The organism is Nonomuraea sp. NPDC003754 (genome assembly GCF_053605785.1).
Map to the genome: position 1 here is coordinate 1 of NZ_JBSGJX010000001.1, position 113,889 is coordinate 113,889.

99 protein-coding genes, 1 tRNA gene, 1 other RNA gene and 1 pseudogene (1 of these 102 only partly in view) are annotated in these 113,889 nt (G+C 71.6%); 50 read left to right on the forward strand and 52 right to left on the reverse strand.

The features are described from left to right. Window positions 1-134: transposase (locus tag ACWEVS_RS00005; protein ID WP_452549573.1), on the reverse strand; the 134-nt coding region annotated here is incomplete at its 3' end. Between ACWEVS_RS00005 and ACWEVS_RS00010 the strand changes: the two genes are divergently transcribed. From ACWEVS_RS00010 to ACWEVS_RS00035, 6 genes are all read left to right on the forward strand, one after another. Beyond that, the gene (locus ACWEVS_RS00010) at window positions 113-931 is read left to right on the forward strand and encodes a hypothetical protein (RefSeq protein WP_452549586.1); all 819 of its coding nucleotides are present in this window, start codon (window positions 113-115) and stop codon (window positions 929-931) included. The two genes, ACWEVS_RS00005 and ACWEVS_RS00010, sit on opposite strands and share 22 nt — an antisense overlap. A 413-nt stretch (window positions 932-1,344) precedes the next feature. After that, window positions 1,345-2,031, forward strand: coding sequence for a DNA polymerase III subunit beta family protein (locus tag ACWEVS_RS00015; RefSeq protein ID WP_452549179.1), 687 nt, complete (start codon window positions 1,345-1,347; stop codon window positions 2,029-2,031). Window positions 2,032-2,115: 84 nt separating this feature from the next. After that, window positions 2,116-3,189, forward strand: a complete 1,074-nt coding sequence (locus ACWEVS_RS00020) for a bifunctional DNA primase/polymerase (protein WP_452549181.1) — start codon at window positions 2,116-2,118, stop codon at window positions 3,187-3,189. A gap of 14 nt (window positions 3,190-3,203) precedes the next feature. Continuing rightward, the gene (locus tag ACWEVS_RS00025; RefSeq protein ID WP_452549183.1) at window positions 3,204-3,404 is read left to right on the forward strand and encodes a helix-turn-helix transcriptional regulator; all 201 of its coding nucleotides are present in this window, start codon (window positions 3,204-3,206) and stop codon (window positions 3,402-3,404) included. Further along, window positions 3,401-4,774, forward strand: coding sequence for a tyrosine-type recombinase/integrase (locus ACWEVS_RS00030; protein WP_452549184.1), 1,374 nt, complete (start codon window positions 3,401-3,403; stop codon window positions 4,772-4,774). Before ACWEVS_RS00025 ends, ACWEVS_RS00030 begins: the two co-directional genes overlap by 4 nt. A 112-nt stretch (window positions 4,775-4,886) precedes the next feature. Beyond that, the gene (locus ACWEVS_RS00035; protein ID WP_452549186.1) at window positions 4,887-5,888 is read left to right on the forward strand and encodes an HNH endonuclease; all 1,002 of its coding nucleotides are present in this window, start codon (window positions 4,887-4,889) and stop codon (window positions 5,886-5,888) included. A gap of 862 nt (window positions 5,889-6,750) precedes the next feature. Here the strand turns inward: ACWEVS_RS00035 and ACWEVS_RS00040 are convergent. After that, on the reverse strand, window positions 6,751-7,809 hold the full coding sequence (locus ACWEVS_RS00040) for a hypothetical protein (protein WP_452549188.1): 1,059 nt from the start codon (window positions 7,807-7,809) through the stop codon (window positions 6,751-6,753). A gap of 242 nt (window positions 7,810-8,051) precedes the next feature. Between ACWEVS_RS00040 and ACWEVS_RS00045 the strand changes: the two genes are divergently transcribed. Then, complete coding sequence (locus tag ACWEVS_RS00045) at window positions 8,052-8,231, forward strand: hypothetical protein (protein ID WP_452549190.1); 180 nt, start codon at window positions 8,052-8,054, stop codon at window positions 8,229-8,231. A gap of 406 nt (window positions 8,232-8,637) precedes the next feature. Continuing rightward, window positions 8,638-8,919 (forward strand): hypothetical protein, encoded by a 282-nt coding sequence (locus ACWEVS_RS00050; protein WP_452549192.1) that lies wholly within the window; start codon window positions 8,638-8,640, stop codon window positions 8,917-8,919. A gap of 133 nt (window positions 8,920-9,052) precedes the next feature. On the opposite strand, the gene ACWEVS_RS00055 is transcribed toward ACWEVS_RS00050, so the two are convergent. Beyond that, a tRNA-Arg gene (locus ACWEVS_RS00055) sits at window positions 9,053-9,124 on the reverse strand. A 138-nt stretch (window positions 9,125-9,262) separates the two neighbouring features. Here ACWEVS_RS00055 and ACWEVS_RS00060 point away from each other — a divergent pair. Further along, on the forward strand, window positions 9,263-9,628 hold the full coding sequence (locus tag ACWEVS_RS00060) for a response regulator transcription factor (protein ID WP_452549575.1): 366 nt from the start codon (window positions 9,263-9,265) through the stop codon (window positions 9,626-9,628). Window positions 9,629-10,081: 453 nt separating this feature from the next. Here ACWEVS_RS00060 and ACWEVS_RS00065 read toward each other — a convergent pair whose 3' ends face one another. Continuing rightward, window positions 10,082-12,817, reverse strand: coding sequence for a helix-turn-helix transcriptional regulator (locus tag ACWEVS_RS00065; protein ID WP_452549194.1), 2,736 nt, complete (start codon window positions 12,815-12,817; stop codon window positions 10,082-10,084). Window positions 12,818-12,917: 100 nt separating this feature from the next. Between ACWEVS_RS00065 and ACWEVS_RS00070 the strand changes: the two genes are divergently transcribed. The 3 genes from ACWEVS_RS00070 (at window position 12,918) to ACWEVS_RS00080 (ending at window position 15,379) form a co-directional block, all read left to right on the forward strand. Continuing rightward, window positions 12,918-13,523 (forward strand): LysE family translocator, encoded by a 606-nt coding sequence (locus ACWEVS_RS00070; RefSeq protein ID WP_449930653.1) that lies wholly within the window; start codon window positions 12,918-12,920, stop codon window positions 13,521-13,523. A gap of 150 nt (window positions 13,524-13,673) precedes the next feature. Continuing rightward, a complete protein-coding gene (locus ACWEVS_RS00075; RefSeq protein WP_452549196.1) occupies window positions 13,674-14,225 on the forward strand; it encodes a TetR/AcrR family transcriptional regulator in 552 nt (183 codons plus the stop codon). A 20-nt stretch (window positions 14,226-14,245) separates the two neighbouring features. Beyond that, window positions 14,246-15,379 (forward strand): alpha/beta hydrolase, encoded by a 1,134-nt coding sequence (locus tag ACWEVS_RS00080; RefSeq protein WP_452549198.1) that lies wholly within the window; start codon window positions 14,246-14,248, stop codon window positions 15,377-15,379. 166 nt (window positions 15,380-15,545) lie between these two features. Here ACWEVS_RS00080 and ACWEVS_RS00085 read toward each other — a convergent pair whose 3' ends face one another. The 6 genes from ACWEVS_RS00085 to ACWEVS_RS00110 form a co-directional block, all read right to left on the reverse strand. Then, a complete protein-coding gene (locus ACWEVS_RS00085; protein ID WP_452549200.1) occupies window positions 15,546-16,733 on the reverse strand; it encodes a hypothetical protein in 1,188 nt (395 codons plus the stop codon). Between the two features lie 9 nt (window positions 16,734-16,742). Beyond that, window positions 16,743-17,123 (reverse strand): RidA family protein, encoded by a 381-nt coding sequence (locus ACWEVS_RS00090; protein ID WP_449930658.1) that lies wholly within the window; start codon window positions 17,121-17,123, stop codon window positions 16,743-16,745. 9 nt (window positions 17,124-17,132) lie between these two features. After that, entirely contained in the window at window positions 17,133-18,218 is a 1,086-nt protein-coding gene (locus tag ACWEVS_RS00095; protein ID WP_452549202.1) for an alanine racemase, read from the reverse strand. A 150-nt stretch (window positions 18,219-18,368) separates the two neighbouring features. Beyond that, window positions 18,369-19,910: an N-acyl-D-amino-acid deacylase family protein gene (locus tag ACWEVS_RS00100; RefSeq protein ID WP_452549204.1), complete on the reverse strand. Its 1,542-nt coding sequence runs from the start codon at window positions 19,908-19,910 to the stop codon at window positions 18,369-18,371. 113 nt (window positions 19,911-20,023) lie between these two features. After that, entirely contained in the window at window positions 20,024-23,746 is a 3,723-nt protein-coding gene (locus tag ACWEVS_RS00105) for a DUF4153 domain-containing protein (protein ID WP_452549206.1), read from the reverse strand. Beyond that, window positions 23,743-24,426 carry a response regulator gene (locus ACWEVS_RS00110; protein ID WP_449930666.1) on the reverse strand — a complete coding sequence of 228 codons (684 nt, stop codon included), beginning with the start codon at window positions 24,424-24,426 and terminating at the stop codon, window positions 23,743-23,745. The genes ACWEVS_RS00105 and ACWEVS_RS00110 overlap by 4 nt, the downstream gene beginning before the upstream one ends. A gap of 74 nt (window positions 24,427-24,500) precedes the next feature. On the opposite strand from ACWEVS_RS00110, the gene ACWEVS_RS00115 reads away from it, so the two are divergent. From ACWEVS_RS00115 to ACWEVS_RS00140, 6 genes and pseudogenes are all read left to right on the forward strand, one after another. Beyond that, window positions 24,501-25,349 carry an arylamine N-acetyltransferase family protein gene (locus ACWEVS_RS00115; RefSeq protein ID WP_449930668.1) on the forward strand — a complete coding sequence of 283 codons (849 nt, stop codon included), beginning with the start codon at window positions 24,501-24,503 and terminating at the stop codon, window positions 25,347-25,349. 619 nt (window positions 25,350-25,968) lie between these two features. Further along, window positions 25,969-26,346, forward strand: a pseudogene (locus ACWEVS_RS00120) (protein kinase domain-containing protein); the annotation flags it as partial. A 2,772-nt stretch (window positions 26,347-29,118) separates the two neighbouring features. Next, on the forward strand, window positions 29,119-29,691 hold the full coding sequence (locus ACWEVS_RS00125; protein ID WP_452549588.1) for a hypothetical protein: 573 nt from the start codon (window positions 29,119-29,121) through the stop codon (window positions 29,689-29,691). Between the two features lie 234 nt (window positions 29,692-29,925). Further along, on the forward strand, window positions 29,926-31,629 hold the full coding sequence (locus tag ACWEVS_RS00130; protein ID WP_452549208.1) for an alpha/beta hydrolase: 1,704 nt from the start codon (window positions 29,926-29,928) through the stop codon (window positions 31,627-31,629). Window positions 31,630-32,183: 554 nt separating this feature from the next. Further along, the gene (locus tag ACWEVS_RS00135; protein ID WP_449930674.1) at window positions 32,184-32,948 is read left to right on the forward strand and encodes a S1 family peptidase; all 765 of its coding nucleotides are present in this window, start codon (window positions 32,184-32,186) and stop codon (window positions 32,946-32,948) included. Window positions 32,949-33,168: 220 nt separating this feature from the next. Then, window positions 33,169-33,360, forward strand: a complete 192-nt coding sequence (locus tag ACWEVS_RS00140) for a hypothetical protein (protein ID WP_449930676.1) — start codon at window positions 33,169-33,171, stop codon at window positions 33,358-33,360. A gap of 218 nt (window positions 33,361-33,578) precedes the next feature. Here the strand turns inward: ACWEVS_RS00140 and ACWEVS_RS00145 are convergent, their stop codons facing one another. Together ACWEVS_RS00145 and ACWEVS_RS00150 are read right to left on the reverse strand one after the other, a co-directional pair. Further along, entirely contained in the window at window positions 33,579-33,887 is a 309-nt protein-coding gene (locus ACWEVS_RS00145) for a DUF3817 domain-containing protein (protein ID WP_449930678.1), read from the reverse strand. Continuing rightward, window positions 33,887-34,654, reverse strand: a complete 768-nt coding sequence (locus ACWEVS_RS00150) for an SURF1 family protein (RefSeq protein ID WP_452549210.1) — start codon at window positions 34,652-34,654, stop codon at window positions 33,887-33,889. Before ACWEVS_RS00150 ends, ACWEVS_RS00145 begins: the two co-directional genes overlap by 1 nt. A gap of 105 nt (window positions 34,655-34,759) precedes the next feature. On the opposite strand from ACWEVS_RS00150, the gene ACWEVS_RS00155 reads away from it, so the two are divergent. From ACWEVS_RS00155 to ACWEVS_RS00165, 3 genes are all read left to right on the forward strand, one after another. Beyond that, the gene (locus ACWEVS_RS00155) at window positions 34,760-34,933 is read left to right on the forward strand and encodes a flagellar basal body-associated FliL family protein (RefSeq protein WP_354911351.1); all 174 of its coding nucleotides are present in this window, start codon (window positions 34,760-34,762) and stop codon (window positions 34,931-34,933) included. Between the two features lie 185 nt (window positions 34,934-35,118). Beyond that, window positions 35,119-35,988: a metal-dependent hydrolase gene (locus tag ACWEVS_RS00160; protein WP_452549212.1), complete on the forward strand. Its 870-nt coding sequence runs from the start codon at window positions 35,119-35,121 to the stop codon at window positions 35,986-35,988. Continuing rightward, entirely contained in the window at window positions 35,945-37,426 is a 1,482-nt protein-coding gene (locus tag ACWEVS_RS00165; protein WP_449930684.1) for a flavin-containing monooxygenase, read from the forward strand. The genes ACWEVS_RS00160 and ACWEVS_RS00165 overlap by 44 nt, the downstream gene beginning before the upstream one ends. A gap of 50 nt (window positions 37,427-37,476) precedes the next feature. Here ACWEVS_RS00165 and ACWEVS_RS00170 read toward each other — a convergent pair whose 3' ends face one another. Next, the gene (locus tag ACWEVS_RS00170) at window positions 37,477-37,872 is read right to left on the reverse strand and encodes a hypothetical protein (protein ID WP_354911343.1); all 396 of its coding nucleotides are present in this window, start codon (window positions 37,870-37,872) and stop codon (window positions 37,477-37,479) included. A 60-nt stretch (window positions 37,873-37,932) separates the two neighbouring features. Next, window positions 37,933-39,684 (reverse strand): gamma-glutamyltransferase, encoded by a 1,752-nt coding sequence (gene ggt / locus ACWEVS_RS00175; RefSeq protein ID WP_452549215.1) that lies wholly within the window; start codon window positions 39,682-39,684, stop codon window positions 37,933-37,935. A 94-nt stretch (window positions 39,685-39,778) separates the two neighbouring features. On the opposite strand from ggt, the gene ACWEVS_RS00180 reads away from it, so the two are divergent. The 5 genes from ACWEVS_RS00180 (at window position 39,779) to ACWEVS_RS00200 (ending at window position 44,250) form a co-directional block, all read left to right on the forward strand. Then, the gene (locus tag ACWEVS_RS00180) at window positions 39,779-40,879 is read left to right on the forward strand and encodes a sensor histidine kinase (protein WP_452549216.1); all 1,101 of its coding nucleotides are present in this window, start codon (window positions 39,779-39,781) and stop codon (window positions 40,877-40,879) included. After that, entirely contained in the window at window positions 40,876-41,523 is a 648-nt protein-coding gene (locus ACWEVS_RS00185) for a response regulator transcription factor (RefSeq protein WP_354911337.1), read from the forward strand. The genes ACWEVS_RS00180 and ACWEVS_RS00185 overlap by 4 nt, the downstream gene beginning before the upstream one ends. 46 nt (window positions 41,524-41,569) lie before the next feature. Continuing rightward, window positions 41,570-41,785: an SHOCT domain-containing protein gene (locus ACWEVS_RS00190; protein WP_452549218.1), complete on the forward strand. Its 216-nt coding sequence runs from the start codon at window positions 41,570-41,572 to the stop codon at window positions 41,783-41,785. A gap of 92 nt (window positions 41,786-41,877) precedes the next feature. After that, a complete protein-coding gene (locus tag ACWEVS_RS00195; protein WP_452549220.1) occupies window positions 41,878-42,774 on the forward strand; it encodes an urease accessory protein UreH domain-containing protein in 897 nt (298 codons plus the stop codon). A 54-nt stretch (window positions 42,775-42,828) separates the two neighbouring features. Then, a complete protein-coding gene (locus ACWEVS_RS00200; RefSeq protein WP_449930694.1) occupies window positions 42,829-44,250 on the forward strand; it encodes a tetratricopeptide repeat protein in 1,422 nt (473 codons plus the stop codon). Window positions 44,251-44,309: 59 nt separating this feature from the next. Here the strand turns inward: ACWEVS_RS00200 and ald are convergent, their stop codons facing one another. Both ald and ACWEVS_RS00210 read right to left on the reverse strand, forming a co-directional pair. Continuing rightward, window positions 44,310-45,425 (reverse strand): alanine dehydrogenase, encoded by a 1,116-nt coding sequence (ald, locus tag ACWEVS_RS00205; RefSeq protein WP_449930696.1) that lies wholly within the window; start codon window positions 45,423-45,425, stop codon window positions 44,310-44,312. 28 nt (window positions 45,426-45,453) lie between these two features. After that, a complete protein-coding gene (locus ACWEVS_RS00210; protein ID WP_449930698.1) occupies window positions 45,454-46,836 on the reverse strand; it encodes an aspartate aminotransferase family protein in 1,383 nt (460 codons plus the stop codon). Between the two features lie 219 nt (window positions 46,837-47,055). On the opposite strand from ACWEVS_RS00210, the gene ACWEVS_RS00215 reads away from it, so the two are divergent. The 6 genes from ACWEVS_RS00215 (at window position 47,056) to ACWEVS_RS00240 (ending at window position 54,426) form a co-directional block, all read left to right on the forward strand. Further along, complete coding sequence (locus tag ACWEVS_RS00215; protein ID WP_449930700.1) at window positions 47,056-48,411, forward strand: M20/M25/M40 family metallo-hydrolase; 1,356 nt, start codon at window positions 47,056-47,058, stop codon at window positions 48,409-48,411. Window positions 48,412-48,546: 135 nt separating this feature from the next. Then, entirely contained in the window at window positions 48,547-48,990 is a 444-nt protein-coding gene (locus tag ACWEVS_RS00220) for a GNAT family N-acetyltransferase (protein ID WP_354911320.1), read from the forward strand. 107 nt (window positions 48,991-49,097) lie between these two features. Then, window positions 49,098-49,658, forward strand: a complete 561-nt coding sequence (locus tag ACWEVS_RS00225) for an ATP-binding cassette domain-containing protein (protein ID WP_354911317.1) — start codon at window positions 49,098-49,100, stop codon at window positions 49,656-49,658. A gap of 1 nt (window position 49,659) precedes the next feature. Continuing rightward, window positions 49,660-51,987 carry a YhgE/Pip family protein gene (locus ACWEVS_RS00230; protein WP_452549222.1) on the forward strand — a complete coding sequence of 776 codons (2,328 nt, stop codon included), beginning with the start codon at window positions 49,660-49,662 and terminating at the stop codon, window positions 51,985-51,987. Continuing rightward, window positions 51,984-52,550 carry a TetR/AcrR family transcriptional regulator gene (locus ACWEVS_RS00235; RefSeq protein ID WP_449930707.1) on the forward strand — a complete coding sequence of 189 codons (567 nt, stop codon included), beginning with the start codon at window positions 51,984-51,986 and terminating at the stop codon, window positions 52,548-52,550. The genes ACWEVS_RS00230 and ACWEVS_RS00235 overlap by 4 nt, the downstream gene beginning before the upstream one ends. 145 nt (window positions 52,551-52,695) lie before the next feature. Beyond that, a complete protein-coding gene (locus ACWEVS_RS00240) occupies window positions 52,696-54,426 on the forward strand; it encodes an extracellular solute-binding protein (RefSeq protein ID WP_452549224.1) in 1,731 nt (576 codons plus the stop codon). Window positions 54,427-54,446: 20 nt separating this feature from the next. On the opposite strand, the gene ACWEVS_RS00245 is transcribed toward ACWEVS_RS00240, so the two are convergent. After that, window positions 54,447-54,968 (reverse strand): cysteine dioxygenase, encoded by a 522-nt coding sequence (locus ACWEVS_RS00245; protein WP_452549226.1) that lies wholly within the window; start codon window positions 54,966-54,968, stop codon window positions 54,447-54,449. A gap of 64 nt (window positions 54,969-55,032) precedes the next feature. On the opposite strand from ACWEVS_RS00245, the gene ACWEVS_RS00250 reads away from it, so the two are divergent. Together ACWEVS_RS00250 and ACWEVS_RS00255 are read left to right on the forward strand one after the other, a co-directional pair. After that, the gene (locus ACWEVS_RS00250; RefSeq protein WP_354911304.1) at window positions 55,033-55,893 is read left to right on the forward strand and encodes a LysR family transcriptional regulator; all 861 of its coding nucleotides are present in this window, start codon (window positions 55,033-55,035) and stop codon (window positions 55,891-55,893) included. Between the two features lie 127 nt (window positions 55,894-56,020). Beyond that, on the forward strand, window positions 56,021-56,659 hold the full coding sequence (locus ACWEVS_RS00255; RefSeq protein ID WP_449930713.1) for a LysE family translocator: 639 nt from the start codon (window positions 56,021-56,023) through the stop codon (window positions 56,657-56,659). A 41-nt stretch (window positions 56,660-56,700) separates the two neighbouring features. Here ACWEVS_RS00255 and ACWEVS_RS00260 read toward each other — a convergent pair whose 3' ends face one another. From ACWEVS_RS00260 to ACWEVS_RS00280, 5 genes are all read right to left on the reverse strand, one after another. Then, window positions 56,701-58,284 (reverse strand): acyl-CoA synthetase, encoded by a 1,584-nt coding sequence (locus ACWEVS_RS00260; RefSeq protein WP_452549228.1) that lies wholly within the window; start codon window positions 58,282-58,284, stop codon window positions 56,701-56,703. A gap of 34 nt (window positions 58,285-58,318) precedes the next feature. Beyond that, on the reverse strand, window positions 58,319-59,467 hold the full coding sequence (locus ACWEVS_RS00265; protein WP_354911298.1) for a thiolase domain-containing protein: 1,149 nt from the start codon (window positions 59,465-59,467) through the stop codon (window positions 58,319-58,321). 27 nt (window positions 59,468-59,494) lie between these two features. Further along, window positions 59,495-60,514 carry a lipid-transfer protein gene (locus tag ACWEVS_RS00270; protein ID WP_452549230.1) on the reverse strand — a complete coding sequence of 340 codons (1,020 nt, stop codon included), beginning with the start codon at window positions 60,512-60,514 and terminating at the stop codon, window positions 59,495-59,497. Further along, on the reverse strand, window positions 60,514-61,395 hold the full coding sequence (locus tag ACWEVS_RS00275; protein WP_452549577.1) for a Zn-ribbon domain-containing OB-fold protein: 882 nt from the start codon (window positions 61,393-61,395) through the stop codon (window positions 60,514-60,516). Before ACWEVS_RS00275 ends, ACWEVS_RS00270 begins: the two co-directional genes overlap by 1 nt. Window positions 61,396-61,468: 73 nt before the next feature. Continuing rightward, window positions 61,469-62,998: an acyl-CoA synthetase gene (locus tag ACWEVS_RS00280; protein WP_452549232.1), complete on the reverse strand. Its 1,530-nt coding sequence runs from the start codon at window positions 62,996-62,998 to the stop codon at window positions 61,469-61,471. 232 nt (window positions 62,999-63,230) lie between these two features. Between ACWEVS_RS00280 and ACWEVS_RS00285 the strand changes: the two genes are divergently transcribed. Continuing rightward, window positions 63,231-64,040 carry a crotonase/enoyl-CoA hydratase family protein gene (locus ACWEVS_RS00285; protein WP_449930721.1) on the forward strand — a complete coding sequence of 270 codons (810 nt, stop codon included), beginning with the start codon at window positions 63,231-63,233 and terminating at the stop codon, window positions 64,038-64,040. Window positions 64,041-64,265: 225 nt separating this feature from the next. Here ACWEVS_RS00285 and ACWEVS_RS00290 read toward each other — a convergent pair whose 3' ends face one another. The 3 genes from ACWEVS_RS00290 to ACWEVS_RS00300 all read right to left on the reverse strand — a co-directional run bounded on the left by ACWEVS_RS00290 (window position 64,266) and on the right by ACWEVS_RS00300 (window position 68,661). Beyond that, window positions 64,266-65,396 (reverse strand): NAD(P)H-dependent flavin oxidoreductase, encoded by a 1,131-nt coding sequence (locus ACWEVS_RS00290; protein WP_354911289.1) that lies wholly within the window; start codon window positions 65,394-65,396, stop codon window positions 64,266-64,268. 140 nt (window positions 65,397-65,536) lie between these two features. Next, complete coding sequence (locus ACWEVS_RS00295; RefSeq protein ID WP_452549233.1) at window positions 65,537-67,726, reverse strand: acyl-CoA dehydrogenase; 2,190 nt, start codon at window positions 67,724-67,726, stop codon at window positions 65,537-65,539. Between the two features lie 44 nt (window positions 67,727-67,770). Next, window positions 67,771-68,661, reverse strand: coding sequence for a hypothetical protein (locus tag ACWEVS_RS00300; RefSeq protein WP_452549235.1), 891 nt, complete (start codon window positions 68,659-68,661; stop codon window positions 67,771-67,773). 262 nt (window positions 68,662-68,923) lie between these two features. On the opposite strand from ACWEVS_RS00300, the gene ACWEVS_RS00305 reads away from it, so the two are divergent. Then, window positions 68,924-69,985 carry a S1C family serine protease gene (locus ACWEVS_RS00305; RefSeq protein ID WP_452549237.1) on the forward strand — a complete coding sequence of 354 codons (1,062 nt, stop codon included), beginning with the start codon at window positions 68,924-68,926 and terminating at the stop codon, window positions 69,983-69,985. A gap of 44 nt (window positions 69,986-70,029) precedes the next feature. Here ACWEVS_RS00305 and ACWEVS_RS00310 read toward each other — a convergent pair whose 3' ends face one another. From ACWEVS_RS00310 to ACWEVS_RS00320, 3 genes are all read right to left on the reverse strand, one after another. Continuing rightward, the gene (locus ACWEVS_RS00310; protein WP_452549239.1) at window positions 70,030-73,209 is read right to left on the reverse strand and encodes an AfsR/SARP family transcriptional regulator; all 3,180 of its coding nucleotides are present in this window, start codon (window positions 73,207-73,209) and stop codon (window positions 70,030-70,032) included. Window positions 73,210-73,312: 103 nt separating this feature from the next. Further along, the gene (locus tag ACWEVS_RS00315; RefSeq protein ID WP_452417024.1) at window positions 73,313-73,957 is read right to left on the reverse strand and encodes a response regulator; all 645 of its coding nucleotides are present in this window, start codon (window positions 73,955-73,957) and stop codon (window positions 73,313-73,315) included. Further along, a complete protein-coding gene (locus ACWEVS_RS00320; protein WP_452549241.1) occupies window positions 73,954-75,078 on the reverse strand; it encodes a sensor histidine kinase in 1,125 nt (374 codons plus the stop codon). Before ACWEVS_RS00320 ends, ACWEVS_RS00315 begins: the two co-directional genes overlap by 4 nt. Window positions 75,079-75,191: 113 nt before the next feature. Here ACWEVS_RS00320 and ACWEVS_RS00325 point away from each other — a divergent pair, with 113 nt between their 5' ends. Then, entirely contained in the window at window positions 75,192-76,262 is a 1,071-nt protein-coding gene (locus ACWEVS_RS00325) for a hypothetical protein (RefSeq protein WP_452549243.1), read from the forward strand. On the opposite strand, the gene ACWEVS_RS00330 is transcribed toward ACWEVS_RS00325, so the two are convergent. The 6 genes from ACWEVS_RS00330 to ftsE all read right to left on the reverse strand — a co-directional run bounded on the left by ACWEVS_RS00330 (window position 76,181) and on the right by ftsE (window position 81,602). Beyond that, entirely contained in the window at window positions 76,181-76,705 is a 525-nt protein-coding gene (locus ACWEVS_RS00330; RefSeq protein WP_452417030.1) for a DoxX family protein, read from the reverse strand. The genes ACWEVS_RS00325 and ACWEVS_RS00330 overlap by 82 nt on opposite strands. Window positions 76,706-76,952: 247 nt before the next feature. Then, window positions 76,953-77,337, reverse strand: a transfer-messenger RNA (tmRNA) gene (ssrA, locus tag ACWEVS_RS00335). A gap of 283 nt (window positions 77,338-77,620) precedes the next feature. Continuing rightward, a complete protein-coding gene (locus ACWEVS_RS00340) occupies window positions 77,621-79,453 on the reverse strand; it encodes a penicillin-binding transpeptidase domain-containing protein (RefSeq protein ID WP_452549245.1) in 1,833 nt (610 codons plus the stop codon). A 38-nt stretch (window positions 79,454-79,491) separates the two neighbouring features. Beyond that, the gene (smpB, locus tag ACWEVS_RS00345; RefSeq protein ID WP_354911263.1) at window positions 79,492-79,959 is read right to left on the reverse strand and encodes an SsrA-binding protein SmpB; all 468 of its coding nucleotides are present in this window, start codon (window positions 79,957-79,959) and stop codon (window positions 79,492-79,494) included. A 22-nt stretch (window positions 79,960-79,981) separates the two neighbouring features. Then, on the reverse strand, window positions 79,982-80,893 hold the full coding sequence (gene ftsX / locus ACWEVS_RS00350; RefSeq protein ID WP_354911261.1) for a permease-like cell division protein FtsX: 912 nt from the start codon (window positions 80,891-80,893) through the stop codon (window positions 79,982-79,984). 19 nt (window positions 80,894-80,912) lie between these two features. Continuing rightward, on the reverse strand, window positions 80,913-81,602 hold the full coding sequence (gene ftsE, locus ACWEVS_RS00355) for a cell division ATP-binding protein FtsE (RefSeq protein ID WP_354911258.1): 690 nt from the start codon (window positions 81,600-81,602) through the stop codon (window positions 80,913-80,915). A gap of 214 nt (window positions 81,603-81,816) precedes the next feature. Between ftsE and ACWEVS_RS00360 the strand changes: the two genes are divergently transcribed. Then, the gene (locus ACWEVS_RS00360; protein WP_354911255.1) at window positions 81,817-81,996 is read left to right on the forward strand and encodes a hypothetical protein; all 180 of its coding nucleotides are present in this window, start codon (window positions 81,817-81,819) and stop codon (window positions 81,994-81,996) included. A 657-nt stretch (window positions 81,997-82,653) separates the two neighbouring features. Here ACWEVS_RS00360 and prfB read toward each other — a convergent pair. Further along, window positions 82,654-83,769 carry a peptide chain release factor 2 gene (gene prfB, locus ACWEVS_RS00365; protein ID WP_354911253.1) on the reverse strand — a complete coding sequence of 372 codons (1,116 nt, stop codon included), beginning with the start codon at window positions 83,767-83,769 and terminating at the stop codon, window positions 82,654-82,656. Window positions 83,770-83,815: 46 nt separating this feature from the next. Between prfB and ACWEVS_RS00370 the strand changes: the two genes are divergently transcribed. Next, complete coding sequence (locus ACWEVS_RS00370) at window positions 83,816-84,802, forward strand: hypothetical protein (protein ID WP_452417032.1); 987 nt, start codon at window positions 83,816-83,818, stop codon at window positions 84,800-84,802. Window positions 84,803-84,825: 23 nt separating this feature from the next. Here ACWEVS_RS00370 and ACWEVS_RS00375 read toward each other — a convergent pair whose 3' ends face one another. Together ACWEVS_RS00375 and ACWEVS_RS00380 are read right to left on the reverse strand one after the other, a co-directional pair. Next, on the reverse strand, window positions 84,826-85,593 hold the full coding sequence (locus ACWEVS_RS00375) for an SAM-dependent methyltransferase (protein ID WP_452549247.1): 768 nt from the start codon (window positions 85,591-85,593) through the stop codon (window positions 84,826-84,828). A gap of 69 nt (window positions 85,594-85,662) precedes the next feature. Further along, window positions 85,663-86,163: a GNAT family N-acetyltransferase gene (locus ACWEVS_RS00380; RefSeq protein WP_452549249.1), complete on the reverse strand. Its 501-nt coding sequence runs from the start codon at window positions 86,161-86,163 to the stop codon at window positions 85,663-85,665. 177 nt (window positions 86,164-86,340) lie between these two features. Between ACWEVS_RS00380 and ACWEVS_RS00385 the strand changes: the two genes are divergently transcribed. After that, a complete protein-coding gene (locus ACWEVS_RS00385) occupies window positions 86,341-86,778 on the forward strand; it encodes an Hsp20/alpha crystallin family protein (protein WP_354911244.1) in 438 nt (145 codons plus the stop codon). Between the two features lie 99 nt (window positions 86,779-86,877). Beyond that, window positions 86,878-87,213 carry a MerR family transcriptional regulator gene (locus tag ACWEVS_RS00390; protein ID WP_354911241.1) on the forward strand — a complete coding sequence of 112 codons (336 nt, stop codon included), beginning with the start codon at window positions 86,878-86,880 and terminating at the stop codon, window positions 87,211-87,213. Window positions 87,214-87,309: 96 nt separating this feature from the next. On the opposite strand, the gene ACWEVS_RS00395 is transcribed toward ACWEVS_RS00390, so the two are convergent. The 4 genes from ACWEVS_RS00395 to ACWEVS_RS00410 form a co-directional block, all read right to left on the reverse strand. Then, window positions 87,310-92,196 (reverse strand): NAD-glutamate dehydrogenase, encoded by a 4,887-nt coding sequence (locus tag ACWEVS_RS00395; protein WP_354911239.1) that lies wholly within the window; start codon window positions 92,194-92,196, stop codon window positions 87,310-87,312. A 44-nt stretch (window positions 92,197-92,240) separates the two neighbouring features. Continuing rightward, a complete protein-coding gene (locus ACWEVS_RS00400) occupies window positions 92,241-93,017 on the reverse strand; it encodes a tryptophan 2,3-dioxygenase (RefSeq protein ID WP_449920530.1) in 777 nt (258 codons plus the stop codon). A 90-nt stretch (window positions 93,018-93,107) separates the two neighbouring features. Beyond that, window positions 93,108-93,308, reverse strand: a complete 201-nt coding sequence (locus ACWEVS_RS00405; protein ID WP_452549252.1) for a zf-HC2 domain-containing protein — start codon at window positions 93,306-93,308, stop codon at window positions 93,108-93,110. Next, the gene (locus ACWEVS_RS00410) at window positions 93,308-93,838 is read right to left on the reverse strand and encodes a sigma-70 family RNA polymerase sigma factor (RefSeq protein WP_354911232.1); all 531 of its coding nucleotides are present in this window, start codon (window positions 93,836-93,838) and stop codon (window positions 93,308-93,310) included. Before ACWEVS_RS00410 ends, ACWEVS_RS00405 begins: the two co-directional genes overlap by 1 nt. 109 nt (window positions 93,839-93,947) lie before the next feature. On the opposite strand from ACWEVS_RS00410, the gene ACWEVS_RS00415 reads away from it, so the two are divergent. The 6 genes from ACWEVS_RS00415 to ACWEVS_RS00440 all read left to right on the forward strand — a co-directional run bounded on the left by ACWEVS_RS00415 (window position 93,948) and on the right by ACWEVS_RS00440 (window position 100,071). Beyond that, the gene (locus ACWEVS_RS00415) at window positions 93,948-94,589 is read left to right on the forward strand and encodes a DUF4142 domain-containing protein (protein WP_449920526.1); all 642 of its coding nucleotides are present in this window, start codon (window positions 93,948-93,950) and stop codon (window positions 94,587-94,589) included. Beyond that, complete coding sequence (locus tag ACWEVS_RS00420; protein ID WP_452549253.1) at window positions 94,586-95,659, forward strand: DUF1996 domain-containing protein; 1,074 nt, start codon at window positions 94,586-94,588, stop codon at window positions 95,657-95,659. The genes ACWEVS_RS00415 and ACWEVS_RS00420 overlap by 4 nt, the downstream gene beginning before the upstream one ends. Window positions 95,660-95,717: 58 nt before the next feature. Then, entirely contained in the window at window positions 95,718-96,431 is a 714-nt protein-coding gene (locus tag ACWEVS_RS00425; RefSeq protein WP_449920522.1) for a hypothetical protein, read from the forward strand. Further along, window positions 96,428-97,888, forward strand: a complete 1,461-nt coding sequence (locus ACWEVS_RS00430; protein WP_452549255.1) for an NADH-ubiquinone oxidoreductase-F iron-sulfur binding region domain-containing protein — start codon at window positions 96,428-96,430, stop codon at window positions 97,886-97,888. Before ACWEVS_RS00425 ends, ACWEVS_RS00430 begins: the two co-directional genes overlap by 4 nt. 73 nt (window positions 97,889-97,961) lie before the next feature. Beyond that, window positions 97,962-99,374: an FAD-binding protein gene (locus ACWEVS_RS00435; RefSeq protein WP_452549257.1), complete on the forward strand. Its 1,413-nt coding sequence runs from the start codon at window positions 97,962-97,964 to the stop codon at window positions 99,372-99,374. 58 nt (window positions 99,375-99,432) lie between these two features. Further along, window positions 99,433-100,071 (forward strand): GNAT family N-acetyltransferase, encoded by a 639-nt coding sequence (locus ACWEVS_RS00440; protein ID WP_452549259.1) that lies wholly within the window; start codon window positions 99,433-99,435, stop codon window positions 100,069-100,071. Between the two features lie 182 nt (window positions 100,072-100,253). Here the strand turns inward: ACWEVS_RS00440 and ACWEVS_RS00445 are convergent, their stop codons facing one another. From ACWEVS_RS00445 to ACWEVS_RS00455, 3 genes are read right to left on the reverse strand one after another with little or no spacing between them, the layout of a single operon-like run. Next, window positions 100,254-102,200: an acetoacetate--CoA ligase gene (locus ACWEVS_RS00445; protein WP_449920513.1), complete on the reverse strand. Its 1,947-nt coding sequence runs from the start codon at window positions 102,198-102,200 to the stop codon at window positions 100,254-100,256. Between the two features lie 57 nt (window positions 102,201-102,257). Beyond that, entirely contained in the window at window positions 102,258-103,100 is an 843-nt protein-coding gene (locus tag ACWEVS_RS00450) for a serine hydrolase (RefSeq protein WP_354911213.1), read from the reverse strand. Further along, window positions 103,097-104,032 carry a LysR family transcriptional regulator gene (locus tag ACWEVS_RS00455; protein ID WP_449920509.1) on the reverse strand — a complete coding sequence of 312 codons (936 nt, stop codon included), beginning with the start codon at window positions 104,030-104,032 and terminating at the stop codon, window positions 103,097-103,099. The genes ACWEVS_RS00450 and ACWEVS_RS00455 overlap by 4 nt, the downstream gene beginning before the upstream one ends. A gap of 87 nt (window positions 104,033-104,119) precedes the next feature. Between ACWEVS_RS00455 and ACWEVS_RS00460 the strand changes: the two genes are divergently transcribed. Beyond that, entirely contained in the window at window positions 104,120-105,709 is a 1,590-nt protein-coding gene (locus ACWEVS_RS00460; RefSeq protein ID WP_449920506.1) for a penicillin-binding transpeptidase domain-containing protein, read from the forward strand. 143 nt (window positions 105,710-105,852) lie between these two features. On the opposite strand, the gene ACWEVS_RS00465 is transcribed toward ACWEVS_RS00460, so the two are convergent. Further along, window positions 105,853-107,514 carry a BBE domain-containing protein gene (locus tag ACWEVS_RS00465; RefSeq protein WP_452549261.1) on the reverse strand — a complete coding sequence of 554 codons (1,662 nt, stop codon included), beginning with the start codon at window positions 107,512-107,514 and terminating at the stop codon, window positions 105,853-105,855. A 191-nt stretch (window positions 107,515-107,705) separates the two neighbouring features. Between ACWEVS_RS00465 and ACWEVS_RS00470 the strand changes: the two genes are divergently transcribed. Next, the gene (locus ACWEVS_RS00470; RefSeq protein WP_452549263.1) at window positions 107,706-108,857 is read left to right on the forward strand and encodes an alpha/beta hydrolase family protein; all 1,152 of its coding nucleotides are present in this window, start codon (window positions 107,706-107,708) and stop codon (window positions 108,855-108,857) included. 65 nt (window positions 108,858-108,922) lie between these two features. On the opposite strand, the gene ACWEVS_RS00475 is transcribed toward ACWEVS_RS00470, so the two are convergent. The 5 genes from ACWEVS_RS00475 to ACWEVS_RS00495 form a co-directional block, all read right to left on the reverse strand. Beyond that, complete coding sequence (locus ACWEVS_RS00475; RefSeq protein ID WP_449920498.1) at window positions 108,923-109,195, reverse strand: hypothetical protein; 273 nt, start codon at window positions 109,193-109,195, stop codon at window positions 108,923-108,925. Window positions 109,196-109,434: 239 nt separating this feature from the next. Next, window positions 109,435-110,175, reverse strand: a complete 741-nt coding sequence (locus tag ACWEVS_RS00480; RefSeq protein ID WP_452549265.1) for an HAD family hydrolase — start codon at window positions 110,173-110,175, stop codon at window positions 109,435-109,437. Between the two features lie 28 nt (window positions 110,176-110,203). Further along, window positions 110,204-110,830 (reverse strand): HAD family hydrolase, encoded by a 627-nt coding sequence (locus ACWEVS_RS00485; protein WP_449920496.1) that lies wholly within the window; start codon window positions 110,828-110,830, stop codon window positions 110,204-110,206. A 17-nt stretch (window positions 110,831-110,847) separates the two neighbouring features. Continuing rightward, entirely contained in the window at window positions 110,848-111,354 is a 507-nt protein-coding gene (locus ACWEVS_RS00490) for a DUF6912 family protein (RefSeq protein WP_452417058.1), read from the reverse strand. 30 nt (window positions 111,355-111,384) lie between these two features. Beyond that, entirely contained in the window at window positions 111,385-112,005 is a 621-nt protein-coding gene (locus ACWEVS_RS00495; protein ID WP_354911194.1) for an HAD family hydrolase, read from the reverse strand. A gap of 23 nt (window positions 112,006-112,028) precedes the next feature. Between ACWEVS_RS00495 and ACWEVS_RS00500 the strand changes: the two genes are divergently transcribed. Beyond that, entirely contained in the window at window positions 112,029-112,199 is a 171-nt protein-coding gene (locus tag ACWEVS_RS00500) for a hypothetical protein (RefSeq protein WP_452549267.1), read from the forward strand. Between the two features lie 58 nt (window positions 112,200-112,257). Here the strand turns inward: ACWEVS_RS00500 and ACWEVS_RS00505 are convergent, their stop codons facing one another. Together ACWEVS_RS00505 and ptsP are read right to left on the reverse strand one after the other, a co-directional pair. Next, on the reverse strand, window positions 112,258-113,595 hold the full coding sequence (locus ACWEVS_RS00505) for a glycoside hydrolase family 3 protein (protein ID WP_452549269.1): 1,338 nt from the start codon (window positions 113,593-113,595) through the stop codon (window positions 112,258-112,260). Window positions 113,596-113,785: 190 nt separating this feature from the next. Then, window positions 113,786-113,889, reverse strand: partial view of a phosphoenolpyruvate--protein phosphotransferase gene (ptsP, locus tag ACWEVS_RS00510; protein ID WP_449920486.1) — the 3' end only. It continues 1,567 nt past the right edge of the window; 104 of the gene's 1,671 nt are visible here — the last part of the coding sequence; its start codon lies off the right edge, out of view; it ends in the stop codon at window positions 113,786-113,788.

Here is a 113,889-nt window from a genome sequence, read left to right on the forward strand (position 1 = left end):
CGGATCCAGTTCCGCAACGTCTCGGAACTGATCCCCAGGTCAGCGGCGATCCCTGCGATCGTCGCGCCCGGCCTGGACTCATACAACGCCACCGCGTCCTTCTTGAACTCCGGTGGATAGTTCTTCATCCCCAACGGGACACTCTCCCGATCTCCCCGAACCAGCAAGGTCCAGGGTCTCAGGTGTCCAGTCCTCAGGGGGAACGCCCGACAACGTCACCGACATCCCCGACTGGCTGTCCAACTCCCTGTGCAAGGGCGTCACCGGGGACGCCGTGCTGCAGCGCGTCCTGCACTCCGACGAAGACATCACCGTCTTCTCCTTCCAGCGCGTCATCGCCATGACCACCATCGGCATCAAAAGCGCGCTCGCCGGTGACCTGGTGGACCGGATGCTGCTAGTCGAACCCGAAGTACTGGACATCCGCCTGCCCGAATCGCACGTGCGGACTGTGCGCGAGCAGGCCATGCCCTCCGCGCTCGGCGCCATCCTCGACCTGGTCGCCGCGGTGCTCGCCAGACTGCCCGCGGTGCAGCTGGCCGACCTGCCGCGCATGGCCGACTTCGCCCGCATCCTGGCCGCCCTCGATCAGGCGACCGGCTGGCAGACGCTGGCCAGCTACCAGGCCCGGATCACCGCCATGGGCATGAGCCTGATCGAGGGCAACACCCTGGCCCGCGCCCTCTACCTGTTCGCCTCCCCACACCCGTGGGAGGGCGAAACCAGCCACCTGCTCGCCGCCCTGCACCGCGTGTGCGGCGAACACGGCCTACCCGCCAGCGAGCTGCCGGCCGACGTACGCACCATCGGCACCCGGCTGACCGAGCTGGCGCCGTCCCTGCGCAAGGTCGGCGTGGACATCAGACGCCGCAAGAGCGGCGCCAAACGCTTCGTCCGCGTGATCAAAACCGTGAGCGAGCTACAAGAATAAAGATCAACTTCTCTTCTACTTTTCAAATAAGAAGAAACGTTGTCCCCTTGTCCCATTCGTGGCCTGACCTGCACAAACAGTGGGACAACGGCTTGTCCCTGCTTGTCCCTCGTTGTCCCAAGATCACGACGAGAGGGACAACAAGGGACAACGGTGGGACAACCCGTTGTCCCAGTGTCGTCCCAGCTCAGCACCCGATTGGGACAACGGGACAACGATTCGCCGCATTCTCACATCTCCGGCCGCCCGGCAGCGGGGGATGCCTCCCCAGCGACCACCCCCGGTAGCCGCGCCGCACCGCCCGGCTCTCCGATCGCCCGGCCCGAGCGGTTCCGGTCGCCTCCGTCGCCGCCTGGCAGGGAGGCATCCCCCGCTGCCTGGTCTCCATCCGTCGTTCACGAGAGGAATGCCGCATGACCACATCCACCTGCCCGGCCATCGTCACGCTGACCGGCACAGCCCTGCGCCAGTACCTGGGCGCCGTCCTGCCGCACGCCAGCACGGACGACACCCTGCCAATCCTCACCGCGGTCACCTTCGAGGTCGCCGACGGAGCGCTGTACGCCCTCGCCACCGACCGCTACACCATGGGAATCGTCCGCCAGCCCCTCGACACCGACCAGCCACATCCCACTAGCGCGCTGAGCGTGATCATCTCCGCCGCCGCCCTCCAGGCCACCGCCCGACAGGTCAAAGCTCGCGCACGGGTCACGCTCACCGTGACCGAGCAGGCGGTCACCATCGAACAGGCCGGCGCCTTCACCCTGGCCTGCCGACTGCCTGCGCTGGAGATGTCGCCACTCCTGTCGAACTGGCGCACCTGGTTCGCCGACCAGGTACGGAACAAGCCCGACCGCGCCGTACACACCGACCGAGGCACCGCACTGGCCCCTGCCTATCTGGCCCGCTTCCGTCCCGCCACCCGCGACCACCTGCCGCTCCAGTTCCGCCCGGCCGGCCGCGCCGTCGTGGTCACCTGCGGCGAGCACTTCCTTGGCCTGATCTCACCCCGCCGCCCCACCGAGCAGGAAACCGCTCAGCCCGACCCGCTGGACAGCTGGCTGCCCGCCAACGAGGTCGCCGACGCCAAAGCAGCCTGACAAGACCACCGTCACCCCGATCCGCCCCGCCTGGATGCGCTGTCCAGGCGGGGCGGATCGCATTCACTGCCATGAGGTCTCATCGTGCCCCTGCCACATGCCGCCCCAACCGGCCAGCTGAGACTCGCACTCGAACTGGCCGCCCACGACTGGCACATCCTGCCCCTGTCCCCGACCAGCAAGCGCCCACTCGCCAACTGCCCACGCTGCCGTGCCAACGGCCGACCGCATCCCATCGACACCTGTCCCTGCCTGCCCACCGACGGCTGGTGCCACGGCGTACGCGCAGCCACCACCGACCCCGACCGGCTAGCCGCCTGGTGGCGCCGCCAACCGCACGCCGTCCCAGGCGTCGCAGCAGGCCCCTCCCACCTGATCCTGATCGACCTGGACGCGCACTCCGCCAAGCCGTCCGCCAACCAGGCCGACCTCCTGCCCAGCATCGACCTGAACAACCAGCAGGATCACCTGCCACCCGACCTGACCGACGTGCGCACCGGCATGGACGTCCTGGCCCTGCTCGCCCGTCTCCGCGGCGGCTCCCGCCCCTGGCCCACCGAGCCCACCCACCAGCCGATCACAGTCCACACCCCCAGCGGCGGACGCCACCTGTGGTACCGCGCACCTGCCACACCTGTACGGCAGGCGCTCGGCGAACTCGGCTGGCAGATCGACATCAAGGCCGGATGGAACTACGGCATCGCCCCCGGCGCCACCACCTCCACCGGCACCTACACCAAGCGCTCCGGCGACATTACCGCCCCCGGCCACATGCCTGCCTGGCTCGCGCACGAAGTCACCCGCGTCGCCGCCACAAGCCGTTCTCAGAGCCATGCACGTGGCCCACAAATCATTCCTGGTGATCGGCGGTCTGACGTGAAGGCCGCTCGTCGCTATCTCACTATCGTCATCGAACGCGGCAGCAACCATCTAGCCACACTCACCGACGGCCGCCAGCGCGCCCTATCAGCCCTCGCCTACCAGACCGGCGGCCTGCTCTCCTGGTCTGGCCTGCCCGAGCACCAGGTCGCCGCCTGGCTCATCGACGCCGGCGAGCGCAGCGGACTCCCCCACCATCTGGCCACCCGCATCGTCCACCGCTCCCTCGACCAGGGCACCAGGTCGCCCCTGTCGCCTCCCGCCATCCCCACCACCTGAAGGAGCTCAACAACATGCCGACACCCCGTCCGACCAAGCACGAATGGCTCACCGTCGAAGAGGTATGCAAAGAACTACGAATCTCTCGCCGTTCGTGGGACCGCTGGCGTGAGCAGGGCACCGGCCCCAAATCCGTACGGCTCGCCGGCAACGGCCCCATCCGGATCCGCCGTGACTGGCTGGACGCCTGGCTCAACGCCCAGGTGGCCGCGTGAAAAGCTATCAGGTCCGATTCTGGAAGATCCAGACCAGGAGGGGACGGCGGCGGCCGTATATTGTCCGGTGGATCGTGGACGACCGACCCCCGTTCAACCAGTCCTTCGCCACCTATGGATTGGCCGACTCCTTCCGTTCGAAACTCTTGACCGCGGCCCGCGAGGGCGAGGCGTTCGACACCGATAGTGGCCTGCCCGAGTCGATGCACCGAGAAAAGAAGGCCATCACGTGGCTGGCGCACGCCGTCGACTACGTCGCCACAAAGTGGCCCAAAGCGTCGGCCAACTCTCGCCGCTCAATCATCGAGGCCATGCTAACCGTGACACCCGCCTTGGTCCGCGACCGCCGCGGAGCCCCGGACATCAGAACTATTCGATCCGCCCTTCGCTGGGCACTCCTCCCCAACCGAGATGAGAACCAGGCCCCTGAAGAACTCCAATCGGCCCTGGGCTGGCTCCGAAAGAGCTCCGTGGCCATCACCGACCTGACCGCCCGCAGCATGCTGGACAAGGCTCTGACGGCCTGCACCACCAAGCTGGATGGCAGCCAGACGGCGCCGGAGTACTACCGACGCCAGCGCCGCGTGCTCTACAACAGCCTGCGCTTCGCGGTCAGCCGGGAACGCCTACGGGAGAACCCGCTCGACGCGCCCACGCTTAAACAAGACTGGGCCCAACCCCAGGCCGACATCGCCGTTGACCCGCGCGTCGTCGGCAACCCACACCAGATCCAGCAGGCCCTGGTCGCCTGCAGCTACGCCGGCCGGCGCCAGGGACCGCGGTTCGTCGCGTTCTTCGCCTGCATGTACTTCGCCATGATGCGCCCGGCGGAAGTCATCCGCCTGTGTGAGTCGAACTGCACACTCCCAGAGACGGGCTGGGGCAAGCTCCTCCTGGAAGCCTCCAGACCCGAGGTGGGCAAGGACTACACCGACAACGGCGACCTTCACGACGACCGTGGGCTCAATGGCCGCTCACGCAAGACGGTCCGCCTTATCCCGATCCCGCCCGAGCTGGTCGAACTGCTCCGCCAGCACATTGCCCGGTACGGCGTCGCCCCCGACGGCCGCCTATTCCGCTCCGAGAGTGGCAAGCCGATCCCAAAGTCGACCTACTCCCGGCTCTGGACCAAGGTGCGATGGCTGGCGCTCACCCCCGAGCAGGTCCACTCACCGCTCATGGGCAGGCCCTACGACCTCCGCCACGCCGGGGTCACCTGGCGCCTGTCGGCGGGCGTCCCAGCCGCCCAAGTAGCCGAATGGGCAGGGCACAGCGTCGAGGTCCTGCAACGGATCTACCACCGCTGCATGGACGGCTATGACGACGTCTGGATCGATCGGATGAACCAGGCGCGCCGAGATCTGCCCTAAAAGTTACACAAATACATAAATCGCAATAGCTGAACAACACACCAGATCGGAGGACATGACCTCAGCTCACGCACATATACCGTTTGTCGGATGTGGCCTCTAGGCTTCGGCCATGAACAAGGGAGCGATCAGCCGTGAGTCAGTCTTGAAGACGCTCAGCGAACATGACCGGCTCGGCAGAGATCGCTTCCTAGCCACATACGGGTTCGGGGCCGCCCGCTCCTACCTCCTGGTTCACGACGGCAAGGAGTACGACTCCAAGGCCATTGCCGGCGTCGCCCACCGCTATGAACACGGTCAACCGCTGACAGCGGACGAGTTCAGCGGCGGCCGTGAAGGCGCCGCAGCATGGTTGGAGAAGCTAGGGTTTCGGATCAAGGTCGTACGCAATCCCGATTGGACTTGGGACGAACTGGTTTTAGCCTGTGACCTCGTCGTCAAGAACAACTGGAAGGGCCTTGACGCCAGCAACCCAAGTGTCAAGGAGCTATCGACGTTACTGCAGGCGGCACCAATCCACGACCTTAAGTCCCGCGGTGAGACGTTCCGCAACGCCAATGGGGTCGCCCGCAAGACTTTCGACCTTGCCACCCACCACCCCGCCTACACAGGCCGTCCCACAAATGGCGGTGCCCTCGACCTGCAAGTCATCGAGGCATTCCTCGAACGACCAGACGAGATGGCTCACGCAGCGGAGCTCATGCGTGACGGCTTACGCCCGAACGGAGACCTCACTGCTTTTCCGCTCCTCAGCGGGGAGCCGGACGAGGATTACAGCGCTCCTGAAGGCCGCCTACTGCTGCGCCGCCACCTCACTCGTGAACGCAGCCCCAAGTTGAGACGCCGAAAGATCGAGAGCGTCCTGAAGAACGGCGGGCAACTCGCTTGCGAAGCGTGTGGCTTTGACTTCCAGAAGCAATACGGCGAGCGCGGTTCCGGCTATATCGAGTGCCATCACGTCATCCCTCTCCACCAGGCCGGGGAAGGGCATACAAAGCTCGTCGATCTAGCACTCATCTGCGCCAACTGCCACCGTATGATCCACCGGCGCGCCCCCTGGCCCACCCCTGCGCAGCTTCGAGAGCTCATCGAAGTTGTCAATACCCCGACATGACTCCGGATGTCGATTTCTGACCCCACCCGCATTGGGGCGCCCGCGCTACTCCCGGTGCTCCGCGGGCTAGCCTACGAGGGCTGGGCCATGGCAGGCGTGGTCAACTGGCGATCCAACCACACGGTCGAGGTCGGCGCGCTGGTAGCTGTGCACGGCCCACGCCGGCTGGGCATGGCTCAACCCCTCGCGATAAATCGGACTATGTTCCTGCGAGCTCGGCATACGCGGCGGCAGGTTCGACATAGCCCCGTGTCACTTTCGCAGGAGCAGGTGACCACTCTCGCGCGGGCGCTCGACGTCGCCTTCCGCCGTACATGACGTAGGGGTCAGAACGGGCGGTACGACGGAAGGGCGACCTCGATGCTCCGCCGATGGCACGTTGTTGGTGTTCTGGGCGGCCGCGATGCGGCCTATGGCAGGTCTAGGGACCTGCCTTCACCGAGATTTGCTGGGGTGGAAGCATTAGGTCGAGAACCAAATTGCGACACTTACGCCACTCATTAACATCGCCGGTGTTTTCGTTCGTACAGACCTTGTACACGGTCTCTGTCCATACCCGTCGATCGTCCCCGCGGTCCTCGGTATCACTGGCGGGAGTCTGCGCCGTGACGGTCGCGGATGGAGGGGTCGTTACAACAGGGGCTGGGTCGTTCTCCAGGACCCCGAATAGGTCAGTCGTCATGGAGCAGACGGCGGCGACAGTGCCCACGAAGGTGAGCACGGTGACCTGTTCCCTGGTGAGGTGAAGGCCTCCGCGAGCGGGCCTTCGATGGTGCCCTCGTGGCATGGGCTGATAGTAGGGGTACAGCCAGAATGTCGGGTGACACTCGAGTGAAAGGCCGGCTCCTGCAGCGGTGCTGTGTCACGGTGGCGGCACGTCGGCTTTCGAGCCCAACGCTCGGCCGGCCCCATCGAGGTCCTTCTGCCGGAGTGTGAGTTCCTTCATGCACTTCTTCACGGCGTCTTCGGCGAACCCATGGTCGGTTACCTGGTAGCGGCGCGGCTCATAACGCTCTCGGCTCAACCGGGTGAGCAGCTCCCAGGTGTTGGCGAACATTCCCGTGGCAGTGCCTGCCTCCCTCGGAGGACGAGCGAAGCGGATCAGCCCGAACTCACGCAGCCGCTGACAGCCGTCCTCCCAGGCGTCGCGCCGTAGGCCGAAGCCCTCCAGGCGAGCTTGCCCATAGAGGTAGACCCCGGATTTGATGTGCGTGTCACGGGCCCACTGGCTGAGGCCTCTCAGGATGAGCCAGGTGGCAACTTCCGAGGGATTGAGTACCTGGATCCAGCCGTTCAGGAAGAAGTCTGTGGGGATCGTGATCGTTGCGGCGGACCAGTGGTTCTGGGGAACGGTGTAGGTGTCCGGGGTCTGATTTCCACCACGGCCGCTCTCCTTCATGAGCGAGAACGACTCGTACAACCGCTGGCCTCTCTTTCCCCGGGGCATAGTGACCAGGGCTTGCTCAAGACCGAGTTCTTCCAAGGTCCTCAACGCTCCCTGGACCTGCCGCAGTCGTAGGTCTTCCAGCTTCCTGTCCCCGTTGGTATCGCGCATGTACGTCGCCGACTGGGTGTCGTAGGCCCCGTCGATGGCGACCAAGTCTGACCAGGACCCACGCCCGGATAGCGGCAGGGCGTTTCCCCACGGCTCCCCCACGTTGAGCCGGCACTGAGCCTCGAAGACCGCCAGCAGATAAAAGCGCATCGCGATCCCCTTGGGCAGGACCAGCCGCGTCAGCGGTGGCCGCCCTTCGGACACCTCCAGCAAGGTTCCGCGGAGGACAACCGCATCCGGTTTCCTCCCGGCCTCCCAGATGTCCCTCAGCGCCTTGCTTGCCCCTGCGACCGAGCGGCTCTTATCCATCTGCGTCAGCCGCCGCAGTCGGCGCTCGTTCGCTTCACGTGCACCAGCCATATCCATCCCAAGCAGCGTTTTGATCTCAACCTTTTGACCCGCACATAAGATCTCTTAGCTAACTATAGATATCTCGGTGCGGATCAATACGTTGCCATGCTCACGGATCGAGGTCTCCCGAGAGGCTAATCCTTGGTGGTGAGCCTGCTTGAGACGGGCTTGGCGGCTCGCCGTTCGCGCTCGAAAGCGAACGGCCCCGGGGTCCAACCGGGGCCGCCTCGGTTCAGAGAACACTTCTGGGGAGACTAGTGGCCAACAGTAAGAACAAGAACCGCCAGAACCATCCCGAGCCGCTGCCGCAGCGGTGGGCAATCATCCTCCTCACCGGATTCGTAGCCGGGGCCACCGTCGTCGCCCTCGCCGGCCTGCTGCCCGGCCTCGGCGCCGCCGGGGTAACCATTCTGGGCCTGCATCAGCTCATGGCATAGGACGGCGCCTGGGGGCGCTCACCCGAGCGCCCCCAGCAGCACGACAGCCTCTCGTGGCCGCCATCGTGGAAGGGGCCCACCTGTCATGTCGTTGCGGTTGACCGCCCGTGGATCCGTGCTGCTTCGGACGTCGTAGTCACGAGCTCGACAGCGACCGAGAGCCCGAATCCGACCACGAGCGCGAACGTGATCACGACCGCGAGCCCGAACCCAATCACGAGCGCGAGAGTCGATACGACTCGGTGGAGGCCAGACACACTGCCACACAGCGTGGCAAACCACGGCACTCATGAGGAGCAGGCCACCTGCTACGGCGAGAGGTATGAAGCCGATTGCGACTTGGGCAACGACGACGGCCCGCGGCCACAGTTCCTGAAGGACGAGGTCGCACACCGCCCTCCACCCCATGCGGCCGGCTGCCAATGTTGAGGCCGTCTGCAAGGTCCTGGCCAACACCAGTTGGCCAGGCTTGACCGGCACAGAGATCGGCAAGTTGATCGCGATGCTCGGAATCGAAGTTGTCAGTCCCAACGCCAGCAAGTGGGATTTGCTCTGGGTCGCGTTGATGACCAAGCAGCAGGCCAACCAGACCAGCAACTGCATCATCACCGAGGCGACGGCACCGGGCCACCGTGCGGTGCGAGAGCCAAGATCGCCAGGACAGCTGACCATGACGACAAGCTCCTGATGATTTCTGCCCGCGTGCTGCCCGTGGCGCCCGTCATTTCGCGTCTAACAGGGTCACAAGGTGGCGTCGCCGATAACGCAGCCGATCAAGTAAAAAGCCAGGTCAGACGATGTCTGGCCTGGCTGATCGAGTGTGCCCCCTGCAGGATTCGAACCTGCGCACCCGGCTCCGGAGGCCGGTGCTCTATCCCCTGAGCTAAGGGGGCTCGACGACTGACAACGTTACCAGCATTCACCCACCACTCTGCACCACGATGAAGCTCCGAGCACACATCCAACGAAAACCGCACGGGCGGGCCTCCCGACGGGTTACCTTGGCGGCCGTGGGCGATGATCTGGGCAGGGTGCTTGTAGGAGATGATGACGAGGTCATCAGGCAGCTCATCGCGGTCAATCTCACCTTGGAGGGTTTCGAGGTGGTGACCGCGACGGACGGCCAGGACTGCCTCGATCAAGTCTTGGACGTGATGCCCGATGTCATCACGCTCGACGTGATGATGCCCCGGCTGGACGGTTGGGAGACGGCCTCACGGTTGCGCACCGACGAGGGCACCGCCCACATCAAGGTGGTGCTCATCACCGCAAGAGCCCAGGAGTCGGACCGGCGGCGCGGGCTGGGGATCGGGGTCGACGCCTACCTCACCAAGCCGTTCGATCCGGCCGAGCTGATCCAGGTGGTCAGGGAGCTGGCGGACAGGGCCAAGGCTTAGGGCGGATCTCGCCGTGGGCGGTGGCCGTCCAGGTGTCGGGTGGAGGTGCACCGGCAGACTCGGCCGGAGGCGCTCCGGTGCCGAGCTGAGGCTCTCCGACCTTCCTCGGGAGGCGACAACCCTCCTGCGGTAGAGCCATCCTCGGGAGGCGACGACCCCTCCCGCGGCAGAACCCTCCCGCGGTGGAACCCTCCCGCGGTAGGCGACCCAGCCCGGATCCGCCGCTCTCTCCTGCACCGGCAGGCCGGTCTGCGGCCGTTCAGGGGCTCTGGAGTCGCCATGGGGCCTGGATGGGGTCGGTGGAGGCGTGCAGGGCCGCCTACTGCGGCCGGTTCTCCTACAGGCACCCGGTGCCCGGCTTGGTTAGCGCCTGCGGCTGCGGGCCTGGAACACGCGCCAGGCGAAAGCGCGCGGGCAGCGGGCCTGGAACACGCGCCACGCGAGGCGCGCCGCCTACGGCAGCAGGCCGTGTTTGCGGGCGATGGCCGCCGCCTCGGTGCGGGTGGAGGCGTCGAGTTTGCCCAGGATGTTGGAGACGTGGACGCTCACCGTCTTCTGCGCGATGAACAGCCGCTCGCCGATCTCCCTGTTGCCCAGCCCTTCGGCGACCAGCGACAGCACCTCCGCCTCTCGCGCCGTGAGCGTTCCTGAGGGCCCGGAGCCGGTGAACCTGACCCGGCGGCCGAACTCGTCGAGCGCGGCGGCGAGCGGCGCCGCCCCGAGCTTCGCGGCCGTCTCGCGGGCGAGGGTCCATTCTTCCTGCGCGGCGGTACGGTCGCCGGTGGCCAGGAGCGCCTCGGCGAGCCGCCGGCGGGAGCGGGCCACCTCGTAGGCGAAGCCATAGGAGAACGCCTCGACGACTTCGCGCCACTGGCCAGGGTCGGAGCGGCCGTGGACGCGCGCCCATTCGGCCTCGGCGCGCAGCCGCCAGGCTCGGCCTTCGAGGCCCATCTCGCCGCGCTCGCCGTCGGGCCCGTTGGAGGCGGCGTGGCGGGCGCGGGCGATCAGCTCGTCCGCGCCGTCGGTACGGCCGAGCTCGCTCAGCGCCGCCAGGCCGGTGCTCACGATGCGGAGGGTGCCGGGGTCGCTCGGGCTGAGGATGTCGAGGACCGCCTCGACGTGGTCGAGGGCGGCGACGGGGTCGCCGTTCCACAGGGCGTGCTCGGCGGCCAGGCCGCGGGACATGTAGGCGACGAGGTCGTCGCTCCAGAACGGCTGCAGCCAGGTGAGGCGCTCGGCGACGTTCGGCAGCCCGCGGGCGACCTCGATGAACAGCGCGAACGACGAAAGGGTGGACTCGGGGACGGTGCCTGCCCGGGTGGGGAAGCGGGCGGCGACGGCCTCGGCGGCGTCCCATTCGCCCGCGACGTAGTGGATGAGGAAGCGGAGGAAGCGCAGGTCGGTGCCGTAGGTGCTCCAGGACAGCCCGGTCTCGCTGGCCACGGCGATGCCGCGCTCGGCGACTTCGGCGGCCTCGTCGAGACGCCCGAGGTCGTAGTGGAGGCGTGCGAGGTTGAACAGGGCGCGCAGGTCGATGGCGAGGTTGCCGGAGGTGCGGGCGGCAGCCGTACCGAAGAGGCGCTCGGCGTGGGCCCAGTCACCGCGCAGCGCGGCGGCGGCGGCGAGGGTGACCAGGGCGCTGGCCTCCGCGTCGGTGGCGCCGGCCGAGCGGGCGGTGGCCAGGGCACGCTCGGCCAGCTCCTCGACCTCGCCGTGTCGGTCGGTCCAGGACAGGCAGCGGGCGAGGGTGGCCAGGGCACGGGCCAGGACGACGGACTCGGTGGCGGTGGCGACGGCGGACTCGGCGACGGCGACGGCCTCCTCGCTCTGGTCCATCTCCCACAGGTAGGTGGCCAGGCGTTCCTGGACGTCGGGGCCGGTCGGGACGGCGCGCAGGCGGGCGATGGCGCCGTGGTTGTCGCCGCTGTCGGCGGCGGTGATGGCGCTGCGCATGGCCAGGGCACGCCGGGGCTCGCCCGCGCGCCGTTCGGCGTCGGGGACGCGGTCCCACAGCTCGAGGACCTGGTCGTAGTGGCGGTGCGCCTCGGCGGGGGCGCCGAGGCGCTCGGCGATGCGGCCCGCCTCGGCGGAGGCGGTCAGGGCGCCGACCAGGTCGTGGCCGGCGAGGTGGTGGTGGGCGAGTTCGGCGGGCGAGGTGAGCCGCGCGGCGAAGGCGGTGTGGAGGCGGGTGCGCTCGCCCGGCAGCAGGTCGGTGTAGACGGCCTCCTGCAGCAGCGCGTGGCGGAAGGCGTAGCCGTAGCCGTCGACGCGGAGCAGACCACGGGAGACGATCTCGCGCACGGCCTCCTCGAACTCGCCGACGGGCAGGCCGGAGATCTCGCGCAGCAGCGTGTCCTCGACGCGGCGGCCGGCGACGGCGGCGGCGCGCAGGACCCGCTGGCCGGGCTCGGACAGCACCTCGACGCGGGTCAGCAGGAGGCTGGCGAGGCTGTCGGGCAGCGCCTCGCCCTCGGCCATGGCGGCGAACAGCTCCTCGGCGTAGAAGGGGTTGCCGTCGGCGCGGGCGACGATCTCGCCGAGGCCGCGGGCGCCCACCTCGCCCAGGGTGGTCACGTAGTCGGACATCTCGCCGGAACCGAGCGGGCCCAGCTCGATGGCGGTCACCGAGGGCAGCCGCTTGAGCTCGGCGAGCACGGGGCGCAGCGGGTGGCGGCGGTGCAGGTCGTCGGTGCGGTAGGTGCCGACGACGCAGACGCGCTCCGACTGCAGCATGCGGCTGAGGAAGACCAGCAGGTCGCGGGTGGAGCGGTCGGCCCAGTGGAGGTCCTCGATCACGAAGAGGACGGGCTGGATGTCGGACAGCATGCCGAGCAGCGAGCCGAACAGCCGCTGCTGGGTCAGCCCCGAGGAGGACGCGGCGGCGCCGCGGTCGTCGAGCAACTGGCCGAGGATGGGCCGGGCGGCGACGGCGGCGGCGAGCGCGGGCTCGCGCAGCGCGTCGGCCAGCGGCAGGTACGGCAGGGCGTCGCCGAGCTCGGCGCACTGGCCGACCATGACCTGGACGCCCCGACGGCGCGCCTCGGCGACCAGCTCGGTGGCCAGGCGGGTCTTGCCGATGCCCGCGTCGCCGCCGACCAGGGCCACGCCCGCCCGGCCCGTCACGGCGTTGTCGAGCACGCGAACGAGCCCGCCCAGCTCAGCGGAGCGCCCGATCATCAGCCCGTTCATCCGGCCACTATGCCATGACCGGCGGACATTCCCATTGGACCCACGGAAACACCGGTCATTGGACCACATCCATGGACCAAGTCCGGCGTAGCGTCAGCGCATGCTTCTCTTTCTCGCCGCCTCGCTCACCCTGGTCCTCATCCCCGGGCCGAACCACCTCTACATCGCCGCCAGGGGGCTGTCGCAGGGCAGGTCGGCGGCGCTGGCCAGCGCGTTCGGGGTGGAGACCGGCACCCTCGTGCACATCGCGGCCGCGGCCGCCGGCCTGTCCTACCTGATCGCGCAGTCGGCGACGTGGTTCGCGGTGGTGAAGTGGGCGGGTGTGGCGTACCTGGTGTATCTGGGGGTGCGGACGCTGACCGGCAAGGAGGAGCTGACCACCCGTACGGCGGAGCCGCAGCCGCTGCGGGCGGTGTTCCTCGAAGGCGTGCTGGTGAACGTGCTGAACCCCAAGGTCATCCTGTTCTTCCTGGCGCTGCTGCCGCAGTTCGTCGACCCGGCGGCCGGGTCCCCTGCGATGCAGATCGTGCTGTACGGCGGGACGTTGCTGCTGCTGGGGCTGCTGTCGGACATCGTGTACGCGTTCATGGCGGGGGCGTTGAGCGATCGGCTGGCCAAGCGGGTCACGGCGCTGCGGTACGTCAGCGGGCTGGTCTACATCGGCCTGGGCATCGCGACGGCGTTCACGGGCCGTCGCACCGCATGAACCGCCGCCGCACCGCATGAACCGCCGCCGCACCGCATGAACCGCCGCCGCGCCGCATGAAGCGCGGCCGCCCCGCATGAAGCGCGGCCGCGCCGCATGAACCCGGCTTTCACCCGCACAACGCAACGGTGCGTTGCTACGATCGCCCGTATGGCACCGCGCAAGCAGCAGGAGATCTTCGAGGCCACCCTCACCCTGCTGGCCGAGCGCGGCTACGAGGACCTGACCATCGAAGGCGTCGCCGAGCGGTCGGGCGTCAACAAGACGACCATCTATCGCTGGTGGCCGTCCAAGCCCGCCCTGCTGGCCGCCGCCCTGGTCGAGGCCGACGCGCTCGCCCTCGACCAGCCCGACACCGGCACGCTGCGCGGCGATCTCGAAGCCCTGGTCGACGGCATGATCGCGTTGATCACGCGCCCGCCGTCGAGCGACATCGCGGTGGCCGCGCTCGGCGCCGCCGTACATCATCCGGAGCTGAACGCGCGGGGGTTCTTCGCCGACCGGTTCGCCCGCGAGCGGGAGGTCTTCGAACGGGCCATGGCGCGGGGTGAGCTCGGGGACGACACCGAGCCGATGCTGCTCGTCGACCTGCTGGCGGGCGCGGTGTGGGTGCGGGCGGTGTTCAGGGGGTTGCCACTGGAGGCCGGGTTCGCGCGGCGGGCCGTGTCGGCGGTGCTCGACGGGGTGACACCACAGCAGTAGCCGCCCACAAGGGAGCCGCAGTGATCCGACGCCTGCTCGCCGCCTGTCTCGTCACGGCGCTGACCGCCGTCGGCTGCGCCACGGGCCCGGCGACACCTCCCAGCGGCGCGGGTACGGCGGCGCCGCCGAGCGGCGCGGGTAGGGCGGCGCCGCCGAGCGCCGCCACCCCGGCGACACCCCCGAGCGGCCCGGGCCCTGCGGCACCCCCGAGCGCCGCCACCCCGGCGGCACCCCCGAGCGCCGCCACCCCGGCGGCACCGAGTGGCTCGACTCCGGCGATGCCGCCGAGCGGCGTCACTGCGGCGACGCCGTCGAGCGGCGCCGGTCCCGGGAGGCCGACCGCGCCCGTCATCGTGTCGGAGCGGCGGGACGGCCGCCTGGTCACACTCGTCGTCGACTCCCCCGCCGTCGGGCGGGAGGCGGAGGTCCAGATCCTGCTCCCCTCCGCCTGGCGTCCGGGCACCCGCTGGCCCGTCCTCTACCTGCTCGACGGCTGCTGCAGGGAAGCGGGCAGCGCGTGGGTGACCAGCGGCAGGGCCGACCAGGTGACCGAGGACGCCGGCGTGATCGTGGTCATGCCGGAGGCGGGCTTCGCCGGCTTCTACAGCGACTGGCTGGACGGCCCCCAGTGGGAGACCTTCCACCTCACCGAGGTCCGCGAGCTGATGGAGCGGCGCTATGGCGGCACCGGCAGGCGGGCCGTAGCGGGCCTGTCGATGGGCGGGTTCGGGGCGCTGTCCTACGCGGCGCGGCATCCCGGCATGTTCAGGGCGGCGGCCTCCTTCTCCGGCCTGCTCGACGTCAGCCGGCAGGACGTCGACCACCTCACCTCCCTGTCCGGCGACGACCCCGGCAAGCTGTGGGGTACCGACCTAGCCGCGCACAACCCGACCGCGCTCGCGGGCAGGCTGAAGGGCATCCCCGTCCATGTCTCCTGCGGGAACGGCGAGCCGGGCCCGCTCGACGGGCGGAACACGCCGAAGGACGTCGGCGAGGAGTTCGTCGAGAGGGAGAACCGCGCCTTCGTCGCCGCGGCGAGGAGGGCGGGCGTCAAGGTCACCGTGAACCTCTACGGCCCTGGCACGCACCGCTGGCCGTACTGGACGAGAGAGCTGGAGCGGGCGCTGCCGATGCTGCTGGCGAGTGTCAGGTGACGCGGGGCCGTACCGGTCACGAGCGTTGACCGACGCGCGGCCCACGCTGCTCGCGAGCGTCCGTCGAAAGACGCGCGGCCCACGCTGCTCGCGAGCGTCCGTCGAAAGACGCGCGGCCCACGCCGCGCGCGAGCGTCCGTCGACAGACGCGCGGCCGGGGCGAGCGTCAGCCGAGCGCGGCCGGGATGCGGTCGAGCGTCGGGTACGGCACCAGCCCGTAGGCGTAGAAGTCGACGGCGGCGGCGCCCGCGGCCTTGGCGGCGCGGACCTTGGCCACGAGCCGGTCGGCGGTGTCGCTGTCGGGGTGTCCGGGCCGCAGGACGGCGCGCACCTCGCGGTCCTTGCCGACCGAACGCAGGTAGGCGGCCACGTCGTCGGCCACCCGGGCGGCGTCGCGGGCGTAGCCGAGGACGCCGAAGGACGGCACCAGGTCGCCCAGCGCGACCAGGTCGACGCCGAGTTGCCACGCGTCGTGGGCGGCCAGGCCGGGCGAGGGCAGGCCGTGCTTGTAGCCCTTGACGGCGCCAGTGGCGTCGATGAAGGTCAGCTGCGACCCCTCGGCGGCGACCGCGGCGGAGACCTCGGACACCAGCGAGGTGACGGTCTCGGAGCGGGCGCGGGCGTAGTTGACGACGTCGGGGCCGGCGTAGGCGGTCAGCGCCGCCCTGGTGACCTCGCCCTGCGCGGGCGGCTCGCCGTCCAGGACCGCGCCGACGATGCGTGAGCACTCGTCGCGGGCCACCTCGGCGTTGACACCCAGGTCGCCGGCCCTGCGCATGCAGAAGTCGCAGAAGCACAGCGCCATGAGGTAGGCGTCCATCGGCCCGAGCGGGACGAACGAGCGCTCGGCCTTGAGCGGGCGGTAGTGCAGCGACTCGGCCACCACGCTGTCGACGCCGAGCCGGGCCACGGCTCTGGCCAGCGCGACGGCGTAGAGCCTGACGTCGGGGTGGGCCGGGCACAGGTCGGTGGGGTAGCCGCGGTCGCCGAAGCAGTTGCGCACGGTCACGTCGGGGTGCTGGGCGCCGATCGTCTCGTTGCGCAGGAACACCGTCCAGCCGTGGAACTTCAGGCTGCGCGCCGTGCAGGCCGCGCGCAGCCCGTCGAGGACGTCGAGATGACCGGGAGCGGGAAGCAGGCGCAGCTGCCCGAACAGGTCGTCGGGCAGCGAGAAGTGCGCTCCGTCGTGGCGGAGGGTGAGCCTGGACAGCCCGTGCGGAGTGACGTCGCGGGTGCCGTGGTGCACGACGCCGACGGTCACGCCGCCGACGCCGTAGCCGCGGATCCTGTCGAGCACCTTCTCCATGCCCTCGCTGCGCAGATCCTCGGCGAAGACGTACACGGAACTGTCCACAGGCGAACCCTACGCGCTCTTGTGCGCGACGAAGTCGATCTCCACGAGGATGTCCATCAGGTCCGAGCCGACCGTGGTCCTGACCGGGTACGGCTGGGTGAAGTAGGACTTGTAGACCTCGTTGTAGGCGGCGAAGTCGCGCTTGAGGTGCTGCAGGTGGACGGTCGACTTCACCACGTCGTCGAAGCCGAGCCCGTGGGCGGCGAGGATGGCGCCGAGGTTCTTCATGACCTGGTGGGTCTGGGTCTCGATGTCGTCGCCGACGATCTCGCCGGTCTGCGGGTCGAGGGGGCCCGCGCCGGAGGTGTAGACGAAGTCGCCGACCACGAGGCCCTGCGAGTAGGCGCCGACGGGGGCCGCGCCCTCGGCGGTCCTCAGTTCCTTCTTCACCGGATCTCCTTAGAAGTGGGTGGTGATCGTGCCGACGACGGTGTAGTCGTCGTCGACGAGCGGGAGCACGCGCCACTTGTCGAAGGCGGTGCAGGGATGGGAGACGCCGAAGGCGACCAGCTCGCCCACCTCGAGCGCCCCGTGGACGACGGTGTGCTGGTCCTGCATCTTCACCACGGTCAGGCCGGGCCTGCGCGGGATCGGCAGGCCCTCGTCGTAGGGCGCGTCGCGCTTGCCCATGCCGATGATCGCCAGGTCCGGTTCGGGGGTGGACAGCACGTGCGCCCAGATCTCGAAGGCGGGCCGCAGGGAGCCCTCGATCCGGTTGAAGGGCGTGCGCTCGCGGTAGTAGCCGTCGTCGTGGGTGACGTAGGCGCCGCTGCGCAGGATGATCTTCGCCTGGGTGGTGACGAGCTCGCGGCCGATCACGTCGAACCACTGGCTGCCGCCGACGCTGAGCACGGGCGCGCGGATATGTTCGACGGCGTTCTGCAGGATCGCCAGGTACTTCCGGACGTCCTCGGCGGTCTTCAACGCCCCCTCGTAGCCGGCCACGCCCGCGAGCTCCACGCCGTCGCTCGCCCGCACGTAGGCCGCCAGGTCCAGCAGGTCGTCGAACTTCCTGCAGCCGGCGCGCCCGCCGTGGTGCCCCACCTCGACCAGCACCGCGAACGGCCGGCGGCCCGCGTGCCGGGCCAGGATGTCCACCCCGGCCCGCGAGTCGACGAAGCTCACGAACTCGAAGCCGGGGTCGCGGTCCAGCTCGGCGGCGGCCCAGGCCAGCCCGGCCGGGTCCACGACCTGGTTGGCGACCATGATCCGGGAGGCGCCGAACCCGCGCACGGCCATCGCCTGGCTCGGGGTCGCGACGGTCAGGCCCCAGGCGCCCGCGTCGAGCTGCATGCGGGCGATCTCGGGTGACATGTGGGTCTTCGCGTGGGGCGCCAACAGCATGCCGTGGTCGCGGGTGAAGGCCGCCATGGTGGCGATGTCGTGCTCGAGCGCGGTGCGCTTGACCACCATCAGCGGGAACGCGAACGCCCCGCCGAACACGGGCTGTCCCAGGACGTCCGCCCCCGACCGAAACCCCTTCATCGCACAGACCCTACCTTTCCGCCGCGGCTGCTGATCTCCAGCCCTCCCCTGTACGGCAAGCCGTCCCACGCGCCTCCGTGGTCACCGGCGCGCGCCCGCCGGAGGGACGCTCCTCGTGCGCGCGTGGCCGGGCGCCGCGACGGCGTGCCGTCACCCTGTGGGGCGCAGCGCCCGCCCCGGCGTGTGGCCGGTCAGCGCGCCGCGCGACAGCACCGGCACGCCCGAGACCAGCACCTCCGAGATCCCCGTCGCGGGGGTCCGCGGCGCCGCGTACGTCGCGAGGTCGGCCACCGTCGCCGGGTCGACCACCACCACGTCCGCCACCAGCCCCGGCCGCAGCAGCCCCCGGTCGAGCAGCCCGAAGCGACGGGCCGGATGCGCCGCGAGGTGCACCGCGGCCTGCTCCCACGTCCAGTCACCCAGTTCCCTCACGTGGACGCCGAGGAAGCGGGCGAAGGCGCCCCAGCCGCGCGGGTGCGGGTGCCCGCCGACGTAGATCCCGTCGGAGCCGCCGGTGTGCGCGGGGTGGCGGAGGATCCGCCGCACCGACTCCTCGCCTGCGGGCCCCTCGTCTGGCCTGGCCACCACGCATCCCGCCTCCAGGCGGGTGTTGACCAGCAGCCGGCGGCAGAACTCCGCGGGTGTGACCCCCTTGCGGCCCGCCGCCTCCACGATGGTCAGGCCCTCGGTCCACTCCTGACCGGGCGCGTGCGACACGGTCAGCCGCGGCCACAGGTCGTCGAGGGTCGGCCACCAGTCGGCGAGGGAGGACGGCGACTCGAGCATGTCGAGCGCCCTGTCCACCTCGGCCGCGGGCACCTGGGGCGGCAGCACGATCATCGCGAGGATGGTGCTGCCGCGCAGGTAGGGATAGGTGTCGAAGGTGAGGTCCACCTCGCGGGCGAGCGCGTCCTCCACCAGCGGCAGCAGCACGTCGGCGGGACCGTGCAGGTGGGAGACGTGCACCGGGGCGCCCGAGTCGCTGGCGATCTCGACCACCTCGGCCATCCCGACCCCGGCGCCCGTGCCGTAGGCGCGCATGTGGGTGACGTACGGCAGCGCGCCCAGCGGCCGGCAGAGCGCGGCCAGCTCGGCGGCGGAGGCGTTGCGCCCCGGCAGGTACTCCAGGCCGCTCGACAGGCCGACCGCGCCTTCGGCCAGCCCCCGCTCGACCCGGTCGAGCATCTGGGCGAGTTGCTCGGGCGACGCCTCGGCGGGAGAGGCGCCCATGACGTCGTAGCGGATGGTGCCGTGCGGCAGCAGGTAGGCGGTGTTGAGCGCGGTCGCCCTGTCGTACCCGGCCAGCAGCTCGGCGACGCTCGCCGCGCCGTCGAGAAAGGGGTGCACCCCGTTGACGGCGGCGAAGTAGCGGGTGGCGTAGCCGACCGTCGCCGCCGAGCCCGGCGCGTAGGACAGGCCGTCCTGGCCCAGGACGAACGTCGTCACCCCCTGGCGAAGCGCCGCGAGCTGCACCTCCGCGTCGAACACCAGCGCGTCGCCGTGGGCGTGGCAGTCGACGAACCCCGGCATCACCAGGCGCCCAGTGGCGTCGATCACCTGCCCCGCCGGAGCGCCGGCGAGCCGGCCCACCGCGGTGATCCGCTCGCCGGTGATCCCGATGTCCGCCCTGAACGCCGGAGCCCCGGTGCCGTCGAGCACCCGCCCGCCACTGATGACCACGTCGAAAGTCACAGGCAGATTCAATCATCACTCTGAATTGCTGCATTTCGCGCGGCGCATTTCGCAGTGGAAACGCAGGCCGCGGGACCGCGATCTCTTTGCGAATACGCGCGGGAACGGAACGGTCAGTACCTGCCCGAGCGGGCCGCGCACGCCGTGGCCGGCAGGACCGGGTGCCGGGCGAGCAGGTCGCGGGCCTCGGCTCTGGCGAGGTTCCAGCCGTTCCACGGGTCGGGCTCGGCCAGGCCGTTGACGCGGACCACGTCGGCGAGGACGCAGCTGCGCAACGGCTCGGGAAGCCTGTCCAGCGCAGGGACCGCCTCGGCGCCGAGATCGCCGACGTAGTCCTGGTCGATGCGCTCGACCCCTCTGACCTCGACCTGGGTCTCGGCCACCCGCAGGTCGGGGTTCCACACCGCGAAGGCCAGCACCCCGATCCCGGTGATCATGACGATGGTCCTGGGCAGCCACGCCGAGCGTCCGCCCGCCAGCCGTACGCCGCCGGCCACCAGCACGACCGCGAACACCGCGCCCAGCCACCAGATGGTCGCGGCGACGGAGGCGCGCAGGCGCGACAGGCCGTAGGCGTCGGTGTAGAGGTCGAGACGGTGCATCGCCGACACCAGGATGACCAGCGTGAAGGCGCACAGCACGCCGAGCAGGATGCCCAGCGCCCAGCGGTCGCCGCGCTCGGCCCGCACCACGCTGCTGGCCACCGCGACGATCGCGAGCACGAAGACGCTGACGATCATGAGCTGGAAGAAGCCCTGCCGCGCGTAGTCGGCGTAGGTCAGGCCGGTGGTGCGCAGCAGCCAGGCGTTGCTGCCGAACAGCGCGGTGACCTGGACCGCGACGAACGCGGCGAACAGCAGGTTGAGCCCGGTCAGCGGCACCACCCACAGGCTGCGGTTCAGCCGGGTCCTGAAGGACGGGCTGACGGGGTCGGCGACCGGGCGCATGGCCACCAGCACGGTGGCGGACATCAGCACGGCGAAGACCGCGAAGACGAACACGCGCAGCGGAAGCGTGCCGACCCAGTCCGGCGCGGTGAAGAGGCGGTCGAGGAAGGAGGCGAAGACCTTGTCGGCGGAGGCGAACAGCAGGCCGAAGACGGCCAGCAGCACGGCGGTGATGGCGAGCGCCGCCACCTGCGGCATGACGCGCCGCCGTACGGTCAGCGTCTTCAGCGGGCCGGCCAGGAACCAGGGGACGGGGAAGACGGCCAGCGCCACCGAGATGCCGCCCCTGATCAGCGCCAGCCAGCCGCGGCCCGCGCCGGAGACGGCGATCGCGCCGAGCCCCCCGGCGGTCGCCAGCAGCAGCGGCAGCAGCCAGTCGGCGTCCCTGACCGTGACCATGGCGACGAGCGCGAAGGAGAGCAGGCCGTAGGCGACGGTCCACGGGGTGGCCCTGCGCAGGACGGCGGGCATCGCGGCGGCGCCCAGCACCAGCGCGACCAGCGCGATGCCGAGCCCGGCCTGGGCGTCGGGCAGCGCGACGGCGGCGAACACGCCCACCCCGAAGGCGGCGGGCAGCAGCCAGCGCGGCGTGTCGGGGAGCTCGGGCCTGGGGAAGAGCGGCGGCGGCACGTACGGCGGGGCGGGCGGCCGCGGGCCTTGCGGGAACGACGGACCGCCGGGGCCCACGGGACCGCCAAAGGCGCCGGAAGCGGGGTCGCCAGGCCCTCTGGAACCGCCGGGCCCCACGGAACCGGGACCGGCGGGACCGGGACCGGCGGGACCGGGACCGGCGGGACCGCCGAAACTTGCGGCACCGCGACCCGCGGGACCCTCGAGGCTTGCGGGAACGCGACCCACGGGACCGTCGAAACTTGCGGGACCGCCGAGATTAGGGGGACCGCCGAAACTTGCGGAACCGGGGCCCACGGGACTGCCGAGATTGCCGTGACCCGCGGGACCGCCGAGATTGCCATGACCGCCAGGACCCCAGGGCGCAGGACCCCCGTGACCGCCAGGACCTCCGTGCCCGGGACCCTCGGAAACGCCGAGAACGCCGGGAGCCCCCGGACGTCCAGGCGCGACGGCGGTGACCGGAGCGGTGTGGGGGGCCGACTGGGCCCTGACCGATCCGATGGCCGAGCCGACGGCCGCGCCCGCCGCGCTGACCACCAGCATGACCAGGATGCCCGCGGCGCTGCCGAAGAAGATCCCGATGAAGAAGGCCAGGAACAGGCCGATGAGGAAGCCGGTCGTCAGGCCGATCACGGTCCACAGGACGGTGCTTCCCACCCCGCGGACGGGCCTGGGCGGCGGCGCCTCGCCCGGCCACGCCACACCGGGTCGCGCCGCCGGACCGGAAGCCACACCAGTAGCCGGGCCAGGAGCCGGGCCAGTAGCCAGACCATCGGCCACGGCCGCCGCCGTCGACACAGCACTCGACCCAGAGGCCGCTGCAGCGACCGACGCAGAGGCGGGGACATCGGCCGACGCCGCGGCCGAGACAGCGGTCGGGACAGCGACCGACGCAGCGGCCGGGACAGCCGGGACGGCCGGGACAGCGTCAGGAAGCGGGCCCGCGGCGGGGCCCACGGCCAGGTCCACGGCAGGGACAGCGACCGGGACAGCGGCCAGATCGGCGGCGCCCGGGCCGGCGAACGCGCCAGAGCCGGCGGACACGCCAGAGCCGGCCGACGCGCCAGGGCCGGGAGCCGCGAGCCCCGGAGGAGCGGCGACCGTGTCCGGAGCGGAGGCCGGGACCGGGACCGGTCCCAGGTCCGGGGCGGGGGCGTCCGCCAAGGGCTCGGCGGGCCGTTCCTCCGCCGATGGCGCCTCGCGATCCCGCGGGCTCGGCTTCGCCCCTTCAGGGGCGATCCCCAGTCGCGCCATGTCGGGTTCCATCGTGATCCTCTCTGGAAGGTCGACGACCATGCGGCACCCCGCGCCGCCGTCGATGCGAATGGCTCCTCCGTGCAGTTCGACGATCTCCTTGACGATCGCCAGGCCGAGTCCCGATCCCCCGGCGTCGGCCGCCCGCGCCGCGTCCAGCCTGGAAAAGCGCTCGAACACCCTCGTCCTCGCCGTCTCGGGGATCCCGGGCCCGCCGTCGGCCACCATCAGCCGCACCCCCCTGCCGTGGCCGGCCGCCGACAGCGTCACCAGGCCGGCGGGAGGGCTGTGCCGTACCGCGTTGTCGAGGAGGTTGGCCAGGACCTGCGCGAGCAGGTCGGGGTCGGCGCGCACCACCAGGCCGGGCGCGCAGACGGGCCTGATCGTGACGTCGTCCCTCGCGATGGCGGCTTCGCGCGCCGCCTGGTCGAGCAGCGCCTCCAGGGCGACCGGCTCGGCCTCCAGGTGCCGCACGCCCGAGTCGAGCCGCGACAGGTCGAGCAGCTGGGCGACCAGGCGGCCCAGGCGTTCGGTCTGGGCGAGGGCGGTTCCCATGGTGACGGGGTCGGCGGCCGAGACGCCGTCGACGACGTTCTCCAGCACCGCGCGCAACGCCGTGATGGGCGTGCGCAGCTCGTGCGAGACGTTGGCGACCAGCTCGCGGCGCTGCCGGTCCACCTCGCCGAGGTCGGCCGCCATCGCGTTGAACGCCCGCGCCAGCTCGCCCACCTCGTCGCGCGAGGTGGTCCTGACACGCAGCGTGTAGCGGCCCTTCGCGATGGTCTGGGCCGCCGAGGCGAGCTGGCGCAGCGGCTTGGTCATGCCGTGCGCCATCACCTGCACCATGATCAGCGCGAGGACGCTCGCGACGGCGATCCTGACCTCGCGGGAGGCGCCCGCGTTGAGGCCGACCTCGTTGACGACGAACGCCGTGCCCACCGCCAGGACGATGACGATCCCCAGCTTCACCTTGATGCGGCCGAGGAAGTCGAGGGGTCTCATCGGCGGACCAGGGCGTAGCCGACGCCGTGCACGGTGCGCACGACGTCGGAGCCGAGCTTGCGGCGCAGCGCCCGCACGTGGCTGTCGACGGTCCTGGTGGCGGCCGCCTCGGAGAAGCCCCAGACGTCCGAGAGCAGCCGTTCGCGCTCGAAGACCTGGCCGGGACGCTCGGCCAGGCGGCGCAGCAGGTCGAACTCGGTCCGGGTGAGCTGCGCCTCGGTCCCGCGCACGAACACCCTGCGGGCCGCGGTGTCGATCTCGACCTCGCCCACCCTGATCACGGTGTCCTCGACCGCCAGCTGGGCGGCCCGCTCGACCCTGCGCAGCAGCGCGTGGATCCTGGCCACCAGCTCGCGCATGCTGAACGGCTTGGCGAGGTAGTCGTCGGCGCCCACGCCGAGCCCGACGAGCACGTCGGTCTCCTCGCCGAGCGCGGTCAGCATGAGCACGGGCACCGGCCTGGCCGCCTGCATCCTGCGGCACACCTCCAGGCCGTCCAGTCCCGGCAGCAGCCGGTCCAGGATCACCAGGTCGGGTTCCGCCCTGCCGTACGCGAGGAGCGCCGCCTCGCCGTCGCCCGCGACGCGCACGTCGAAGCCTTCGGCGGCCAGCCGGTTGCGTACGGCGAGCGCGATCGTCTCGTCATCCTCGACCACGAGGATGCGTCGCTGGTCTGCCACGGACAGCAGCGTAGAAGGGACGTGTGCAGACGACACTCCCCAAGATGTGCACATCCCGTGCAGACTTGTCGGTCGTGGACATCACCGCCTATCTGAGCAGGCTCGGCCTGACAAGCGCGCCGCCCTCGCTCGACAACCTGCGGGCGCTGCACGCCGCCCATGTCGAGCGCGTGCCGTACGAGGCGCTGGAGATCTGGCTCGACCGGCCGACCTCGCTCGACCCGGAGGAGTCGGCGGCGCGGATCCTGCGCGGGCGCGGCGGCTACTGTTACCACCTCAACGGTGCGCTGTACACGCTGCTCAAGGCGCTCGGCTACGAGGTGACGCGGCACGTCGGCGGCGTCCAGAACCGCGGCGACGAGCCCGGCGTCACCGGCAACCACCTGGTGCTGACCGTGCGGCTGCCCTCCGCCGAGGGCCCGGACGCGTGGCTGGTCGACGCAGGGCTGGGCGACGCGCTGCACGAACCCCTGCCGCTGGCCGAGGGCCGCTACCGGCAGGGCCCCTTCGAGTACGGCCTGCGGCCCTCCACGGTCGCCCCCGGCGGGTGGCGCTTCGACCACGACCCGCGCGGCTCCTTCATCGGCATGGACTTCGGCATGACACCGGCGGAGATGCCGGAGTTCGCGGCGATGCACGAGCACCTGTCCAGCTCTCCGGAGTCCGGCTTCGTCCGGGTGGCGACGCTCAACCGCAGGGACGCCTCAGGCGTCGACGTCCTGCGCGGGCTCGTGCTGACCAGGATCGGCGACGACACCACCTCGACCACGCTGGACACCGAGGCGGCCTACTTCGCCGCCCTGGAGGGCGTCTTCGGCATCAGCCTGCCGGCCGCCGACCGGTCGCTGCTGTGGGGCCGGCTGGTCAGGGCGCACGAGGCCTGGACGGCCTCGGCGAGCACGTCGTCGACGGCGACGGCCTGACGCCCGGCACCTGCTCGGTCGCGGAGCAGCCGACGACGTAGGGGCGTCCCGGCTTCTCCAGGACCTCGTACGGCGCGCCCCAGAACGGCCCGCTCAGCGAGAGCAACGTGTCCCAGAACGGCCCGCTCAGCGAGGCCGGCGCGCCTCAGAACGGGCCGGTCAGCGAGAGTGGCGCGACGTCCCTGTCGGTCATCCGGTCGAGCCTCGGCTCGGGCACGCCCGCCACCTCGGCCGGCCGGGCGGCCGGCTCGCGATGGACCAGGTCGCCGCCCGCAACGGCCTGTGCAGCGCCGACTCCCTCGCACGCCCCTGACAGCCAGGACGGGCAGCGCCGACTCCCTCCGCACGCACCTGACAGCCAGGACCGGCCGCACTGGGTAGTGCCGGCTCCCTCCGCACGTACCTGACGGCCAGGGCGGGCCACATGCCGACCGCCTGCCGAGCCGCCATCACTCGCCAGCGGTAATGGTCGCATTTCTCGACAAACCGCTATGGTGCTGTGTCGCTGCACGCGTGTGGATGGAGATGACCCATGAACGGCCCACGCCGGCTGGCCGGACGCTATCGGCTGCTGCACCCGCTGGGCGCCGGATCTCTCTGGCTCGCCGCCGACGACCTGATGCGCCGCGACGTCGGCATCAGAGAGGTCCGGCTCCCGCCCGACCCCGCGGCCCACAGGGAACTGTGCGGCGCGGTGGGGCGCGAGGTCGGACTGGTCACCGGGCTCGGCCACGCCTCCATCGAGCCCGTCCACGAGGTGATCGTCGAGGACGGCACGCCGTGGCTGGTGGTCGATCTCCCCCAGGGACGCACCCTCGAACAGACCGTCCTCGAACGGCACCCGCTGCCGGCCGTCCAGGTGGCCAGGATCGGCGTGCACCTGGTGGCGGCGCTGCGGGCCGTCCACGGCGTCGGAGTGGTCCACGGCGACATCCAGCCGGCCACGGTCATCCTCACGCCGACCGGACGCGCGGTGCTGACCGGCTTCGGCGTGGCGACCCCCTTCCGGCCCCCGGGGGTGGGCCCGGCCGCCGACCTGTGGTCGCTGGCGGCGACGCTCCACTTCGGCCTGGAGGGACGGCCCCCGCAGCCAGGGCACCCGATCGGCGGGCCGCTCGGGCCGGTCCTGACCGACATGCTGCACCCCGACCCGGCCGCCCGGCCGTCCGCCGAAACGGTGGCCGCCGCCTTCGCCGAACTGGCCGGAACGGCGAGCCTGCCCCCCTCGGCCGCCGCGTCTCCCGCGCCCTCCTCCCCCACTTCCTCTTCGGACGCCGCGCCTCCCGCCTCCTCTCCCTCCGCATTCACCTCGCCTCCGGACTTGCCGCCTGCCTCGCCTGCCTGGCCTTCGAACTCCGCACCCACCTCGCCCCCGGACTCCTCCCCCACCTCGCCTTCGGACTCCGCACCCACCTGGTCTGCGGACTCCTCCCCCACCTCGCCCCCGGACTTCTCCCCCACCTCGCCTTCGGACTCCGCACCCGCCTGGTCTGCGGACTCCGCACCCACCTCGCCCCCGGACTCCTCACCTCCGGACTCCGCACCCGACTGGCCTTCGGACTCCTGGCCGGGCTCAGAGGCCGGGTTGCCGCCGTCCGCCACCCCTGCGGGAGCACCGCCCTCCCCCGCGCCAGCCTCCAGCGAGCAGGCACTCCCCACGCCGCCACCCACCGGCGAGCCGCTACCGTTCCCCCCACCGCCTCCCGACGGCTCGGCACCCTCGACCCCGACAGCCTCGGACGGCTCGGCACCATCCGCTTCCTCCCCCTCCAGCGGCTCGGCGCCTTCAGGTCCTTCCCCCTCCAGCGGCTTGGCGCCTTCAGGTCCCTCCGCCTTGGACGGATCGGGGCCGTCCGCTCCGTCGGCCTCTAATGGATCGGCGCCCTCCGCCCCGGCGCAGACAACGCCTACCGGATGGACACCCTCACCCTGGGAGCCCGCCCCCGCCGCGCCGCCCCCGTTCAGCCCCGCGCATCCGGTGGCGACCCCCGCGTCCAGCCCCTGGTCACCGACCGCATCCGCCGAGGACCCCGACAAGACGCAGGTCGTCACCGTCCATCGTGGCCATCCCGCGCCTCCCGCGCACGAGTCCCTGGACGTCACCCGCCCGGCGTCGCGCCCGGACTCGCAACCCTTCGACGGCCTCGAGCCCGCCCGGCCCGCCCGCCCCTCGGAGGACGCCTCGCAGGTCCCCGGACCCGTCACCATAGAGGACGCTCCGCAGGTCCCCACGGTCCTCCCCCCAGAGGCGGCCACGCCCGTCCCCTCGGAGGCCGCTCCCTCAGAGCCGGCCATGGCGTCTCCGGTCGCTCCCTCGGGCCAGCACCCCACACCCCCGGCTGACCTCTCCGGCCCGCCTCTCATGGGCACTCCCCCCGGCCCGCATGCGTCGTACCCGGACACTCCCTCCGACCCGCACACGCCGTACCCGGGAACTCACACCGACCCGCACGCGCTTCAGCCGGGTGTTCCCTCAGGCCCGCACGTGCTTCAGCCGGGTGTTCCCTCGGGCCCGCAGGTTGTGCCCCCGGGCGGTGCTCCGGGTCCGGACGCTGTGCCCGCGGAAGCCCCCGCCGGCCCGCAGCCCGCGTTCGAGAGCTTCGGTCCTCACGCGGTGCCGCTCCACATCGCCTCTGCCGAGCCGACGGAGCACGAACAGGACTCCGGTCTCGACGCCATCGGGCCTGACGGTGTGCTGGGCGCGACCGGAGACACCCCGCCCACTCCCGAGGCCATGAACCCCGGCCTGGCCGGTTCGCCGTCTGGCCCCGAAGCCATGCCGCCCGCTGCGGGAGCCACGCCCGAGGTCGGGCTGCCCGGCCCCGCGGGTACGCCGCCCGGCCCTGACGCCATGCCGCCCGGCCCCGCTGGCCTGTCACAGGGACCGGAAGCCCTACCGCAGGGCCCGGGAAGCATGCCACCCCATGCAGGGATGCCGCCCCATGCAGGGCCACCTCATGCAGGGATGCCACCTCATGCGGGGATGCCGCCCCATCCGGGAGGGATGCCCCAGGGTCCGGGGGGCATGCCCGGGGTCGGCCAGCCGTACCCTCCGGCGGGGAACGGCCCCGCCCCCACCGGAAGTGGCCCCGCGCCGTCCGGCAAGCCCTCGTTGCTGCGCCGGGTGCTGCGGCGGGGCTCCAAGGACAACAGCAAGAGCGCTCCCCCACAGCCTGCCGCTCCGCCCGCCGGATGGGGCGCCCCTCCCGCCATTCCGCCCACGCTGGGCGGGCCGGTGCCTCCCGACGCTCCTCCCCTGCCGGGCGGACCGATGTCTCCCGACGCTCCTCCCATGCCCGGCGGACCGATGCCTCCCAATGCTTCTCCCCTGCCCGGCGGGCCAGTGCCTCCCGGCGCCCCCGGAGGGCCGTGGGGGCAGCCGCAGGGCCCCGGCGCGTGGGGTCCGCAGCCTCCGGCGCCCCCCGGAGCGTGGGGACCTCCCGGCGACCACAACCCCACCCCGTGGGGACCACCTGGCGGCCACGGCCCCGCGGCCTGGGGACCGCCCGGAGAGAACGCCCCCGCACCACTGGGACCCGAGGGCAACGTCGCCGCGCCGTGGGCACCACCCGAAGGGAACGGCCCTGCGCCGTGGGCACCGTCCGGAGAGAACGGCCCCGCGCCCTGGGGACCCTCCGAGGGGAACGGGCCTGGACCGTGGGGGCCGGCGGAGGGGAGTCCGCCGGCGGGCCGGCCTCCGGCGAGTTGGGGAGCCGCCGCGGACGCCGCGCCGCCCGTGCTGGCGTCGACGCCAGCCGAGCCCGATCCGGTGCCGATCGTCGAGACGACCGCGCCGTTCCGGCGGCCGACGTTCACGGGTCCGCTGGTGCTGACCGCGTCCCCGGAGCAGCCGCCGAACAAGGCCGGCCGGAACGAGTCCGCCCCGGACCAGCCGCCGCGCCCCCTCGAGCACATCCTGCACGCGGCCGGACCGCTGGCTCCCGAGGAGGCGGCGGCGGTCGGCCTGGGCGTGCTCGACCTGCTGGCACCGCTCCACGGGGCCGGTCGCTTCCATGGGGACGTGCGGCCCGAGACCGTCCTGGTGAACGGCTCAGGGGCGGTGACGCTGGCCGATCCCGCGCCCGCGCCTGCCATGTCCCCCTACTCCGCTCCGGAGGGGAACGTGAGCCCCGCCGCCGATCTGTGGGCGCTGGGCGCGACGCTGTTCACCGCCGTCGAGGGACGCGCGCCCGCACCGGGGGCGCCGCTGACGAGGGCGGGGGCGCTGGCTCCTGTGCTGTTCCGTCTGCTGTCGGGTTCGCCCGGCCAGCGGCTCACGGCCGACGAGCTACGGCTCGACCTGAAGACGATCGCCGCCGCAGCCACCTCGTCGCGCCCCTGACGCGTGCTTTCCGGACCAGGCTCGGAAGCGCCCCTGACGGGCGCACTCCGGACCCGGCCAGGAAGCGATCCCGACGAGCGCTCTCCGGACCCGGCCCGGGGGCGATCCCGACGGGTCCGCCGCTCCTCCCGGCCGGCTCGGCGCGCTCTGCCGGGTGCGCCGAGCGCGGCGGGAGTCCGACGGCCGCGCCCCTGATGCCGCGCGCTCGCGGGGTCTCGTCGGTAGTCTCATCACGTGATCTTTCGGGTCGTGCTCGCCTTAGCCCTGACCGTTCCGCCCGTCACCATCTCGCGAGAGGCCGGCCCTCGCCCCTGCCCGGTCGCCATGCCGCCCCGTACGACCTGCGGCTTCCTCGAAGTTCCTGAGCGCAGGGACGCCCCGGACAGGAAGATCAAGGTGGGATACGCGGTCCACGTCTCCACCGCCAAGGACCGGAAAGCGGATCCCGTCGTCTACATGAGCGGCGGTCCGGCGTCGGCCTCCCTCCAGCTCACCGGGTTCCTGAGCCAGATGTTCCCCGATCGTGACGTGGTGGCGGTCGAGCAGCGCGGCAGCAAGTACTCCGAGCCGACCCTCGGCTGCCCCGAGACGGCCGAGGCGCTGCTCGGACAGCTCAGACGGCCGCCCGCCGACCTCGCGGCGGCGGCCCGCCGGTGCCGGGAAAGACTCCAGAAGCAGGGCGTCGACCTGCGGGGATACAACACGAAGGAGATCGCGGCCGACGTCGTCGCGCTACGCAAGGAGTTGGGCTACGCGTCCTGGAATCTCTTCGGCGTCAGCTACTCCACCAGGGTCATGATGGACGTGGCCGCGGCCGACCCTCAGGGGGTGCGGTCGGTGGTGCTGGACTCGTACCTGCCGGAGAGCGTCGCGTGGTACGACGACGCCGAGCGGAATCTGGCCGACACGACGGCGCGGCTCGGCGTTCAAGACGCCTTCAACGCCATGACCGCCAGGCTCAACGCCAGGCCCGCCGAGGTCACCACGAACGATCCGCTGCTCGGCAGGACGTTCACGGCCCGAGTCAGCGGCGACGACGTGGCCACGATCATGGCCGAGGCGCTGCACGAGGCGGACGTCGCGGCGGTCGCGCCCGCGATGATCGGCGCGCTCGCCACGGGCCACGACGAGCTGCTGCAACCGCTGGCCGACGCGGTGGGCGAGGGGTTGGTGTCGCACGAGTTCGGGCTGTATCACGCGGTGCAGTGCCAGGACGAGATCCCGTTCAACACCTTCACCCCAAGATCCCGACTTTTCACCGTAAATGGAGATAAGGCGGTGTGCGAGGCTTGGCAGCTCCCCAAGGCCGAGCCCGTGAACGCCACCACCAAGGCCCCCGTCTACGTCCTGGGCGGCCAGTACGACCCGACCACGCCCACCAGGACCAGCAAGCCGGCGGCAGAAGCGCTCCCCGACGCCCGCTTCGAGGAGTTCGCCCGCGCCTCCCACGCGGTCTTCCTGTCCAGCGCCTGCGCCCGCCGCAAGATCGTGGAGTTCCTCGACGACCCGGCCCAGCGCACGGCCGCCCCCTGCCTCGACGACACGGACCAGACGCCGGGCGACCTGCACGTGACCGGCGCCCCGTACCAGATCTCGAAGTCCCCGTGGCTGGCCGCGCCCTTCGCGCTGTTCGCCCTCGTCTGCCTGATCCAGCTGATCGCCGGCACGCTGAGGGGCCGGGCGCTGGCGGCCTTCGGCGGGCTGTCCGGCGTGGCGTTCGCCGGGCTGGTCGGCCAGTCCGTCTACGCCCTGATCAGCACGAACGAGACCGCTCTCGCCGTCGGCGTGCCCGGCACGGTGGTCCTCTACACCTGGATCGCCGCCGCCTCGGCCGCGCTGACCGCCGCGGCGCTCCTCCGCGACCGCCGGTGGCCGCACATCGCCGCGGCCGTCATCGGCGCCGGATTCCTCGCCTGGTGGTTCGCCTGGTTCCTGTGACGGGCATCCGCGAGCTCGACGCGGTTTCAGCGGGCGGCATCATCCTGTCCATGCCTGGCAGCACCCCGCCGAGGAGACGCGCCCGGTTCGACCGGACCATCGTTCCAGAGCGGGTTCCCGGTCTTCTCGCTGAGGTTCGCCGGCGATCCCGCCGGCTGGACCGATGCCCGTGACCTGCTCGGATCCTGCTTCCGCCGGCCCTGGTGGGAACCGCGCTCCGCCCAGGGCGATCATCGGCGCCGGGCGGCGAGATCACCCCTCCTGCCAACGCGCGCGAGGGATTCGAAGGGCGAGCCTGGAATCCGGGCCGAGCATGATCCCGCCTCTCTGTGCGCGACCTACGGCGATGCGCCGCTTCGGGCCTCGTCGCACCGACCCGGGCGACGGGCCGAGGAGGGGGTTATCCCTACCCTGAGTTGACGTGCTGGCGTGATGACCCGGCCGTTCTTCGATGGATAGCGTGATCTTGTCTTAATCCTCCATTGAAGGGGTCAACCCCGTTGTTTGGCATGGAATCGTTCCGTCGCGGTCTGTCACGGTCCACCATCGTTGCCGTGGCAGGCGCAGCCTGTCTCGCGGCGACGGCCGGGAGCGCCGGCGCGATCATCAACGGCAAGGACGCCACGCAGCCCTACTCGTTCATGGCGTCGATCCCGATCTCGGCGCCGAGCCAGGGCCTCGAGGACGGCGTGTGCGGGGCCGTGCTGGTCGACCCGCAGTGGGTGGCGACCGCCGCTCACTGCGTCGACATGGAGGTCGGGTCGATTCCCGCCGGAACGATCCGCATCGGCAGCGATCAGCGGAAGACCGGCGGAACGGTCCGTAAGATCGCGCAGGCGGTGACCCACCCCCGCTACGCCCAGGACTCGCCCAGCAAGAACGACATCGCGCTGGTCCGCCTGGACCGTCCCGTCTCCTACCAGCCCATCCCGATCGCCCAACGGCCAGGACGGCCCGGCACCCCGACCCGGATCATCGGCTTCGGCATCACCGAGTTCAACCGCGACCCGGCCGGCTGGAAGATGTCCGACAAGCTCCAGGAACTCGACACCCGCAGAGGCGCGGTCTCCGAGTGCGGCCCCGGCTTCGCGGGCAGCACCCGGCTGTGCACGATCAGCCGGGTGCCCAAGGCCATGGCGTGCAACGGCGACTCCGGCTCTCCGCAGGTCCAGCGCGGCAGGGGCGGCCGGTGGGAGCTCATCGGCGTCACCTCGGGACCCGGCGCCAAGAGCCCTTCCTGCGCGGAAGGTCCCGGCCTCTACACGAACGTGCCCGCCTACGCGGACTGGATCCGCACGACGATCCGCGCGTACAGCTGACCGCTTGCCGGTGCTCCTGACATGACGGATCGGGCGTGCCGGCTGCGCACCCGTTCCCCGGACCTGCCGGCGGGGTGACGGCGGTCGGGCGGGGCTCGGGAGGTCCGCAGAAATGAGATATATCGCGGATGGAACCCGGCGGAGGCTCCCACTCGTTATATCGGCGACGCAGAATGTGGAGAGGCGGGGCGCGGGCTCCGCGTTCGGAGGGATGTTGAGGATGTCGCCCGTCCAGAAGTACGCCATCGGCGCCGGTGTCGCCGTCCTGCTGTCGTGGATCTTCCTGCCCGGCTGGCTCACCCTGCTCGTGCTGCTCGGCGTCGTCGCCGCGCCCGTGGTCGGCTACATGATGCTCGACCCGTCACAGCGCGAGCGGCTCAAGAGGGCCCGCAGGCGCGGCATCGGCCACTGACCGCAGCGACTCGCGCCGGTCGCAACGGACCAAGCCATGGCCGGCCGTGGCCGGGTCGCGGCCGGGTCGCGGCCGGGTCGCGGCCGGGTCGTGGCCGGGTCGCGGCCGGGTCGCCGGACCAGCGGTCCAGGACGCCGGACCAGCGGACACGGAAGGAGGCCGTCACCCCGGGTGACGGCCTCCTTCTCATCTGTCGACGGCCGCGTCGGAGCCGCCCGTCAGGCGGCGATGGCCTCGTGCACCTTGGCGGTCACCCTGCGCTCGATGTAGAACGACAGCAGCGGCACGGTGCCCGCCAGCATGACGCCGAGCATGTACCCCCAGGTCCAGCGCGCCTTCATGCCGAGGTTCATGACCGCGATCAGGTAGAGCATGTAGAGGAACCCGTGGATCGGCGAGACGATCTTGGAGGGTTGGGGGACGTCGAAGCCGTACCGCAGCACGATGGCCGTGCAGAGCACGAGCAGCATGGTGCCGACGATGTACGCGAGGACCCGGAAGGGCTTGAGTGCGGACTCCACGAGCATCAACCTTCTAGAACGGCTTCGGGTTCAGGGGACTTGCTGGAACGTACGGCGTCGCGGACGAAGTGGAACCACATGAACACGGCGAACCCCGCGAAGATCCACCAGTTGGCCGCGTAGGCGAGGTTGCGCCAGGTCAGCGTGCCGCCGGTGACCGGTGGCGGCACCTTGACGGGGGTGAGCCCAGGGGTCTGGGCGACCACGAACCCGTTGCGCACCTTCTCCCCCCGCCACAGGTTGATCAGCTCGGCCGTGGAGACCGTCTGCACCTGGCCGGCGGGCACGCCCTCGGCCCGCCGCTGGACGCTGTCGGTGTTCTGGGGCGCCCGCAGCCGCCCGCTCACCGTCACCTGGCCGGGCGGCACGGTCGCGCCCGGATCGCCGGCCTTGGCCACCCATCCGCGCACGGTCGGCATCAGGGTGCCGTCGGTCAGCCTGATCGGGGTGAGCACCCAGTAGCCCTGGCCCCTGGCGACGTTGCCGCCGGGCGCCGACACGTCGGGTTTGCGGTCGGCGACGAGCAGTTGCCTGGCCGCGTCGTAGGAGCCGGAAACGGTGACGCGCCGCCCCACCGAGGTGCCGTCGATCTGGGCGCCCACCTTGCTGAGCGTCTCGACGGCGACGGGACCGGGGTCGGTGGTCGCCGTGGGCTTGCCCGAGTCCTCGAACACGCCGAGCTGCCAGCGGCCGAGCAGGATGAAAGAGACGAGAACCCCGATCGCGAGCAGGTGCAACCCGAGCATGCGGGGTGCGAGCAGGGTTCTGAGCATGCGTCCACGCTATCCGGCGATACCTGCGGTCCGATAATCGAGTGCCCTTACCGGGTCACGCTAAAAGGTGCAAATGCACCAGCTGATCCCGCTAGAGTGCAACGCATGTCTGACCAGCACATCGATCCCGCGGGCAACACCCAGCAGTTCCGCGCGTTCGCCCAGCGGGCCGAGAACGAGGCGGCGGCCGAGCCCAAGCGCTCCTCCGTCCTGCCGATCATCGCCGTGGTCCTCGCCGTCGCCATCGTCGGCGTGATCGCGTACCTGCTCCTGGTCTAACCGCCCGGGGGCCGTCCCACCCGCCGCTCGACGAGGTCGCGGCGGGTTCTTGTCGTTCCGGGACACCGTGACGCCCGGTCCCGTGATCCTTCCGTACGGTCACCACCTCTGGACCAGGGCACGCATGTCTGTCTACATTGGACTCTGTGTCCAATAAAGTCGGACGTCCACCTGTGGAGGGCGGCATGATCCAGCCGCGCAGGGTGCGCTTCTCGTGGGAGGACACGCCGCTGCACTGGGTGCCGGGCGACCCCTTCTCCACGCACCTGATCAACGTGCTGCACCTGCTGCTGCCGGCGGGTGAGCGGTGGTTCGTGCACGTCTTCAAGCAGGCCCTGCCGTACGTCACGGACGAGAGGCTGAAGGCCGAGGTCAAGGGCTTCATGGGCCAGGAGGGCACGCACGCGGTCGCCCACCAGCGGGTGCTCGAGCACATGAAGGAGCAGGGCCTGGACACGGCCCCCTTCGTCGAGAACGTCGAGTGGTTCTTCGAGCGCCTGCTCGGCGACCACACGATGCCGCCGTTCGCCAGGGATTACTGGCTGAAGGAGCGGCTGGCCGTCATCGCGGCGATCGAGCACTACACGGCGGTGCTCGGCGACTGGATCCTGCGGGCCCGGCCGCTGGACGCGGCCGGCGCCGACCCCGTGATGCTGGATCTGCTGCGCTGGCACGGCGCCGAGGAGGTCGAGCACCGCAGCGTGGCCTTCGACCTGTTCATGCACCTCGACGGCGCCTACACGCGCAGGGCGCGCACCATGCTCATGACCGGGCCCATCCTGGTGACCCTGGTCAGGCGGGGCACGGCGTTCCTGCTGGCCCGCGACCCCGTCGTGGCCGGTCGCGTCCAGGCCAGGTGGACGCATTTCCTCCGCCGCGCCCGCCAGGGCAGGGTGCCGACGTTACGCAGCCTGGTCCTGGCCGCGCCGAGGTATCTGCGGCCCGGTTTCCATCCCAGCCAGGAGGGCGACCTGAAGGCCGCTCTCGACTACATCGCCATCTCCCCCGCGCATGCCGAGTTCGCGTCGTACAGGAGGTCCCGTGGCAACCAGTGACAAGCCGGGAATCGTCATCATCGGTTCGGGTTTCGCCGGGATCGGGATGGCGATCAAGTTGAAGGAGGCCGGGTTCCACGACTTCGTCATCCTGGAGAAGGCCGGCGAGCTGGGCGGCACCTGGCGCGACAACACCTATCCCGGGTGCGCGTGCGACATCCCCTCGCACATGTACTCCTACTCCTTCGAGCTCAATCCGGGCTGGTCACGGATGTTCTCCCCGCAGGAGGAGATCTGGGAGTACATGCGCGCCTGCGCGTGGAAGTACGGCATCGACCCCCACATCCGGTACGGCAAGCACGTCGTGAGCCTCGAATACACCGGCAGGGAATGGGAGATCGCCACCTCGGACGGCCGGACGCTCCGCGCCAACGCGGTGATCTCCGCCATCGGCGCCCTCCACGTCCCGAAATTTCCGGAAATAGCGGGTGAGTTCGCCGGGCCCGCGTTCCACTCGGCCGAGTGGGACCACAGCGTCGACCTCCGGGGCAAGCGGGTGGCGGTCGTCGGCACCGGCGCCTCAGCCGTCCAGTTCGTCCCGCGGATCGCCGAAGAGGCCGCCCACCTGACCGTCTTCCAGCGCACGCCCCCCTGGATCCACCCCAAGCCCGACTTCGCCGTCCCCGACCGGATGAAGCGCCTGCTCACGCTGCCCGGCGCCGCCCGCGCCCTGCGCAACGGCATCTACTGGACGCTGGAGACCAGGGCGCTCGGCTTCGCCGTCGACCCCAGGCTGATGGCCTTCCACGAGCGGATGGCCCTGCGGCACCTCGAACGCCAGGTGCCCGACCCCGAGCTGCGCCGCAAGCTCACGCCCGGCTACACGATCGGCTGCAAGCGCGTCCTGATCTCCAGCGACTACTATCCCGCGCTCGGCAGGCCCGACGTCTCGCTGGTCACCGACGGCATCGCCGAGCTGCGCGGCCACGCGGTCGTCGACGTCACGGGGAAGGAGCACGCGGCCGACGTCGTCGTGTACGGCACCGGCTTCAAGGTGACCGACGCCCTGCAGGAGCAGCGGATCGTCGGCAGGGACGGTGTGAAGATCCAGGACGCGTGGCAGGAGGGCATCGAGGCCTACTACGGCATCACCACCACGGGCTTCCCGAACCTGTTCTTCCTGCTCGGCCCCAACACCGGGCTGGGCCACAACTCCGTGGTCTTCATGATCGAGTCGCAGGTCCGCTATGTCATGGACTGCCTGCGGCTGCTGTCCAGGACCCAGGCCAGGGCGATCGACGTCAAGCCGGAGCGGCAGCGGGCCTTCAACCGGCGCCTGCAGGAACGCCTCGGCCGGCTGGTGTGGAGCGAGGGCGGGTGCGACTCGTGGTACCTGGACGAGCACGGGGTCAACCGGACGGTCTGGCCGGGCTTCACCTTCGAGTACTGGGCACGCACCAGGCGGATGAAGCCCGACGCCTTCGAGCTGATCTACTAGCCGGCCGGCACCGTCGCGCCGCCACCCCGAAGACCCGACCGGCACGCGCGCTAGCAGTAGCGGGCCGGTGCGATGCGGTCCATCCGCTGGCCGAAGCGGCGCAGGTAGTTGGGGCTGTAGTCGCCGGCGCCCGCCCGGCGCCGTTCGTTCCAGCTCCACTCGGAGTCGGCCGTGTCGACGAAGCAGACCTCGGCGTTGGCCACGAACGAGCCCACCCTGTCGGCGTGCTCGGGGCCGATGTGGACGTTGCCGTCGGCCTCCCGCCACGTGTGGAGGGCACCGGTGTACCGGGCGCCGGTCCACAGGCACACGTCCGCCCGGCAGGCCGGCGCCGGCACCGCCGGGACGGCCTGCGGCACCGGCACGGCGGGGCGGGCCGGGACGACCGCGGGCAGGACCGGGACGGTGGCGGCCAAGGCGGCGGCGAGCATCAGGTGCGGAGGCATCGTGCGGGGGTTCCTCTCGACAGGGGACAGGGACCCACCGCACGATACGTGATGGGACGACTACGGCGCGCTACGAACGACCAGCGCGCTGCCGCCGCCCCGCCGTACGGGCTCGGCGACGGCCTGGATCCTGCCCCGGCCGACGAACTCCAGGGCGGTCGCCGCGCCGATCTCCGGGTTCAGCGCGAAGGTGTGCCCCTTGGCCTCGAGCTCGGCCCGGTAACGGTCGAGGAAGGCCTGCTCGGCCTGGGTCTGGGCGGTGTTGCGCTGGGTGGCCCTGGGCGCGGCGAGCGCGTCCGGCAGTTTCATGCCGAACTCGTAGCGGTTGACCAGGATCTGCAGCACGGTCGTGATGATCGTCGAGCCGCCGGGCGAGCCGACGGCCAGCACCGGCTTGCCCTCGTCGAGCACGATGGTCGGGGCCATCGACGAGCGGGGGCGCTTGCCGGGGGCGGGCAGGTTCGGGTCGCCGGGCGCCGGGCCGAAGGTGAAGTCGGTCAGCTCGTTGTTGAGCATCACGCCACGTCCCGGCACCACGATGCCGTTGCCGCCGGTGGACTCGATCGTGAGGTTGTAGGCGACCACGTTGCCCCAGCGGTCGGCGACGACCAGGTGGGTGGTCTCCGGGCCTTCCTCAGCGGGCGGCGCCGACGCCTCGTCCAGCGGGCGCTCGCAGTCGGCGTAGGTGCCGTCCGGCTGGCCGGGGGCGGCCGGGTGCGCCATCGCCCGCTCGCCCACCAGGCAGGCGCGCTCCTTGGCGAAGCCGTCGCTGAGCAGCTCGGCCAGCGGGACGTTCGGGATGTCGCCGACGTACTTGCCGCGGTCGGCGAACGACAGCCGCGAAGCCTCCAGGAACTCGTGGAGGCCCACGGTGGGCAGCGCCTCCAGGATGTTGAGCGCCTCGCCGACCGTGGAGCCGCCCGAGGACGGGATCGACATGCCGTAGACCTGCATGCCGTTGTAGTCGACCCGCGTCGGCTCGCGCGTCAGCGCCCGGTAGGCGGTCAGGTCGGAGACCTCCATCAGGCCGGGACGCACGTTGCGGGTCGCGCCGGGGGTGATCGGCGGGTTCTTGACGGTGGCGACGATCTCCTGGCCGAGCCGCCCGCCGTACAGCCACTCGGGGCCGCGCCTGCCCAGCTCGCGATAGGTGTCGGCGAGCTCGGGGTTCCTGAACACCGAGCCGACCGGTGGCGGCGCGCCGTTCGGCAGGTAGAGCTTGGCGGTGGAGGCGATGTCCTTGAACCGGGCGGCGTTCGCGGCGGTCTGGTCGTGGAAGGTCTGGTCGACGACGAAACCCTTGGACGCCACCTCGACGGCGGGCTTGAGCGCGTCGCGCAGGCTGACCGTGCCGAACCTGCGCAGCGCCAGGTCCCACTGCGCGACCGCGCCGGGCACGCCCGCCGACAGGCCGCTGGTGACGGCCTCCTCGAACGGGATGCCCTCCAGAGAGGTCGACGTCATCGCGGCTGGCGCCGTCTCCCGCCCGTCGATCGAGTAGACCCTGCCCCGCCTGGCGTCGTAGTAGACCATGAACCCGCCACCGGCCAACCCGGCGGAGTAGGGCTCGGTGACGCCGAGCACCGCGCCCGCCGCCACCGCGGCGTCCATCGCGTTGCCGCCCTTCTTGAGCACGGCGAGCGCGGCCTTGCTGGCGTCGAGGTCGACGGTCGCCACGGCGCCGCCGTACCCCTCGGCGACGGGCTGCTTCACGGCGGGCGGCGGCTTGTGATCCACGGCCGGCCCGGCGACGGCCGGTGCGGCGACGAGGAACGGCGTGACGGCGACGAGAGCGAGGATGTGTCGGCGCATGATCCCCACAATGGACCAGGTACGCCGCCGGTGGTAGGGCCCCCTGCCACATCGGGCGGATGTCCTGGCCGGTGTCCTCGTCTAGCGTGGGTGGGTGCGCAAGACCCCTTATCTCGCTCTGGTGGTCGCGGCGTTCCAGGTGATCGCCTCCCAGGGGGCGAGCCTGGGGCAGCACGACCGCGTGCCCGTCGACGCGACGGCCGTCCTCCTGCTGCTGGTCGGGCCCGCGATGATGCTGGCCAGGAACCGCTTCCCCGCGACGTCGCTGGCGCTCACGCTCACCGCGACCTGCCTGTACCTGTGGGGCGGCTACCCGTACGGGCCCGTGTTCGCCAGCCCGATCATCATGCTCTTCCAGACCGTCGCCGAGGGCCGCAGGAAGCTCGCGCTGATCTCCTCCGGGCTCACGACCGTCTTCTTCCTGATCTACTCGACCTGGCTGGTCTACCCGCCCTCGCCCGGCCTGTGGCACGTGCTGGCGATCGTCGCGGTCATGGCGCTGATCCTGGCCGCCGGGGAGCTGGCCAGGTACCGGCGCGAGAGCCGCGCCGAGCGGGCGCGGGTGGCGGAGGAGGAGTCCAGGCGCCAGGCCAGCGAGGAGCGCCTGACGATGGCGCAGGAGCTGCACGACGTGCTGGCGCACAACATCTCGCTCATCCACGTGCAGGCCTCCACCGCGCTCCACCTGATGGACGACGACCCGTCGCAGGCCCGCGCCGCGCTCACCACGATCAAGAGCGCCTCCAAGGAGGTGCTCGGCGAGCTCCGCTCGGTGCTGAACGTGCTGCGTGAGGGCGCGCCCCGCTCGCCGACGGCGGGGCTCGACCGGCTGGGCGACCTGGTGGAACGGTCGGGGCTCGACGTGTCGCTCGAACAGGGCGGCGCGCGCCCGCTGCCCGCGCAGGTCGAACGTGCGGCCTACCGCATCGTGCAGGAGTCGCTCACCAACGCCGCCCGGCACGCGCCAGGCTCCCGGGTCTTGGTGCGGCTGGACTACCGGCCCGCCGAGCTGGTCATCGCGATCGCCGACAGCGGCCCGGCGATGCCTGCCGTCCTGGCCGAGGCGGGCAGCGGCAACGGCATCCCCGGCATGCGGGAGCGGGCCGCCGCGCTCGGTGGCACGCTGGTCGCGGGGCCGGCGGGCGGCGGGTTCCAGGTCGAGGCGAGACTGCCACTACCGGAGGAAACAGAATGATCAGGGTGCTGCTGGCCGACGACCAGGCGCTGGTGCGGGCCGGGTTCCGGGCGCTGCTCGACGCGCAGCCCGACATGAGCGTCGTCGCCGAGGCCGCCGACGGGGCCGAGGCGGTACGGCTGTCGCGCGAGCACGCGCCCGACGTCGTGCTCATGGACATCCGCATGCCGGGCACCGACGGGCTGACCGCGACCAGGCAGATGCCGCCTGGCCCGCGCGTCATCATCCTGACCACCTTCGAGCTCGACGAGTACGTCTTCGAGGCGCTGCGCGGCGGGGCCAGCGGCTTCCTGGTCAAGGACACCGAGCCGGCCGAGCTGATCCAGGCGGTGCGGGTGGTGGCGGCGGGCGAGGCGCTGCTGTCGCCGAGCGTCACCAGGAGGCTGATCGCGGAGTACGCGACGCGGGCCAAGGAGCCGGTCGCCGCCGACGGGCTCGACCTGCTGACCGAGCGCGAGCGGGAGGTGCTGGCGCTGGTCGGCACGGGGATGACCAACGACGAGATCGCCGCCAGGCTGTTCATGTCCCCTGCGACGGCGAAGACCCACGTGAGCAGGGCGATGATGAAGCTCCACGCCCGCGACCGCGCGCAGCTCGTGGTCATCGCCTACGAGTCGGGCCTGGTGCGGCCGGGCTGGCTCTGACGACGCGGGCTCCGGCTGCTCGCATCGTCGAGAAAGGACACCAGCGATGCACAGCTTCTTCTGGCCCGTCTTCCCGATCTTCTGGGCCCTGGTCCTGGCCGGCGCCGCGACGCTCTTCGTCAAGGGCAGGCGGGCCGGCGTCCGGGGCGGGCCGCCGCCGAGCCGTACGGCCTCGGCCGAGCAGATCCTCGCCGAGCGCTACGCCCGCGGCGAGCTGGTCGACGAGGAGTACCTCCAGCGCTCGTCCGTGCTGAGGTCGTAAACGCTCCCACCGGTGAAACAACTGTTACTGGCCGCCTGCGGAGCGTGAGGTTAGCGTGCAGGCGAAGACAACTCCGAGGCGGGGATGAGGGTGTGGAGCCGGTCACCCTGTTCGTCAGCGGGCTCGCCGCCGGTCTGGTGGCGGGCGCCGCCTCCTGTACGGCGATGCAGGGCGGTCTGCTCTTCGGCCTGACGGGGGCCTCCCCGTGGGCCGTGGGCCAGTTCCTGGCAGGCCGCCTGGCCGCGTACGCCGTGGCGGGCGGCCTGCTCGGCGCCCTGGGCGCGGTGATCAGGCTGCCCACGCCGGTCCGCGCGGTCCTGCTGATCGCGGCGGGCGTCACGGTGCTGCTGTTCGCCGCCAGGACGTTCCGCCGGCGGCGCTGCGCTCCCCCGCCGCCTGGACGGCCGCTCAAGGCGCCCCTGCTCGGCGCCGCGACGCTGCTGTTGCCCTGCGGGGTGACGTTGAGCATGGAGATGGTGGCCGTCTCCAGCGGCTCGGCGATCGCCGGGGCCGCGGTGATGGCGGGCTTCGTGATCGGCACCTCGCCCGCCCTCGCGCTGCTGGGGTTCGTCGTCCGCCGGCTGTCGCGTACCAGGCTCGCCGTGGTGGCGGCCGGCACCGCGGTGGCCGTCGGGGGGTGGACGATCGGCTCGGGGCTGAGCCTCGGCGGCTGGTTGCCGAGCTCGCCCGCGGCGGCGGCCACGGGTGGCACGGCGGGCACCGCGAGCGTGGCGAGCACGGCCACGATCTGGGCCACGAGTGACGGCTACCGGCCGGGCATCGTCACCATGCCCGCCCGCACGCCGGTCACGCTGGTCTTCAGGACGAGCGCGCCGGGATGCGCGGGGACGGTGTCGATCGCCGGGAGGGACGTCACGCTGCCGGCGACCGTACTGCTGCCGCCGCAGGAGCCGGGGACGCTGCGCTACTCGTGCGCGATGGGCATGTACCCGGGGTTCGTCAGGTTCGTCGCCGGCACGTCACGGTGAACGTTCTCGTCGATTACACTCCGCCACCACGTCATCACATGTCACCCTGGCGCCATGACGTGGTGGCAGAACGAGCAGGGGGTGGCGGCGCCGGCCGGGCACGTCCTCGAGACGACCGCGCCGGTTCCCGCGCCCCGCTCCGGGGGCGAGCCCGATCTCATCGTCGCCGCCCAGGACGGCGACGCCCAGGCCGCCCACCGGCTGGGCAGGCTCTTCGCCCAGCGCGGCGACCGCACGGCCGCCAGGCACTGGTGGGAGCGGGCCGCGGCGGCCGGCAACGTCGACAGCGCCTACAACCTGGGTGTCTGGCACGAGAAGCACGGCACGCTCGAGGAGGCCGTCCGGTGGTACGAGCTGGCGGCGGGCACGGGTGACGCCGAGGCCGCGGTCAACCTGGCGACCCTGCTGCTGGAGTCGCGCGGCGACGTCGACGCGGCCCGCGGGTGGTTCGAGACCGCCGCGCGGGCCGGATCCCGGCAGGCGGCCAGGCGGCTGGCGCTGATCTGCGAGGACGCGGGCGAGCTGCCGGTCGCCCGTGAGTGGCACCGCAGGGCCGCCGCCGACGGCGACGTCGCCTCCGCCCACGACCTGGGTTTCCTGTCCTACCAGGCGGGCGAGGAGGAGGAGACGGTCCGCTGCTGGGAGTACGCCTCTCGCGGCGGGCACGCCGACGCCGCCTACCACCTGGGGCTCTACCTGCAGGCCACCCGCGACCCCGAGGGCGCCGAGTCCTGCTTCCGGCTGGCCGCCAAGAACGAACACCCGGGCGCCGCCTCCCAGCTCGGCGGCATCGCGCTGTCGCACCGCGACCTCCGTACGGCACGCGCCTGGTTCGAGCGGGCCGCGCAGGCCGGGCGGGTCGAGGACCAGCGGATGGCGGGGTTCGTCTGCGTGGAGCTGTCCGACTCGCAGGGGGCCAGCCACTGGTTCGGCAGGGCGGCCGCGAGCGGCGACGCGGAGTCGGCCTTCAACTTCGGGCTGCTGCTCATCGCCGAGCTCGGCGACCTGGAGGGCGGCCAGCACTGGTTCCGGCAGGCGGCGACGGCCGGGCACCACCGGGCGGCGGTGGAGCTCGGGGGGCTGCTGTCGGCCACCGGCAACACGCAGGAGGCGGAGAAGTGGCTGGCCGACCCGCCGCCGCCCACCTGGGACCGGCTCGCCGAACCCGAGCTGGCGGCCAGGGCCGAGCTGGCGGCCGCCGCGACGGGACGCAGGGGCGGGGCGAGGCTGCGGGTGCGGGACCTGACGGAGATCCTCGGCACGTGGGACCTGCTCACCAGGCCGCCGCGTGACCACACCGACGTGGTGGTTTGGCTGGTGGAGCGGAGCGGGATGCGGCCGTCGGCGGTGGAGCACCTGGCGTCGGTGCGGGCGACGATCGTGCGGCCGGGGACGGCGCCGTGGCCCACGCCGTCGGAGATCGAGCACGTCCTGGCCACGGCGCGCGAGCTCCGCGGCCGCCTGTGCGCCCGCTGAGACATGACGACGCCCGCCGGGGGGCGAACCGGCGGGCGTCGTCGTGAGAGGTTCGTCCGTCAGGCGGCCAGCACGTCGGCCACCGGCACGTACGGCAGGCCGAGCGCCTGCGCGACCGGCTCGTTGGTGACCTGGCCGGCGTGGGTGTTGAGGCCGAGGGCGAGCGAGGCGTCCGCCTTCAGCGCCTCCTTCCAGCCCAGGTTCGCCAGCTTGACCGCGTAGGGCAGCGTCGCGTTGGTGAGCGCGTACGTCGAGGTGTTCGCCACCGAACCGGGCATGTTCGCCACGCAGTAGAAGATCGAGTTGTGCACCGGGTAGGTGGGCTCGGCGTGCGTGGTGGGGCGGGAGTCCTCGAAGCAGCCGCCCTGGTCGATCGCGATGTCGACGAGCACGGAGCCGGGCTTCATGCGGGAGACCAGCTCGTTGGAGACCAGCGTCGGGGCCTTGGCGCCGGGGATGAGGACCGCGCCGATGACCAGGTCGGCCTTGAGGACCTCCTGCTCGATCGCGTACGCGTTCGACACCAGCGTCTTCAGCCTGCCCTGGTAGACGGCGTCGATGAAGCGCAGGCGGTCGATGTTGGTGTCGAGGACGGTCACGTCCGCGCCCATGCCGACCGCGATCTGGGCCGCGTTGAGGCCGGAGACGCCGCCGCCGATGACGACGACCTTGGCGGGGGCGACACCGGGGACGCCGCCGGGCAGCACGCCGCGCCCGCCGTTGAAGCGCATGAGGTTGTAGGCGCCGACCTGGGGAGCCAGGCGACCCGCGACCTCCGACATCGGGGCGAGCAGCGGGAGGGCGTTGCCGACCTGGACGGTCTCGTAGGCGATGCCGGTGGTGCCCGCCTTGAGCAGCGCGTCGGCGCACTCCTTGCCGGCGGCCAGGTGCAGGTAGGTGAAGAGCACCAGGTCGTCGCGCATGCGGTGGTACTCCTCGGCGATGGGCTCCTTGACCTTGAGCACCATCTCCGACTCGCCCCACACGGCGTCGGCGGAGTCGAGGATCTTGGCACCGGCGGCGAGGTACTCCTCGTCGGTGATGTGCGAACCGAGACCGGCGCCCCGCTGGACGTGAACGTCGTGGCCGCCTCGTACCAGCTCGTGCACACCGGCGGGGGTGGCGGCGACGCGGTACTCGTGGTTCTTCACCTCGGCGGGAACGCCGATCTTCATGGTGGTTCCTTTCCTGAGAGGGGGGTGCTTAGAGGAGGTTCAGGCCTTCGACCAGGACGGTCCGGATGATCGACTCGATCTCGTCGAACTCCTTCTGCCCGGCGATGAGCGGCGGGGCGAGCTGGATGACCGGGTCGCCGCGGTCATCGGCCCTGCAGTAGAGGCCGTGGGAGTACAGGGCGTTGGACAGGTAGCCGCGGATGAGCCGCTCGGACTCCTCGGCGCTGAAGGTCTCCTTGGTCGTCTTGTCCTTGACCAGCTCGATGCCCCAGAAGTAGCCGGAGCCGCGGACGTCTCCGACGATGGGCAGGTCCTTCAGCTTCTCCAGCGTGCTCTTGAAGGCGCCCTCGTTGCGGGTGACGTGGCCGAGCAGGTCCTCGCGCTCGAAGATGTCGAGGTTGGCCAGCGCGACGGCGGCGGAGACCGGGTGCCCGCCGAAGGTGTAGCCGTGGGCGAACATCTCGGCGCCGTCCTTGAACGGCTCGAACAGCCGGTCGTGCGCGATCATGGCGCCGAGCGGCGAGTAGCCGGAGGTCAGGCCCTTGGCCGAGGTGATGATGTCGGGCGTGTAGTCGAACTTCTGGCCGCCGAACATCGTGCCGAGCCTGCCGTACGCGCAGATGACCTCGTCGGAGACCAGCAGCACGTCGTACTCGTCGCAGATCTCGCGCAGCCGCTGGAAGTATCCGGGCGGCGGCGGGAAGCAGCCGCCGGCGTTCTGCACCGGCTCGACGAAGACGGCGGCGACGGTGTCGGGGCCCTCCATCTCGATGGCCTGGGCGACGCGGTCGGCGGCCCACAGGCCGTACTGCTCGGGCGTCATGCCCTTGATGCCGGAGATCTCGTCGGCGCGGTAGTGGTTGGTGTTCGGCACGCGGATGGAGCCGGGCACGAGCGGCTCGAACATCTGCTTGAAGGCCGGGATGCCGGTGATCGACAGGGCGCCCTGCGGGGTGCCGTGGTAGGCGATCTGGCGGCTGATCACCTTGTGCTTGAGCGGCTTGCCGGTGACCTTGTAGTACTGCTTGGCCAGCTTCCACGCGGTCTCGACCGCCTCGCCGCCACCGGTGGTGAAGAACACACGGTTGAGGTCGCCGGGCGCCTCCTTGGCCAGCCGGTGCGCGAGCTCGGCCGCCTTGGGGTGGGCGTAGGACCACAGCGGGAAGAAGGCCAGCTCCTGCGCCTGCTTGGCGGCCGCCTCGGCCAGTTCGCTGCGGCCGTGGCCGACCTGGACCACGAAGAGTCCGGCGAGTCCGTCGAGGTAACGCTTGCCGTGGATGTCGTAGATGTAGGCGCCTTCACCCCTGACGATCGTGGGGATCTCGTGCTCCTTGTAGGAGCTGTGGCGGGTGAAATGCAACCACAGGTTGTCCTGAGCGGCCTTGAGCACGTCGTTTTCGGGCTGCGTCATCGCTATCTTCCCTCGTGTCTGAACTCCCCACAGTGTGCATGCTCACACGGGGTGTTGCCAAGCGAAAGCGTGGCAACACTCTGCAAGAAAACCGGGATCCGCAGAACGCCTCTGTAATATCAACGAAATCCGCATGGCGCGCAAGACCCATTTCCAGCATGCGGAACCTTCTGTGATGCAATGAGGCGTACTGTCCAGAACGACACCGGGGGACAACCCGTGACTCCTGACCAGCTAGAGAGCGCCGTCGCGGCGGGAATGCCCCAGGCCGTCGAGGACCTGAGGCGTCTGGCCTCCATCCCCTCCGTGGCCTTCCCCGGCCACCCCGAGGAGCCCGTCCTCGCCGCCGCCGCCGTGACCGAGGAACTGCTGCGCAGCGCGGGTCTGCCGCACGTCCAGCAGATCCCCGTGGAGGGCAGCTTCCCCGCCGTCTACGGCGAGGCCCCCGCCCCTCCCGGCGCTCCCACGGTGCTGCTGTACGCGCACTACGACGTCCAGCCCGCCGGCGACCCCGCGGCCTGGCGAACCCCGCCCTTCGAGCCCACCCTGATCGACGGCTGCCTGTACGGCAGGGGCACCGCCGACGACAAGTCGGGCATCATCTCGCACGTCGCCGCGCTGCGCGCCTTCCACGGCCGCTTCCCCGTCGGCGTCAAGGTGATCATCGAGGGTCAGGAGGAGTACGCGGGCGAGCGCCTGGAGGCCTTCGTCGAGCGCAACCCCGACCTGCTCCGCGCCGACGCGATCATCGTCGCCGACACCGGCAACCCCCGCGTCGGCGACCCCGCCGTCACGACGTCGCTGCGCGGCATGGCCGCCTTCACCGTCGAGACGCGGACGCTGCGCGAGGCCGTCCACAGCGGTTCCTTCGGCGGCGCCGCCCCCGACGCGCTGGCCGCCCTCATGCGCATGCTCACCTCCCTGCACGACGACAACGGCGACATCCGCGTCCCCGGCCTGCCGCGTGGCACCTTCCTCGGCGCCGGGCCGTCCGAGGAGGAGTTCAGGAACACGGCGGGCGTCGTCGACGGTGTCTCCCTCGTCGGCTCCGGCTCCCTCGCCGACCGCCTGTGGTCCTCCTACGCGATCACCGTGACCGGCCTGGACGTCCCCACGGTCTCCGGCGCCATCAACGCCGTGCAGCCGGCGGCCAGGGCCAGGGTGACGGTCCGCATCCCGCCGGCGGGCGACCCCAAGACGACGCTCGACGCCGTGACCGAGTTCCTGCAGCAGGTCGCACCGTGGGGCGTGAAGGTGAGCTTCAGCGACTTCACGGTCGGCTCCGGATACCAGGCCGACTCGGGCGGGCGCGCCCGCGCGGCCCTCAACGGCGCCATGGAGCGCGCCTTCGGCCGCGCGCCGCGCGACGTGGGCGCGGGCGGCTCGATCCCGCTGGTCAACACGCTGCTCAAGCAGTTCCCCCTGGCGGAGATCCTGCTGTTCGGCGCCGAGGACGAGGACGCGGCGATCCACGCCCCCAACGAGCGGCTGAACCTGGAGGAGCTGCGCCGCGTGGTCACCACCGAGGCCCTCTTCCTGGCGCAGTACGGCGCGCAGTCCGCCGCCGGCGCCTGACGGACGCGACGGCGCGGCCCGGCCGGGGCCGCGCCGCGCAGTGGTCGCGGGCTTTCGCGGCGAAGTGGGCGTGTCGCGCCGGCCCGCCGGTCCCTAGATTGGACCGCCCGTGACCGCATCCACCGGGAAGTGCACATGATCAGCATTGGCAGGCTCCAGCCGTCCGACCGGCCCGCCTGGGAGGCGCTGTTCCGCGCCTACATCGACTTCTACCAGCGGACCGAGCCCGACGAGATGTACCGGCGGGCCTGGGAGGAGTTCGAGAAGGACACCAGGGTGCACGCGCTCGGCGCCAGGCTGGACGGCGAGCTTGTCGGGATCACCCACTACCTCTACCACCCCAGCACCTCGAAACCGGACGCGGACGCCTGCTACCTGCAGGACCTGTTCACCGCGCCGGAGGCGCGCGGCAAGGGGGTGGCGCGGGCGCTGATCGCGGCGGTGACCGAGGAGGCCAGGGAGCGCGGCTGCGGGCGCGTCTACTGGCACACCCAGGAGTCGAACAGCACGGCGCGGCGCCTGTACGACAAGGTCGCCGAGAACCGCGGTTTCATCGCCTACCTGATCCCCCTGCCCTAGGCGGCCGGCCCGCCGGCGTGGGCATCATCACACCGGCCGCGGCACTGCCGCGGCTGTCCCATGCGTTACCTTTTGTACTGACTGGTCAGTTCTAAAAGGGAGTCGTGGTGATCGTCGCGAAGGGTCTGTCGGTGCAGGGGGTGTTCGCCGACGTCTCGCTCGAGGCGGGCGCGAACTCCCTCACCGTGGTCGCGGGCCCGACGGGCAGCGGCCGGACGAGCCTGCTGCTGACGCTCGCGGGCCGGATGCGGCCGACGGGGGGCACCCTGCAGGTGGCAGGGCACACCAGGCCGCGCGCGATCCGCAGGGTCGCGGCCCTGGCGCTGGTCGACGGGGTGACCGACTTCGACAAGGCGCTGACCGTCCACGAGCACCTGCACGAGCGCCGCAGGGGGCGCAAGCACCACGCCGAGGCCCTCGAGGGGGCGGGCCTCGAGGTGGATCCGCGGACGCTCGTGCGGGAGCTCGACAGGGAGCAGCGGGTACGGCTCGGCGTCGCGCTCGCGCTGCTCGACTCCCCCGCCGTGATCGTCGCCGACAACATCGACGCCGGGCTGCCGCCCCAGCGCCAGCTCGCGCTCTGGAACCTGCTCAGGGACCTGCGCGCCACCGTGGTCGCCTCGTGCGTGACCCCGCCCGCCCGTCACGACCACCTCGTGGAGCTGTGAGATGAAGGAGTTGCGCCGGTTCTCCCGGTCCCGGCTGACCAGGGCGGCCATCGCCGGCGTGGTGATGCTCCCCCTGCTGTACGCGGGCCTGTACCTGTGGTCGTTCTGGGATCCGCAGGGCCACCTCGACCGGGTGCCGGTCGCCCTGGTGATGGAGGACCGGCCCGCCGACGCCGACGGCAAGACGCTGCACGCCGGCCGGGACCTCGCCGACGAGCTCGCCGAGCGCAAGGTATTCGACTGGCACACCACCACCGCCGCCCAGGCCGCCGACGGCGTGCGCGACGGCAGCTACTACCTGTCGCTGACCGTCCCCGCCGACTTCAGCACGCGCCTGGCCTCGCCCGCGCAGGACGGCACGCCCTCCCCCGCCCAGCTCGGCGTCGAGGTGGACACCGGGCGCTCCTACATCATGGGCTCGATCTCCGACGCCGTCTTCAACGAGGTCAGGGCGGCGGCCGCGCAGACCGCCGTGCGCGACTACCTCGACCAGGTCTTCGTCTCGATCGGCGACATGCACGACAAGACCGCCGAGGCGGCCGACGGCGCCGACGAGCTGCACCAGGGTGCCAACAAGATCGACAAGGGCCTGGGCAGGACCGAGAACGCCACCCAGCAGCTGTCGGACGGCCTCGGCAAGACCAGGGACGGCGCCCAGCAGCTCACCGTCGGCCTCGGCAGCGCGAACACCGCCACCGGCAAGCTCGCCGCCGGCTCCGCCAAGGTCACCAAGGGCCTGGTCACCGCCCAGGACGGCCTGGCCAAGCTCGGCACCGGGCTGACCAAGCTGGGTGACGGCGCCGCGAAGGTCGCCGCCGGCAACAAGCAGGTCTACGACCAGGTGCACGCCAACGCGGACAAGGTCAACGGCGCCGCCGACACCTACATCCCGGTCCTGGAGGAGTGGGGGCCGCGCGTGGGCGAGGCCGCCGACCGCATCGCCGACGGGCTCGACGCGATAGCCGACGGGCTGGGCACGGCCTCGCCGCAGGGCGCCGACCGGGTGAGCGGGGCGGCCCAGACGGCGGTCGGGCGGGCGCAGGCCGTCCAGGACTATCTGGAGTCGCACCCGGACGCCGACCCCGAGCTGCGGCGCCTGGCCGGCGCGGCGGTCTCCTCGGCGCAGTCGGTCGTCGACAGGGCCGCCGCGATGGGCGGGCAGGACACGGGGTCCGTCTCGCGGGACCGTGTCGCCCAGCTGCAGCGGGAGGCCAGGGAGCTGGCCGCCGGCGCGCGCAAGGTGGCCGAGGCGGCGCCCAAGGTGGGCCCGCAGGTGGCGGCGCTGCGCGAGCAGTACAACCAGCTGGACGCCGGTCTGGCCAAGCTGGCCGACGGCGCGGCGCAGGTCAACGCGGGCATCGCCAAGTCGGGCACGGCCGTCGGCAAGCTGACGACCGGCGTCGGCAAGCTGGCCGACGGATCCCAGCAGGTCACCGACGGCCTCGGCAAGCTCGGCGGCGGGCTGGTGAAGCTCACCGACGGCGCCACCCGGCTGCGGACCGGCGTCGGCCGGCTGAACGACGGCGCCGACCAGCTCCACACCGGCGTCGGCAAGCTGCACGACGGTTCCGGCAAGCTCAGCGACGGCTCGAAGGAGCTGGCCGACGGGCTGTCCGACGGCGTCGAGCAGATCCCCGACTACAGCCGGTCCGAGCGTGACGGGCGCACCGACATGATGAGCGACCCCGTACGGCTGGCGAAGTCCGTCGAGAACGAGGTGCCCAACTACGGCACCGGGTTCGCGCCGTTCTTCGTGCCGCTGGCGCTCTGGGTGGGTGCGATGATCGCCTACATGGTGCTGCGCCCGCTCAACCCCCGGCTGCTGGCCGGTTCGGCGGGCGCGCTGCGGGTGGCGCTGTCCGGCTGGGTTCCGGCCTTCGCGCTCGGCGCCGCGCAGGTCGGCGTGCTGCTGGCCGTGCTGAGGTTCGCGCTGGGTCTGGAGGCGGCGCACTGGGCGGGCGTGGCGGGCCTGCTGCTGCTGGCCACGGGCGCGTTCATGGCGCTCGTCCAGGCGGTCAACGCGCTGCTCGGCGCGCCCGGCAGGGTCGTCGCGCTGGCGCTGCTGATGCTGCAGCTCACCTCGGCGGCGGGCACCTACCCGATCGAGACCTCGCCCGGCTTCTTCCAGACGATCTCGCCCTGGCTGCCGATGAGCTGGCTGGTCTCAGCCCTGCGCCGGCTGATCAGTGGCGGCGATCTCACCGTCGTGTGGCAGGCTGGCGGCGTGCTCACCGTGTTCCTCCTCCTCGGGCTCGCGTTCACGGTCCTCGCCGTGAACAGGGGCCGCACCTGGTCGGTCCAGCGCCTGCACCCCGAGCTGTCGCTGTGACCAGGCCGGAGACCCGCCGCAAGGTGTTCGCCGCGGCGATCGAGCTGATCGCCGAGCAGGGCTACTCGGCCACCACCGTCGACGCGATCGCCGAGCGCGCGGGGGTGGCCAAGGGCACCGTCTTCTACAACTTCGGCACCAAGGAGGCGCTGTTCGCCGCCCTGCTCGACCACAGCATCGAGCGCCTGGCCGCCGCGCTGGGCGAGGCGGCGGTGGGCGACACCGCGCTGGCCGCGCTCGACGCGGCGGTGCGCGGCCAGCTGGAGTTCTTCGAGCAGTACGGCGCCTTCGCCAGGGTGCTGCTGGCCGAGATGTGGCGCACTGCCTGGCAACAGGCGATCGTCACGTTCCGCTCCGAGGTGCTCGGCGTCTACGCGGCCGTGCTGCGCAGGGCCGTCGACGAGGGCGCGGTCCGGAAGGACCTCGACGTCGACACGGCCGCCACCGCCATCTTCGGCATGGTGCTGACCGTCACGATCGAACGGCGGGCGCTGCACCCGGACCGCCCGCTCGACGAGACCCACCGGACCCTGGTCGAGCTCCTCCACGGACGCGTCAGGTAGGCCCCGCCAGCCCTTCCCGCAGCCGCGCGGGGACCCGCGCCGCCTGCCGATCACCGGAACGAGAACCGCTCGGCGGAGACCGGCCGCCGGCTGAAGCGGGACCTGATCGCGGAACTTCGGACCATGAGAGGTTCGTCGAGATGGTATGAGGCGCAGCTTCGCACCGGTCGTCGTCGTGATCATCGTGGTGGGCGCGCTCATCGTGGGCCTGCGGACCTGGTACGGCGGCATCGAGGGCGAAAAGCCCGCGCCGCGGGCGTGCGGGGCCAGGCTGACGGTCCTGGCCTCGGTGGAGAAGGCGGGGCTGTTACGCGAGCTGGCCGCCGCGTACCAGTCGGAGCACTGCGCCGACATCAGGATCACCACCAGCGGCTCGGCGCTGCAGTCCTTCGCCCGGGGCTGGGACGAGCGGCGCGACGGCCCCCGCCCCGACGTGTGGTCGCCCGCCAGCAGCAGCTGGCTGAACGTGGTCCGCCGGCGCACCGAGAAGGGCGGCAAGGGCCGGATCATCGGCGACGACAACCCCTCGATCGCCAAGACCCCGCTGGTGATCGCGATGCCGAAGCCGATGGCGCAGGCGCTCGGCTGGCCGGACAAGGCGATCGGCTGGGCCGACCTCGCGAGGCTCGCCACCGACCCGGCCGGCTGGGCCGCGCACGGTCACCCCGAGTGGGGCCGCTTCCGGCTCGGCAAGACCAATCCCAACTTCTCCACCAGCGGCATGAACGCCACCATCGGCGCCTACGTCGCCGCCACCGGCGGCCTGTCGGGCGACCTGACGGAGGCGGACGTCGCCGCGGCGCGGACCCGCCGCTTCATCCGGGACCTCGAACGCTCCATCGTCCACTACGGCGACACCACGCTGACCTTCCTGTCGAACCTGCGCCGGGCCGACGACGCCGGACACGCCCTCGGCTACATCTCGGCGGTGACCGTCGAGGAGAAGTCCGTGTGGGACTACAACCAGGGCAACCCGACCGGCGACCCCGCCACGCTCGGCCGGCACGCCAGGCCCAAGGTCCCGCTGGTCGCCGTCTATCCCAAGGACGGCACGCTCTACTCCGACAACCCGTTCGCGGTGCTGAGCTGGGCCGGCAAGGCCAAGCGGGCGACCGCCCGCGGCTTCCTCGACTACCTGCGCGCGCCCGAGCAGCAGGCGCGGTTCGCCGCGTACGCCTTCCGCGGCCACGACGGCACGGCGGGCGAGCTCATCACCGAGGACAACGGCCTGCTGCCGCACCAGCCCGCCGCCGTGCTGCGGCCTCCGGCGCCCAAGGTGCTGGACACGCTGCTGCGCAGCTGGGGCGAGCTGCGCAAGCCCGCGAACGTGCTGATGGTGCTCGACACCTCGGGCTCCATGGGCGCCGACGTGCCCGGCACCGGCAGGACCAAGCTCGATCTGGCCAGGCGGGCCGCCGTCAACGCGCTCCCCCAGTTCGGCGGCCAGGACCGGGTCGGCCTGTGGCGGTTCTCCAGCACGCACGCCGAGCTGTCGCCGATGACGACCATGACCGGCGTCCACCGGGCCGAACTCGCCCGCGACATCCGGAGCCTCTCTCCGAGGGGCGGCACCGCGCTCTACGACACGACGCTGGCCGCCTACCGGCACGTGTCCGCCGTGCGGGAGGGCGAGGCGATCGACGCGGTGGTGTTCCTGACCGACGGCAAGAACGAGGACGCCCACAGCATCGCGCTGGAGGACCTGCTGCGGGAGCTGCGGGAGCGGTCGATCAGGGTGTTCACCATCGCGTACGGCGAGGACGCCGACCTCGACGTGCTCCGCGAGATCTCGGAGACGACCAGCGCGGCCGCCTACGACTCCCGCGAACCGGGCAGCATCGACCAGATCTTCACCGCGGTGACCAGCAACTTCTGACCCGGTCGGCGGCGGGTGGATCAGGCGGGGCCCGAGGCGGCCAGTGACCGGACCGGCAGGTCGTAGACGCGGCGGACGCTCGTGCCCGAAAGGCTCAGATCGGCGCCGTAGACGTGCAGCGAGACGCCGATCTCGCCACTGGTGTTGACCACCTTGTGGATGTCCCCCGGCGGCGCGAACCCCGAGACGTCTCCCGGCGGGTTGTCCGTACGGCCGATCTCGACCAGGTGGTCGCCCATGTCGCGGTAGAGGGTCTCGTGCTCGTTCCCGCTGAGCACGCCGAACGTGCACCACGCCACGTGGTCGTGGATCACCGTCTCCTGGCCGGGCCGCCAGACCACGGTCACGATCGAGAAGTCCTTCTCGGCGTGGCGGACGGTGGAGACGTAGCCGCCAGGATCGCCGAGCCGTTCCTCGGGCGTGAGCAGGTCGGCGGGGTCGGGCAGGTTCGCCCGCAGGAAGTCGGCGACGGCGAACGCGGTGTGGCGCGGGTCGAGCCGTTGGCCGGTGATGTCCCTGATGGAGCGCAGCAGCTTGTCCATGCCTTCCACGCTCCTCTCTCTAGACCGATAGGTCCAACAGAAGTTTTTTGGCATATTCATAGACATGCTTGATGTTGTACGGCTTCGCGTGCTGGTGGCCGTTTCCCGCACCGGCTCGCTCACCGCCGCGGCGAAGGCGCTGCACTACTCGCAACCCTCCGTCAGCCACCACCTGTCCAGGCTGGAGGCCGAGACGGGGGCCAAGCTCGTCGAACGGGTCGGCCGCGGCATCCGCCTCACCGAGGCCGGCAAGCTGCTGGCCGACCGCGCCACGGAGATCATCGGCCGCCTCGACGCCACGGCCGAGGAACTGGCCGCCCATGTCGGCCTGCGCTCGGGCCGCGTCCGGCTGGCCGCCTTCCCCTCGGCGCTCGGCACGTTCGTGCCCACCGCGGCCGCGCAACTGGCCGCCGCCCATCCCGGGCTCCAGCTCACGCTCACCGAGACCGAGCCACCCGAGGCGCTGCGGCTGCTGCGCGCCGGACGCGTGGACGTCGCGGTGATCTTCCGGTACGACGACACGGCGCCGGAGGACAGCGGGATCGGCATGACGCACCTGCTGGACGACCCCAGCTTCCTCGTGACGCACGACGGCCACGGCACGCTCGCCTCGCACGCGACCTCGCGGTGGATCGGCGGCTGCGACCGGTGCCGGAGCCACCTGCTGGAGCTGTGCGCGCAGGCCGGGTTCGAGCCGACGATCTCGTTCACCAGCGACGACATCGTGGCGGTGCAGGCGCTGGTGGCGGCGGGGATGGGCGTTACCGTGCTGCCGGGGCTCGCCCTGCGCGCCCACCGCCACCCGGCGGTGTCGGCGCAGGAGATCCCCGGGTCGACGCGGCACGTGTACGCGGCCACCTACGGCGCCCTTCCCCTGCCGCCCGCCACCGCCGCCCTCCTCCACGCCCTCCGCGCCGCCTGCTGACCCCGCTCACCGTCCCGCCGTCACGGCGCCCCTCGGCCGGGGTCCGGGCGGACCACGCCCGTCGAGCCGGGTCTCGCCTGGCGAAATGCCGTTGTCCTCGGGGAACGGCGGTTCTTACCATGGCGGCATGCCGGATTTCGCGACACTCGCCCTCTTCTGCCTGGCCACGATGGCCCTCCTGCTCGTGCCGGGACCCGCCGTGGTCTTCATCGTGACCAGGAGCGTCGCGCAAGGGCGGGTGACGGGGCTGATCTCGGTGCTCGGCATCCACACCGGCTCGATCGTGCACGTGGCGGCCGCCGCGTTCGGCATCAGCGCGGTGCTGGCGGCCAGCGCGACGGCGTTCACCGTGGTCAAGTGGCTGGGTGTCGCCTACCTGGTGTGGCTGGGCGTGCGCAAGCTCATGACCAGGTCCGACAACGGCGAGACGGCGACGTTGAGCAGCCACTCGAGGTCGAGGGTGTTCTGGGAGGGGTTCGTGGTGAACGTCCTCAACCCGAAGACCGCGATCTTCTTCCTGGCGTTCCTGCCGCAGTTCGTGAAGCCGGAGGCGGGGCCCGTGGCGACGCAGATCGTGCTGCTCGGCGTGGTGTGGATGGCGCTCGGGATGCTCAGCGACGGCGCCTACGCCCTGCTCGCCTCGGCCCTGTCGGGACGCCTGCGCCACTCGGCCCGCGCCCGGCGCCGCCTCGATGTGAGCAGCGGTGTCGTCTACCTGGGCCTCGGCGCGGCGGCCGCGTTCACGGGAGAGCCCGCCAGGGCCTGACCCCGGCGCGCGACGCGGGTCACCGTTCCCGGAGGCCCGCGTCATCGACGGCCGAGGACCTGCTCCCTGGCCCAGCGGTAGTCCGCCTTGCCCGCCGGCGAGCGCATCATCTCGTCCACGAACGCGTACGTGCGCGGCACCTTGTACCCCGACAGGCTGCTCCTGCAGTGCGCGTCCAGCTCCTCCTCGGTGACCCGCATCCCCTTGCGCGCCTCGACGACCGCCGCGACCCGGTTGCCCCACCGCTGGTCGGGCACCCCCGTCACCACCGCGTCGAACACCGCCGGATGCCCCTTGAGCACCGCTTCGACCTCTTCGGGGAAGACCTTCTCGCCGCCGGTGTTGATGCACTGCGACCCGCGCCCGAACACGCTGATCGTGCCGTCGGGCTCGACCGTCGCCAGGTCGCCCGTGAGCAGCCAGCGGGTCCCGTCCTCGTCGGTCACGAACGTCCGCGCCGTCTTGTCGGGATCGTTGTAGTACCCGAACGCGATCCGGCCCGCCTTGGCCAGCGTGCCGAGCGCGCCGGGCTCGACCGGCCGTAAGCGCTCGTCGAGCACGGCCAGCCGGGTCGCGCCGGCCGTGTTCGGCTGGTAGCGCAGTCCCTTCTCCGGGGTGGAGCCCGCCACGCCGGAGGCGGTGAACCCCGACTCCGTGGAGCCGAAGTTGTCCAGGATCATGGTGTTCGGCAGCAGCTCCTGGAGCCGGTCGCGCACCGCGCCGCTGAGGATGGCACTGGTCGAGCTGATGACGAACAGCGACGAGAGGTCGTGGTCGCCCGCCGCGATCTCGTCGGCCAGCGGGCGGGCCATGGCGTCGCCGGTGATGTTCATCGACAGCACCTTCTCCCGCTCGACCGCGCGCAGCACGTCGGCGGGGTCGAACCTGCGGACGTACACCATGGTCGCGCCCATCCACCAGGCGATGAACGTGGCCATCTGCGTGGCTCCGTGCATCAGCGGCGCCACGGCCATCATGACGATCGGGTCGGCCTTGACCGCCTCCTCGATGACCTGCTCGGGGGTCTCGCGCGGCTCGCCGTACGGGTTGCCGCCGCCAAAGCCCATGAACAGGTCCTCGACGTGCCACATCACACCCTTCGGCATGCCGGTGGTGCCGCCGGTGTAGATGATGTAGAGATCCTGGCCGGACCGGGGCTCGAACCCGCGGGTGTCCGGCTGGTTCTCCAGCGCCTCCTCGTACGGCACGGCCGTCGCGACGGCCGGCCGGCCGCCCACCGCGATGAGGTGGCGCAGCTCCGGCGCCTGAGGCGCGACGGCGGCGACGCGCGCGTCGAACTCCACGTCGTAGACGAGGGCGGCGATGCGGGAGTCGGTGTAGAGGTAGAGGAGCTCGGCCTCGACGTAGCGGTAGTTCACGTTCACGGGCACGGCGCGCAGCTTGAGGGCGGCCAGGAGCGTGGCGATGTGCTCGATGCCGTTGTAGAGCTGCATGCCCACGTGGTCGCCCTGGCCGATCCCCTGCTCGCGCAGGTGGTGGGCGAGGCGGTTGGCGTGCGCGTCGAGCTCGGCGTAGGTGAGCCTGCGCTCGCCGCAGACCACGGCGACGCGGTCCCCGATGGCGTCGGCGAGACCTTCGAACAGGTCGGCGTGGTTGAACTCCATCGGGCCTCCTGGCATGCCTCTCAGCGAACGGGTGTCAGGGTTTGTCCGAGCCGACGATCCACATGGCGAAGAACTGGGCGCCGCCGCCGTAGGCGTGCCCGAGGGCCCGGCGGGCCCCGTCGACCTGGTGTTCGCCGGCCGTCCCTCGCACCTGCAGCGCCGCCTCGGCGAAGCGGATCAGCCCCGAGGCGCCGATCGGGTTGGAGGACAGCACGCCGCCGGAGGCGTTCCACGGGATGTCGCCGTCGAGGGCGGTGGCGCCCGACTCGGTGAGCTTCCAGCCCTCGCCCTCGGCCGCGAATCCGAGGTTCTCCAGCCACATCGGCTCGTACCAGGAGAACGGCACGTACACCTCGGCGACGTCGATGTCGCGCCGCGGGTCGGCGATGCCGGCCTGGCGGTAGACGTCGGCCGCGCAGTCCTTGCCGCCCTGCGGGTTCACGGTGTCGCGGCCGGCGCGGAAGATCGGCTCGGACCGCATCGCCGTACCGTGGACCCAGGCGGGGCGGCCGGTGACCGCGGACTCCGACGCCAGGACGACGGCGCACGCGCCGTCGGAGGAGGGGCAGGTCTCCAGGTAGCGGATGGGCTCCCACAGCATGGGCGTGGACTCGACCATCTCGCGGCTGATACCGGGGATCTTCAGGTGGGCGTAGGGGTTCTTGAGCGCGTTCTGGCGGTCCTTGACGGCGACGAGCGTGCCGACGTGGCCGGGCGCGCCGGTCCTGCGGATGTACTCGCGAATGTGCGGGGCGAAGTAGCCGCCCGCCCCGACGACCAGGGAGGAGTTGAACGGCAGGTGGGTCGACAGCGCCCAGGTGGCGTTCGACTCCGACTGCTTCTCGAAGGCCACGACGAGCACGCGCTCGTGCACCCCGCCCTGGATGAGGCTCGCCCCGACCAGCGCGGTCGAGCCGCCGACGCTGCCGGCGGTGTGGACGCGCATCATCGGCTTGCCCGCCGCGCCGAGGGCGTCGGCGAGGTAGGACTCGGGCATCATGACGCCCTCGAACAGGTCCGGCGCCTTGCCGATGACGACCGCGTCGATGTCCTTGAACGTCAGGCCCGCGTCCTCCAGCGCGCGGAGCGCGGCCTCGCGGACCAGGCCGGCGATGGAGACGTCCCTGCGCTTGGTGGTGTAGTGCGTCTGCCCGACGCCGATCACCGCACAACGGTTACCCATGCCGCTCACCGCTCCTCGTCCGACTGGTCATCCCGCCTCCATCACGGTCACGAGGTTGTGCTGCAGGCAGGGGCCGCCGGCGGCGTGCCCGACGGCACGGCCCGCGGCGCCGTCCATGATCCGCTGGGCCGCCTCGCCGATCCTGATGAGCCCGGTCGCCATGACGGGGTTGGCCGACAGCGCCCCGCCCGACGGGTTGATGACCGTCGAGGACGGCAGCTCCAGCGCCTCCCGCAGGATGATCTCCTCGTGGCTGAAGGAGGCGTGCAGTTCGGCCACGTCGACGGGTCCCTTGCCGACCCCCGCCGCGCGGGCGGCGTCGGCGGCGGAGGCGGACCTGGCCAGGTCGCGCACGCCCAGGTAGTGGGGTTCGATGCGATGCGCGATGCCCCTGATGTAGGCGGGGCGGGAGCGGATGCGCCCGGCCAGGTCGCCGGCCGCCAGCACCACCGCGGCCGCGCCGTCGGTGATCGGCGCGATGTCCCACTCCTTCAGCGGCTCCACCACGAACTCGCCCTCCTCCAGCGGCAGGTGGAGGGCGTTCGGGTTGGTCAGGCCGTCCGTACGGCTGCGCCTGGCGATCGCGTCGAGCTCGGCTCGGTCGGCGCCGAGCGCGCCGGCCTGCAACGCGGCGAAGGACAGCTGGTCGAGCCCGAGTGGCTCCAGGTAGTAGGGGTCGAGCTGGAGCGTCATGATCGTGCGCAGGTCGCCGAGCGACGACTTGCCGAAGCCGTAGACGAGCGCGCTGTCGACGTCGCCGTGCTGGAGCCGTACCCACGCCTCGTAGAGCGCCCACGCCCCGTCCATCTCGACGTGCGACTCGGAGATCGGCGGCCACGCGCCGAGCGCGTCGAGCGCGGAGACGAACGAGAACGGCGCGCCGGCGAGGTAGTCGCACGAGCCCGAGCAGGTGAACCCGAACGTCGACAGGCCCGACTGCTCCCGCACCGCCCTGATGACGGGCAGGATCAGCTCGGGCTCGGACAGTCCCGTGTCGTGGGCGGTGTGCCTGGTCTGGGCGAAGGCCACGACGGCCACGTCACGCATCACAACTCCACGTCCGGCTCGCCGGTGGGGGCGAACCACTTGATGTTGGACATCGAGAGCGTTCGCTCGTCCTCGGGCACCCAGACGGCCCGCACGCGCATGCCCTGCCGTACCTCGTGCGCGGGGATCCCGCCGACCAGGGCGATCATCGGGATGTCGGCGCCGTCGAGCAGGATGTAGGCCGAGACGAACGGGACCTCGGGGGCGCGTGGGTCGGGCAGGTTGTTGATCGCGAAGGTGGTGATGGTGCCGGTGTCGGGCAGCGTCACCTCCTCGCTGATCGGGTTGCCGCACCCGGGGCACGTCAGGCGGTACGGCACGTAGACCTTGTCGCAGACGCCGCACCTGCCGCCGATGAAGATCCCGTCCCTGACGCCGTGGAGGAACCTGGTGAGAGCCGGGCTCGCGGTCAGCTTGTAGGCCGTCCTGACCGGCGAGACGATCTTCGTGACTTCGGGGGCGAAGTGGGAGATGTCGGTGATGTGGCCGGTGCGGGTGGCGCGCCAGACCGGACGGACCCGGGTGCCGGGCGGCAGCGCCTTGGGATTGCCCGCGTCGACGGCGTGGACCAGCGCGGTGTCGGCGCCGTCGAGCTTGATCAGGGCCCAGGCGAAGGGACGGTCGAGCGGGTGGCCGTCCAGCGGCCGCCGCACCCATGCCGAGGCGGTGACCGTACCGGCGGGCCCGACCTCGACCCACTCGCCGGTGACGGGATCGCCGGTGGCGGGGTCGTACTCCAGCGGCGGCACCAGCGTCCTGCCCTCGGCGGTGCGCACTCCCACGAGCCTGCCGTCCCTCAGCTCGGTGAGGAAGCGGCCGATGACCGGTCCCGTCGTCCTGGTGTAGCCGCCGGGGAACTCCAGCACATGGTCGGCGGTCAGCGCGCCGGTCTGCCCGTCTGCTGTCGGCCCTTCGGCGGTCGGCGCGCCGGTCGGCGGCACGCCGGCGTCCGGCTCAGATGGCACGGTCACGGCCCTCCCAGTACGGCGCGCGGAGCTTGCGTTTGTGCAGCTTGCCGTTCGGCTCGCGCGGCATCTCCTCGATGAAGTCGATCGACTTGGGCCACTTCATCCTGGCCAGGCGGCCCTCCAGCGCCCTGAGGATGTCGGCGGCCAGTTCGGGGCCGGGGGCGACGCCGGGGGCGGGCTCGACGACGGCCTTGATCTGCTCGCCCCACTCCTCGTCCGGGATGCCGAACACGGCCACGTCGGCGACCGAGGGATGGATCATGATCTCGTTCTCGATCTCGGCGGGGTAGATGTTCGCCCCGCCCGAGATGATCAGGTCGGCCTTGCGGTCGCACAGGTAGAGGAACCCGTCCTCGTCGAGGTAGCCGATGTCGCCGACGGTGAAGTGGTCCTGGAGCCTGCCGGCGGCGGTCTTGGCCGGGTCGCCCTTGTACTCGAAGGCGACGCCCATCATCTTCATGTAGATGGTGCCGGGCGTTCCGGTCGGGACGGGTTCCCCCGCGTCGTCCACGATGAGCAGCTCGCTGATCGGCCACGCGGTGCCCACGGTGCCCGGGTGCTTCTTCCAGCCGTCGGGCGTGGCGATCGTGCCGCCGCCCTCGGTGGCGGCGTAGTACTCGTAGATACAGTCGCCCCACCACTCGAACATCGCCCACTTGACCGGGACGGGGCAGGGGGCGGCGGCGTGGATCATCCACCGGAGCGACGACAGGTCGTACTTCGCGCGGGTCTCCTCCGGCAGTGACAGCAGGCGCTTGAAGTGCGTCGGCACCAGGTGGGAGTTGGTGACCCGGTAGCGCTCGCACAGGCGGAGCGTCTCCTCGGCCTCCCATTTGTCCATGTAGACGAGCGTGTGGCCCATGTGCAGAGCCGTGCCGCCGAACTGGGTGACGGCGGTGTGGTAGTTGGGCGAGGTGACCAGGTGGGCGTTGGGCCTGCCGGGCGTGATGCCGAACAGCGTGAGCAGGAACGTCATCAGCTCGGCGCCGTCGTCGGGGTCGAGGCCCGACAGCTTGCGCCTGACGCCTTTGGGCTGGCCGGTGGTGCCCGAGGTGTAGTGCATGGTGGCGCCGGCCGTACGGTCGGGGGGCGCCGTGGTGGGACGGCCCTCCGTCAGCTCCTCGACCCGCCGGAAGCCGGGGATGTCGCCGAAGGCGAACGAGGCGCCCTCGACGAGGGGTTCGGCCTGGTGGAAGCGGGGGTGCACGAAGTAGGCCCTGGCCTCGCTGTCGGCCACGATGTAGGCGATCTCTGGGGCGGCCAGGTGCCAGTTGATCGGCGTGTAGTACCAGCCCGCCTGCAGCGCCGCCAGGTAGAGGACGAGACCGTCGACACCGTTCGGGACCAGACCGCAGATGCCGTCACCTGGCTGGAGGCCGAGCTCGCGCAGGCCGTGGACGAGCTGGTTGGCCCGGACGAGCAGATCTCCGGCGCGGTGTTCGGTGCCGTCGGGATCGACCGCGGCGATCCACTCGGGATCAGCCTGTGCCAGCCTCCAGAAACCGAGCGTGCCCATAGGGATCTCCCTCAACACGGCAAACGAGAACCTGTTCTCGTTTGTGACGGCAGACTAACGCGGGCCCGGCAGCCTAGCAAGCGCTTGATTATCGCCGGAGCATCGTCGAGGACGCCACGCCCCCACGATCGGCAACCTCCCGGCGCGACGCAAGACCCGCCCTTCCGCCGGACCGGCATCCCTGAGAGGATCAGCTCTACCAAGCGCTTGGTTTATGACGTGGAGGTCAGCCATGGACGTCCTGCCGATCAGCACCCCCCACTGCCGCGTCGAACGCGACGGCCACGTGGTGATCGTCACCATGAACCGGCCCGAGGCCAAGAACGCCCTGTCCTCCGACATGCTCATCGGCCTGGCCTCCGCCTGGGCCTACGTCTCGGCCGAGCCAGGGGTCCGCGCGGCCGTCCTGACCGGGGCGGACGGCACGTTCTGCGCCGGCGCCGACCTCAAGGCCATGGGCCGGCCGTCCGCCGACCCCGAGGTCCAGGCCAGGGCCGCGGCCATCCCGAACTTCCACTGGAAGGGGCTGCTGCGCGAGGACCTGCCCACCAAGCCGATCGTGTGCGCGGTGGAGGGCTACGCGGTCGCGGGAGGCACCGAACTGCTCGTCGGCACGGACCTGCGGGTGGTCGCCGAGTCGGCGACGCTCGGCCTGTTCGAGGCCAAGCGGGCGCTGTTCCCCATGGGCGGCAGCGCGATCAGGCTGCCCCGCCAGATCCCCTACTGCCACGCGATGGACCTGCTGCTCACCGGGCGCTCCGTCACCGCCGCCGATGCCCTGTCCATGGGGCTGGTCAACAGGGTCGTCCCGGACGGCCGGGCGCTGGCGGTGGCGCGCGAGATCGCCGACGACATCGCGGCGTCCGGGCCGCTGGCCGTCCAGGCGATCCTGCGCACCTACCGGGACACCCTCGGGCTGCCGGAGCCGGAGGCGCTCAAGGTCTCCGACGAGTACGGCTGGCCGGTGATCGGCTCGGCGGACGCGAAGGAGGGCGCGCGCGCCTTCAAGGAGAAGCGCCCCGCCGCCTTCGAGGGCCGCTGAGCCACCGTCGCGAGCCACTGCGCCACCGTCGAGCGCCGCTGCGCCACCGTCGAGGGCCGCTGCGCCGCCGCCCCGGGCGCTGAGCACCGCCGCCCCGCGCGCTGAGCACCACCGTCCCGGGCTCGCCCGCCCTCCGCCGCGGAACGTCGGCGGAGGGCCGGGGCCGGGGGGCGGAGAGCGGGGGCCGGGGCTGGGGGGCGGAGAGCGGGGGCCGGGGGCCGCCGGTCAGGACTCGGTGATGCGGCCGAGGCGCTCCATGGCCTCGATGTACTCCTCGACCATCTCGAACACCACGTCACGCGCGCTCTTGACCTGGTTCATCGCCCCGATGATCTGCCCGGCGGGGAAGGTCGCCAGCTCGGCCGCGTCGGACCTGCCGATGCGTCGCAGGGCGTCCGACACCAGCATGAACTGCAGCGGCATCGGCAGCGTGCCGGGCGAGTCCGCCGCCTCCCAGGCGTCGGTCCACTCGTTCCTGAGCAGCCTGGCGGGCTTGCCGGTCCAGCTGCGCGAGCGAACGGTGTCCCTGGAGGTGGCCGACAGGATGCGCCGTCTGGCCAGCTCGGGCGTGTCCGCCTCCTCGACGGTCAGCCAGATCGACCCCGTCCACACGCCTTCCGCGCCGAGGGCCATGCCGGCCGCCATCTGCCTGCCGCCGCCGATGCCGCCCGCCGCCAGGACCGGCACGTCGGAGCCGTCCGGCCCGGCGCCCCGCAGCGCGTCCACGGCCTGGGGGATCAGCACCATCGTGGAGATCTCGCCGGTGTGCCCGCCGGCCTCCGTGCCCTGCGCGACGACCACGTCCACGCCGACCTCGGCCTGCTTGACGGCGTGGCGGGGGGTGGAGGCGAGCGCGGCCACCTTCACCCCGTGCGCGTGGGCCAGCTCGACGACGTCGGCGGGGGGCGGGCCGAGCGCGTTGGCCAGCAGCGCGATCGGGTGCCGCAAGGCCACCTCGACCTGGGGCCTGGCGGTGGCGTCCGTCCAGCCGAGCAGCACCTTGCCGGGGTCGGCGTCGTCCGACAGCGGGGGTACGCCGTGCTCGGCGAGCAGGTTCTCGACGAACCTCCGGTGGCCCTCGGGGATCATGCCCTGCAGGCGGGAGACCAGCTCCTCGGCCGGGAAGTCGGCGCCCTCGTAGGAGGCCGGCATGACCACGTCGACGCCGTACGGCTTGCCGTCCACGTGGTCGTCGATCCACTTGAGCTCCATCTCGAGCTCTTCCGGGGTGAAGTAGAGGGCGCCCAGGACGCCCATCCCGCCCGCGCGGCTGACCGCGGCGACGACGTCCCGGCAGTGGCTGAAGGCGAAAATCGGTAACTCGATCCCGAACAGGTCGGTGACTCGTGTCCGCATGGCCTGACCATACGATCGGGGCGAGGAAAACTGCAACGCGTTCTACTCTAGAACCTTCGGTCGGTCCCCCGCACCGAGTGGTCTCCGGCACGCGACGGACCGGCTCCCGCCCTCCGGCGGGAGCCGGTCGCGCGAACGGTCTACTTGCCGGGCTCCGGGTCGCGGGGCAGGCCGAGCATGCGCTCGCCGATGATGTTGAGCTGCACCTCCGTGGTGCCGCCGTAGATGGTCATCGCCCTGGTCGCCAGCACCGCCCTGTTCCAGTAGCCGGCGTCGCCCAGCTTCATGTCCGCCGCCACGGTGGCCGCCTCGCCCAGCAGGTCCACCGCCGTCTCCGACACGTGCTGCGCGTGCGAGGTCGACAGCAGCTTCCGCACCGAGGCGTCGGCGCCGGGCTCGGCGCCCGCCAGCTGCTTGAGCGTCACCCTGAGCGACAGGGCGTCGATCGAGTGCCCCTCGCACACGACGGCGGCGACGGCCTGCTCCTCGACCGCCGTCAGCGGCCTGCCCAGCCGGGAGACCAGCCCGAGCAGGTCGGGCACCGAGGCGCCGGTCCCGCCGGAGCCCGACGACAGCGACACCCGCTCGTTGGACAGCGTGTTCCTGGCGACCTTCCAGCCCTCGCCGACCTGCCCGACCACCAGCTCGTCGGGCACGAAGACGTCGTCGAGGAACACCTCGTTGAACAGGTTCTCGCCGGTCATCTCGGTCAGCGGCCTGACCGTGACCCCCGGCGACTTCATGTCGACCAGGAAGTAGGTGATGCCCTCGTGCTTGGACCCGGCCGAGGAGGTGCGGGCGATGCAGATGCCCCATTCGGCGACGTGGGCGACGGAGGTCCAGATCTTCTGCCCGGACAGGGCCCAGCCGCCCTCCACCCGCGTGGCCTTCATCTGCAGGGAGGCGAGGTCGGAGCCCGCGCCGGGCTCGGAGAAGAGCTGGCACCAGATCATCTCGCCGCTGAGCGTCGCGGGCAGGAAGCGCTCCTGCTGCTCGCGCGTGCCGTACGCGACGACGGAGGGCACCACCCACGCGCCGATGATCATGTTGGGTGTCCTGACCTTGGCCGCCTTGAGCTCCTGCTGGACGAGGATCTGCTCAAGCGGGGCCGCGTCACGGCCCCACGGCCTGGGCAGGTGCGGCATCACGAAGCCGGCCGCGGCCAGCGCCCGCCGCTGCTCGACGCCGTCGAGGGCGGCGATCTCGGCGATCTCCGCGGCGATCGAGGAACGCAGGGCCGCCGCCGAGTCCGACAGCGCGATCTCCATGGGCCGCCGCACGCCGGACAGGGCCAGCGAGGCGACGGTGGCCGCCCACGACGACGAAGAGCCGAGCAGCGCCCTGAGGGTGAGCGCGCGCCGGTAGTAGAGGTGGGCGTCGTGCTCGAAGGTGTAGCCGATGCCGCCGAAGGTCTGGATCGCGTCCTTGGCGCACTGGACGGCCGCGTCAGGCGCCATGACGCCCGCGATGGCCGCCGCGTAGTCGAGCTCCTCGCCGCCGGCCCTGGTCGCGTCCCACACCGTGGCGCGCGCCTGCTCCAGCGCCACGAGCATGCGCGACAGCTTGTGCTTGATGCCCTGGAACTGCCCGATCGGCCGGCCGAACTGCACGCGCACCTTGGCGTAGTCGGCCGCCGCGCGCACGCCCCAGGCCGCCAGCCCGGTCGCCTCGGCGCCCAGGATGATCGCCGCCAGGTTCCGCACGCCGTACCGGCCCAGCACCCTGTGGGCCGGTACGGTCACCCCGTCCAGCGTCACCGTGGCCACGGCCCTGGTGATGTCGAGCGACCTGACCCGCTCGACCTCGGCCTGCGCGGCGTCCACGGCGATCCACACGTCGCCGACGGGGAGCACGAGCACGTCGGCCATCGCGCCGCCGAGCACGTGCGTCGCCGTACCCGAGACGACCACGGAGTCGCCGCCCTCCGTGGGAGCGGCCGACAGCAGGCCGTCGCCGGTGAGAGCGGCCGACAGGGCCACGGCGCCGGTCAGCGAGCCGTCGGCGAGCCCCGGCAGCAGTTCGGCGCGCGCCTTCTCGGACGCGGAGGCGGCGATGGCGGCACTGGCCAGCACGGTCGGCACGAACGGGCCCGGCGCCATCCGCTCGGCCAGCGCCTCGACGGCGACGGCCGTCTCCAGCAGGCCGTAGCCGGAGCCCCCGAACTCCTCGGGCAGGTGCAGGCCGAGCAGCCCCTGCTCGGCCAGGCCCGCCCAGAACGGCGGACGCCCGTCTTCCTGGGACCGCACGACCTCGGCGGCCACGTTGCGCTCCGCCCAGCCTGCCACCGACTCGCGGAGCGCCTCGTGCTCCTCGCTCAACCCGATCGCCATGTCAGCCTCCTATGGTTCCCAGAACCATATTCTAGAGGATGCTTCTATGCCGAACGTAGGCCCTTCACCAGAGTGTTGAGATCGCGCCAGTGGCTCTTGCCGCTCTCCGGAATCGTCGCCAGCAGCATCGCGGGCTTCTTCTTGCCCGCCTCGACCACCGCGGCCAGCGCCTGCGACGAGCGCCGCTCGCCGTCGAGGGTGTAGTCGACCCTGAACCCGACGATCCAGCCCTTGCCCTTGGCCAGCTTCTGCGAGCCCGTCCAGGTGACCGTGCCGCCCTCGGGGTGCTGGGTGCGCAGCGACCAGCGGGCCGCCCTGACCGCGAGATCCCGGTAGTCGGCGCTGGTCCTGGGCTTGTCGGCGGCCACGGGCAGCGGCGCCGAAGCCACCATGGTGTGCGGGACCTCCGCCTCACCCACCCGCTGGGCGATCACGAAGGGCGCGAACGACCTGGCCGCCCACGGCTTGCCGAGCTTGGGATAGCTGATACCGGTCCGCTCGTCGACGACCGTGCCGATCACCTTGCTCGCCTTGCCCGGCAGCGCGGGGAAGGCGAGGCTGTCCGGCGCCGGCGCCGTGACCGCGTCCTGCACCCCTGGCGCCGCGGCGGGCCCGGCGTCCTGCGCCCGCTGCTGTTCGGCGCTGTTCGGCTGGTCGCCGGAGAACAGCGCGAAGATCGCGACCACCGCGAGCACGGTGGCGACCACCGCGGCCAGCAGGTAGACCACCTTGATCGGGATGTCGCCGACGCTGGTCATGAGCCGTCCGACGAACCCCCTGCGCGGCGGTGCCGGCGGCGGCCTGAACGGTCCGGCCGTCGGCGGCATGGGCACGCTGACGGTCTGGTCGGCCGGCGGAAGCTCCACTCGCTGGAAAGGAGTGGTGGGCGCGTCATAGGAGGGCTGATACGGCTCCTGTCCCGGATTGTGAGCCATGTTCCGAGGCTACGTGATCGACACTCTTCCTTGGACAGAATGTCATTCTGTATGGTCGCCCGCATGAGGGGCGCGGCGCGCGGCCGGGCGACGAGCTCACCGCGCGGCTGCTGCGCCACTGCGAGCCGCGCCTGGCGCGGCTCAAGCACCCCCGCGTGATCGAGTATCGCGCAAGCCTGCCGCGCACTCCCACAGGCAAGCTGAGCAGGCGCGACGTCAGGGAGACGTATCTTTCCCGGTGATTCGGGGAAGGTAACCGCGCATGAGGATGATCGTCGTGGGCACCGCAGCGACAGCTGTGCTCATCTCCGGCTGCACGGGCTCCATCTCGCGCTCGACGCCTGCGCAACCGACCTCGCCGCGGCCCAGCGCCGCCCCCACGACGGCCTCCGCCCTGGAGCTGGAGCATGCCTACGAGAAGGTCATCCAGGACGTGCTGCCGTCCATCGTGCAGATCAACACGCGCGCCGGCCTCGGCTCGGGCATCGTCTACGACACCGCGGGGCACATCGTGACCAACGCCCACGTCGTGGGCGAGGCGACCCAGATGGAGGTCACCCCGGCGACCGGCGGGGCCGCGCGCAAGGCCAGACTGGTCTCCTCCTTCCAGGCGGGCGACCTGGCGGTGATCAAAGTGGCCAACCCCCGGGGGCTGACCCCCGCCACGTTCGGCGACTCCGCCAAGGCGCGCGTCGGCCAGATCGTGCTGGCCATGGGCAATCCGCTGGGCTTCTCCGGCAGCGTCACCAACGGCATCGTCTCGGCGGTCGGCCGGACGATCAGCGAGCCGCAGAGCGACTCCGGCGGCACGGTCGCGACGATCGCCAACGCCATCCAGACCTCGGCCGCGATCAACCCCGGCAACAGCGGCGGCGCGCTGGTCGACATGTCCGGGCGGGTGATCGGCATCCCGACGCTGACCGCGACCGACCCCGAGCTGGGCAGCGGCACCGCGCCGGGCATCGGGTTCGCCATCCCCAGCAACACCGCCACCGACATCGCGGCGCAGATCGTGAAGGACGGCAAGGTCAGCAACTCGCGCAAGGCCGCGCTGGGCATCCTCGGCCGGACGGTGATCGGCCGCGGCGGCGCCGAGGCGGGCGTCGGCGTGGTCCGCGTCACCAGGGGCAAGAGCGCGGCCAACGCCGGGATCGAGGAGGGCGACGTGATCCTCTCGATCAACGGGACCGACACCCCGTCGATGGCCGCCCTCTCGGAGGTGCTGGCGACGCTGAAGCCGGGAGATCAGACCAAGGTCGAGGTGCTCAAGCAGGACGGCTCCACCGTCACGGTGAACGTGACGCTGACCGAGCTCACCGCCTGACCGAGCTCACCGCCTGACCGGCAAGACGCCGATCAGGCGAGCCGTCAGAGCAGCCCCGCCACGTCCTCACGCGGCAGCGCCACGCCCCTGGCGTACGCGCGGGCGAAGGCCTGCTCGCCCAGCACCGCGCGCGCCCGGTCCCGCACCCGCTGGACGTCGCTGTCGCCGGGCAGCGCCATGCCGCGCAGCCCCTCGCCCACACCCAGCAGCAGCGCCGCCCGCTCGTGGTCGCCGCGCAGGCCGGCCAGGCCCGCGAGCCCTTCCACCGCGATCGCCAGCGCGGGCAGGCTCTGCACGCGCAACGCCGCGGCGAAGGCCTCCTCGTGCCTGGACGCGGCGAGCTCGACGGCGCCGGTGTCCGCCGCGATCCGGCCGAGCGCGACACCGACGTGCACGGCCGTCAGCGACTCGCCGAAGGACCCGCTCGCCTGCCCGTCCCGCAGCACCTCCTCGTAGCGGCGGCGCGCGTCATCGAGGTCGCCGCGCAGCCTCGACACGTCGGCCAGGCCGCAGGCGGCCCTCGTGGTGCCCTCGAGCGCGCCCACCCCGCGGGCCAGCTCGGCCGCCTGCCGGAAGTCGGCCTCGGCCCTGTCGAGGTCGCCGAGGAGCAGCCATCCCTCGCCGCGCTGGCTCAGCAGGTCGGCGATGTCCTCCTGCGCGCCGAGCTCACCGACCAGGCGCAGCGCCTCCTCGATCAGCTCGGTGAACCGCTCCCGCTGCCCGCGCCACGCGGCCACCCTGACCAGCTCCGACAGGGCCATCGCCATGCCGAGCCGTTCGCCGAGCGAGCGGAAGTAGTCGAGCGCGAGCCCGAACTCCCGCTCGGTCCCCTCCACGTCGCTCTCCATCAGATGGCAGAGGAACCCCCGCCCGACGTGCTTGAGGCCGTTCACCCAGGGGTCGGCGCTGGCCTGCACGCGCTCCATCATCACGCCGAGGAAGCCGTCCTCGACGGAGGGGCCGACGAAGCTGCCCCAGAAGAACGACAGCTGGGGACGCTCGGCGATCAGGTCCGTCTCCCGCATCAGCCGCTTGGCCGCCTCCAGGTGCTCGCCGGCCGCGGCCGCGCTGGTCACGCAGATGACGTACTCGGCCTCGAGCCCGTCGGGGGGCCGGGTGCCGACGGCGGCCAGCAGGGCGCGGGCGGGACGCACGCCGACGCCCCGGCGTCCGCGCAGCCACCAGTACGTCGACAGGTCCGCGAAGATCAGCAACGCCATGGCCGGGTCGTGCTCGGTGGCCCAGCCCAGCGCCGCCAGCAGGTTGTCGTGCTCGGGGTCGAGCCGGGCCGCCCACACCAGCTGCTCGGCCCGCAGCAGGTGAGGGGCCGCCTCGCGCAGCAGGCCGAGGAAGTAGGCGGCGTGCGCCCCGCGGCAGCGGCCCTCCTCGCCTGCCTCGTCCAGCCGTTCGGCGCAGAACGCGCGGATCGTCTGCAGCATCCGGTAGCGGTCGCCGACCAGCTCGACCAGCGACTTGTCGGCCAGCCCGGTGAGGAGTTCGACGGTGTCCGCCGAGCCGCAGACCTGCTCGGCCGCCTCCAGCCGGGCGCCGTCCGCGAACACCGTCAGCCGCCGGGCCACCTCCCGCTCCCTGTCGTCCAGCAGGCCCCAGCTCCACTCGACCACCGCGCGCAGCGTGCGGTGCCGTGGCTCGGCCGTACGGCTGCCGCGCGACAGCAGCCCCAGCCCGCCCTCCAGCCTGGCCGCGACCTCGGCCACCGACAGCGAGCGCAGGCGGGCGGCGGCCAGCTCGATCGCCAGCGGCAGGCCGTCGAGCGCCGCGCAGATCCGCCGTACGTCGGCGCGGTTGTCCTCCCCCACCGCGAACCCGGGGCGCACCGCGGCCGCCCTGTCCTCGAACAGGTGGACGGCGGGCGAGCCGGCGAGCGGGGGGACCGGCCAGACCCGCTCGCCCGTGATGCCGAGCGCCTCCCTGCCGGTGGCCAGGACCCGCAGGTCGGGGCAGGCGGTGAGCAGGCGGTACGCGAGCCCGGCCGCCGCCTCGACGACGTGCTCGCAGTTGTCGAGGACGAGCAGCATCGCCCGCCCCGCCAGCGCGCCGACCAGGCGGTCGGCGGGGTCCGGGACGTCCTGGCCGACGCGCAGCCCCAGCCTGGTGAGCACGGCCTGCGCCACGTCGCCGCCCTCGGGCAGCGCGCCGAACTCGACGAAGCCCACCTCGCCGGGCACCGTGGCCGCGGCCTCGACGGCGAGCCTGGTCTTGCCCGCGCCGCCCGGACCGGTCAGCGTGACCAGCCGGGACCGCTCCAGCAGGCCGCGGACCGCGGTCAGGTCGTCCTCCCTGCCGACGAAGCTGGTCAGCTGCGCGGGCAGCGCGGCGCGCGACCCCCGCTCGGAGGGCGGCGCGGCACGCGGACCCCACACGGGAGGCCCTGCGGCACCGGAATCCCGGGCGAGGGGAGGCGCGGCGCCCTGGCCCCGCTCGGCGGGCGGCGGCGCGGTGGCCTGGCGTGGCGGGGGCGCGCCGCCGCCCGGCGTGTGGAGCTCGCCGCGCAGCGCCGCCAGGTGGATCTCCCGCAACTCCGGGGAGGGATCGACGCCCAGCTCGTCGGCCAAGGTCCGGCGCGCGTCCTCGAAGACGGCCAGCGCCTCGGCCTGCCGTCCCGTGGCGTACAGGGCCCTGATGAGCTGGCCGCGCAGCCGCTCCCTGACCGGGTGGGCGGCCACCAGCTCCTGCAGTTCGGCCACCAGCCCCCGGTGCCGCCCGAGCTCGAGATCGGCCTCCACGCGGTCCTCCGTGGCGCCGAGCCGCGCCTCCTCGAGCCGCGCCACCTGGGCGGGCGCGAACGGCGCCGCGCGCACGTCGGCCAGCGCGGGCCCGCGCCACAGCCGCAGCGCCTGGCCGAGCAGCTCGGACCGCTCGGCGGCCGAGACCGTGGCGCGCGCCTCGCGGACCAGGCGTGCGAAGCGGTGGGCGTCGACCTGCTCGCGGTCCACGGCCAGCAGGTAACCGGCGGGGTGGAACTCGATCGGGGTGTCCAGGGTCCTGCGCAGCCGGGAGATCTGGGACTGCAGCGCGTTGGTCTCGCCGGTCACGGCCTGCTCGCCGTACAGGCCCTCGATGAGCCGCTCGGTGGGCACGATCCTGCCCGCGTCGAGGATCAGCAGCGCCAGCAGGGCGCGCAGGCGGGCGCCGGCGACGGTGATCGCCTCGCCGTCGGCTCGCCGCGCCTCGACGGGCCCGAGGATCCCGAACCTGGTCACTCGGCCTCGTACGGCAGGTCAGGGGCGAACGAGCGGGCACGGCAAGGGGAATGTCCCGCCCCATCGGTCATGAACGCGGCCATAGCCCGACGATGCTATCGAATCACGGTGTGCGCGCCCGGCCCGTGCGCCAGGCCCATGCCGCGATGCCGACCCTGTTCTTCACGTCGAGCTTGCGCTGGATGCTCGCGATGTGGTTCTTGACCGTACCGGGCGACAGGAAGAGCTCCTCGGCGATCTCGGCGTTGGTCCTGGCCTGCGCGACGAGACGGGCGACCTCGATCTCCCTGCCGGTGAGCCCGGCGTCGTCCAGGACCGCGGCCGGCCGCTCGGCCCCGCGCAGCAGGCCCACCGTGAGCTGCGGGCTGATCAGCACGTCGCCGCTCATCGCGGCCCGCACCGCCTCGACGAGCAGCGTGGGCCCCGAGCGTTTGAGCACGAACCCCGCGGCGCCGTGGCGCAGCGCCGCCCGCGCGTACTCCTCCTGCCCGAACGTCGTCACGACCACCACGTGGATGCCGGTCTCCGCCAGCGCCCGCGTGACCTCGATGCCGTCGGCGCGGGGCATCCTGATGTCGGCGAGCACCACGTCGGGGCGGATCGCGAGCGCGGTCTCGACGGCCGTGACGCCGTCGGCCGCCTCGGCCACCACGGTCATGTCGGGCTGCGCGTCGAGGACGAGCCGGAACGCGCTCCTGATGCCTTCCTGGTCGTCGGCGATGAGGATCCGGGTGGGCACGCCGTTCATCGTGCCAGAGGCAGGCGCGCCACCAGCGACCACCCTCCGGGTACGGCGGCGGCCCGCAGCGTCCCGCCCATCGCCTCGACCCGCTCGGACAGCGACGGCAGCCCGAACCCGCCACCCCCGGCCCGCTCCTGCCCGCCGGCGGCCGTCCTGCCCGGACCCGCGTCCGGCTCCCCGCCGCGTCCCGCCTGGTCGCGAGCCGCGTGCCGGTTCCCGCCGCGTCCCGCGTCCGGAGGCGCAGGCCGGTCCGCGGCTCCGTCGTCGGCCACGATCACCACGAGCGTCCCGCCTTCCACCCGGACGGCGACGTCCACCCTGGTGGCCTCGGGGGCGTGCCGCCGGACGTTGGTCAGGGCCTCGACGACGATCCGGTAGGCCAGCCCGGCCACTTCCTCCGGCACCTCCATGTCGGGGACGGCCAGCTCCACGCGGGTGGGCCCGGCCGCGGTGAACCTGCCCGCCAGGTCGGCGAGCCCGGCCAGGCCCGGACTGTCGTGCAGTTCCAGCACCGTGCGGTCCAGCGTCGCCATCGCCCGCAGCCCCGCCCGCTCCACCCGCTGGAGCGCCGCCAGCGCCTGGGCGGGCTCGACGGCCCCGACCACCTGCCCCGCCTGTGCCTGCGCCACCATCTCGCTGACGTCGTGGGCGACGAAGTCGTGCAGGTCCCTGGCCAGGCGCAGCCGCTGCCCGGCCCGCTCCTCCTCGACGGCCCGCACCCGCCGGGTGTCGAGCGAGCGCAGGTAGATCCCCACACCTGCGGCACCGCACACGCCGATTCCCCAGAACGCGCACATGCCCAGGCCCTCCAGCGGGGAGACGGGCACCAGGTAGCGCAGCAGCCACGTGGCGGCCGCCAGACCTGCCGCCACGCCGGATGGCACGGCCTGCCGTACGGGGGCCCACCGGGCGATCAGGCCGACCAGCGCGGTCAGCACGAGGCTCTCGACCAGCCCCATCAGGTCCTCGCCGCGGCGCGGGCCGGTGATCGCGTACCAGCAGGTGACCGCCAGGGAGAGCCCCGCGGCGACGGAGGCCGCCACCGGCAGGTGCGCACGCCTGCCGCCGGGGACCGTCCACACCAGCGCCGCCACCGCCGCGATCAGCGGCACCACCCAGAATTCCACGGCAGCAACCATACGGAGGATGTGCCGTTCGGCACCCCGCATGCCCTCGCGGACCGCACGACCTGCCGAACGGCACATGGTCCCGCACCGGGTGGCGGCCCGAGGGTGGAGGCATGACAAGGATCATCTCCAAGGCGGGCCACGCGGCGGCCGCCTGGTCCGCCGCTTACGCGGTGCTCGGGGTGGCCTGGGCGCTGGGCGCGCCCGGCTTTCCCTGGGGCGCGAGCGACCCCGATCCCGACGGCGCGCTCTCCCTCCTGGCCGGGCTGACCCCCGACCCGGGCGGCTGGTGGATCGCCGCCTTCGCGCTGCTGTGCGCGGCCACGTCGGTGGCGCTCGTCCGGGGGCGCGGCGGGATCCCGCTGGTGGTGGCGTGGCCGCTGGCGGCCTTCCTCGTCCTGGTGGTCCCGGACTCCCGGCTCATGATGGGCGTCGCCTACACGCCGCTGCTGAGCGTGGCCGTCTTCCTCGACGGCCCGTGGGGCCAGGTCGGCCTCGCCGACGCCTGGCCGTGGCCGGTGCTCAACCAGCTGCTGTGCGCCCTCGGCGGGGCCCTGCTCGCCGCGGCGGCCGTGGCCGCCCAGCGCCGCCGCCGCGACGCGTGCGTGGCATGCGGTCGCACCGATCAGGCCGGCGGCTGGACCGGTCCCGCCGCGGCCGCCCGATGGGGGCGGACGGCCGTCGCCGTCGCCGTGGCCGTCCCGCTGATCTACAGCGCCACCCGGTGGGCGTGGGCGCTGGGCATCCCGGTGGGCGTCAGCGAGAGCTTCCTGGTGGAGGGCGAGAAGGACGCGCCCGGCATCTGGCTGGCCGGTGCCTACCTGGCGACCTTCGGCGCTCTCGGCGCGGTGCTCACGCTGGGCCTGGTGCAGCGCTGGGGTGAGGTCTTCCCGCGCTGGATGATCGGTCTGCGGGGCAGGCGGGTGCCGCCGCTTCTGGCCATCGTCCCCGCCACCCTCGTCGCGGCCATCGTGATCATGGCGGGGCTGACCTACATCAGGCGCGCGCTCGCGGGCGCCTTCGCCATGGACATGTGGGGCGCGTGGCTGCCGGAGTGCTTCTGGCCGGTCTGGGGAGCGGCCCTCGCCGCCGCCGCCCTCGCCTACGGCCTGCGCAGGAGGGGCCGCTGCGCCCACTGCGGGCGCGGTGCCGTGGCCGCGGCCCGCAGCACGATCGTGATGTAGAGGACCTGCTCGGGGATCCGCTGCCACAGCGGCGTGGCGGCCTTGCCGCCGAAGGGGATTCCGGTGACGGCGGCGTAGATGTTGGCCGGCAGCAGCAGCACGAACAGCAGCGCCAGCGCGATCCCCGCGGCCCACCGGGTCGAGGGGATCACCAGCCCGAGCGCGCCGAGCAGTTCCAGCACGCCGGTCACGTAGACCATCAGGCTGGGGAAGGGCACGAACGGCGGCACGATCCCCACCATGTCGGCGTGGTTGGGCATGACGGTGACGCCCTCGGGGACGAAGTGCGCGCTGGCGGCCACCACCAGCATCACGGCCATGCCGTGCGCGGCGGACGCGGCCCAGGTGTGGAAGCGGCTGACGCCGAGGGCGCCCAGCAGGCGGAAGACAAGCGTGCTCGCGGCGAGAACGATCAGGACGATCACGATGAGCTCCTCTCTCATTGGATAGTGATGCTATCCAATGAGAGCCGACGGGGCAACACACCTGGCGCCCGGAACGGAAAACGGCCCGGCCCCCTCATCGGGAACCGGGCCGGTAAGCGAGCAGTTCGGCCGGCGGGACTCCGCCCTCACGCGCGACCCAGGGGGCGGAAACGCGAAACGGCGGTGTCCACATGGACACCGCCGTCGCTCAGCAGCGCGTCACTCGCCACGACTCTCCGAGAGCCGTGGCCGCGTGACGCCAGATCGGTGGAGGTGGCGGGAATCGAACCCGCGTCCTTCAACCCCAAGGCAGGGCTTCTCCGGGCGCAGCCTGCTTAACGTTTTCTTAGCCCCGGCGCTCACGCAGGCGCGTCGCCGACAGGCTCAGCCACTGTTTGGTTTCCCGCTCTCCCCCGTGGCCGGGTCGAGCGGTTGAGCCTTCTCACGATGCCAGATCCCGAGCCGAAGGCATGCCCGGGCTGACAGAGGTTTCGCTACTTAGGCAGCGAGAGCCAGGGAACCCTGGCTGACCTCAGTGCGCTTAGAGTTGGCACTTGTTGGTTGCGGTCACAGGATTAACGAGGTTATGTCCGCAGTCCTCGGCCCGCTTCTCCTGACTTGCAAGGTCAAAGTCGAAACCGATCACCCCCCTGTTCAGTTGTCAACACGGCCGCGAACGGCCGTGCAACATGAAGATACATGTGACAACACGGCGAACGCCAACCCAATTCCCGGGCGAACCCCCGGAGGCGCGCACAATGCGAGACACCCCCGGGGGTGACCGGCAGGGTAGCGCCGGTCCGGACGGCAGGACTTCCCCCGAGATGAAGTCCTTCTCATCGCGACGACCAGGTCCGCAACCCCCCGATCAGGCCTGGTCACTCAGGAAGACGCAGCCGGACCCACCAATGGTTGCTCTGTGTGACGAAGTCTTTACGCAGGGTCGCGCATCGCCGAGAAGAAGCGGCCCGCGTAGGCGGCCGGGTCGGCGTTCTCGGCCAGGACGGCCACGGCGACATCGCCCTGCCACCCCACGAACCACGCCTGCTTCTCGTCCTTGCCGGTGACGGGGGCGGTGATGCCCGCGACCGGCTCGCCGCCGGTGGCCGCGGCGGTCGCCGTACCCGAGGTGACCCCGGCCCGCATCATCGCCTGCAGCGCCGGCAGCGTCTTCGGGTCGATCGCCACGCTGGACGGCGGCGTGGCGGGCAGCACCTCGGCGGCCGGGTCGGGCGTGGCCGGCTTGACCACCAGCAGCGGCGGATGCCAGGTGCCCTTCGCGACGGCCCCCGCGACCAGCGCCATCGCCAGCGGGCTCACCTCGACGTTCTGCCCCGCGATGGCCTTCGCCTTGTCGGCGTCGGAGTCGAGCTTGGCCATCTTGCCGCTGAACGACTTCAGCGGCAGCTTCCACGGCTTGCCGATGCCGAAGTCGGACGCGGCCTTGGCCAGGTCGGCGTCGGTGACCCGGCGCGCGAGCGAGGCGAGCGCCGTGACGCAGCTCCTGGCGAAGCTCGACTGGAAGTTCTGCGTGGTGGTGGCAGCCAGCCCCGCCTGCTCGAACCTGGCCCCGCCGACCGTGCGCTCGGCGGGACAGGCGAGCCGCTGGCTCGGCTTGACACCCTTCTTCAGCAGCGCCTGCGCCGCGATGATCGAGAAGGCCGTGCCCGCCGGGTACTTGCCGGCCAGCGCGTCCTTCTCCTCGTTGAGGTTGGAGGAGGCGCTCACCGCCAGCACCTCGCCGGTGGAGGCCTTGACCGCGACCAGGGCCGCCGACCTGGTGCCGGCCAGCGCCGTCTCGGCCGCCCCCTGGACCGAGCTGTCGATCGTGGTCTCGACCGGGGCGTTCGGCCGGCCCGGCCACTTCTTCAGCTCGGCGACCTGCTCGCCCGTCTTGAGATCGAGCGTGATCACCGACGTTTGCGTGGAGCCGGTCAGGTGGTCCTGGTAGGCCTTCTGCAGCCCGGTCAGGCCGACCGAGTCACCCGCCCGCTGGGGGCCGCCCAGCTTCTGCTCGGTCTCGGCGGTCAGCGCGCTCACGATGCCGACGACCTGCTCGGGCGGCGCCGGCGCGACCGGCATCTCCTGCTCGTCGATGGTCACGCCGGGGATGGCCTCCAGCTTCGACTGGAGCTGGAGGTACTTCACCCGGCCGAAGTGCACCAGCGGCACGAAGTCGCTCGGCGGCGCCGACCTGATCCGGCTCAGCAGCCGGTCCTGGGCGAACCCGGTGAGCTTGGCGAGCTGCTCGCCGACCTTCTCCGCGTTGTCACCCAGCGTGGCGGGCGTCACCCCCGCGACGTACAGCGTCGCGTTCTTCTGCAGCGGGTCGCCGGTGCGGTCGAGCACCGAACGGCGCGACTCCGGCTCCGGCTTGACCGCGAACCGCTGCCCCTCGTGCAGCTGCGGATGGATGACACTGGGCGACCAGCGCACCTTCCACACACCGTCGACCAGGTGCAGCGGCAGCCGGCTGGTGTACTCCCACAGCGAGTTGTTCTCGCCCAGGTCGACCTCGGCGGTGAAGTCGGCCGTGGACTCCTCGCCGTTCTGGGTCAAGTTCTTGATCTTGAACCGGAAGGAGGCCGCGTCGAGGTGGACGCGGGTGTCCTCCAGCGCCTTGGCGACCACCTTGGGGTCACCGTCGGTACGGCCGGCCGCCAGCGCGTAGTCGCCCGACTGCCAGCCGACGAGGAAGTCACGCACGGCCTCGTGCGCCGAGGGCTCCTCGAAGCACCCGGTCAGCGTCGTGCTCGCGACCGCCATCGTGACAGCCGCGGCCAGGACTCTGCGAACCTGAGGTCTCATCGGTTGCGCTGGCGGATCGCCCGGGCCATCTCCCGCTTGTCCTGCTGTTCCTTCAAGGTCTGGCGCTTGTCCCAGTCCTTCTTGCCGCGCGCGAGCCCGATCTCGATCTTGGCTCTGCCGTCCTTGAAGTACAGCGACAGCGGCACGATCGTCAGCCCGCCCTCCTTGACCTTGGCGGCGAGCTTGTCGATCTCCTTGCGGTTGAGCAGCAGCTTGCGCTTACGGCGGGCCGCGTGGTTGGTCCACGTCCCCTGGGAGTACTCGGGGATGTGGACGTTGAGCAGCCACGCCTCGCCGTCGTCGATGGAGGCGTAGCCGTCGATGAGCGACGCCTTGCCCGCGCGCAGCGACTTGACCTCGGTGCCCTGCAGCACCAGACCCGCCTCGAAGGTGTCCTCGACGTGGTAGTCGTGGCGGGCACGCTTGTTCTGGGCGATGAGCTTGCGCCCGGTCTCACGTGGCATGCTTCGACCTTACCTGGGTTCGTCAGACCCTCAGGTAACGGCGAAGCGTTACGAAGGACGCGAGCACACAGATCACCACGCCGATGATCATCGTGAGCGTGATGACCCACGCCACGTCGTTCCAGCCGAGCTGGCTGTTGGCGGCGAACGCCGAGGTCGTCCCCTCGAACAGGAAGACCTTCGCCACGATCAGCATGACGGCCGCCACCACGCCGCCGACCAGGCCCGCGATCATGCCTTCCATCACGAACGGCAGCTGGATGTAGATGTTGGAGGCGCCGACCAGCCGCATGATGCCCGTCTCCCTGCGCCGGTTGAACGCCGACAGCCGCACCGTGTTGCCGATCAGCAGGATCGCCGCGAGCACCAGGATCAGCGCCACCGCCAGCGCGGCGTAGCGGAGCTTCTCGAGCATCCCGAAGAAGCTCTCGAGCTGGGCCCGCTGGTCGACGACCGTCGAGATGCCCTTCATCCCCTGCGCGGCGGCGATCACCGGCTGGTACTTCTCGGGATCCTTCAGCTTGACCCGCAGCGACTCGGGCATGTCGTTGACGTCGACGACCTGCGCCAGGATCGACGAGGCCGACTGGGTCCGCTTGAAGTTGTCGAAGGCCATCTTCTGGGTCTCGTAGGTGACCTCCTGCACGTCGGGCAGCGCCTTCAGTTGCTGCTGCAACTGCTCACGCTCGGCCGCGCTGACACCCTTCGGCGACGCCTTGCAGTTGGGGAAGGGAGAGTCCTTCTTGCACAGGTAGACCGAGATCTCGACCTTGTCGAACCAGTAGTCCTTCATCAGGGAGACCTGCGCGCTGATCATCAACCCGACGCCTAGCAGCGCCATGGCGACAGCCACGGTGACGATCACCGCGATTGTCATGGTCAGGTTGCGACGGAGGCCGATCCAGACCTCGGAGAGGATGAAGTTCGCCCGCATGTTCTGCCTATAACTCCTGTCAGTACGCCTGGCCGTAGACGCCACGCGACTGGTCGCGGACGATCTTGCCGTCCTCCAGCTCCACGACCCGCTTCCGCATGGAGTCGACGATGGCGGCGTCGTGCGTCGCCATGACGACAGTAGTGCCGGTCCTGTTGATCCGGTCGAGCACCTTCATGATGCCGATGCTCGTGGCGGGGTCGATGTTGCCCGTCGGCTCGTCGGCGAGCAGGATCATGGGCCGGTTGACGAACGCGCGAGCCATCGCGACCCGCTGCTGCTCGCCACCGGACAGCTCGTCGGGCATGCGGTGCGCCTTGCCCTCCAGACCGACCAGCTCGATCACCTCGGGCACCACCTTGCGGATGAACCGCCGCGGCTTGCCGATGACCTCGAGCGCGAACGCCACGTTCTCGTAGACGTTCTTGTTCGGGAGCAGCCGGAAGTCCTGAAAGACGCAGCCGATACGGCGGCGCAGGTGCGGCACCTTGAAGTTGGACAGCCTCGCGAGATCCTTCCCGGCGACATGGATGGCACCGGAGTTGGGCTTCTCCTCCTTGAGGATCAGCCGCAGGAAGGTGGACTTCCCGGATCCCGAGGGACCGACGAGGAACACGAACTCGCCCTTGTCCACGTCTACAGACACGTGGTCGAGAGCGGGCCTGTTCTGGTTCGCGTAGACCTTGGTCACATTTTCGAAATGGATCACGAGCGCATCACGACGTGCCAGTCTAGGGGTCGGGACGGAAGCGAGGGTGGCACATACCCACTTCCTGCCGCCCGCCAGCGGGGACGCCCGTCTTTACTGATGATCGACGTTCCGCTTGGCTGCAGGACAGTCTAGGGGGAAGACTGGCATGGAACGTCCATAACGGAAACAAAACGATTTCGTTGCCTGAGAACCGTCTACAGTGGATGGTGACATGAGTTGCGAACACCTCGTCTGCGCCCAGTGCGCGCACCCCGTCATCGAGGGACGCTGCGCGCTGTGCCGCGCCAATCGTGAGCGCATGCACCAGCACGGGATCTCTCCGATGCTGATCCTCATCGCCCTGCTGACCCTGTTGTTCCTCGCGCTCGCGCTCCAGCACGTGGTCGGCTGACCCTCCGGTACGGCAGGCCGCCCCGGCACGCGGCACCGCCCGACGCATGCGCGGACGCGCCAGGCTTCCGCACGACCCCTTCGCCACGCTTCGCACGACCCCTTCGCCACGCCTGAGACGGCTCTACCGGGCCTCACCGCGACCGTGCCGGCACAGCGCCGGCCCGCGAGCCGCCGGGCCCGTACGCCACCGCCACGCACCCGCCACCCATGCACTCGCGCCCGCACGGCTCCGAGGCGGCTGGGCGGGACGAAGGCAGGCGCCGCGTCCCTCGCCACGCGCCCCCGTCCGAGCGAGTCGCGCGCCTGAGTTCGGCCCACGTGGCGACGAATGTGAGGCGACACGCGTGGGGATCGACGCCCGTGAGCAGACACGCGTGGGAATCGACGCCCGTGAGCAGACACGCGTGGGAATCGACGCCCGTGAGCAGACACGCGTGGGAATCGACGGACGTGAGCAGACACGCGTGTGGATCGACGGACGTGAAGTGACGCGCGTGAGGATCGACGCCCGTGAGGATCGACACCTGTTGGGGGGCGCCGTGACGGCGGGATGGGGCGCCGCTCGAGGAGCGTCCCTTGGACGGGCGCCTGCCGGTGACCACGGGGGCGCCCTCCCGTGCGTGCCGTGAAGACGCAGCCACGGGAACGCGGGCGGCTAGGCTTCCGCGGTCTCCTGGCGGCGCATCCAGCGGATCTCGCTCTCGATGAAGTCGTCGAGGTCGCCGTCGAGCACCGCCGACGGGTTGCCCGCCTCGTGACCCGTGCGCAGGTCCTTCACGATCTGGTACGGGTGCAGCACGTAGTTGCGGATCTGGGTGCCCCACGACGTCGTCGAGGCGCCGCGCAGCTCCGACATCTTCTCCGCCTCCTCCTGCCGCTTGCGCTCGAGCAGCTTGGCCTGCAGCACGTTCATCGCCGAGGCGCGGTTCTGCAACTGGGAGCGCTCGTTCTGGCAGGAGACCACGATCCCCGTCGGGATGTGGGTGATGCGCACCGCGGAGTCGGTGGTGTTGACGCCCTGGCCGCCGGGACCGCTGGAGCGGTAGACGTCGACGCGCAGGTCGTCCTCGTTGATCTCGATGTGGTCGGTCTGCTCGACGACGGGCACGATGTCGACGCCGGCGAACGAGGTCTGGCGGCGGCCCTGGTTGTCGAAGGGGCTGATGCGGACCAGGCGGTGGGTGCCGTGCTCGCCGCGCAGCGTGCCGTAGGCGTAGGGCGACTTGACGGTGAACGTCGCCGACTTGATGCCCGCCTCCTCGGCGTAGGAGGTGTCGTAGACCTCCGTGGCGTAGCCCTTGCGCTCGGCCCAGCGCAGGTACATGCGCAGCAGCATCTCCGCCCAGTCGGCCGCGTCGACGCCGCCCGCCTGCGAGTTGATGGTCACGAGCGCCTCACGCGCGTCGTACTCGCCCGACAGCAGCGTGCGGACCTCCATCGCGCCGATGTCGGAGCGCAGCGCGGCCAGCTCCTTGTCGGCCTCGGCCCTGGTGTCGGCGTCGTCCTCCTCGGCGGCCAGCTCGAACAGGACGCTCAGGTCGTCGATCCTGCGGCCGAGCGCCTCGACGCGGTTGAGCTCGCCCTGCAGGTGGGACAGCTTGCTGGTGACCTTCTGCGCCTGCTCAGGGTCGTCCCACAGATCGGGCGCGGCGACCTGCTGCTCCAGCTCCTCGATCTGCTTGCGCATGGAGTCGAGGTCGAGAACGTCCTGAATGCTCCGCAGCGTGCCCGCGAGCGCGTTGATCTCTTCTGCCGGATCGATGTCTGCCACGTCTACCAAGGGTACGCGACCTGTGCGCACCCCATAACATGGCCAGGTGCGTGCATACGGGTGGCGGGGATGGCCGGCTCTCGCCGTCGGCCTGCTGGCCGCGGTGACGGGCTGTTCCGGCTCTGCCGCTCCCGAGCCCTCGCCGGTGGCGGCCACCTCGTCCGTCAGCGCCGTTCCCACCACCGCTCCCGGCGTGTCGCTGAGCGAGGCGGCCAACGCCTTCAACGAGTACGTCCTCACCGACAGCCTGCTGCGCGCCGCCGGCGACAGGCGTCTGGCCAGGGAGATCACCCGCGACGGCCGCACCGATCTGGTCAACGCCGAGTACGCCTCCACCCGCGACAGTCCGGTCCGCTACACCTGGGGCACGCCGTCCTTCCTCGTGCCCCGGCTGCGTCCCGACGAGCCGTTGTGGTTCACCGCCGTCGTCCCGCGCGGTGACCAGACCGCCGTGCTCACCTTCGCCAAGGGCACCGACTGGCGGCTGAGCTCGCTGTCGCTGCTGTTCCCCGGGCAGAAGCTGCCCGAGGTCAAGCGCGACGCGGCCGGCTACGCCGAGGTCGTCGGTCTCGACGACCAGAGCGTCCAGATCAGCCCGCGATACGTCGCCCCGCTCCACGCCACCATCGCCGAACGCGGCCCGGCGGGCATCGCCGCCAACCTCGTCGCGCCCGGCCCCTACACGACCGAGACCGCGACGGCGATCGCCGACAACCGGAGGACGGCCAAGACCGACGGGTTCCGCTACGACTCGATCTTCAGCGCGGCCGAGTACCCCGTCTACGCGCTGCGGACCGCCGACGGCGGCGCGCTGGTCCAGTACTCCCTGCTACGCACGACGTCGATGAACAACATGCTGTTCGTCAGCCCGTACCTGCCCGTCCCGCCTTCGGGACGGTGGGCGCTGACCGGCTCCTACCGGCAGACCCTGAAGATCTACGAGACGCAGCAGTACGTCGCCGTGGTGCCGCGCGCCGCCGCGGCCACGGTGGTGGGCTACGACGGCGCGATCACGCGGGCCACCGGCAGCTGAGCTCGTCCGCGCCGTCGCCACGGTCAACGGGTGACGACCGCCGTCACCAGGGCGAAGGACAGATACCTGCCCTGGTCGGCCTCCAGCATCGCGATGGTCCGCTCCGCGGCGTCCCTGTCGGTGGCGCCGTGCTCCAGGCAGGCGCGTGTCCACAGCAGCCAGTCGTGCCAGCCGCCGGGCTGCAGGCGCGCCGAGGTCACGGTGACCAGCTCGGTGATCTCCCACTGGAAGCGCCACCACTCGGCGGTGTGCCAGGCGATGGCCTCCCATCCGACCAGCTCCTTGATGTGCGGCGGGATGGCGCCCATGTCTCGGACCTCGCGGGTCATGCCGGGGGTGGCGATCCCCAGCCGGCCGCCGGGTTTGAGGAAGCGGGTGATGTAGGCCAGGTAGCTGTCGGCGGTGCCGAAGTACTCGTAGGCGTCGATGCTCACGACCGCGTCGAAGGACTCCTTCTCGAACGGCAGCGCGTGCGCCTCCGCCCCGACCGCATTCACCTGGCCGGCCACGCCCGCCTCGGCGAAGACGGCCTCGGCCTTCTCCGGGGCGATCCACAGGTCGGCGGCCACGACGTCCACGCCGAACTCGCGGGCGAGGAACACCGAGGTCGCGCCCATCCCCGACCCGAGGTCCAGGACCCGCATGCCGGGCTTGAGGTCGAGGTCGCGGGACAGGTCCTCGAGCAGCCACAGCGGGTTGGGGCCCATGTCCAGGCCGACCAGCCATGCGGGGTCGTAGCGGGAAGAGAGCGGGTAGTCGTCGGGGCGCACGAGGGCGCGAAGCGCTGTCACAGCCTGTCATGACAGCACGGTGAGCCGGACACCGGCAAACCCGTATTCGACTCCGGGGATGGGCGCGGGTCAGGGGGTCCTGCGGTAGCGCGTCATCGGGCCGAGCAGGCCGGGCACCGACTCGAAGGCGGTCATGCCGAGCCGTTCGACGACCGCGACGGAGGCGGCGTTGCCCTCGTCGATCTCCGCCAGCACCTCGGGAAGGCCGAGGTCGCCGAGCGCGTGCTCGACGACGGCGCGGGCCGCCTCGGTGGCGTAACCCTTGCCCCAGGCGCCGGGCGCCAGGCTGTAGACGATCTCGGGGCCGAGGTCCTCCAGCGGCCGGAGCCCTGCCGTACCCACCAGATCGGTCCCGCCCTTCTCCCGCACCAGCCACAGGCCGTACCCGTCGGTGGCGAAGCCGCGGACGCTCTCCTCGATGACCTCGGTGACCTCGGCCGGGGACAGGACGGCCCCGTCGAACAGGAACCGCCGCACGTCCGGGTCGGTCCAGTGGACGAGCAGCTCCGCGTGCTCCTGGGGGCGCACCGGGGTCAGGATGAGGCGATCGGTCACGAGAGTGTGGTCCACGCCCGCCAGGCTATCGGGGCGCCCGGTCGCGCTCATGTCCTTTTCGACGGCGGCCGAACGCCCCATTATTGACAACGGCACGTGGAGAAAGGCTACAATCAGAGTTGTAGGTTTCCTCTTGGAGGACAGGCATCCCGGGTGACCAGGAGGCCCCGGCGATCTTCGGAGGTGGACACGATGCTGCTCACGTCGATCGACCCGTTCGTGCAGGAGTTCGAGCGCCAGTTCGACCGCCTGACCCGCCAGACCGCCCAGGGCAGTGGTGCGATCATGCCGATGGACGGGATCCGCCGCGCCGACGATGTGGTGCTGCGGTTCGACCTGCCCGGCATCGATCCCGACTCCATCGAGGTCACCGTCGACCGCGGCGTCCTGACGGTGACCGCGCGACGCGAGGAGGAGTTCGGTGAGGACGAGCGCGTCTTCGTCCGCGAGCGGGTGATGGGCACCTTCACCCGGCGCGTCTACCTGTCGGAGCACCTCGACGCCGAGACCGTCGAAGCCGCCTACAACAACGGCGTGCTGGCCGTCCGGATCCCGGTGCTCGAGCGCGCCAAGCCGCGCAAGGTCGCCGTCCAGCAGACTGGCGACACCTACAAAGCGATCAAGAGCTGACACACGGGACGGAGCGGGCGCGGCCCCGTCGCGGTGAACGGCACCGCGGCGGGGCCGCCCGTCTTTGCCCGCGGCCAGTCGGCACCAGGAGGAACGACCATGAACCTGCCCTTCGACGACGAGCACGCGGCGCTGTTCACGGTGGGTCAGGTCGCCTCGATGCTCCAGGTGCAACAGGCGTTCCTGCGCCGCATCGACGACCACCAGGTGGTCTCGCCCCAGCGCTCGGCCGGCGGGCAACGCCGCTACAGCCGCCATGAGATCGGCCGCATCCAGCAGGTCGTGGTGATGATGGACCAGGGGATGACGCTGCCGGCCATACGCCTCATCCTCGACCTGCAGCTCAGGCTCATCGAGGTCACGCGGGAGCGCGACGAGCTGGCCCGCGTGCTGGCCGAGCTGAGGGCCGAACGTCGGCCCCCGGCGCACCCCTGACCACAGCGCCGACCGGACACGTCCCCGACCCCGTACGGCCCGGCCGGCAGCAGCCCGGGACGCGGGTACGCGCCCCGGGCACATGACCGCAGCCCGTCAGGACTCCGGCTCGGCGTGCGGCGGCAGGCTGCTCGTGGCCACCAGCGTGCGGACCGCTCGCAGCGCCACCGACAGCGTCGCCAGGTCGAAGTTGTCGCTCTCCCAGATCTCGGACAGCGTCTGCTTGGCCCGGGAGACCGCCGCCGAGTTCACCTCGGTCCAGGCGGCCAGCCGCTCCTCGGGCGACGATCCCGGCGTGCTGTGCGCCAGGACGTCGTGGGTGAGGGAGGCGTGCGCGGCGTACAGGTCGTCGCGCAGCGCCGAGCGGGCCATCGAGTTCCACCGGTTGTCCCGGGGCAGTGCGATGACGCGCTCGCGCAGGCGGGCCAGCTGGAGCCGGTCGGCCAGGTCGAAGTAGACCTCGGCGACCTCGTTGACGGGGCGGCCCGTCAGCGAGGAGATCTCGACCAGATCGAAGGTGGAGTAGGCCGGCACCATGGCCGCCACCCTCTCGGCCAGCTCCAGCGGGACGCCGCGGGCCACGAAGCTGTCGCGGCGCTCCTCGTAGGCCAGCAGGTCGGGCCCGGTCAGGAGCTTCGGCAGGTGGGTGAGCAGGCCGTCGACGCCCTTGACGAAGAAGTTCACCGAGGCCGCCAGGTCGAGCGGCGGACGCCGGTTGCTGAGCAGCCAGCGGGTGCCGCGCTCGGCGAGCTTGCGCGCCTCCAGAAGCATGGCCAGCTGGGTACGGGTGTCGACCCTGTTGTCCAGCGCCTCGACGCCGCGCTGGAAGCTGGCCAGGTCGAAGACCTCCCTGGTCACCAGGTAGGCGCGGACGATGTCCTGGGTGGAGGCGCCGGTCTCCTCACCGAAGCGGAACATGAACGTGGTGCCGGCCGAGTTGACGAGCTCGTTCACCACGCAGGTGGTGATGATCTCGCGGCGCAGCGGATGGGCGTCCATGTAGCTGCGGAAGCGCTCGCGCAGGGCGGACGGGAAGTACGACACCAGCCACGAGGCCAGGTACGGGTCGTCGGGCAGGTCGGTGCCGAGCAGCTCGGCGTCGGCGACCAGCTTGGTGTAGGCGAGCAGGACGGAGAACTCGGGCGCGGTGAGCCCGATGCCCTGCTGGCGGCGCTCGGCGAGCGTCTTGTCCGACGGCAGGAACTCCAGCTCCCTGTTGACCAGCCCGTCGCGCTCCAGGCGGCGCAGGTAGCGGGCGTGGATGTGGAGCATCTCCGGCGCCTGGGCGCGGGCGGCGGCGAGGACGACGTTCTGCGCGTAGTTGTCACGCAGGACGAGGCCCGCGACCTCCTCGGTCATCGAGGTGAAGACCTGGTTGCGCTGCTTGTCGGTGAGCTCGCCGTCGCGCACCACCTGGTCGAGCAGGATCTTGATGTTGACCTCGTGGTCGGAGGTGTCGACGCCCGCCGAGTTGTCGATGAAGTCGGTGTTGACCAGCCCGCCGTTCAGGGCGAACTCGATGCGGCCGAGCTGGGTGAAGCCCAGGTTGCCGCCCTCGCCGATCACCTTGCAGCGCAGGTCGTTCGCGTTGACGCGCAGCGAGTCGTTGGCCTTGTCGCCGACGTCGGCGTTCGACTCGGACGACGCCTTGACGTAGGTGCCGATCCCGCCGTTCCACAGCAGGTCGACGGGGGCCCGCAGGATCGCGCTGATGAGGTCGTTCGGCGTCATGGAGATCGCGTCGGACGGGATGTCCAGCGCGTCCCGCATCTGCGGGGTGATCTGGATCGACTTGGCGGTACGCGGGAAGACCCCGCCGCCGGCCGCGATCAGCTCGGGGTCGTAGTCGGCCCACGAGCTGCGCGGCAGCTCGAACAGGCGCTGCCGCTCGGCGAAGGAACGGGCGGCGTCCGGGTCGGGGTCGACGAAGATGTGGCGGTGGTCGAAGGCGGCCACGAGGCGGATGTGCTGCGAGAGCAGCATGCCGTTGCCGAACACGTCGCCCGACATGTCGCCGATGCCGGCCACGGTGAAGTCGGTGCTCTGGATGTCGACGCCGGTGGTGCTGAAGTGGTACTTCACCGACTCCCACGCGCCACGCGCGGTGATGCCCATGGCCTTGTGGTCGTAGCCGATGGAGCCGCCGGAGGCGAAGGCGTCGCCCAGCCAGAACCCGTACTCGGCCGAGACGCTGTTGGCGATGTCGGAGAACGTCGCCGTGCCCTTGTCCGCCGCGACGACCAGGTAGGGGTCGTCGCCGTCGTGCCGTACGACGTCGGCGGGCGGCACGACCTTGCCGTCGACCAGGTTGTCGGTGAGGTCGAGCAGGCCGGAGATGAACATCCGGTAGCAGGCGATGCCCTCGGCCATGACCTCTTCGCGCTTGCCGGAGGCCGGCGGGCGCTTGACGACGAAGCCGCCCTTCGAGCCCGTGGGCACGATGACGGTGTTCTTGACCATCTGCGCCTTGACCAGGCCGAGGATCTCGGTGCGGAAGTCCTCCATGCGGTCGGACCAGCGCAGGCCGCCGCGGGCGACCTTGCCGAAGCGCAGGTGGACGCCCTCGACACGCGGCGAGTAGACGAAGATCTCGTAGCGCGGGCGCGGCAACGGCAGCACGCTGATCGCCTGCGGGTCGACCTTCAGCGAGATGTACGGCTTGCGCTGCCCGTCGGGCGTGCGCTGGTAGTAGTTGGTCCGCAGCGTCGCCTGGATCATCTCCAGGTAGGCCCGCAGGATCCGGTCCTCGTCGAGCGAGGCGACCTCGTCGAGCGCGCCCAGGATCTCCTCGTCCAGCGCCGCGCTGAGGTCGGCCCGCACGTCGTCGGAGCGCTTGGGGTCGAGCCTGGCCTCGAACAGCCGCACCAGCAGCCGCGCCAGCCGTACGTTGTTGACCAGCACGCGCTCCATGTAGCGCTGGCTGAAGGTGCTGCCTGCCTGGCGCAGGTACTTGGCGTAGACCCGCAGGATCTCCACCTGCTCCCAGGTCAGGCCGCCGGCCAGGACGAGGGCGTTGAAGTTGTCGGCCTGCACGGCGCCGGTCCACAGCGCGCGCAGGGCGTCCTGGAACAGCCGCTTGAAGTCGTTGCGGTCGACGTCCGGGGACGGCGTGTAGCGCAGCCCGAAGTCGTAGATCCAGGCGTTCTTGGTGGCGGGGTCGGTGTCGCGGTCGATCTCGTACGGCCGCTCGTCGACCACCTCGACGCCGAGCCGCTGGATGAACGGCAGCATGTGGGACAGGGAGATCGGCGCGCCGAGCTTGTAGATCTTCAGCCGCCGCTCGCCCTCGCCCGCGTCGAAGGGCTCGTACAGGTTGAGGCCGATCTCGTCGTCGGGCTTGCCGGCCAGTTCCTCCAGGCGGCGCAGGTCGGCCACGGCCATCTTCGGCGGGAAGTCGGCCTTGTAGCCCTCGGGGAAGGCGGCGTGGTAGCGCCTGACGAGCCGCGGCGCCTCCTCCTCCGAGGTCATCTCGCCGATGGCCGCGGCGAGGTCGTCCTCCCAGGACCTGGTGATCGCGGCGAGCCTGGACTCCAGCTCCTCCAGGTCCACGCCGGAGTGCGGCAGCGGCGTGCCGCGCTCGCCGCGGACGACGACGTGCAGCCGGGCCAGCGCGGACTCGCCGATCATGGCGCTGTAGTCGAGGGACGAACCGCCCAGCGCCTTGAGCAGGACGTCCTGCATCCGCAGCCTGACCTTGGTGGTGTAACGGTCACGCGGCAGGAAGACCATGCACGAGATGTAGCGGCCGTAGTCGTCGCGCCGCATGAACAGCTTGACCTGCTTGCGCTCGCGCAGGCGTAGCACGCCGAGCGCGATCGGCAGCAGCTCGTCCACCGGCGTCTGGAACAGCTCGTCGCGCGGATAGGTCTCGAGGATCTCGATGAGGTCCTTGCCGTCGTGGCTCTCGGGGGTCAGCCCCGCCTTGTCGAGCACCTCGGCGAGCTTGCGCCGCAGGACCGGGATCCTGGAGATCGACTCGTTGTAGGCCACGTGGGTGAACAGGCCGAGGAAGCGGCGCTCGCCGATCACCTCGCCCTCGGGCGAGAAGACCTTGACCCCGACGTAGTCGAGGTAGGCGGGCCGGTGCACGGTGGCACGGGAGTTGGCCTTCGTGATGATCATCAGCTGCTTCTCGCGGGCCTTGGCGCGCACCTCGGGCGGCAGGGCGGAGAAGCTCTGGGAGCCGGGCTTGTCGTCGCGCAGGATACCGAGGGCGGCGCCGGGCACCGCGCGCAGCGCGTCGCCCTGCTCGGACGCCTCCAGCCGGTACTCGCGGTAGCCCAGGAAGGTGAAGTGCCCGTCGGCGAGCCAGCGCAGCAGGTCGATGCTGTCCTCGACCTCCGCGGGCTCCAGCGGCGGCGGGTTCATCGACAGGTCCTCGGCCGTCTGCACGGCGACCGACCGCATCTTGCGGAAGTCCTCGACGGCGTGCCGTACGTCGGACAGCACGCGCTGGAGCTCGGTCTCGAGCGACTTGAGCACCGCGGGGTCGGCCTGCCGGTCGATCTCGATGTGCATCCACGACTCGACCAGCATCATGCCGGTGACGGCTTCCTGCTCCTGGGTGAGGATGCGGCCGGTCATGTCGCGGCGGACCCGCAGCTGCGGGTGGACCACCAGGTGGACGCCGATGTCGTGCCGGTCGAGCTCCATGGTGACCGAGTCGACGAGGAACGGCATGTCGTCGGTGACCACCTCGACGACGGAGTGGCCGGGGTCCCACCCGTTCTCCTCGACGGAGGGCGTGTAGGCCCTCACCAGCGCCCTGCCCTGCGGTCGCACCTCGGCAAGCTGCCGGTGCGACATCGCCGGGCCGTAGATGTCGACAGGATCACGGTCGAGAAGGTCCTCGGCCGCCACGTGCCGGTAGTACACGCGCAGGTAGGCCAGAGCCTCCTCGGGGCTCCCGTGGTCTCCGCTGCCCGCCGCGCAGATCTGCGCGGCGTTCTGGAGCAGCTCGTCCTTGGCCTCGTCGAGCGGCATTTCGCTCTCACTCCTTTGTGAGGGTTCGCCATATCGGATGCTGGTCACAACCAGCCTCTTAGTTCCCAAAGCAGGGGAAAATAGTGCAAGCGCGTACGTTCCCGCAGGTACGGCGCGCCTGTCGAGCCGCCAGTGCCCGACTTGGTGCCGATCTGCCGTTCGACCATCTGGACGTGACGCATGCGCCACAGCGCGCACGTCTCGTCATGGGTGAGCAGATCCTCGGCCAGTTGCCACAGGTCGTCGTACGACCGGCGGTCCCTCGCCACGACCAGCAACGAGGCCATGACCTCCTCGTCGGAGACCGGGAGGCCGCGCTGGGAGAGGGCGGTGAGATAAGCATCCCACAGGGTGGGCTCCTCCAGCCGCCTGCGCAGCCTGGCGAGTTCGCCGTCGCCGGCGCGTACCCGCTCGAGGAACCGGGGATCCTTGACTCCCGACAGGAACTCCAGCTCGCGGAACTGGACCGACTGGAAGCCGCTGGCCGGTGCCAGCTTCGAGCGGAACTCGAGGAAGTCCTGGGGGGTCATCGTCTCCAGGACCTCCACCTGCTCGACGAGGACACGCTCGACGGCGTGAACCCGCTTGAACAGATGTCTGGCATGCCAGAGCTCACCCGCCGTCATCGCCGTCCTGGCGCCCTCCAGCTCGTGGAGCAGCAGCTTGAACCACAGCTCGTAGACCTGGTGGACGGTGATGAACAGCAGCTCGTCAGGCACGGACGACTGGGGTTGCTGCTGCTCGAGCAGGCTGGGGAGCCGGAGGTAGCCGCCGTAGGACAGGCGTGCGCCCTCCTCGCCGAAACTCCGGTCAGGAGGCATCGCTCCTGTCCCCACCACCGGGCACCTCCCCCACAAGCCCGGTCCTCGTTGACCGGACGTACCCGATATCACCCGAAAAGCCCACAGACGTCAACGTGACATCGGTATCGGGGGGTCGTCGTCCTCTGACGCCGTGGCCTGGAGCTTGAGACTGTCGAGCAGATCGGGAACCTCCTGCAGCTCCCGCAGCTCGGCCTGACAACGCACGCACGAGTCGAGGTGGCGCTCGAACGACGGAAGGTCCGCCTCGTCAAGGACTCCGAGCACGTACGCCGCCACCTCTGGATGCATCAGCCGGCAACCCCCTTGTCCCGCAGCAGCCCCCGCAGAGCCCTGATCCCGTAATAGAGCCTGGACTTGACCGTGCCCGGCGGGATCCCCAGAATCTCCGCCGCCTCACTAATCGTACGATCCCTGAGATAAGTCTGCTCGATGACCTCACGGTGTTCTCGCGACAGGCCGCGCAGCGCGTCGGCGACCACGATCGCCGACAGCGCCCGATCGCAGCCGTCGGAGACGGCGACGGTGTCCGCCTCGGGCGGTTCGACCTCGGGCGGCCGGGCGCTTCTCCGGCGCCTTCCGTCGATCACGATGCGGCGGGCCACGGTGAGCAGCCACGCCCAGACAAGACCGGGCTCCCACTGCAGCCGGTCGGAATGACGCCAGGCCCTGACCATCGTCTCCTGCACGACGTCCTCGGCCCACTGCAGGTCGTTTCCTGTGGTCTTGCGCACGTGGCGGAGCAAAGGCCCGCCGAACTGCTCATAGAGCGCCTGTATTCGGTGCTCCATGTCGTCGAGGTGACCTAGCACGGGGCACATCTTTACACCTTCGTTATCGCCTCGGTAGCCACTCCGATAACTCCAGTCATTTCTGACTATCTCGTCACTTGCCGTGAACTCCGGCGGTCGGAAGCGCGTACCTCCGACCATGCACAGGCTTCTACGCCGCATGCCCGCCGCCGGCGAGCTGCTCCTGCTGGGCGGCTTCGCCGTGGCGGCCGCGGTCACGGTGCTGCTGGTCGTGCCGGGGCCCGCCGCCCTCACCTCGCCGGTGGCGCCGACCACCTCCGACCAGGATCTGCTGATCAAGGTACGGCAGGCGGGACTGTGGGAGATCCCCACAGGGCAGCAGGCCCAGCAACGGGCGCTCAGCCGGCGGGTGAAAGACGTCGGCAAGCACCTCGTCGAGGACCATCTGAAGCTCGACAAGGAGGTCATCGCGGTGGCCTCCCGCCTCGGCGTGGTGCTGCCCAGCCAGCCCACACCCGACCAGCAGCGCTGGATGGCCCAGCTGTCCGCCGAGAGCGGCGCCGCCTACGACAAGGACTTCGCGAACCTGCTGCGGGCCGCCCACGGCAAGGTCTTCAGCGTGATCGCCCTGGTCCGGGCCGGCACCAGGAACGACGAGATCAGGAAGTTCGCCACGACGGCCAACGCGTTCGTGCTCAAGCACATGACGTTGCTGGAGAGCACGGGGCTCGTCGACTACGAGGCGCTGCCCGAACCTCCGACGCCTTCGCCCGCTCCCGTCGCCATGGCGGCGGCCGATTCAAGGAGAGAGAACCAGTGATCGCATCCAGACGGCTGGCCGCGGCCATGTCGTCGCTGGCCCTGGTGGCCGGCGGCATGGTGTCCGCGGCCGTCATCCCCGCCCTTCCCGCCTTCGCCGACCACTGCGACCCCGCCGGACACCCCGAACAGAACCGGCAGGGCCAGGACCAGCTTCGCTCCCGCCCCGCACCCTCCCCCACCGCGTCGCAGGGCGGCGACGACTGCGCCGACCTCGGCCCGTTCGTGACCGACTTCGTCGACATCCGCGCCGTGCCGCCGGGCGGCGACATCCTGGCGGGCCCCAGGTCCGGTTCGCGCGGCACGTTCGTCTCCCAGTGCGGCACGAACGGCAACCGTCACAACAACCCCGACAACTTCATCGTCGCGCCCGGCGTCTCCAACGGCGCCCACCACCTGCACGACTACGTGGGCAACCTGTCCACCGACGCCTTCTCCACCGACCAGTCGCTGGCCGCGGCGGGCACCACGTGCCGCTTCGGCGACAGGTCCACCTACTTCTGGCCCGTCCTCAGGAACAGGAAGATCGACGACAACCTCGGCGACCCGGACGGCAACGTGGGCCAGGTGCTGCGCCCCCGCCAGGTGATCATGCAGTTCCGCGGCAACGCGGCGAGCCGGGTCAGCGCCATGCCCCGCTTCCTCCGGATGATCACCGGTGACGCGAAGGCGGCCACGAACGGCGGCGCCAACGCGCGCGCCGCGTGGACGTGCGCCGGCTTCACCGACCGCGTCACCACCAGGTACCCGCTGTGCCCGCGCGGCAGCCTGGTGCTGCGCGTGCTGGACTTCCCGAGCTGCTGGGACGGGCAGAACACCGACAGCGCCAACCACCGGACCCACGTGGTCTTCCCCGGTCAGGGCGGTGCCTGCCCGCAGGGCGCCAGGGCGATCCCGCAGCTGCGGATGATCCTCGCCTACAGCGTCCCGCAGGGCCCGTCCTACGCCCTTGACGCCTTTCCCGAGCAGCTGCACAACCCGGTCACCGACCATGCCGACTTCGCCAACGTCATGCCGGACCGGCTGATGGCCTTCGCCGTGAACTGCATCAACCGCGGCAGGCGCTGCTAGCTCGTCTGTCGACGACTTCCCGGGCGGCACACCTCACCCATCTCCTGGGAGGGAATCGATGCTCCACCGCAAGCAGCCGCGCCACGCGGGGCTGGACACCAGGCGGCTGCGCCTGGGCGCCACCGCGTCGCTGACGGCGCTGATCCTGTCGGCCGTCGCGCTGGCCCGCACCGAGCGCGGGATCCAGCTGCTCGCCGGCGGCCTTGGTTTCCTGGAGTTCTACGTGGGCGTGTTCGCCCTCGTCACGCTGACCGCCACCGTCGCGCTCGGGCTGGTCGCCACCGAGCGCGTCTTCCTCACCCCGCCCAACCGGGTCCGCGCCCAGCTCGTCCACCGGGTCGCGGCGGCGGCGGGGATGGGCTTCCTGCTCGCGCACGCCGCGCTGAAGTCGTCCTCGCTGACCGGGCTGGCGGCGCTGGCCCTGTTCGCGCTGGCCGCGACGACGGGGATGGCACGCGGCTGGTTCGCCCGCACGCCTCGACCGTGGCTGTGGCGGGTGCTGCACGGCGCCGCCTACCTGGCCTGGCCGGTCGCCGTCCTGCACGGGCTGACCGCGGGCCGTACGCCTGCCGGGTGGGTGGCGTGGTCCTACGTCGGCTGTCTGGCGGCGGTCGTGTCCGCGCTGCTGGTCAGGGCGGTGGCGACGCTGCGCCGGCCGCCTGCCGTTCCGGAGGCCGTGGCCGAGCCCAGGGTGGGCGAGCGGGTGGCGGGCGAGCTGGTCGTGGGCGAGCTGGTCAGCCTCGACGACCTGCGCCGAAGGAGGGCGGGATGATCCCGCACCGGGTGCCGCGCGTGCTGCGGCTGGCGCCCGCCAGGCTCACCGCGGGCCTCGACCACTGCAGGCGGCTCGACCTGCCCGCGCACCGGGCGCTGCACGGCGAGCCGGCACGTCGCGACCTCGACGCGCTGATCGCCATGGCCGAGGGAGTGGACCTGCGCGGTCGCGGCGGGGCCGCCTTCCCTTTCGCGCGCAAGCTCCGCGCGGTGGCGCCCGGCGAGCGGGTGGTGCTGGTCAACGCCGTGGAGGGCGAGCCCGCCAGCGCCAAGGACGCGATGCTGCTGGTCCGCGCCCCGCATCTGGTGCTGGACGGCGCGCTCCTGGCGGCCGAGGCGCTGGGGGCGCGCGAGGTGGTCGTCGCCGCCGTCGAGGGGGAGGTGGCGCACGCGTCCATGATCGCGGCCATGGAGGAACGGCGCGCGGCGACCGTGTCAGGAGCGGCCGAGCGGTACGGCGGGCGGATGCGCGTGGCCGGCCTGCCCGAACGGTTCATCAGCGGGGAGGGCGGCGCGCTCGTCCGCGGCGTGAACGGGCTCGACGCCGTCCCCGCCGGGCGGCGGCGCAGGGCGACGCAGGAGGGCGTCGGCGGCCTGCCCACGCTGCTGTCGAACGCGGAGACCTTCGCCCAGCTCGCCGTCCTGGCCGAGCTGGGCCCGATCGGGTACGCCGAGGTGGGCACGCCGCGCGAGCCGGGCACCGTCCTGCTCACCGTGGGCGGCGAGGCGGTCGTCGAGGTGATGACCGGCGTCCCCCTGGCCACCGTGCTGGAGGAGTGCGGGCTCGACCCAGGTGAGGGGGTGCTGGTCGGCGGCTACCACGGGGCGTGGCTGAGCGCGCCGGCCGCGCAGTCGGCCGTGGTCTCCCGCGAGGGGATGCGGCTGGCGGGCGGCGTGCTGGGGGCCGGCATCGTGGTGCCGCTGCCCGCGACGACCTGCCCGCTCGGCGAGGTGGCCAGGGTCGCCGCCTACCTGTCCGCGCAGTCGTCGGGGCAGTGCGGCCCGTGCCGCCTCGGGCTGCCCGAGGCGGCACGGGCGCTGTGCGCGCTCACCGAGGGCGCCGGTTCGGCCGACGAGGTGCGGCGCGCCGTCCGCACGGTGGAGCGCAGGGGCGCCTGCTTCCACCCCGACGGGACCGCGAGGTTCGTGCTGTCGGCCCTGGAGGCCTTCGCCGCCGACGTCGAGCGGCACGAGGAGCGCGGCTCGTGCGGGCGGCTCGTCCGGGGCGCGCTGCCGCTGCGGGAGGCCGGGCAGGAGCCGCGCTACCGGCTCGACGTCGACTGGACCCGCTGCCAGGGCCACGGCCTGTGCGCGCACCTGCTGCCGGAGTTCGTGGAGCTGGACGGCCACGGCTACCCGTCCTTCCGGCAGGTGCCAGGGTGGATGGGCAGGGAGGCACGGAGGGCCGTGGAGATGTGTCCTGCTCTCGCCCTCCGGCTGGTGCCGGGCCAGTGATAGGAACGTGACCAACCGGCCGCTCCTTTCGTGCGTCTCACCCTTCGGTTCAGCAGGACTACAGGGAGATCACATGGACCGCCGCAGCTTCCTCCGCACCGCCGCCTTCGGCGCGCTGGGCACGTCCTCCGCCGTGGCCGCTCCGGCCGCGAGCGCGCCCGACTGGACGGCGCTGGGCAGGAGCCTCGACGGTCGGCTGGTACGGCCGGGCGAGGCCGGTTACGACGCCGCCCGCCGCCTCTACAACCCCACCTTCGACACGGTCAGGCCGCGCGGCGTCGCCTACTGCGCCACGCCGGCCGACGTCGCCGCGTGCCTGGCCTTCGCGCGCAGGGAGCGCGTCCCGCTCACCTCCCGCTCCGGCGGCCACTCCTACGCGGGCTGGTCCACGGGCCCTGGCCTGGTCGTCGACGTGTCGCGGATGAACACCGTCAGCTACCGCTCGGGCCTGGCGACCGTCGGCGCGGGCGCCAAGCTGATCGACGTCTACGACGGGCTGCACGCCAGGGGCGTCGGCATCCCCGCCGGCAGCTGCCCGACGGTCGGCATCGCCGGGCTCACCCTCGGCGGCGGCATCGGCGTCGTGTCCAGGAAGTACGGCCTGACCTGTGACGCGCTGGAGTCGGTGCGCATCGTGACGGCGGACGGGCGGGTGCTGACCTGCGACGAGAACAACCACAGCGACCTGTTCTGGGCGTGCAGGGGCGGCGGGGGCGGCAACTTCGGCGTGGCGGTCTCCTTCACCTTCCGCACCCACCCGGTCGGGGACGTCACGGTGTTCTTCCTGCACTGGCCCTGGTCGAAGGCGGTGTCGGTGGTGAAGGCGTGGCAGTCGTGGGCGCCGGCGGCCCCCGTCGCCATGTGGTCGACCCTCCACCTCACCCGCGCGGGCGGCGACCTCGACGTACAGGTCGCCGGGCTCTACGTGGGCGGCAGGACGGCCTGCGCGAAGCTGCTCGACGGCCTGGTCAGGACGGCGGGAACGCCGTCGTCCCGGTACGTGGTGGAACGCACCACCATGCAGGCCAACATGATCATGGCAGGTTGCGCCGGCAAGACGGTCGCGCAGTGCCGCCGGATGCCCCGCGAGGCGTTCGTCGCCACCTCCCATCTCGGCTACGCGAAGCTGTCCACCGAGGGGGCCAAGGAGCTGGCGGCACGCGTCGCGCGCCCCGGCGGCCACTCGGTGCTGCTGGACGCCATGGGCGGGGCGATCGGCAGGGTGCGGTCCGACGCGACCGCCTTCCCCCACCGGCAGGCGCTGTTCAGCGTGCAGTACTACGCCGAGGGCTCGGACCGGGCGTGGCTGCGCGGCACCCGCGAGGCGATGGGGCCCTACCTCGGCGACCACGCGTACGTGAACTACATCGACCCCGACATCACGCAGTGGCGGCAGGCCTACTACGGGGCGAACGCGGCCAGGCTGGCGGCGGTGAAGGCGGCCTACGACCCCGGCCGGCTGTTCGCCCTGCCCCAAGGGGTGTGACCGGCGATCTTCGATAATGAAATGATCTTCATCGGGCCCGGGCGCGATAATGACCGGCATGCGCCACCTGCCGATCTTCGACCTGGCCGTCCGCACACCCAGGCTGGAGCTGCGCCTGCCGAGCATCGCTGAGCTCGACGCGCTGGGTGACCGGGCGGCCGAGGGCGTCCACGAGACGGGGTTCATGCCGTTCTTCGTCCCGTGGACGGACGCGCCGCCCGCCGAGCGCGCCCGCGCCGCCGTCCAGTACCAGTTCCGCGTGTGGGGCGCGTGGACCCCGGAGTCGTGGGCGTGCGAGTTCGGCGTCTTCCTCGACGGCGAGGTGATCGGCGTGCAGGGCGTGACGGCCACGGACTTCGCGATCACCCGCGAGGTGGGGACCGGGTCGTGGCTCGGGCGGCGCTTCCAGGGGCAGGGCATCGGCACCGAGATGCGGCGCGCGGCGCTGCACTTCGCGTTCGAGGGGCTGGGCGCGCGGTACGCCACGACCGGGGCGTACGAGGACAACACGGCGTCGCTGGGGGTGACGCGCAAGCTCGGCTACCGGGAGGACGGCATCGCGATCCTCAACCGGCAGGGGACGACGGCCACGCAGCTCCGGTTCCGCCTGTCCCGCGCCGACTGGACTCCTGCCGGGGACGTCTCGATCCACGGCCTCGAGCCGTGCCTGCCCTTCTTCGGCGCCGCCCCGGCCTGACCCCGGGACCGGCGCCGCCCCTGCCTGACCGCGGGACCGGCGCCGCCCCTGCCTGACCGCGGGACCGGCGCCGCCCCTGCCTGACCGCGGGACCGGCGCCGCCCCTGCCTGACCGCGGGACCGGTGCCGCCCGCGCCTGACCGCGGGCCTCAGGGAACGGCACCGCGCCACGGCCCGCCCGGTCAGGGCTTGAAGTGCTGCAGCACCTCCGGGTTGGCCATCGCGTCGCGGTTGGCGGCCTGCTCGACGGGTGTCCCGAGGAGGATCTTCCGTACCGGCACCTCCAGCTTCTTGCCCGACAGCGTGCGCGGGATGCCGGGCACCGCGATGATCTCGTTGGGGACGTGCCGGGGTGACAGCTCCTCGCGCAGCGCCGCCTTCAGCCGCGCCTCCAGCTCGGGCGTCACCTCGCCCTCGGCCAGCGTCACGTACAGCAGCAGCCGCCCTTCCTGCCCGAGCTGTCCCGTGTCGATGACCAGGCTGTCGGCGATCTCCGGGAAGCGTTCGACCACCCGGTAGAACTCGCTGGTGCCCATCCGCACGCCGCCCCTGTTCAGGGTGGAGTCGGACCGCCCGTAGATCACGCAGCTGCCGTCCTGGTCGATCTTGATCCAGTCGCCGTGCCGCCACACGCCCGGGTAGACGTCGAAGTAGCTGTCGCGGTACCGCTCGCCCGACGGGTCGTTCCAGAACATCACCGGCATGGACGGCATGGGCCGGGTCAGCACCAGCTCGCCCACCTCACCGATGACCGGCTCGCCGGCGGGGTCGAACGACTCCACCCGCGCGCCCAGCGACCGGCAGGGGATGACGCCCGCGCGGATCGGGTGCAGCGGCGTGGCGCCCACGAAGCCGGTGCACACGTCGGTGCCGCCGGAGAACGAGCCCACCGGCACGCCGGGCAGCACCTCGGTGAGCCAGGCGAACCCCTCGGGCGGCAGCGGCGATCCGGTGGACCCGATGCCCTTCAGCGCCGTCAGGCCCGCGGGCCGCTTGTCGCCCTTCATGCACGAGACGATGTACGGCGCGCCGGTGCCGAAGTACGTGACGTTCTCGGCCGCCGCGATCGCCCACAGGTCGGTGGGCGCCCCGTCGTACAGCACCACGGTGGATCCGACCAGGAGGCCGCCGATGAGGTAGTTCCACATCATCCAGCCCGTGGTGGTGTACCAGAAGAACACATCGCCCTTCCCCAGGTCCTGGTGGAAGGAGAGCGACTTGAGGTGTTCGAGCACGACGCCGCCGTGCCCGTGCACGATCGGCTTGGGCAGCCCGGTCGTGCCGCTGGAGTACAGGATCCACAGCGGGTGGCCGAACGGCACGCGCTCGAACTCCAGCGGCCCCTCCTCCGCGCGCAGCCCCTCCCAGCCGAGCACCTCGCCCTGCGGCAGCGCGGCGGCGGGCGCCGGGTGCTCGGCGGCGGGCGCGGCCGGCCGCGGGGGGCGGCCGCCCGGTGCCGCGGCGAGGTAGGGGATCCAGACGGTCGCGCGCAGGGACGGCAGCGCGGCCACGATCTCGCCGACGGCGGCCGACCGGTCGAAGGACTTGCCGCCGTACCGGTAGCCGTCGACGGCGATCAGCACCTTGGGCTCGATCTGGGTGAAACGGTCCACGATGCTGGGCACCCCGAAATCGGGAGATCCGGCCGACCAGATCGCGCCCAGCGAGGCGGTGGCGAGGAAGGCGACGAGCGCCTCCGGGATGTTCGGCAGGTAGCCGGCGACCCTGTCGCCCTTGCCGACACCCAGCCTGGCCAGGCCCCGCCTGACCCGTGCCACCTCCTCGCGCAGCTCGGCCATGGTGATGACACGGCGCGTGCCGTCCTCCGCGTGGAAGATCACGGCGGTGCCGTCCTCGCGGCTGAGGGCGTTCTCCGCGTAATTGAGCGAGCTGCCGGTGAACCATTCGACGCCGGGCATCGTCCCAGTCATGACGGGCCCGTCACCACGCTCACCGATCACGCCGAAGTAGTCCCAGATCGACGTCCAGAACTCCTCGGGGTTCTCGACGGACCACTGCCATGCGTCGTCGTAGTCCGCGCGCCCGACGCCGGACAGATAACGGGTGATCCTCGCGTTCGCCACCACGGACGGCGTCGGCTCCCACAGCAGTGCACCTTCAGCAACCATGTGTCCCATCCTGTCGTCGCGAGAGTGGAAAGTCATCATCGCCGCCCACACATCCCCCTACGCGCGCAGGTGGTCCACCGCCATACGCGCGGCCGTGCCGATGACCGCGTCGGCGCGCGGCTGGTTGAGCGCGGGGCTGAAGGAACGGGTGAAGACGGCCACCGCGTAACGGCCGCCGTCGGGATACTCCACCACACCCACCTCGGCGCGCATCGTCGGCAGCGTGCCCGTCTTGCCGCTGACCGCCACGTCGTCGTACGGGAAGCCCGACGACAGCCGGTGCGGCCACACCTGCAGCCCGAGCAGCCGCCGCATCCACGCGCACTGCGCGGGCGAGGCGGCCTCGTCGCGCCAGATCATGGCGAGCAGCCTGGTGATCTCCTCGGGCGTGGTCCGGTTCGTGGCGGCGGGGTCGAGCACCCGCAGCCGGGCGAGCGTCTCGGGGTCGGCGATCGGCACCTCGGAGCCGGCGTCCTCCTTCAGCTTGGCCAGCAGCGCGGCGCAGTCGTCGATCACCCGTGTCCGCCGGAGCCCGAACGCGTCGAGCATGGCGTTGACGCTCTCCAGCCCGATGCCGGCCACGACCGCGTCGGCCGAGGTGTTGTCACTCACCGCGATCATCAGGTAGGCCAGGTCGCGCAGCGACATCGTGACGTCGTCGAGCATCGCGCCCACGCCCGTGTCGCCGGCCGTACGCGTGGTGACGGTCACGTGCCGGCGCGGGTCGAGCACGCCGGTGTCGGCCTGCCGGGCCAGTTCCACCAGCACCGGCAGCTTGAACACCGACGCCATCGGCACCAGCTCGTCGGCGCGGTAGGACACCTCGGCGTCGCCGTCGATGTCGGTCGCGTGCAGCCAGCCGGCCACGCCCGCCCGGCGGAAGACCTCCTCCATGTTCATGCCAGGAAACCCATCGCCGGACGCCTCCTGACCTGCCGTGCGGGCGCGACGCCCTCCTCGGCCATCCCGCCACTCTCCTTCAGCGCTTGTACGGCCACCGCCGCGAAAGCCGCCACCTCGGGCGTGCCCGCCCGCCACGCCGTCGAGACCCGCCAGATCAGCGGCGAGCCCAGCAGCGGCCGCCAGATCACTCCCTCCGGCGCCAGCCGTTCGGCCTCGCGCGGGCCGAACGCCACCGCCGAGCCCGCGAGCACCAGCCCCAGCCCGATCCCATGATGCACCTCCGCGGGGACGAAGCCGTGCCTGCGGCAGTCGGCGAGCGTCTCGGCGTGGGCGCCGGGCTCGCCTTCCTGCGGGAACAGCAGCAGCTCCCGGTCGGCCAGGTCCTGCAGGTGCACGCTGGAGGCGACGGCCAGCGGGTCGGCCTCGGCCAGCAGCACGCCGGCAGCCTGCACGAGCACCTCGCCGAAGCGCAGGCCCGGCGCGGTGACGGGATGGCGCACCACGCCGACGTCGATCGTGCCCTCGGCCAGCGCGGCCACCTGGTCGGCCGTCCACATCTCGGCGGGGGCCAGCCGGAGCTCCGGGTTCTCCTCGCGGAAGCGGGCCACGAGGGCGGCGATGGCCGTCGCTCCCAGGTCGGGAGGGAGGGCCACCTTGAGCGTGCGGGCCTCGCCGTGCCGGACGAGCTCGCGCAGGCGCTCGACGCGGGCGATCACCTCGCGTGCCTCGGGCAGCAGCAGCCGCCCCGCCTCGGTGAGCCGGACATGACGGGACGAACGGTCGAACAACCGCACGCCCAGCTCCTCCTCCAGTCGCTTGATGCGCTGGCTGAGCGGGGGCTGGGCCATGCCGAGGCGGATCGCGGCGTTGCCGAAGTGACGTTCTTCGGCGACGACCGTGAAGTAGTAGAGGTGCCGCACAAGGTCCACGACCTGCGACCATATCGCAAATCGAATGAATACAGGGCTGATATCCCTATTGGACAGGACGGTCCGGCGTCTGGTCTGCTCGCCCGCATGCACGAACTCAGCAACCTCAGATCGGAGCGGAGGCGCAGGAGACGGTGGCCGCTGGTCACCGCGGGGCTCCTGGTGCCGCTCCTGGTCGGGGGCGGGGTGATCTGGGTGACGCGCACCGCGGGCTCCCCCGAGGAGACCGCGGAGTCGTTCCTCGCCGCCTGGTCCAGGCGGGACTACCCGGCCATGCAGGCCCTCGTCCACGCGCCCCCGCCCGACTTCACCACGACCTACCAGAGCTTCTTCAAGGAGCTCCGGATCACCTCCGCCGCCTTCGAGGTGGGCGAGGACGTGAAGGAGCTGGAGGAAGGCCGTGTCGTCCCCTTCACCGCCCGGCTGAAGGGCGCCGTCGACTGGACCTACCAGGGCCGGCTGCACGTCGGCGAATGGGACGGCACGTGGCAGGTCGACTGGTCGCCCACGACCGTCCACCCGGAGCTCGGCCGCGGGGCCGTCTTCAAGCTGGAGGTCTCCGACCCGGAGACCGCCGCCATCAGCTCCGCCGACGGCAGGCGCATCGACGGCACGGACGCGCCCGGCTCGGTCCAGCAGCTCGTCGACGGGCTCAAGCAGACCTACAAGGACCGGCTGACCGGCAGCTCCTCCACCAGGCTCGACCTCTACCGCGACGGCAGGCGGGTCGAGACGGTGGCCGAGAAGGGCGCCACCGAGGGCACGCCGCTGAAGACCACCATCGACCTGCGCGTCCACCGGGCCGGCGCCGAAGCGCTCGACGACGTCGCCAAGCCCGCCTCGCTGGTGGCGCTGCGCCCCTCGACCGGCGAGATCCTCGCCGCGGTCAACAAGCCGGGCGGCTTCAACCGGGCGCTGCTCGGCAAGTACCCGCCGGGATCCACCTTCAAGGTCGTCACCGCCTCCGCCCTCGTCGCCGACGGCGTCGCGCCCGACAAGACCGTGAAGTGCCCGCCCGAGCAGAACATCGGCGGCTTCCCCTTCCACAACGCCGGATTCCACGACTACGGGACGCTGTCGTTCAGGAACGCCTTCGCCCACTCGTGCAACACCACCTTCGGCGCCATGGCGGTCTCGTCGCTGAAGGGCGGACGGCTGGGCGAGGTGGCGGCCGGCTTCGGCTTCGGCGCGCCGATCATGCCGGGCGTGCCGGCCGTACGGGCGGAGTACCCCGAGCCCAAGGACGACACCGACCTGGCCTCCGCCGCCATCGGCCAGGGCCGGGTCCTGGCCAGCCCGCTCAACATGGCCGCCGTCGCCGCCGCCATCGCGAACGGCACCTGGCGGCCCCCGCGGCTCGTCCCGGCCGACCTGGTGCCTCCGGGCGGCTCCGGGCCGCGCAAGCTGGAGCCCGAGGTGGTGCGGGCACTGCGCGACCTGATGCCGGCGGTGGTCTCCGAGGGGACCGCCCACGCCGTACGGTTCCCCGCCGGGTCGGCGGGGAAGACCGGGACGGCGGAGTACGGCTCGGGCAAGGAGCCGCCCGCGCACTCGTGGTTCGTGGGGTATCACGGCGACCTGGCGTTCGCGGTGATCGTCGAGGGTGCGGGGGCAGGAGCGGCCGTGGCCGCGCCCGTGGCCGCCCGCTTCCTGCAGAACCTGGACGGAAGCGGCTGACCCGCCGGCGGACCCGCCCCGGCGCCCGCTCGCGGGACGCCGGGGCCGTGACCGGTCAGGAGCCCCGCCCGCTCGCGGGACGGCCGGGGAAGCGTGACCCAGCCGGGCGCCCCCCTCACTCGCAGGACGGGCCGCGTGACCGGTCAGGAGGCGCCGGGAGGGCGGACCGACAGCGCGTGGTGGAAGACGTCGCGCGGGTCCCAGCGCGCCTTCACCCGCTGCAACCTGGCGTAGTTGTCCCCGTAGTAGAGCGTCGACCAGGGCACGCCCGAGGTGTTCCACGCCGGGTCGGCATGGTCGATGTCCGGGTAGTTGATGTAGGCGCCGCCGCAGTTGCCTCCGGGCACCGGCACGCCTCCCGTGGCCTCGAACGTCTCGCGGTGGAGCCGACGCACCCACGCCAGGTGGTCCGCGCCGTCCTGGGTCTCGTCCCATGCCGCCAGGTGGATCATCTTGAGGATCGACGAGCGCTCCGCCGTGGCGGTCGCCGCCGGGTCCACCGTGTTGACCCGCCCGCCGTACGACAGGAGCCACAGCATGCCGTTCGAGGAGACCTCGCCCGCGGTGCCGAGGTGGTCGTAGGCGACGTCGGCCTGCTCGTCGGTGAAGCGCCTGCGCAGGTAGGCCGACTTGCCCTTGTACCGGCCCGACTCGGTGGCCTCGCCGAGCGACAGGGTGCGGACCGCCTGGAACCACGGCATCCGCTGGAACGGCGGGACGATCACCCCGGGGGTGACGCCGTCGGCGACGGCCGCGAAGTAGTCGCGCAGCAGCTTCTCGGCGCCCGGCACGGCGGCGTCGACCTGCGTGGGCAGGATGATCCCGCCGGGGTCGGCGCCCGCCTTGCGGCCGGGGATGAGCAGCGAGCCCCACAGGGAGGCGGCGGGGGTACCGGGCGCGCTGTTGCGCTCGTGCCACTCGCCGTGGTTGCGCAGCAGCCTGCGGAACGACTCCTTGGTCATGCCGTCCCACGACCAGATGGCCACGCCGGACAGCACCTCGGCGGGCGGGCGCGGCAGCAGCCGCCTCGGGTCGTTCCCCCTGGCCCCCGGGTCGCGCATCCAGTAGCGGGTCACGACGCCGAAGTTGCCCCCGCCGCCGCCGGTGTGCGCCCACCACAGGTCGTGGTTGGGGTCGGCGGGGTCGCTGGTCGCCACCACCGCGCGCGCCCTGCCGCCGCGGTCGACCACCACGACCTCCACGGCGTGCAGGTAGTCGACGGTCAGGCCGTCGCGCCTGGACAGCGGGCCGTAGCCGCCGCCCGCGATGTGGCCGCCCGCGGCCACGCCCCCGCACTGGCCGCCGGGGATGGTGACGCCCCAGCCGAGGTAGAGCGTGCGGTAGGTCCGCATCAGCGTGGCGCCCGCCTCGATGGCGAACGCGCCGCGCCGCTCGTCGAAGGAGACGCCGGACATCTCGCACAGGTCGATCACGACCTGCGCGCCCTCGCCGACGAAGTTCTCGTAGCAGTGCCCGCCGCTGCGGACGGTGACGCGGCGGCCCGCGCGGACCGCGTCGCCGACCGCCTTGACGACCTGCTCGGTCGAGCCCACGACGTGGAAGTGTTCGGGTCTGGGCGTGAAGCGCTGGTTCGTCCGGCGGACCGCCAGGTCCTCGTAGCGCGGGTCGCCGGGCCGTACGACGACGGGTCCTAACGGCGGCCCGCCCGTGGCCGCGGCGGACATGGCGGACGTGGCGGGATCGAGCGCCGAGGCGGACGCGACGGACCCAAGGGCCGCCGTGACCGCCCCGCCGCCGACCGCCGCCGTGGTGCCGATGAATCCCCTGCGGGTGACCTCACCCATGGTCGACAACCCCCTGGTGTGCGTGTGACGTGCTGTTCCTCGACGGTAGAGGCGGGGCCGTGGCGCGAGAATGGGCTCAGGCCCCCGGCAGGGGTGGGGGTAGGTGCACCCGGTCGACCTGACGAAAGTCAGGGTCGGGACGATACGGACGGCAGAGGTGCCGGCGTGGGTCCGGCGGCCAGATTGGGGCCATGCGAAACACGATGACCGCCCTGCTCACCACCACCGCCCTGCTGACCGTTCCCGCCGGTACGGCGCGGGCCGACACCGCCTCCCCCGCCAAGGTGACCTTCGAGCTTCCCGACCCCACGGGAGCGCACGAGATCGGCGTGCGCGAGGTCCACCTGGTGGACGCGGAGCGTGACCGGGAGCTCATGGTGAGCGTGTGGTACCCGGCCGGGCCCGGGGCGGAGCCGCGGGCGCCGTACCTGCGGGCCGGCGCGGCCGGATACTTCGACCAGGGCGCCCCGGCCATGGGCCTGCGGCCGGGGCAGGTGGACTGGGCCGCGGTCCGCACCCACGCCCGCCAGGACGCGCGGCCGAAGGGCCGGTGGCCGGTGGTGCTCTACTCCCCCGGCGCGGGCTCGCTGCGCGCGCTCGGGACCGCCACCGTCGAGGACCTGGCCAGCAGGGGGTACGTCGTGGTGACCGTGGACCACACCCACGAGGCGCCCGTCGTCGAGTTCCCCGGCGGCCGGCTGGAGGTCGCCAAGCCGTCGCAGGGCCTGCGCGCGAGGATGGAGACCAGGCTGCGCGACATCCGGTTCGTCCTGGACCGGCTGCCTACCCTGGACGGCCTCGCGCGGGCGATGGACCTGTCGAGGGTGGGCATGTTCGGCCACTCCTTCGGCGGGGACACCGCGGCGGAGGTGATGGTCGCCGACGGACGCGTCGACGCCGGCGCCGACCTGGACGGCTGGCTCGCCTTTGACGTCGACGGCCGTGCCCCCACGCGCGCCGCCGTCGAGGGCACCGCCCGCCCGTTCCTGCTGATGGGCTCGCCCGGCAGCACCCGCGACGGCCAGGGCAGGAGCCACCTGACCTCGCCGTCGTGGAAGTCGTTCTGGGAGCGGTCCTCCGGCTGGAAGCGCGACCTGTCGATGCCGGAGGCCATGCACTACAGCTTCACCGACCTGCAGTCGTTCCTGCCGCAGCTCGACGAGCGGCTGGACGTCGTGCCGGAGGTCCGCGCCAAGCGCATCGGGACGGTCGACCCCACGCGCAGCGTCGCCGCCCAGCGCGCCTACCTGGGCGCCTTCTTCGACCAGTCGCTCAAGCACCGGACGCGCCCGCTGCTGCGCGGCGAGTCGCCCGACCACCCGGACGTGAGATTCGTACGCTAGGACGATCGGCCGGGCACCGCTGCGGGGTGCGTACCCGCGGTGCCCGGCCGATGCCATGGGATCGGCTACGGCGTGGCGTCCGCGCGGGCGTCGGACGACGACCACGAGGCCTGCACGCTCGTCCTGCCCGGCTCGTCCGGCGGGAGCAGGGGCAGGTACGGACGGAGCCACGCGCGGATCTCGTTGTCGATCGCCTCCGCCAGGTCGTGGCAGCTCACCAGGGTGCAGTGCTCGGGGTCCTTGGGGGCGGCATGGGCGGCGGGCGCGACGGCCAGGCCCAGCAGTCCGACGGCCGCCATGGTGACGATGGTGCGCAGGACGGCGCGGGTGGAACGCATGACAGATCTCCTCCTCGATGGCATGTGGTGGGTCGAGGGGAGACGGCGGCCACGGAGCCGCCTCGGTGGTTCTACCGCGTGATCGATTCGCCCGAATCGCCACTGCGGTGAAAAACGGCGTCAAGGGTGTCCCCGCGACCGCCGGATGAGCCCGCCTTGCCGTTCCCCGGGCCGGCCGCGCGTGGTGCCCGGGTCAGCCCGCCTTGCCGTTCCCCGGGCCGGCCCGCGTGGTGCCCGGGTCAGCCCGCCTTGCGGTCGACCGGCGAGGTCAGGCTCGCCACCGCGGCCACGACCTCCGACGCGTTCGACAGGTCGGGCAGCACGATGTCGGCCCCCGCCTCCCTGAGCTCGGCCGCCGTCGACCGTCCCGACGCGATCGCCACCATCGCCGCGCCGCCGATCCGCGCCGCCTGCACGTCGCGGGTGGAGTCGCCGATCAGCACGGTGTTCGCCGCGGTGAACGGCGTGCCGTGGCGCTGCTTCGCCCTGCCCTGGGCGACCTGGAGCAGCGTCGCCTTGGGGTAGACCTCCTCGCCGTAGCCGCCGAGGTCGAAGTCGACGTACTTGTCGAGCCCGAACGCCTTGAGCTTGTGCACGGCGTTGCCCCTGATGGTGCCCGTCAGCACCGACTGGACGACCCCGTCGAGCCGGGAGACCGCCTTCAGGGCGTCCTTGGCGCCGGGCATCGTCCGGCCCTCCTTGGCCAGCCGCTTGCGCCGGTCGGCGAACGCGACGGCGAGCGCGGCCAGGAACCTGGGCAGGTGGTCGTCCTTGGCGACGATGCCGTTGACGGCGAGCGTCTCGAAGACGATCTCGGAGTCGGGCCTGCCCATGGCGGGGGCGAGCTTGACCAGCGGGCGCCCGGTGACCTGCCGGAACGCCTCGGCGTACGCATCCCTGGTGACGATCGCGACGTCGACCAGCGTGAGATCGACGTTCCACAGCACAAGGCGGTTGATGGCGGCCTCCCTGAAGTCCATGCCCAGGGTACGGCTCAGCGGCCCGGTTTCAGGCGTGCTTGAGCGCTTCGGTCAGGGTGTCGACCACGGGCCAGCCGGTCGCCTCCAGCTCCTTGCGGGGCGTCATGCCGCCGGTGTAGAGCACCGCCCTGGCGCCCACGTGGGTGGCCGCCATGCCGTCGTCGACGCTGTCGCCGATGACGAGAACCTCGGCGGGGTCGACCTGGATGGCGGCGATGTGGCCGGCCATGTGCTCGGCCTTCTCCCCGCCCGTGGTGCCGGTGAGCCCGTCGACCCTGGCGAAGTGCATGTCGATGCCGAACGAGGTGACGGTCGGCACCAGGTGGTCGTGCGGCGCCATCGAGCACAGCGACTGGGTGCCGGTCCAGCTCCGCAGCGACGCCTCGGCGTCGGCGGCCAGACCGCAGGCGGTCATGAGCCGGAAGTAGTTGTCGTGGAAGCCCTTGTCGAGCACGTCCCACTCGCCCTCGCGCAACGGGCGGCCCAGCAACCGCTCGTAGGCCAGCCAGATGGGTCGCGTGTAGACGGAACGGAATCCGTCGGCGGTCATCATCGGCAGGCCGTAAGGCTTGAAGACCTCGTTCGTCGCGCCGACGACGGCATCGATGTCGTGGAAGAGGGTGCCGTTCCAGTCCCAGACGATGTGCTGCGTCATGCCCCTATTGTCGGGCATCAGGCCAGCAGGTCGGGGATTTCCTGGGTGGCGTACCACATGAGCTCGTGCGCCTCCGCGCCGTCGACGACGAACAAGGCGTCGTCGTCCCCGCCGTCGGCGGCGGGCAGGGCGGCGATGGCGGCCTCGATGTCGGCGGCGGCGGAGACGTCGTCGACGTGCACGGCGGCCACCTTGGCCATCGGCACCGCCTCGGCCAGCCGTACCCTGGCCCGCTCCTCCAGGTCGGCGCTCATGGACAGGGTCGCGTCGGGAACCTCGGCCGCCACGACGACCCGGCGGGGGGCGGCGGCCACGCCGTCGGCGCGGTCGGCGGCGAGCATGCGCAGGGAGGCGCGGGCGGCGTCGGTCAGCGCCACGTACTCCAGCTCTTCGGTGTCCCCCGAGGCGTACCACTCGGTCAGCGCGGGAGTGACCGCGTAGCCGGTCAGCGGGGCGGGGCCGAGCTGCCCTTCGGCCGCCGCCCTGGCAAGCGCGGGAAGGGTGCTCGGCAGGTATACGCGCATCGGGAACCTTTCACGACGTTAGGGGGACCATCATCGCAGGGGCAGCCGCAGCAGCGTCTCCAGCTCGGCGATCGTCGTGTCGGGGGTGGTGTGGTGGATGACGCCGATGCCGAGCTCCCGGGCGGCGACGATGTTGATCTCGAAGTCGTCGATGAAGACGCATTCGGGGCCGCGCAGCCCGATGAGGTCGAGGGCGTGCTCGAAGATGCGCGGCTCGGGCTTGCGCATGCCGATCTCGCCGGAGATGACGACCGCGTCGAAGACCTCGTCCCAGCCGTCGCGCGGGTACTCGTTGGCCCACGAGTTGGACAGCAGGCAGGTCTTGATCCCCGCTCCGCGCACCCGCAGCAGCATGTCATACATCGCGTCGACCCGCTGGAAGCCGAGGAACATCCGGGAGAGGAGCCCTTCGGCCACGGGCGAGGTGCCGTCGATGGTGCGGAGCCTGGCCGCGAGGTCGCGCTCGAAGTCGGCGGCGCTGATCTCGCCGCGCTCGAGGGCGTGCACGACGCTCTCCTGCAGCAGCAGCTCGCGCATGACCGCCCGGTAGTGGTCGCCGTCGAGGCGGTCGGCCGCGATCCAGCCGGCGACCGCCTCGGACATGCTCGTGGTGAGCACGCCACCCCAGTCGATCAGGACTCCCTTGACCATGAGGAGCAGCCTATATCCCCTGAATGGAGCCGTTCGAGCAGTTCACCCCGGCGGCCTCGGTCGTCGGTCTCCTCGGCGTGGTGATGACGGTCCTGGTGACCGCCCTCGAGCTGTTCATCATGTTCCTGCAGGCGTTCCTGTTCACCCTGCTGGCGGCGATGTTCATCGGGGACGCGATCGAGGGCGACCACTGAGCCACCAGAGGAGTCTGGTGAACCACGCTGACCGGTTCGCCGGACTCCACGAACGCGACTAACGGCTCGCGCGGACGATCGTGGCGGCCAGCCTGCGGTGCTCGGCCGAGCGCAGCACGTCGGCGGCCGCCGCGACGGAGGCGACCGGCGCCTGCTCCAGGAAGCCCCGCTTCCGGCGCAGCTCCAGCAGCCTGGTCACCGACTGGTCGAGACGCTGCCGCGAGATGCGGCCCGACTTCACCGCCGCCATGACCGCGCCGTGGGCCTTGGCGAAGTCGGGCGGCATGAGCAGCAGGTCCGCCCCGGCCAGGACGGCCCGCACGGCGACCTCGCCGTCGTCGTACTTCTTCCTGACGCCCGCCATGTTGAGCGCGTCGGTGGAGACGACGCCGTCGAAGCCCAGCCTGTCGCGCAGCAGCCCGGTCAGGATCGGCTTGGACAGGGTGGCGGGGTCGCCCGAGGGGTCGAGCGCGGGCATGACGATGTGGGCGCTCATGATCGCGTCGACGTCCGCGCCGATCGCCGCCTTGAACGGCGGGGCGTCCATCGTCGCCCACTGCGCCTTGGTGTGCTTGATCAGCGGCAGGCCGGTGTGGCTGTCGATGCGCGTGTCGCCGTGGCCGGGGAAGTGCTTGGCCGTCGCGGCGACGCCCGCGTCGTGGAAGCCCTTCACCGACGCGGCGACCATCCGCGCGACGCGGGCCGGGTCGTCGCCGAAGGCCCGCTTGCCGATGACCGGGTTCCTGGGGTCGAGGTTGACGTCGGCCACGGGCGCGAAGTCGAGGTTCACGCCGAGCGCCTTCAGCTCGGCGCCGGTCGCCGCCGCGGCCTTGCGGGCCAGGCCGGTGTTACGGGTAGCGCCCACGACCGACGCCCCCGGCAGGTCGGTGACCAGCGCGGACATCCTGGACACCAGGCCGTTCTCCTGGTCGGTGCCGATGAGCAGCGGCACACCCTTCGAGGCCTTCTGCAGGCCGTTGGTCAGGGAGACGACCTGGGAGACGCTCTTGATGTTCTCCGGGAAGAGGATCACGCCGCCCAGGTGGTACTTGGCGACCACCTTGGCGGGGGTGGCGGCGCCGAAGGCGTTCTGGTTGCCGTCGGAGGCGCTGTCGGCGGTGGTGCCGTGGAGGACCGGCATGAACAGCTGGCCGACCTTCTCCTCGAGGCTCATCCGGGCCAGCACCCGCTGGACGGCGCCCGCCCCGGCGGTCTCGGTGCCTGCCGCGGTGCCGGCCTCTGTGGCCGCCGGGGGCGTGGCAGGGGCCTCCGTGGACGGTTTCGCCGCTGGTGGAGGCATCTGGGGCGCCGAGCCCGCGGCGCCCGCCGAGCTCGCGCACGCCGCGAGGGAGGTCGCTATCGCCAGGACGCCTGCGGTACGGATGCCTCTCACCATGCCCCCCAAGCTATCCGGCCCGCCGGTGTCACGCCGACCCAACGGCCCCACACCTCCCGCGCGACGGCCGCCGCCGCAACGACCCCGCACCCTCGCGAGGGCCACCGACGCGGCAGCCGCGCGGCCGGGCGGCCGGGCCGCTCCGGTCCCGGCGCGCGTCGGCCGCGCGGCGCTCACCGGCGGGACGGGATCACAGGCCGAGGTCGGCCAGGCCGGGCAGCGCCGCGCGGGCCGCGTTCCTGGCGCCAGCGGCCGTCACCTGCCCCCGCGCCATCGCGGCCGCCCTGCGGCACT

Excerpts from the sequence above, each read along its gene's own strand:
- ACWEVS_RS00250 (WP_354911304.1), top strand. The coding sequence starts at position 55,033 with ATGCTTGATGTTGTACGGCTTCGCGTGCTGGTGGCCGTTTCCCGCACC.
- ACWEVS_RS00445 (WP_449920513.1), bottom strand. The coding sequence starts at position 102,200 with ATGGTTGCTGAAGGTGCACTGCTGTGGGAGCCGACGCCGTCCGTGGTG.
- ACWEVS_RS00230 (WP_452549222.1), top strand. The coding sequence starts at position 49,660 with ATGAAGGAGTTGCGCCGGTTCTCCCGGTCCCGGCTGACCAGGGCGGCC.
- ACWEVS_RS00240 (WP_452549224.1), top strand. The coding sequence starts at position 52,696 with ATGAGGCGCAGCTTCGCACCGGTCGTCGTCGTGATCATCGTGGTGGGC.
- ACWEVS_RS00390 (WP_354911241.1), top strand. The coding sequence starts at position 86,878 with ATGAACCTGCCCTTCGACGACGAGCACGCGGCGCTGTTCACGGTGGGT.
- ACWEVS_RS00440 (WP_452549259.1), top strand. The coding sequence starts at position 99,433 with ATGCGCCACCTGCCGATCTTCGACCTGGCCGTCCGCACACCCAGGCTG.
- ACWEVS_RS00095 (WP_452549202.1), bottom strand. The coding sequence starts at position 18,218 with ATGAAGGGGTTTCGGTCGGGGGCGGACGTCCTGGGACAGCCCGTGTTC.
- ACWEVS_RS00280 (WP_452549232.1), bottom strand. The coding sequence starts at position 62,998 with ATGGGCACGCTCGGTTTCTGGAGGCTGGCACAGGCTGATCCCGAGTGG.
- ftsX (WP_354911261.1), bottom strand. The coding sequence starts at position 80,893 with ATGCGGGCGAACTTCATCCTCTCCGAGGTCTGGATCGGCCTCCGTCGC.
- ACWEVS_RS00325 (WP_452549243.1), top strand. The coding sequence starts at position 75,192 with ATGACAAGGATCATCTCCAAGGCGGGCCACGCGGCGGCCGCCTGGTCC.
- ACWEVS_RS00145 (WP_449930678.1), bottom strand. The coding sequence starts at position 33,887 with ATGCTCGTGGAGTCCGCACTCAAGCCCTTCCGGGTCCTCGCGTACATC.
- ACWEVS_RS00165 (WP_449930684.1), top strand. The coding sequence starts at position 35,945 with ATGCCGAGTTCGCGTCGTACAGGAGGTCCCGTGGCAACCAGTGACAAG.
- ACWEVS_RS00190 (WP_452549218.1), top strand. The coding sequence starts at position 41,570 with ATGCACAGCTTCTTCTGGCCCGTCTTCCCGATCTTCTGGGCCCTGGTC.
- ACWEVS_RS00070 (WP_449930653.1), top strand. The coding sequence starts at position 12,918 with ATGCTTCTCTTTCTCGCCGCCTCGCTCACCCTGGTCCTCATCCCCGGG.
- ACWEVS_RS00415 (WP_449920526.1), top strand. The coding sequence starts at position 93,948 with ATGCACAGGCTTCTACGCCGCATGCCCGCCGCCGGCGAGCTGCTCCTG.
- ACWEVS_RS00505 (WP_452549269.1), bottom strand. The coding sequence starts at position 113,595 with ATGGTGAGAGGCATCCGTACCGCAGGCGTCCTGGCGATAGCGACCTCC.
- ACWEVS_RS00500 (WP_452549267.1), top strand. The coding sequence starts at position 112,029 with ATGGAGCCGTTCGAGCAGTTCACCCCGGCGGCCTCGGTCGTCGGTCTC.
- ACWEVS_RS00050 (WP_452549192.1), top strand. The coding sequence starts at position 8,638 with ATGCGGCCGGCTGCCAATGTTGAGGCCGTCTGCAAGGTCCTGGCCAAC.
- ACWEVS_RS00220 (WP_354911320.1), top strand. The coding sequence starts at position 48,547 with ATGATCAGCATTGGCAGGCTCCAGCCGTCCGACCGGCCCGCCTGGGAG.
- ACWEVS_RS00105 (WP_452549206.1), bottom strand. The coding sequence starts at position 23,746 with ATGAGACCCCTCGACTTCCTCGGCCGCATCAAGGTGAAGCTGGGGATC.
- ACWEVS_RS00430 (WP_452549255.1), top strand. The coding sequence starts at position 96,428 with ATGATCCCGCACCGGGTGCCGCGCGTGCTGCGGCTGGCGCCCGCCAGG.
- ACWEVS_RS00200 (WP_449930694.1), top strand. The coding sequence starts at position 42,829 with ATGACGTGGTGGCAGAACGAGCAGGGGGTGGCGGCGCCGGCCGGGCAC.
- ACWEVS_RS00290 (WP_354911289.1), bottom strand. The coding sequence starts at position 65,396 with ATGCGGACACGAGTCACCGACCTGTTCGGGATCGAGTTACCGATTTTC.
- ACWEVS_RS00075 (WP_452549196.1), top strand. The coding sequence starts at position 13,674 with ATGGCACCGCGCAAGCAGCAGGAGATCTTCGAGGCCACCCTCACCCTG.
- ACWEVS_RS00155 (WP_354911351.1), top strand. The coding sequence starts at position 34,760 with ATGTCTGACCAGCACATCGATCCCGCGGGCAACACCCAGCAGTTCCGC.
- ACWEVS_RS00395 (WP_354911239.1), bottom strand. The coding sequence starts at position 92,196 with ATGCCGCTCGACGAGGCCAAGGACGAGCTGCTCCAGAACGCCGCGCAG.
- ACWEVS_RS00495 (WP_354911194.1), bottom strand. The coding sequence starts at position 112,005 with ATGGTCAAGGGAGTCCTGATCGACTGGGGTGGCGTGCTCACCACGAGC.
- ACWEVS_RS00400 (WP_449920530.1), bottom strand. The coding sequence starts at position 93,017 with ATGCCTCCTGACCGGAGTTTCGGCGAGGAGGGCGCACGCCTGTCCTAC.
- ACWEVS_RS00270 (WP_452549230.1), bottom strand. The coding sequence starts at position 60,514 with ATGCGTGACGTGGCCGTCGTGGCCTTCGCCCAGACCAGGCACACCGCC.
- ACWEVS_RS00065 (WP_452549194.1), bottom strand. The coding sequence starts at position 12,817 with ATGAACGGGCTGATGATCGGGCGCTCCGCTGAGCTGGGCGGGCTCGTT.
- ACWEVS_RS00475 (WP_449920498.1), bottom strand. The coding sequence starts at position 109,195 with ATGCGTTCCACCCGCGCCGTCCTGCGCACCATCGTCACCATGGCGGCC.
- ACWEVS_RS00425 (WP_449920522.1), top strand. The coding sequence starts at position 95,718 with ATGCTCCACCGCAAGCAGCCGCGCCACGCGGGGCTGGACACCAGGCGG.
- ACWEVS_RS00405 (WP_452549252.1), bottom strand. The coding sequence starts at position 93,308 with ATGCATCCAGAGGTGGCGGCGTACGTGCTCGGAGTCCTTGACGAGGCG.
- ACWEVS_RS00040 (WP_452549188.1), bottom strand. The coding sequence starts at position 7,809 with ATGGATATGGCTGGTGCACGTGAAGCGAACGAGCGCCGACTGCGGCGG.
- ACWEVS_RS00140 (WP_449930676.1), top strand. The coding sequence starts at position 33,169 with ATGTCGCCCGTCCAGAAGTACGCCATCGGCGCCGGTGTCGCCGTCCTG.
- ACWEVS_RS00150 (WP_452549210.1), bottom strand. The coding sequence starts at position 34,654 with ATGCTCAGAACCCTGCTCGCACCCCGCATGCTCGGGTTGCACCTGCTC.
- ACWEVS_RS00315 (WP_452417024.1), bottom strand. The coding sequence starts at position 73,957 with ATGAACGGCGTGCCCACCCGGATCCTCATCGCCGACGACCAGGAAGGC.
- ACWEVS_RS00305 (WP_452549237.1), top strand. The coding sequence starts at position 68,924 with ATGAGGATGATCGTCGTGGGCACCGCAGCGACAGCTGTGCTCATCTCC.
- ACWEVS_RS00465 (WP_452549261.1), bottom strand. The coding sequence starts at position 107,514 with ATGGGTGAGGTCACCCGCAGGGGATTCATCGGCACCACGGCGGCGGTC.
- smpB (WP_354911263.1), bottom strand. The coding sequence starts at position 79,959 with ATGCCACGTGAGACCGGGCGCAAGCTCATCGCCCAGAACAAGCGTGCC.
- ACWEVS_RS00330 (WP_452417030.1), bottom strand. The coding sequence starts at position 76,705 with ATGAGAGAGGAGCTCATCGTGATCGTCCTGATCGTTCTCGCCGCGAGC.
- ACWEVS_RS00385 (WP_354911244.1), top strand. The coding sequence starts at position 86,341 with ATGCTGCTCACGTCGATCGACCCGTTCGTGCAGGAGTTCGAGCGCCAG.
- ACWEVS_RS00035 (WP_452549186.1), top strand. The coding sequence starts at position 4,887 with ATGAACAAGGGAGCGATCAGCCGTGAGTCAGTCTTGAAGACGCTCAGC.
- ACWEVS_RS00300 (WP_452549235.1), bottom strand. The coding sequence starts at position 68,661 with ATGGCTCACAATCCGGGACAGGAGCCGTATCAGCCCTCCTATGACGCG.
- ACWEVS_RS00210 (WP_449930698.1), bottom strand. The coding sequence starts at position 46,836 with ATGACGCAGCCCGAAAACGACGTGCTCAAGGCCGCTCAGGACAACCTG.
- ACWEVS_RS00480 (WP_452549265.1), bottom strand. The coding sequence starts at position 110,175 with ATGGACTTCAGGGAGGCCGCCATCAACCGCCTTGTGCTGTGGAACGTC.
- ACWEVS_RS00485 (WP_449920496.1), bottom strand. The coding sequence starts at position 110,830 with ATGACGCAGCACATCGTCTGGGACTGGAACGGCACCCTCTTCCACGAC.
- ACWEVS_RS00170 (WP_354911343.1), bottom strand. The coding sequence starts at position 37,872 with ATGCCTCCGCACCTGATGCTCGCCGCCGCCTTGGCCGCCACCGTCCCG.
- ACWEVS_RS00185 (WP_354911337.1), top strand. The coding sequence starts at position 40,876 with ATGATCAGGGTGCTGCTGGCCGACGACCAGGCGCTGGTGCGGGCCGGG.
- ggt (WP_452549215.1), bottom strand. The coding sequence starts at position 39,684 with ATGCGCCGACACATCCTCGCTCTCGTCGCCGTCACGCCGTTCCTCGTC.
- ACWEVS_RS00265 (WP_354911298.1), bottom strand. The coding sequence starts at position 59,467 with ATGGGTAACCGTTGTGCGGTGATCGGCGTCGGGCAGACGCACTACACC.
- ACWEVS_RS00470 (WP_452549263.1), top strand. The coding sequence starts at position 107,706 with ATGCGAAACACGATGACCGCCCTGCTCACCACCACCGCCCTGCTGACC.
- ACWEVS_RS00025 (WP_452549183.1), top strand. The coding sequence starts at position 3,204 with ATGCCGACACCCCGTCCGACCAAGCACGAATGGCTCACCGTCGAAGAG.
- ACWEVS_RS00450 (WP_354911213.1), bottom strand. The coding sequence starts at position 103,100 with ATGAACATGGAGGAGGTCTTCCGCCGGGCGGGCGTGGCCGGCTGGCTG.
- ACWEVS_RS00245 (WP_452549226.1), bottom strand. The coding sequence starts at position 54,968 with ATGGACAAGCTGCTGCGCTCCATCAGGGACATCACCGGCCAACGGCTC.
- ACWEVS_RS00435 (WP_452549257.1), top strand. The coding sequence starts at position 97,962 with ATGGACCGCCGCAGCTTCCTCCGCACCGCCGCCTTCGGCGCGCTGGGC.
- ACWEVS_RS00285 (WP_449930721.1), top strand. The coding sequence starts at position 63,231 with ATGGACGTCCTGCCGATCAGCACCCCCCACTGCCGCGTCGAACGCGAC.
- ACWEVS_RS00360 (WP_354911255.1), top strand. The coding sequence starts at position 81,817 with ATGAGTTGCGAACACCTCGTCTGCGCCCAGTGCGCGCACCCCGTCATC.
- ald (WP_449930696.1), bottom strand. The coding sequence starts at position 45,425 with ATGAAGATCGGCGTTCCCGCCGAGGTGAAGAACCACGAGTACCGCGTC.
- ACWEVS_RS00460 (WP_449920506.1), top strand. The coding sequence starts at position 104,120 with ATGCACGAACTCAGCAACCTCAGATCGGAGCGGAGGCGCAGGAGACGG.
- ACWEVS_RS00295 (WP_452549233.1), bottom strand. The coding sequence starts at position 67,726 with ATGGCGATCGGGTTGAGCGAGGAGCACGAGGCGCTCCGCGAGTCGGTG.
- ACWEVS_RS00255 (WP_449930713.1), top strand. The coding sequence starts at position 56,021 with ATGCCGGATTTCGCGACACTCGCCCTCTTCTGCCTGGCCACGATGGCC.
- ACWEVS_RS00260 (WP_452549228.1), bottom strand. The coding sequence starts at position 58,284 with ATGGAGTTCAACCACGCCGACCTGTTCGAAGGTCTCGCCGACGCCATC.
- ACWEVS_RS00410 (WP_354911232.1), bottom strand. The coding sequence starts at position 93,838 with ATGTGCCCCGTGCTAGGTCACCTCGACGACATGGAGCACCGAATACAG.
- ACWEVS_RS00490 (WP_452417058.1), bottom strand. The coding sequence starts at position 111,354 with ATGCGCGTATACCTGCCGAGCACCCTTCCCGCGCTTGCCAGGGCGGCG.
- ACWEVS_RS00340 (WP_452549245.1), bottom strand. The coding sequence starts at position 79,453 with ATGGCGGTCGCGAGCACGACGCTGACCGGGTGCTTCGAGGAGCCCTCG.
- ACWEVS_RS00160 (WP_452549212.1), top strand. The coding sequence starts at position 35,119 with ATGATCCAGCCGCGCAGGGTGCGCTTCTCGTGGGAGGACACGCCGCTG.
- ACWEVS_RS00015 (WP_452549179.1), top strand. The coding sequence starts at position 1,345 with ATGACCACATCCACCTGCCCGGCCATCGTCACGCTGACCGGCACAGCC.